The sequence below is a fragment of the Achromobacter sp. NFACC18-2 genome (genome assembly GCF_900108985.1).
Taxonomy (GTDB): Bacteria; Pseudomonadota; Gammaproteobacteria; order Burkholderiales; family Burkholderiaceae_B; genus Achromobacter.
This window is the reverse complement of sequence record NZ_FNYM01000002.1, coordinates 340,362-451,154: the sequence shown is the minus strand read 5'-3', so window position 1 is coordinate 451,154 and position 110,793 is coordinate 340,362. Positions and strand designations below refer to the sequence as shown.

The window sequence follows — 110,793 nt, the reverse complement described above, 5'->3', positions numbered from 1 at the left end:
TGAGCGACATCTCGTTCGACTTCGTGCAGAGCGAGATCGCGCTGGCCGGCGCGGACACCTGGCCCGCCATCACGGCCATTTTCGACGGCCTGCGCAAGCAGGCGCAGGACTGGCTGGCGGCCGAGCGGGTCGACCCGGCGCTGCGCGTGTGCCAGAGCGCGATCGATGCGCGCTACGAGGGCCAGAACTTCGAAGTGCAGGTCAGCCTGGCCGACACCGGCGAGGGCGGCTACGAGGCATTCGCACGGGCCTTTGCCCAAGCCCACGAGCGCGAGTACGGCTACACGGTGGACGACCGCAAGGTCCAGATCATCAACTGCCGCATGCAGGCCGTGGGCCAGGTGGTCAAGGCGCCGCTCGCGCCGCGCCACGTGGGCGGCACGCTGCAGGACGCGGCGCTGGGCCGGCGCAAGGCGTACTTCGGCCCGGCCCATGGCTGGCTCGACACCCCCGTCTACGACCGCGATCGCGTACCCACTGGCGCGCGCTTCACGGGGCCGGCACTGCTCGAGGAAATGAGCTCCACCACAGTGGTGGGCGTGGGCCACGCGGCCAGCGTCGACGAATACGGCAACCTGATCATCCGCCTGCAAGGAGGCTCGCATGACCCAGCCTGATCCCATCCCATCCGGCGAGCAGGACGCGGCGCCCACCCTGGCCGACCCGATCGGCATGGAGGTGTTCTGCAATCGCCTGCTGTCCATTACCGAGGACATGAACAACACCCTGGTGCGCGCGTCGTTCTCGACCAACATCAAAGAGCGCAAGGACTGCTCGGTGGCGCTCTTCGACGCGGCCGGACGGCTTGTCGCCCAGGGCACGCAGATCCCGCTGCACCTGGGCTCGCTGGACGGCGCCATGCGCGCCATCTTGCGTACGTTCCCGGTCGGCGGCATCCGCGACGGCGACGTGTTCATCTGCAACGATCCCTACCTGGCCGACGGCAGCCACCTGCCCGACATCAACATCGTCACGCCGGTGTTCTGGGACGGCGTGCTGCGCTTTTTCGCGGCCAATATCGCGCACCACTCCGACGTGGGCGGCGCCGTGCCCGGGTCGATCGCCGGCGGCCTGAAATCCATCTTCGAGGAAGGCATCCGCATCCCGGCCTGCCGCATCGCCCGCGCGGGCGAAACCGACGAAGACCTGCTGCGGCTCATCTGCGCCAACACCCGCGACCCGGAGGAGCGCGTGCTCGACCTGCGCGTGCAGATGGCCACCAACCGCCGCGGCGTGGCCGCGGTGCAGGGGCTGATACGGCAGATGGGGCTGGACGCGGTGCTGCGCTCGGTGGACGACGTGATCGCGTACACGCGGCGCCGCCTGCTGAACCGCATCGCCGAGCTGCGTGCCGGCAGCTATACCTTCCGCAGCGATCTGGACGACGACGGCATGGGCGGCGACCCGGTGCCGATCCAGGTGACGCTTACCGTCAGCGCGGACAACCTGCACTTCGATTTCGCGGGGTCGGGCAAGCAGGCGCGCGGCGCGATGAACCTGCCGATCAACGCGCTGCGCGCCTGCGTGTACTACGCCGTGAAGGCGCTGCTGGACCCGGACCTGGCGCCCAATGCGGGTCTGTTCGATCCCATCACCCTGTCGGCCCCGGTGGGCACCATCACCAATCCCGAGCACCCAGCTGCGGTGGGCGCGCGCTCCATCACCGCGCAGAAGGTGGCGGGCGCGATTTTTGGCGCGTTCCGCGGCCTGCTGCCGCCGGAACGGACCATGGCGTCCAGCAATGACTGCTGCCCCGCCATCGTGTTTTCGGGCCGCTGGCGCGAGCGCGCCGGGCATTTCGTGTACCTGGAAACGCTGGGCGGTGGCGCGGGCGCGCGCTTCGACGCGGACGGTATGGACGCCGTGCACGTGCACATGACCAACACGTCCAACCTGCCGGTGGAGGCGCTGGAGAACGAGTATCCGCTGCTGATGGACGAGTACGCGATGATCCAGGACTCGGGCGGCGCGGGCCGCACACGCGGCGGCATGGCGATCGCCAAGCAGATCCGCGCGGTGGGGCCGGGCATCGTGTTTTCGGCGCGGTCGGACAGCCATACGGTGGGCGTGGCGGCCGGCGTGGACGGGGGCGGCGACGGGCGCCGTGCGCGCCTGATTCGCAACTTCGGCACACCCCGGGCGCAGGAGCTGTTCTCCAAGACCGCGAACATTGCGCTGGAGCCCGGCGAAAGCGTGCGGATCGAAACGCCAGGCGGTGGCGGCTATGGCGCGCCGTCGGCGCGGCCGCGGGCGCGCGTGGAACAGGACCTGGCGGACGGCAAGATCAGCGCTGAGGCGGCGCGTGCGGACTATGGCCTGTCCGCGTAAAGCGCCGCACGCATCAACTGACGTTGAGCGTCATCGAGTACTTCATCTTGTCGTGCGGGAACGTGGTGATGGTGGCAAGCAGCAGCACGCCGCCGTCGCCGTAGTACCGGCGCGTGATGACAAAGCCCGCGGTGCCGGCGTCGACCTGGAGTTGCCTTGCCATGGCCGCGCCGATGGGCGTGGCCGAGAACTCCTGGTTCACCTCGGTGATGCGGTCGCCGAAATGGTCTTCGATCAGGCGCAGCAGCGATATCCGCGACTTCACTTCCACCCGCACGTCCGAATGCGCCGGATCCGCATAGATCAGCGTGCAGGCCGCGGCCGTGTCGGGATCGTCGAGGGTCTTGATGGAGTTGATGTGCAGCCAGGGCTGGCCGGCCTCGCAGCCCAGCGTTTCCGCGAGCCGCTTGGTGAGCTTGACGGTGCGCACGTCCTGCACCAGCAGCGCCGCATTGCGCGCGTACTGCAGCAGGTCGGGAAACTGCGAGATGCGCTGCGTGAAACGCGTGGTCGCGCGCGCCGTTTCCACGCGCGTGCCCACGCCGGGGCGGCGCGACACCACGCCCGCCACCGTCAGCATGCGGATGGCTTCGCGGATGGTGTGGCGGCTGGCGCCGAACTGTTCGCACAGCTCGTGCTCGGTGGGAAGCAGGGTCATGACGGGATAGCGCCCGGCGCTTATGTCCTGGGAAAGCGTCTGATAAATGCTCTTGTAGCGCGGGCCGCCCGCGTCGGCTGCAGGGCGCGCCGCGCCGGGCCGGCCGCGCGCTTCCCGCTCCCCGCCTGGGCTGGCGGCGCGCTCGGAGGATCGGGTCATGAGGTTGGCTCCTAGATTGGTTTTATAGGGTTTGTCCGGACAATAACCGATTGACAAGGCAGTCTTGCTGGATCCATTATTTGTCCGGACATTCATGTACGGACAAATTGTACGGCGGACATGAGGTTGCCGGGCAACAAATCAGGTAGTTCTTGCAGTTCTCTTCCAATATTCGGGGGTTCTCATGAGCAAGGTATTTGCAGTGCTCGCAGCGGCGGCGGTGGCCGTCGGGCTGGGCGCCAATGCACAGGCGCAGCAGAAACTGGTGGTGGCCGGCTACGGCGGCTCGTTCGAAGACATCATGCGCAAGGAAATCTTCCCGCCCTTCGCCAAGCAGCATGGAGTCGAGCTGGATTATGTGGCCGGCAATTCCACCAACACGGTGGCGCGCCTGCAGGCGCAAAAGAGCAACCAGCAGATCGACGTCGCCATCATCGACGACGGTCCCATGTACCAGGCCATTGCGCTGGGCTTTTGCGAGCCCATCAAGAACCTGCCCGCCGACGACATCTACACCACGGCGCGCTACAAGGACGACAAGGCCGTCGCCATCGGCATCGTCGCCACGGGCATCATGTACAACAAAAAGGCCTTCGAAGAAAAGAAGTGGGCGCCGCCCACCTCGTGGAAGGACCTGAAGGACCCCAAGTACAAAAAGCAGCTCGTCATTCCGCCCCTGAACAACACCTACGGCCTGCACACGCTGGTGGAATACGCCCGCGAAGGCGGCGGCGGTGAAAAGAAGATCGACCCGGGTTTCGCCACGTTCAAGAACGAGGTCGGCCCCAACGTGCTGGTCTATGAACCGTCGCCCGGCAAGATGACCGAACTGTTCTCCAGCGGCCAGGCCACCATCGCGGTCTGGGGCAGCGGCCGCGTCAAGGCCTTTGCCGACACCGGCTTCCCGGTGGGCTTCGTGTATCCGCAGGAAGGCGCCTACGCGCTGCTCTCGTCGGTGTGTCCCGTCGCCAAGCCCAACGTCAATCCCAAGGCCCAGGCCTTCGTCGAATACCTGGTGTCGCCCGAAGTCCAGGAAAAGCTGGCGTCCGCGTACGGCTACGGCCCGGTCAACAAGAAGGCCAAGGTCACGGACGATCCGCGCGTGCCGCTGCCCATCGGCAAGCGCGCCGCCGACCTCATCGTGATCGACTGGGACACCGTCAACCAGAACCGGGACGACTGGAACAAGCGCTGGACGCGGGAAATCGAGCGCTGACCGCCTGCGCATACGGGCGGCGCGCGCGCCGCCACCGGGAGCATTCATGACTTATCTTGTGCTGGACCGCCTGAGCAAGCGCTACGGCGAGACCACCGCCGTCGAGAACCTGAGCCTGTCGGTCAGGCAGGGCGAGTTCATTTCCCTGCTGGGGCCGTCGGGCTGCGGCAAGACCACCACCCTGCAGATGATCGCGGGGTTCGTCGAACCCAGCGGCGGCCGCATCGTGCTGAACGGCAAGGACGTCAGCAAGGTGCCCGCCAACAAGCGCGGGCTGGGCATGGTGTTCCAGAACTATGCGCTGTTTCCGCACATGACGGCGGCCGAGAACGTGTCCTTCGGCCTGGAAATGCAGCGGGTGAAAAAGGACGAGCGCGAGGCCCGCGTGGCGGATGCGCTCAAGCTCGTGGGCCTGTCGCACCTGGCCGACCGGCATCCCGCTCGCATGTCCGGCGGACAGCAGCAGCGCGTGGCGCTGGCCCGCGCGCTGGTCATCCGGCCCAGCGTGCTGCTGCTGGACGAACCGCTCTCCAACCTGGACGCCAAGCTGCGCGAGGAAATGCAGCTTGAACTGCGCAGCATCCAGCGCACCGTCGGCACCACCACCATCCTGGTCACGCACGACCAGTCCGAGGCGCTGGCGCTGTCGGACCGCATCGTGGTGATGAACCAGGGCCGCGTCGAGCAGGTGGCTGAACCCTTCGCGGCATACGAAGGCCCGGCCAGCCATTTCGTGGGCGGCTTTCTGGGCAAGGCCAATGTGTTCACGCCGCAGGCCGAGCAATACGAAGGACAGACCCGGGCGCGCATCGGTGAGGCCCATGTCGCCATGGAGGGCGCGCCCGTGCCGCAGGGCGCGGTCATCGTGCGGCCCGAGAAGATCCTGTTCTCGGAGCCGGCCGCCTGTGCCCTGCCCGGCCGCATGAAGACGCGCGTGTTCCAGGGCAACCACTGGCTGTGCCAGGTGGAAACGTCGGTGGGCGAGGTCATGGTGATTCGCCAGAACGACGGCGTGCCGGTGCCCGCCGAAGGCGAGCCGGTGCATCTGCGCTGGCGCGCGCAGGACATGTGCGAAGTCAACCCGGCCGGCGCGCCGCAAGGCCGCGCGTCATGACCGCCCGCACCAACCCGTGGGTGCTGAGCGCCCCGGCGCTGGCGGTGTATGCCACGTTCCTCGTGGTGCCGATGGCGCTGGTGTTCCTGATCAGCTTCTTCGACTTCCAGTTCTATGGCGGCATGCAGGCCACCTTTACCTGGAAGAACTACATCGAGATTTTCTCGGACGGCTACTACTACGAGATCTACGCGCGCACCTTCGGCGTGGCGGCGGCCGTGACACTGGCCTGCCTGGTGCTGGGCACGGCCGAAGCCTATGTGCTGTCGCGCATGGCCAATCCCTGGAAGGGGCTCTTCCTGATGGTCGTGCTGGGCCCGCTGCTGATTTCGGTCGTGGTGCGTACGCTGGGATGGGCGCTGCTGTTCGGGTCCACCGGCCTCATCAACAAGGCGCTGATGGGCATCGGGATCATCTCCACGCCGATCGACCTGATGTACAGCAATCTGGGCGTGGCCATCGCGCTGACGCATGTGCTGGTGCCCTTCATGGTGATCTCGGTGTGGGCCTCGCTGCAGCGGATCAATCCGGCCACCGAGGCGGCGGCGCTGTCGCTGGGCGCCAGTCAGTTCACCGTGATCCGTCGCGTGATCGTGCCGCAGGTGATGCCGGGCATCCTGTCCGGCGCGATCATGGTGTTCGCGATGGCGGCCAGTTCGTTCGCCACGCCGGCCATCATCGGCGGACGGCGCCTGAAGAACGTCGCCACGGCCGCCTACGACGAGTTCCTGAACACGCTGAACTGGCCGCTGGGCGCGGCGCTGGCGGTGGTGTTGCTGGTGGCGACCGTGGTGGTGCTGCTGTCCGCCAACCGCATCATCGAGCGCCGCTATGGCGCGGTGTTCAACCAGGCCGGAGGCTGACATGCAATTTCGCAACGGCCCGATTGGCCTTGTGTTCCACACGCTTTTCATTCTCTTCATCCTGGCGCCCATCGTGATGGTGTGCGCGGTGGCGTTCACGTCCGAAGGCTTCATCTCGCTGCCCTCGGGCGGGCTGTCGCTGCGCTGGTTCCGCGCCATCCTGGACAACCCGCGCTTCGTGGACGCGTTCTGGTTCAGCCTGGGCCTGGGCACCCTGTCGGCCACGCTGGCGATCGGGCTCGCAGTTCCCAGCGCGCTGGCCATCGCGCGCAACCGCTTTCGTGGCCGCGAGGCCCTCGTGGCGTTCTTTCTGTCGCCGCTGATGATTCCGCACGTCGTGCTGGGCCTGGCCTTCCTGAAGTTCTTCACGACCGTGGACCTGGCGGGCACGTACTTCGGCCTGGTGGTGGCGCACGTGATCCTGGTCATGCCTTATGCGCTGCGGCTGGTGCTGGCTTCCGCGGCGGGCATCGATCCGGCGCTGGAGCGCGCCGCGCAATCGCTGGGCGCGTCCAACTGGACGGCGTTTCGCCGGGTGGTGCTGCCGCTGCTGCTGCCGGGCGTGGTGAGCGGCTGGGTGATTGCGTTCATCACCAGCTTCGATGAGCTGACGATGTCCATCTTCATCGCCTCGCCATCCACGACGACCCTGCCGGTGCGCATCTTCCTGCACATCGAAGACACCATCGATCCGCTGGTGACGGCGGTGTCGGCGGTGCTGATCTACGTGACGATCATTGCCATTTTCATCCTGGACCGCGTCGTCGGCCTGGAAAAGCTGTTTGTAGGAAAGGGACGCTAATGACGGACGAGAAAGAACTGGCGCCGCGCGCGCCCGCGCACCGCGGCATCTACGATGCGGTGGTGATCGGCGGCGGCCTGGTCGGATCGGCCGTGGCCTACGGGCTGCGGCGCGAGCTGGACCATGTGGCCGTGCTGGACGAGGGCGACGTGGCCTATCGCGCCTCGCGCGGGAACTTCGGGCTGGTGTGGGTGCAGAGCAAGGGCATGGGCCTGCCGCGCTATGGCGTGTGGACGATGACGTCCGCGCAGGGCTGGCCGACGCTGGCGGCGCAGCTGCTGGCGGAAACCGGCGTGGACGTGCACCTGGAGCAGCGCGGCGGACTGCACGCGCTCTTGAGCGACGAAGAGGTCGAGGCGCGCGCGCGCTTCATGAGCACGCTGCTGGCGCAGCCCGGCATGGCGCAGTACGAATGGAAGATGCTGGACCGCGCCGAAGTCGCGGACCTGGTGCCCGGCATCGGTCCCGAGGTGCGCGGCGCGACGTGGACGCCGGTGGACGGCATCGCCAATCCGCTGAAGCTGCTGCGCGCGCTGCACACGAGTTTTGCACAGCGGGTTGTGGATTACCTGCCGCGCCGTCCGGCGCAGGCCATCAAACGGCGCGACGGCGTGTTCGAGATCGCCACGCCCGGCGGCACGGTGCGCGCGCACAAGGTGGTGCTGGCCTCGGGGCTGTCGAACAAGCAGCTGGGGGAACAGGTCGGCCTGGACGTGCCGGTGCGGCCGCAGCGCGGGCAGATCGTGGTGCTGGAGCGCACGCGCCGCATGCTGGAGATCCCCTTGTCCACGCTGCGCCAGACCGATGAAGGCACCTGGCTGATCGGCGATTCGCAGGAAGAGGCCGGCTATGTGGACAACCTGGTGGGGTTGCCCATCCTGGGTACGCTGGCCGATCGCGCCGTGCGCACGCTGCCCGCGCTGCGCGAGGTGCGCGTGGTGCGCAGCTGGGCGGCGCTGCGCGTCATGTCGCAGGACGGCTTTCCGATCTACCAGCAATCCGAAACGTGTCCGGGGGCGTTCGTCGCCACCTGTCACAGCGGCGTGACGCTTGCCGCCGCGCATGCGCTCAATCTGGCGCCCATGATCGCCGCCGGCCAGCTGGCCGACGACATGGCGCCCTTCTCGACCCGGAGGTTTCATGTTCAAGCGGCTTGACGAGGCGCAGCGGCAGGCGCAGGGCGCGCCGGTGCGGATTACGGTCAATGGCGCCGAAATGCTGTGCCGTCAGGGCGACAGCGTGGCGGCGGCGCTGTTTGCGGGCGGCGTGCAGGCCTGTCGCGATACGGCGGTCAACGAAGTGCCGCGCGGCCCGTACTGCATGATGGGCGTCTGCTATGACTGCCTGGTCACCATCGATGGACAAGCGAACCAGCAGGGCTGCATGACGCCCGTGCGGGAAGGTATGAAGATCGAGCGCCAGTTGGGCGCGCGCAAGGTGCAGGCATGATCGACACGACGCAATGCGATTTGCTGGTGGTGGGCGCGGGTCCGGCCGGCCTGGCGGCCGCAACCCTGGCCGCGAACCTGGGCGTGGACACGGTGCTGCTCGATGAGCAGCCCGCGCCGGGGGGTCAGATCTACCGCGCGATCACCACGACGCCGGTGACCGACAAGGCCATCCTGGGCGAGGACTATTGGCATGGCGCGACGCTGGTGCCGCCGTTCCAGCAGTCCGGCGCGCGCTACGTGCCGGGCGCGACCGTGTGGGCGGTGGCCCAGCGCACGGCGCCCGAACCGGCGGAGGGCTTCGAGGTCGCGTACTCGGTGAACGGCGAGGCGCGCATCGTGCATGCGCGCCGCCTGCTGCTCGCCACCGGCGCGCAGGAGCGGCCTTTCCCGATCCCGGGTTGGACGCTGCCGGGCGTCATCACCGCGGGGGCGGCGCAGATCCTGCTGAAGTCTTCCGGCGTGGTGCCGTCCGACCGCACTGTGCTGGCGGGTTGCGGCCCGCTGCTGTATCTGGTGGCCTGGCAATACCTGAACGCTGGGGTCAAGGTCGACGCGCTGCTTGAAACCACGCCGCCCGGGCGCATGGGGCAGGCGCTGCCCAAGGTCTGGGGCTTCCTGCGCTCGCCGTACCTGGGCAAGGGCCTCAAGCTGCTGCGCGCGGTCAAGGCCGCCGTGCCCATCGTCAAGGGCGTGACGGCGCTGGAGGCGCTGGGCGACGGCAAGCTGCAAAGCGTGCGCTACACCGCTGGCGGCGTCACCAAGACGCTGCCCGCCGACCAGCTCATGCTGCACCAGGGCGTGGTGCCGAACGTGAACCTGTCGCGCGCGGTGGGCGCGGCGCATCGCTGGAACGAGGCGCTGGACTGTTGGGAGCCGCAGGTCGACGACTGGGGCACGACCTCCGTGGACGGCATCGGCATGGCCGGGGACGGCGCAGGCATCGCCGGCGCGCTGGCGGCCGAACACCGCGGCCGGCTGGCCGCCCTGCAGGCCGCGCATCTGCTGGGCCGCATCGACGCCCGCCAGCGCGACAGCGAAGCCGCCGCGCCGCGCGATGCGCTGGCGCGGGCCGTGCGCGGCCGCGAGTTCTTCGACGCGCTGTACAAGGCGCCCGAGGCCTTCCGGCGGCCAACCGGCGACACCATCGTCTGCCGCTGCGAGGAAGTGACCGCCGCGCAGGTGCGCGAGACCGTCAAGCTGGGCTGCAGCGGCCCGAACCAGATGAAGGCCTTCCTGCGTTGCGGCATGGGACCGTGCCAGGGCCGCTTCTGCGGGCTGACGGTGTCGGAGATCATCGCCGAAGAGCGCGGCGTGCCGACACAGGAAGTGGGCTATTACCGGCTGCGCTTCCCGACCAAGCCGCTGACGCTGGGCGAGCTGGCGTCATTGCCGCAGACCGACGAATCGCGCCAGGCCGTGGTCCGCCTGAAGAAATGACGGATGGACACCATGACCGTTCAAGGGCGGGCGGCTGAAGTCATCATCATCGGCGGCGGGCTGCACGGCAGTTCCGCCGCGCTGCACCTGGCGCGCGCCGGCGTGCGCGCGCTGGTCATCGAGAAGAACTACGTCGGACGCCACGCGTCGGGCGTGAATGCGGGCGGCGTGCGCACGCTGTCCCGCCATCTGGCCGAGGTGCCGCTGGCGCTGGCCTCGCGCGAGCTCTGGTATCGCATCGGCGAGCTGGTGGACGACGACTGCGGCTTCGAGCAGCACGGGCAGGTGCGCGTGGCCGAGAACGCCGCCGACGTGCAGACGCTGCGTGCGCGGCTCCAGACCATGACGGACCATGGCTACACGCACGAGCAGTGGATAAGCCGCGAAGACCTCCTGGACCTGATCCCGGCCATCGCGCCCACGGTGCAGGGCGGCCTGATCGCGCGCGAGGACGCCGCCGCCGACCCCTACCGCACGACCCTCGCCTTTCGCACGAAGGCCGCGAGCCTTGGCGCGCGCTTTATCGAAGGCGTGCGCGTGCAGGGCGTGGCGTGGCGGGACGGACAGTGGCGCGTGGACACCGATGCGGGCGTGTACACCGCGCCGCAGGTGCTCAACTGCGCGGGCGCCTGGGCCGACCGCATCGCCGCGCAATGGGGCGAGCCGGTGCCGCTGTTGCCCATCAGTCCCATGATGCTGGTGACGCTGCGCATGGACCACTTTCTGGATCCCGTCGTGCTGGGCACCGGCCGCGCGCTATCGTTCAAGCAGCGCGCCAACGGCACCGTGCTGATAGGCGGCGGCCGGCGCGCGTGGGTCGACCGCGACGCCGAATGGACCGAGCTGGATTTCCGCTCTCTGGCCGAAGGCGCGCGCACGGTGGTCGACCTTTTTCCGCACATGCGCGATGCGATCGTGAATCGCGGGTGGGCGGGCATCGAAGCGGCCATGCCCGACGAGATACCCGTGATCGGGCGCAGCAGCCGGCATGAGATGGCCTTTCACGCTTTCGGTTTTTCGGCGCACGGCTTTGAGCTGGGCCCCATCGTCGGCCGCATCATGGCCGACCTGATCACCACGGGCGCGACGGACCTGCCGATCGCGCCATTCCGGATCGACCGCTTTCCGGCTGCCGCGCAGGCGCGCAGCCCATCCGCCAAGGAGCAAGACGAATGAACGACATCGTGCGCATGGATTCCAACGAACGCCTGTCCCGCATCGTGATCCACGGGGACACCGTGTATGTGGCCGGCGTGACCTCGACGGCACAGGGCGACATCGCCGCGCAGACGCGCGACGTGCTGGACAAGATCGACGGCTATCTGGCGCGGGCCAATACCGACAAGTCCCGGCTGCTGTCCGTGCAGATCTGGCTCAAGGACATCGAGCGCGATTTTGCCGGCATGAACGAGGTGTGGGCGCAATGGGCGCCGCCCCGCGCGATGCCCACCCGCGCCACCTGCGAGGCCAGGCTGGCCGGGCCGGAGATGCTGGTGGAGATCATCGTGACAGCCGCCGCGCGGCCCGGGTACGTCAGCGGGCCGGTGTCTGAAAGCTGACTTCGCCAGGGCGGCCCGGCAGGTGCAGCGTGGCGGTGGCGGGCGGCGTGGTCGCCACCACCTTGCCCGCGCGCAGCACCATCAGGCGCGTGGCGCGCAGGCGCAGCGCCTCGACCGCGTCGCGCGCCTGCAGCAGCACCAGGTCGGCGCGCTTGCCCACCGCCAGGCCCGTCTCGTCCAGGCCCAGGATTTTTGCGGGCGTGGTGGTGACGGCCTCGAAACAGGCGCGCATGGCGTCCTGGCCGGTCATCTGGCCCACATGCAGGCCCATGTGCGCGACTTCCAGCATGTCGCCGGAACCCAGGCTGTACCAGGGGTCCATCACGCAGTCGTGGCCGAAGGCGACGGGCACGCCGGCCGCCATCAGCTCGGGCACGCGCGTCATGCCGCGGCGCTTGGGATAGGTGTCGTGGCGGCCCTGCAGCGTGATGTTGATCAGCGGGTTCGCAATGGCCGACACGCCGGCCTCGCGGATCAGGGGGATCAGCTTGGACACGTAGTAGTTGTCCATCGAGTGCATGGACGTCAGGTGCGAACCCGTCACGCGGCCCTGCAAGCCGAGGCGCTGCGTGTGATAGGCCAGCGTCTCGATGTGGCGTGACAGCGGGTCGTCGCTTTCGTCGCAATGCATGTCCACGCGCAGGCCGCGTTCGGCGGCCAGTTCGCACAGGATGCGCACGGATTCGGCGCCGTCCTGCATGGTGCGCTCGAAGTGCGGAATGCCGCCCACCACGTCCACACCCATGTCCAGCGCGCGCTTCAGGTTGTCCAGCGCACCGGGGGCGCGCAGCACGCCGTCCTGCGGAAAGGCGACGAGCTGCAGGTCCAGGTAGGGCTTCACTTTTTCGCGCACGTGCAGCAGCGCTTCGGTGGCCAGCAGGCGCGGATCGCACACGTCCACGTGCGAGCGGATGGCCAGCAGGCCGCGCGCCACGGCCCAGTCGCAATAGGCCAGCGCGCGTTCGACCAGCGCTTCCTGCGTCAGCAGCGGCTTCAATTCGCCCCACAGCGCGATGCCTTCGAGCAGCGTGCCCGACTGGTTCACGCGCGGCAGTCCGAAGGACAGCGTGGAGTCCATGTGGAAGTGCGCGTCGACGAAGGGCGAGGTCACCAGTTGCCCGGCGGCGTCCACGGTCTGCGCGGCCTCGGCCTTCAGCGCCGGCTCCAGGGCCACGATGCGGCCTTCGGCCACGCCGATGTCGATGTTCTTGCGGCCGTCGGGCAGCGTGCAGTTCTTAAGAATCAGGTCGAACATGCGAGTTCCTTGCAAAAATTTCAGTTGCCGCATCCCTGCCTCGGCGCGTGAGCCGGTGCCCCCCTATCGGGGTCGCACGGAGCCGGCTCTGCCGGTCCGTAGCGACGCCCCTGGGGGAAGCGCGTAGCGCTCGGGGGGCTCTACCTTTCGCCTTTGCGATACGGTTTCATCAAGGCTTGCGGGTAGGCGGCGCGGCGCGCCATGAACACCAGGGCCAGGATGGACAGGATATAGGGCAGCATCAGGTAGACCTGGTACGGCAGTTCCGGCAGGCCCGGCAGCGCCGCCCCGCCCTGCTGCAGGCGCAGCTGCAACGCGTCGAAGAAGGCGAAGATCAGCGCGCCCAAGAGCGCCTTGCCGGGCCGCCACGATGCAAACACCACCAGCGCCACGCAGACCCAGCCGCGGCCGTTGACCATGTTGAAGAAGAACGCATTGAACGCCGCCAGCGTGAGAAAGCTGCCTGCCACGCCCATCAGCGCCGATCCGGCCACGATAGCGTCAATGCGCAGGCGCGTCACGGACAGGCCCTGGCCTTCGGCGGCTGCGGGGTTCTCGCCCACCATGCGGATCGCCAGGCCGACCGGCGTGCGGTTCAGCACCCACGCAAGCACGGGCACCGCGGCCAGCGCGATCAGTGTCATGGGCGTCTGTCCGGCCAGCACGGGTCCGATGAGCGGAATGCAGTCCAGGAACTTCATTTCGGCGAACGGCGTGATCGTGGGCGGCGTGTTGACGCTGGGGAAAGTGACGCGATAAGCGAAGTAGCTCAGGCTGGTGGCCAGCATGGTCACGCCCAGGCCCGAGACGTGCTGCGACAGCCCCAGCGGCACGGTCAGCACCGCGTGCAGCAGGCCGAACGCGGCGCCGGCCAGCGCCGCCGCCAGCACGCCCACGTAGAGCGGCGCGCCCAGGTAGACGACCAGCCAGCCCGTGAAGGCCCCGGCGACCATGATGCCTTCGATGCCCAGGTTCAGCACGCCGGCGCGTTCGCACAGCAGCACGCCCAGCGTGCCCAGGATCAGCGGCGTGGCCAGGCGCAGCACGGCGACCCAGAAGGCCGCGGAACTCATCAAATCCATCCATTCCATGGCGTGCTCCTCAAGCCTTGTTGCGGCGCAGGCGGTACTGCGCGAATAGCGTCGCGACCAGCATGGCGAGCAACGAGGTGGCGACGATGACGTCGGCGATGTAGTTCGGCACGGCGATGGCGCGGCTCATGCTGTCGGCGCCCACCAGCATGCCGGCCACGAAAATGCTGGCCAGGATCACGCCCAGCGGATGCAGGCCCGCCAGCATGGCGACCACCACGCCCGTGTAGCCGTAGCCCGGCGACATGTCGAGCGTGACGTAGCTGGTGCGCCCCGCCACCTCGATGGCGCCGGCCAGGCCCGCCAGCGCGCCCGACAGCATGGCGGTGCCCAGCATCACGCGGTTCACCGGCAGGCCCAGGAAGCGCGAGGCGTGGGCGTTGGCGCCCACCGCGCGCATCTGGAAGCCGAACACCGTGTAGCGGTTGAGCAGCCACAGGCCCAGCGCCAGGCCAGCGGCCCAGAGCAGGCCCGTGTGGGCGCGGGTGCGTCCGATCAGCTTGCCCAGCTCCAGGTCGCCGTTCAGCGCCACGGACTGCGGCCAACCCATGGCCATGGGATCCTTCATCGGGCCGTCCAGCATCATGGACACGAACAGCAGCACGATGAAGTTGCCCAGCAGCGTGGTCACCACTTCGTCCACGCCCAGGCGTGTCTTCAGCACGGCCGGGATCAGCAGCAGCAAGGCGCCGGCCAGCGCGGCCGCCAGCATCATGCCGGCAAACAGCACGGGCACGGGCAGATCGAAGCCGGTGCCGCCATGCAGGCCGCCCACCGCCACGGCCGCCAACGCGCCCAGATAGAGCTGGCCTTCGGCGCCGATGTTGTAGAAACGGGCCCGGAAGGCCACGGCGCAGGCCAGGCCGGTCAGCATCAGCGGCGTGGCGCGCGTCAGCGTTTCGGACAGCGCGAAGCGCGTGCCGAACGCGCCTTCGAACAACAGCGCATAGGCGCGGCCGACGGGGGCGCCGGCCCAGGCCACCAGCAGCGTGCAGACCGCCAGGGTGAAGAGGATGGCCGCGATCGGGGCCAGGGCCAGCGCAAGGCGGCTGGGCTCGGGGCGGCGTTCCAGGATCAGTTTCATGCGAGTGATGCTCAGTTGTGAAGAAAGCCGGGCAGGACGGTGCGAGCCGTCACGCCCGGGTTCCCGTCATGGCCAGGCCGACGGTGGCGGGCGTCCAGTCGGCCACCGGCTTGATCGCGACCAGCTTGCCGCCGCACAGCACGGCGATGCGGTCGGCCAGGGCGAAGATTTCTTCCAGGTCTTCGGACACCAGCAGCACGCCCGCGCCGCGCGCGCGCGCCGCCAGCAGCTGCTCGCGCACGTAGGCCACCGCGCCGATGTCCAGGCCCCAGGTGGGCTGGTCGGCCACAATGAGGCGCGGCTCTCGCGCCAGCGTGCGGCCCAGGATCAGTTTCTGCATGTTGCCGCCGGACAGGCTGCGCGTGCGCACGTCGAGCGAGGCGGCGCGCACGTCGAACTGCTTGGCGAGCGACGCCGCATACGCCTTGCCCGCGCGGGCGCGGATCAGGCCGTGGCGGGCGAAGCGCTTGTCCTTCAGGTCTTCCACGATGGCGTTTTCCCACAGGGGGCTGTCGCCGATCATGCCTTCGCCGTGCCGGTCTTCCGGGATGCGGCCCACGCGCGCGGCGGTCCAGCCCGCGGGGGTGGTCGGCGCGGCGGCGTGTTCCGGGCCCAGCCGGATCGTGCCGTCCGAGGGCTGGCGCAGGCCGGTCAGCACCGACACCAGCGCCTGTTGGCCGTTGCCGGCCACGCCGGCGATGGCCACGATTTCATGGGTGTGGACAACCAGGTCCAGGCTGTCGAGCCGGGGCGCGCCGTCGCGGCTGTCGCGCACGGTCACCTGGGACAGGGTCACCACGGGCGCGGCCTGCTCGGCGGCCGAGGCCGCTTGCGCGCGCGGCATGACGACCTTGCGGCCCACCATCAGTTCGGCCAGTTCCGCCGGGCTGGTGTCCGCGGTGTCGCGCTCGGCCACCAGCCGGCCCTGCCGCAGCACGGCGACGCGGCGCGACACGGCCATCACTTCGTCCAGCTTGTGCGAAATGAAGATCACGGCCAGGCCTTCGTCGACAAAGCCGCGCAGCGTGGCGAACAGGTCCTGCACTTCCTGCGGCGTCAGCACCGCGGTGGGCTCGTCCAGGATCAGCACGCGGGCGCCGCGGTACAGCGCCTTCAGGATCTCGACGCGCTGCTTTTCGCCGACGGACAGCGTGCCCACGCGCGCGTCCGGGTCCACGCCCAGGCCGAAGCGCTGGCCCAGTTCAACCAGGCGTTTGCGGGCCTGGCCGCGGCCCGAGGCCAGCTTCCAGAGCGATTCCGTGCCCACCATGATGTTGTCCAGCACGGTGAGGTTGTCGGCCAGCGTGAAATGCTGGTGCACCATGCCCACGCCCGCCGCCAGCGCGGCGTCGGGGCGGCCGGGGGGCAAGGGCTTGCCGAAGACGTCGATACGGCCGGCGTCGGCCACGTAGTGGCCGAACAGGATCGACACCAGGGTCGATTTGCCGGCGCCGTTCTCGCCCAGCAAGGCCAACACTTCGCCCTGCCGGAGCGTAAGCGAGACATCGTCGTTGGCCGTGAGGCTGCCAAAGCGTTTGGTGATCCCCGTCAGTTGCAGGGCGAGAGGCGCTTGGTTCATCGTGCCGTGGACTTGGGTTCTTTGTCGTTGACCTTCACGGTGAAGCTGCCGTCCAGGATGGCCTTTTCCTTGGCCTGGACCTTGGCGACCAGGTCGGCCGGGATCTTCTGCGCGAAGGTGCCCAGCGGCGCGAGCGACGAGCCCTTGTGCTTCATCAGCGAATACTGGCCGAAGTCAGCGGCCTTGAACGTGCCGGCCTTCACTTGCTTGAGCGCTTCGTCGATGGTGGGTTCCATGCTCCACAGCGCCGAGGCGACGACCGTCTCGGGGTACTGCGGCTGGGTGTCGATCACGTTGCCGATGGCCAGCTTGCCGCGTTCCTTGGCGGCGTCCGACACGCCGAAGCGTTCGGCATACAGCACGTCCGCGCCCTTGTCGATCATGGCGAAGGCGGCTTCCTTGGCCTTGGGGGGATCGAACCACGAGCCGATGAAGGTCACGGTGAACTCGGCCTTCGGGTTCGTTTCCTTGGCGCCTTCCATGAAAGCCTGCATCAGGCGGTTCACTTCGGGGATGGGGTAGCCGCCGACCAGGCCGATCTTGCCGGTCTTGCTCATGCCGCCGGCGATCATGCCGGTCAGGTACGCGGGTTCCTGGATGTAGTTGTCGAACACCGAGAAGTTGGGCTGCTGGGGCTTGCCCGACGAACCCATCAGGAAGGCGGTCTGCGGATAGTCCTTGGCGACCTTGCGGGCCGCGGCTTCAACGGCGAACGCCTCGCCCACGATCAGCTTGTTGCCCTGCTCGGCGTACTGGCGCAGCACGCGCTCGTAGTCGGCGTTGGTGACGTTTTCCGAGAACGTGTACTCGATGTCGCCGCGGTCGCGGGCGGCCGACAGCGCCTTGTGGATGCGCGAGACCCATTGCTGTTCGACCGGCACCGTGTAGACGGCCGCGACCTTGGTCTTGGCGGGCGCCTGGGCCAGGGCCGCGCCCGAGAACATCAGCGCGCCGGCAGCCGCTGCGGCCAGCTTGAGCAGGCCGCGGCGGGCGATGCCGCCAGCGGAAGAAAGGGAAAGGGATTTCATGCAGGTGACTCCTACGCGGGGAAGGACAGGTAATGGAGATGAGGGGAGGCGCCGCCCGCTGCAAGGAGGCCGCTGCCGCTGGCGGGCATGATGCCGGGGCGAACGTGCGGAAACGGGGGCGTGGGATCGGTCATCGGATGGGAGCGCCAGGAGGCGCACCCGTCCGAATGGTCGGGTTCGCCGCCTGTCCTGGCGAAGCAATTTGTATGCCACGGGGCATTCCTGCGACAAGTCGGGGAAACCTGATGGCCGGGCAGGATTATAGGCACCCTCGCGGGGATTGGTGGCACCGATGTGGTGCGCGGTGTCCCAATAGGTGGACACTGCGCCGGGATGACGCCGGTGTCCATGGCAAGGGAACAGTCTGTTGCCGCGCGGGGCGCAGGGTCTATGGTCCGTCCGCGAGGGCGCGCGCCTAAAATTCCGCGCAGGAGCCGCGACGTGCGCGGCAAGCAGGAAGACCCATGCAAGACATTCAATTGCTGCTCGAGCAATACGGCGGGTGGCTGGTGTTCGCCAACGTCCTGATCGAGCAGGCCGGGCTGCCGGTGCCCGCCTACCCCATGATCATCGCGGCCGGCGCGCTGGCGGGCGCGGCCGGATGGATCGTGCCCCTGCTGGCCGCCACGGCCGCCTGCCTCATCGCCGACAGCCTCTGGTATTGGGCCGGGCGGCGCTACGGGTCGCGGCTGTTGGGCGTGGTCTGCAAGCTGTCCTTGTCGCAGGACTCGTGCATCCGGCAGACGCAGCGCCTGTACCTGCGCATCGGCGTGCGCGCGCTGCTGGTGTGCAAGTTCCTGCCGGGCGCGGGCGCCCTGTCCACCGTCATGGCGGGCCTGACCCGCACGCCCTATCGCCGCTTCTTCGTCTATGACCTGGCCGGCGCGCTGGTCTGGGTAGGCTCGGCGCTGCTGCTGGGCGGCCTCTTCCACAGCGTGGTCAACGACCTGCTGGACGTCCTGGGCACCTATGGCCCGGTGGGACTGGCGGTGCTGGCGGCCGTGCTGGCCCTCTACATCGTGGCGCGCTTTCTGCGGCGCCGGCTGCTACTGCGCAGCCTGCGCGTCATTCCGCGGCTGTCGGTCGACGAGCTGATGCAGTGGCGCCAGGACGGGCGCGATGCGCTGGTCTTCGACGTGCGGCCCGAGGCCCAGCGCGACGCGGCGCGCATCCCCGGCGCCGTGGCCGTGGATCTGAAGCAGCCGCTGCCGGCGCTGGATCCGGGCGCGCTCGACGCCGACATCGTGGTCTATTGCGCATGCCCGAACGAAGTCTCGGCCGCGCTGCTCGCCTCGCGCCTGCGCGCTGCCGGCTACCGCAAGATCTGGGCCCTGCGCGGCGGATACGAGGCCTGGACGGAACGCCAGCAGCAGGCCTGAATCGTCCGGCGCGTGGGCGCGGCCGATGGGCCGCGCGGCGGTCCGGGCGCATAATTCTTTCATCGGCCCGCGTCCGACGCGGGCAGCCAACAGGAGACAGGCATGCGGTTGTTGTTCTTGGGCGCCGGCGGCACCGGCGGATACTTCGGCGGGCGCGCGGCGCAAGCGGGCGCGGACGTGACGTTCCTGGTGCGCGAGCCGCGCGCCGCGCGGATCCGCGAGCAGGGATTGCGCATCCAGAGTCCGCTGGGAGATGCCACGCTGCACCCCAAGCTGGTCACGCAGCAGACGCTGCAGGACAGCTACGACGTGGTGGTGCTGTCCTGCAAGGCTTACGACCTGGACAGCGCCATCGAGGCCATCCGCCCCGCGGTGGGCCCCGATACCGCGGTGCTGCCCATCATGAACGGCGTGCTGCAGTATGACGTGCTGGACCGCGAATTCGAACCGCATCGCGTGCTGGGCGGCCTGTGCCAGATCAATGCCACGCTCGGCCCCGACGGCGAAGTCGTCCACCTGGGCAAGCATGCCAACCTCGTGTTCGGCGAACGCGCCGGCCCCGCCCGCAGCGAGCGCTGCATCGCGCTGGAGCAGGCGCTGGCGGGCGGCGAATACGTCAGCCGCCTCAGCGAAAACATCTACCAGGACATCTGGGAAAAATACGTCATGCTGACGACGCTGGCCGCCGCCACCTGCCTGATGCGCGGCTCGGTCGGCCAGATCGCGTCCACGGACGACGGCGTGGACTTTCTGCTCAGCCTGCTGCAGGAATCGCAGGCGGTCGCGGCCGCCTCCGGCCATGCGGTGCGGCCCGAGGCCGACGCCGCCGTGCAGAAGCTGTTGTCCGACCGCAGCCAGCCCATGACCGCCTCCATGTTCCGCGACCTGCGCCAGGGCCTGCCGGTCGAGGCCGACCACATCGTGGGCGACATGGTCCGCCGTGCCCGCACGCTGGGCGTGGACGCCACCTATCTGCGCGTGGCGTATTCGCATCTGCAGGTGTACCAGGCGCAGCGCGCCGCGCGCTGACCGTGGCGGGCGGCCCTGTTCAAGCGGGGCCGCCGCGCGCACACTGGATTGCGGGGAGCGCCGGGCGCGCGCCGCCCGCCCGCGCCGACGGCCGATCTCCCTGGTATTGGTGCATGAAATGCAAAAAACTCTTCCCGGTTTGAGGGTTTTTTGATCGGATTGCGCCGAATAGTATGGCTTTGCCTGCGCCGGCGCCTGTTCCGCCCCATCCCGTGGCGGCCGCGACCGGCCCATTCCTGCAAGGAGCAAGACCATGAAAATCGCATTGATCGGAATTACCGGCCGCGTGGGTTCGCGCGTGGCGGACGAACTGCTCAAGCGCGGCCACCAGGTAACGGGCATCGCCCGCAATCCCGCCGAGGTCAACGAACAGCCGGGCCTCACCGTCCGCCAGGGCGATGCCACCGACCCCGAAGGCCTGACGCCGATCCTGGCGGGTCACGATGCCGTCATCAGCGCCACGCGCTTTGTGTCCACCGACGCCAAGCCGCTGCTGGCCGCCGTCAAGAACGCGGGCGTGCCGCGCCTGCTGGTGGTGGGCGGCGCGGGCAGCCTGCTGGTGGCGCCCGGCAAGATGCTGATCGACACCCCGGAATTCCCGGACGCCTACAAGCCCGAAGCGCGCGCCGGCGTGGTGTTCCTGGATGCGTTGCGCCAGGAAAAGGTGCTGAACTGGACGTTCCTGTCGCCGTCCGCGATCTTTGAACCGGGCGAGCGCACCGCCACCTTCCGCGTGGGCGACGACCACCTGCTCGCGGACGAGGAAGGCAAGAGCTGGATTTCGATGGAAGACTACGCAATCGCCCTGGCCGACGAAGTCGAGACGCCCCGGCATTCGCGCCGCCGTTACACCGTCGGGTACTGATGATCGGCCGCGTTTGTTTGTAAACTGGCAGGCCGCCAGTCGGCGTCACCTGAGTAGTCCTGTATGCGTATGAAGTGGAAATCGTTGGCCGCCTGCCTGCTGGTCGCCTCCAGTTGCGTGGCGGCCGCGCCGGCGCTTGCGGCCGAGCCGCAGTCGAACAAGGACATCGCCGTCGCGTTCTTCCGCATGATGTTCCAGGACCGCGACATCGACGAAGCGGTGCGCCGGTACGTCGGCCCGACCTACACTCAGCACAATCCGTACATGCAGGACGGCGTCGGGCCGATGGTGGATTTCTTTCCGCGCTATTTCGAACAGCACCCGCAGGCCATCGTCGAGATCAAGCGCGTCATCGCCGAAGGCGATCTCGTCATGATCCACAACCTGTGGCGCGATTCGCCGGAAGACCGCGGCCAGGCCGTGGTCGACATCTTCCGCGTCCAAGACGGCAAGATCGTCGAGCACTGGGACGTGAGCCAGGAGATCCCTGAAAACCCCGCCAACAAGAACGGCATGTTCTAGGCCGCCCATGATCGAACCCGTCGACCTGCCCCGCGCCTACCTCCTCCTGAACCACGGCCCGACCGTGCTGGTCACCAGCGCGCACGGCGATGCGCGCAACGTGATGGCCGCCGCATGGGCCATGCCGCTGGATTTCAGCCCGCCCAAGATGCTGGTCGTGGTCGACAAAAGCACCTACACCCGCGAACTGATCGAGGCCTCGGGCGAATTTGCGCTGTGCATCCCGTCGCGGGCGCAGGCAAGCGCCACGCTGCGGGTGGGCTCGCACTCGGGCCGCGACGAAGACAAGTTCCAGGCCAGCGGCCTGACGACCTTCGCGGCCAGCAAGATCGGCGCGCCGCTCATCAGCGACTGCCTCGGATGGCTGGAATGCAAGGTCATCCCCGAGCCGCACAACCAGCAGGCCTATGACCTCTTCATCGGCGAGGTCGTGGCCGCGTGGGCGGCGCCGGAAGCGTTCTCGGGCAACCGCTGGCACTTCCCGGACGACGCGCGCCGTTCGGTGCACTACGTGGCCGGCGGCTCGTTCTTCGCCACCGGCGAAGCCTTCAACGTCGCCGAACCGGAGTAAGGGCCATGCGCAGCGTTTATCTGGCGGGGTTCGATGTCTTTCTGCCCGATGCCGTGGCGCACGGCGAACGCCTGAAGACCCTGTGCGCGACCTACGGCTTCGAGGGCCTGTTCCCGCTGGACAACGCCGCGCCGGCCGGGCTGTCGGACCAGGCGCTGGCGCAGTGGATCTACCAGGCGAATATCGCGCTGATACGCCGCGCCGACATGGTGATGGCGAACCTCAATCCCTTTCGCGGCGCCGAGCCCGATTCGGGCACGGCCTTCGAGGTCGGCTACGCCATCGCCTGCGGCAAGCCCGTCTGGGCGTACACCAGCCAGGCGGGCTCGCTCATCGACCAGGTGGCCGTGGGAGCGGCGGCCGATGACGGCGTCTCGCGCATAGTCGACGCCCAGGGCCACACCGTCGAGGACTTCGGCCTGAACCTGAATCTGATGCTGGCGTGCAGCGCGCACGTCGTGATCGGCGGCGCGGCCGACTGCCTGGCCAGCATGGCCCGCGCGCCCGCCTGAGCGCGGACGCTAGGCGCGCGGGGGCTTCGCCTTCTTCACCGGGCTCGTGGCCCGCGGCGTCTTGGCGGTCTTGCGCGGCGCCGCAGCGGCGGGCGCGCCCAGGTATCCCATCACCGCGTCCACCACGGCGCCTTCCAGCTGTTTGGGCGTGAAGCCCGCCGGCGGCTCCAGCGCCGCCGCGTGCACCAGCGATTCCATGATGCGCAGCACCACATAGGTCGCCAGATCGCGGTCCGATTGCGCGATTTCGGCGCGGTGCAGTTCCAGCAGGTGCCGCATGCGGCGGTGGATGTCCTGGTCGGCGCGGCTGTGCTCGCGCGGCTGATCAAAGAGCGGGAACTCCCGTTCCAGCACCCGGTGCAGCGCCGGCTCCAGCAGATGCGCATGCAGCATCGCCTGGACAATCGCGCCCACGCGTTCGCGCAGGGTGGCCGCGGGGTTGCCGTTCAGCACGTCGTCGATCACGTCCAGCATCTGGTTGTCGTGCCGGTCGTGCAGCGCGGCGATCAGCGCGTTCTTGTTGGGAAAGTACTGGTAGAGCGAGCCCACGCTGACGCCCGCCGTTTCCGCGATCAGGTTGGTATTGGTGCCGGCATAGCCGTGCGCGGCCAAAACGCGAGCCGTGGCCTGCAGGATGGTGTCGACGGTGTGCTGGGATCTGAGCTGGCGCGGCGATTTCCGGGGCTGGGGGATGGCGGTCATGGGTGCGGCGAAAGGCGAGTATCAAACGTGAGCAATGGCTCATAAACTTTGCGGCAGGCAATCCGTATCGTTTTCCCGCCGCGTTGGGCGGATTATGCCATCGCTCGCCCGCGCTTTCGCGCACGTCCTGTGCTGCCGGTCAGACGGTGGCCGCCATCTCCAGGACTTCGTCGTCGATGAATTCGGCCTGGCCGTCCTTCTGCTTTTGCAGATGGTCGGCCAGTTCCGCGATGGTCAGCGCGACCAGGCCGTGCTGCGCGGCGTAGCGCTCCAGCGCCGCGCCGCGCATCATCGTGCCGTCGGCGTTCATCAGCTCGCACAGCACGCCGGCCGGGCGCAGGCCGGCCAGCACGGCCAGGTCGACCGACCCTTCGGTGTGGCCGCGGCGCGTCAGCACGCCGCCCGGCTGCGCGCGCAGCGGGAACACGTGGCCGGGGCTGACGATGTCGTCGGCCTGTGCCGTCGGCGCGATGGCGGCGCGGATGGTTGTGACGCGGTCCGCGGCCGACACGCCGGTGCTCACGCCTTCGCGGGCTTCGATCGACACGGTGAACGCCGTGGCAAAGCGGCTCTGGTTGCGCGGGACCATTGGCGGCAACGCCAGGCGGTCCAGCGTGTCGCCGGGCAGGCAGAGGCAGACGATGCCGCTGCCGTCGCGGATGAGCTGGGCCATGACGGGCACGGTCAGCTTGTCGGCCGCGACGATCAGGTCGGCCTCGTTTTCGCGGTCGAAGTCGTCCATGAGGATGACGGGACGGCCCAGGCGCAGATGGTGCAGCGCGCGCTGCAAACGGGCGGCAAAGGGCTGCGACGCAAGACTGGGGAGGGGAGACTGCTGGGTAAAGGCAACGTGGGACATTGAAACGCTCTCGCAAAAGGATGGGGCGAAAAACGTTTCAGGGCTAATCGACAGCCGAACGCAATACGGCCAGGCGGACGCCATCGCGCCCGGGGCAGCCGAGTGTGTGCCGGCACATCTTCTCTCATCCGGACTATGACCGTCGGCCCTGGCATCTCACCAGGTCTGCTGACCCCGGCCGCTTGAAGGAGGCCGGGCGCTCGCGGGCTCGCCACATTGCATGGCATACCGCCGGTGGGGAATTGCACCCCGCCCTGAAGACGTACTGCATGTCGTGTTAACGACCGGTCGATTGTACGCCTGTCCGCGCAGCGGGATTGAATATGCTTATTGCAGTTGTGGTCTTCGGAAAACGGGAGACTGGCCCCGCGCGCCGTTCAGGCGGACGCGGGCGCGGGCGGCTTGGCCTTCGTGGCCGGTTTCTTGCCCGTCTTCTCGGCTGCCTTCTTGCCCGCTTTCTCGGCCGTCTTCTCGGCCGTCTTCTCGGCCGTCTTCTCGGCCGTCTTCTTGGTCGTCCGTTTCGCGGCTTTGCCGGCCTTCTTGGCCGGCAGGGCCAGCATCGTGCCGCGGCACGGGGGCGTGCCGCACAGGCAGCGGTAGCCTTCCTTCAGCGCCTTGGTGATGCGTCCGTCCAGGACCAGGCCATAGTCATAGGACAGTTCCGTGCCGCGAGGGATGTCGTCCAGCGCCACGATGTAGACGCGCTTGCCGTGCTTGCCTTCCTGCGCCTCGCAGTTGGGCTGGCACGAATGGTTGATCCAGCGGGCGTCGTTGCCGTTGTCCCCGCCGTCGATGACGCGGCCGGAGCTGAGCGCGAAGAAGAACGTGTGGAAGGGATCGTCCGGGTTGGTGGGGTGGCGGCGGTCGGCTTCCTTGGCGCTGATGCGTTCACCGCCGTATTCGATGATGCGCGTGCCTGCGGGAATCTTGCGGGCGGCGAAGACGCCGTTGCCGTGCAGCTTGGAGCGGCGGACCACGTACCAGGGCTTGATCGGGGTGTCTTCGTTGGTCATTGGATTGGGCGGGGGCGGTGAGACGAAACAGAATTATATCGGCGGCATTCTTGCGCGAGGACAGGCGTATAGTGAGCGCCGCCTTGTCCCTTGCTTGATATTCATCATGATCGTCCGTCCGCGGCCTTCCGCGCTGGCCTTGTTCTTTGTGTTGCGCGGTTCCATCATCCCCCGCATTCTCAGCAGGATCATCGTCATCACGTTGCTCTCCTGCGTGGTGGTGTGGATGTATCACCGCCAGTTCTTCTCTCCGGCGCACCTGACCGCGGTGCCCTTCTCGCTCTTCGGGCTGGCGCTGTCGGTCTTCATGGGCTTTCGCAACAACGTCTGCTACGACCGCTGGTGGGAAGCCCGCAAGCAATGGGGCGACCTCGTCGTGCAGGCGCGCAGCCTGGCGCGCGAAAGCGCGGTGTTGCTGGCGGCCAGCACCGCCAATCCCGTGCAGGAGCGGCTGGTGCGGCGCTGCATCGGTTTCGGCTACGGACTGGCGGCGCGGCTGCGCGGCCAGGACATGGTCGAGGCGGTGCGCCCGTGGGTGCAGCAGGACGAACTGGATACGCTGGCCGGATGCCGCAACGTGCCTGACGCCCTGCTCATGTCGATCAACCGCGACCTCGCGGCCTGCCTGCGGCGGGGCGAACTCACCGACATCCTGTACCAGGCCCTGACCCAGCGCGTGGCGCAATGCGCCGCGATCCAGGCGGCGTGCGAGCGCATCAAGTTCACGCCCTGTCCGTTCGCCTATTCCCTGCTGCTGCACCGCACGGCGTGGCTCTTCTGCCTGCTGCTGCCTTTCGGCCTGGTGGGCACGCTGGAATTCCTGACGCCGCTCGCGGTCACCATCGTCGCCTACACCTTCTTCGGCCTGGACGCGCTGGGCGATGAGCTGGAAGACCCCTTCGGCGCGGACGAAAACGACCTGCCGCTGTCGGCGCTGGCCCGCGTGATCGAGATCGACCTGCTCGAAGGCCTGGGCGTGCGGCCGCTGCCCGAGCCCGCGGTGCCGGTGGACTACGTGCTGCGCTAGGGACGTCGTGCCGGGGGGCGGCCTACGCCGCCGGCCCGGTCAGCGGCAGCTTGGTTTCCTTGAGCCGGCGCAGCACGAAGCAGGACTTGCTGTGCCGGATGCCCGGGATGCGGTAGAGCTGCTCGCGCAGCAGGCGCTCGTAGTCGCGGGTGTCGCGCACGGCGATGCGGATGTAATAGTCGTAGTCGCCCGACACCAGGAACGCCTCCAGCACCTCCGGAATCTGCGCCAGCGCGCGGCCGAATTCGTACAGGGTCTCTTCGCTGTGGCTTTCGAGCGTGACGTGGACGATGACGGTGTCCATGAAACCCAGGCTCGCCGGGTCGATGTCCACCGTGTAGCCGCGGATCACCCCGGCGCTCTCCATGCGCTTGATGCGGTTCCAGCAGGGCGTGGATGACAGGCCCACCGCCGCGCCGATGTCGTTCAGGCTGGCGCGCGCGTTGTCCTGCAGCACCTTCAAAATGGCCAGATCGAACTTGTCCAGGTTCATTTTCTTTGATTCCTCCAAATCAAAGATGAATTTACTCCGTCCGGCGGTTATCCGTGGAAAAGAAGATAAAAATTCTCCGGGTCTACGAATAAGATGGATAGCATGAACGATCGCCTGCACCCCACCGCCGCCGCCGCGCTTGCCGCCACCGAAACCGCCCCTGCCAATGGGGCGAAGATCCTGCTCGACACGCTGATTGCGCACGGCGTCGATACGGTCTTCGGCTATCCCGGCGGGGCGGTCCTTCCCCTTTACGACGCCCTGTACGCCGAACCGCGCCTGCGCCATGTGCTGGTGCGCCACGAGCAGGCCGCCGTGCATGCCGCGGAGGGCTACGCCCGCACCACCGGCCGCCCAGGCGTGGTGTTCGTCACCTCGGGCCCCGGCATGGCCAACACCACCTCCGGCCTGCTGGATGCCATGTGCGATTCGATCCCGGTGCTGTGCATCAGCGGCCAGGTCGCCACGGCCGCCATCGGCACCGACGCCTTCCAGGAATGCGACGCTATCGGCATCTCGCGTTCCGTCACCAAGTGGAACACCCAGATCCGCGCCGTCGATGACGTGGCGAACGTGGTGGCCCGCGCCTTTGAACTGACCCGCCAGGGCCGGCCCGGCCCGGTGCTGGTGGATTTTCCCAAGGACGTGCAGCTTGCCGTGCCGCGCGACAGCGATGACGGGCTGGACCTGCCCTCGCAGCACAAGCTGGCCGCGCTGCGCGCGCGCCGCCAGTCCGGCAAGCTGGCGCCCAAGCTGCCGCAGTCGGCCGTGCGCCGCGCCGCCGCGCTGATCGCGCAGGCCAAGCGTCCCATCTTCTATGGCGGCGGCGGGCTGGTGAACGCCGGTCCCGAGGCCTGCGCCGCGTTCACGGACCTGGTGCGCCACACCGGCGCGCCCTGCACGCTGACGCTGATGGGCCTGGGCGCCTTTCCCGCGTCCGATCCGCAGTTCGTGGGCATGCTGGGCATGCACGGCACGGTCGAGGCCAACCTCGCCATGCACAACGCCGATCTCGTGGTCTGCATCGGCGCGCGGTTCGATGACCGCATCACCGGCAAGCTGTCCGAGTTCTGCCCGCACGCCCGCAAGATCCATATCGACATCGATCCCGCCTCGATCAACAAGGTGGTGCGCGTGGACGTGGCGCTGGTGGGCGATTGCCTGCCGCTGGTGCGCGCGCTGCGTGCCGAGCTGGGCGATGCGCCGCTGGAGCCGGCGCGCCTGGCGCCCTGGTTCAAGCGCATCGACGCCTGGCGCGCGCAGGACTGCCTGGGCTATGAGCCCGCGCCGGACGCCATCCTGCCGCAGCACCTGATGTCGCGCCTGAACGCCGCGCTTTCGGGCCGCGATGCCATCGTCTCCACGGACGTGGGCCAGCACCAGATGTGGGCCGCGCAGTATCTGCGCTTTGACCGCCCCAACCGCTGGCTGACCTCGGGCGGCGCGGGCACCATGGGCTACGGCGTGCCCGCCGCCATCGGCGCGCAGGTGGCGCATCCGGACAAGACGGTGGTCTGCGTCAGCGGCGATGCGTCGGTGCTGATGAACATCCAGGAGCTGTCCACCGCCATGCAGCACGAGACGCCCGTGAAGGTCGTGCTGTGCAACAACGGCTACATGGGCATGGTGCGCCAGTGGCAGGAACTGATCCACGGCGGGCGCTACAGCCACAGCTACAACGCGTCGCTGCCGGATTTCGTGGCGCTGGCGCGTGCCTTCGGCTGGGGCGCGGCGCGCGTGGACGACCCCGCCCAGCTCGACGCCGCGCTGGCCGAATGCCTGGCGCATGACGGTCCGTATTTCCTGGACGTCGCGGTCACGGCGCAGGAAAACTGCTTCCCGATGATGCCGGCCGGGCATGGCCATCAGAAGATGATGCTGGCCGAAGGCGTCTGGTATCAGGACGAGACGACCTGATCGGGTGCGGCAATATGGGTGTCTGACACCCATGAGGCGGCCTGGCGGACTGGAGAATGTCTCACGCGGGTGTCAGACACCGGCGGCCGCCCTCAGAACTGGATCGACAGCCCGCCGTCCACCACCAGCACGTGACCGTTCACATAGGAGGCCGCGGGCGACGCCAGGAACACGGCGGCGCCCGCGATCTCTTCGGGCTCGCCCCAGCGTCCCGTCGGATTGCGCGCGGCGATGCGCGGGCCGAACTTCGGGTCGGCGACCATGTCCGCATTGGTCTCGGTGGCGAACGTGCCCGGCGCGATGGCGTTGCTGGTGATGTAGTGCCCGCCGAATTCGGCCGCCAGCGCGCGCACCATGCCGGTCAGGCCCTGCTTGGCCGCGGGATACACCGCGTCGCCCGAACGCGCCAATTCGCCCACCACCGACGTGATCGCGATCAGCCGCCCGCCGCCCTGGCGCATCATGCGCTCGGCCGCGAATTTGGCGAGCAGCATGCCGGCCACCAGGTCCGTGTCGATCAGCTCGCGGATCTCGGCCGGGCTGGTGTCGCGCAGCGTCTTGCGGTTGCGCGCGCCCACGTTGTTCACCAGGATGTCCAGGCGTTCGTGCTCGCTGTCGATGCGCTGGAAGGCCTGCGCCATCGCCGCATCGTCGGCCACGTCGAAGGGGAGCGGGTGCGCGTCCAGGCCGGCGCCGGTCAGCTCCGCCACCGCGGCGTCGACCGCCTCGACGTTGCGGCCGTTGATCAGCACGCGCGCGCCGCATCCCGCCAGCGCGCGCGCGATGCAAAAGCCCAGCCCGCGGGCCGAGCCGGTCACCAGCGCGACTTGTCCCGTCAGGTCGAAATTGCGCAGATAAGGCAGTGTCTTCATCGTTCGGGTCTCGTTCATTCCCTGAACTCCGGCGCCCAGTGCAAGAGCCGGCGTTCGATCCAGGTCACACAATAAACCAGCGCGATGCCGACGATGGACAGCAGCGTCACGGCCGCGAACATGTCGGTGGCGTTCAAGGTCGCCAGCGCGGTGATCATCAGATAGCCCATGCCCGTGGTGGAGCCCACGAATTCGGCCAGCACCACGCCGATCAGCGCGAAGCTGATGGCATTGGGCAGCGCCGCGAAGGTCCAGGCGGCGGCGGTGGGGATGCGCACGCGCCACAGGATCTGGCGCGGCGAGCCGCCCAGCGTGCGGCAGAAGTCGACCAGTTCGCGCTCCACGCTGCGCCCGCCCTTGTAGGTGTTGAAGAACACCAGGAAGAACACCACGAACCACGACGTGACCACCTTGGACGCCAGGCCCAGCCCGAAGAACATGGTAATGAGCGGCACGAAGGCGATCCGCGGCATGGAGTTGAACGCCACGATGAAGGGGTTGAACACGTCGGCCAGGAAACGGCTGCGGCTCAGCGTCATGCCAACCACGAAGCCGCTGCCCACGCCCACCACCAGGCCCACCAGCGTGGCCTGCAGCGTCAGCCACAGATGCGGCCAGACCGAGCGCGGCCCGGGTTGCAGCCATTCCCACAGACGCACGGCCACGCGCGAGGGCTGGCTGATGAAGAAGGGGTCAAAGAGCGTGTTCTGGGTGAACCAGGGGATGCGCGTGAGCGTTTCCCAGGAGCCCAGGATGATGGCCAGGATGAGAACCTGCCACAGGGTGATGCGCACCCGGCGCGCGGCGCTGGCGCGGCGGTCCAGGCGTAGCTGGTCCTGCAGGGTGTCGGCGGAGTCTATCGAATTCATGGCGCGTATCGGCGTATCGGCGTATCGGCGTGTCGGGTCAGGCGGCGGCGCGGAACTGCTGGCCCAGCACGCTCCAGAGGCTTTGCACGTGGGAGACGAACTGCGGCGTCTCGCGCAGCGTGAAGACGTCGCGCGGATGCGGGATCCGGATGCGCTCGTCCAGCAGCACGCGGCTGGGCGGCCCGGACAGCACCACCACGCGGTCGGACAGGAGGATGGCTTCGTCCAGGTCGTGCGTGACCATCACGATGGTCTGGCCCAGCTTGCGCCAGATCTCCATCAGCTCGCGGTGCAGGTGCGTCTTGGTGTGCGTGTCCAGCGCGCCGAAGGGCTCGTCCAGCAGCAGGATGCGCGGCTCGACCGCCAGGCTCATCAGCAGCGCCACGCGCCGGCGCATGCCGCCGGAGAGCTGGTGCGGATAGGCATCCGCGAAGGCGCTCAGGTGGCCGAGCTCCAGCAGTTCGGCGACGCGGCGTTCGATCCGGTCGGCCGGCACGCCCTGGAACTTCAGGCCCAGCGCCACGTTCTTCCTGACGCTGAACCACGGCAGCAGCGTGTCCTTCTGGAAGATGTAGCCCAGCGCGGGCGGCACCTGCCCGTCCACCAGGCGCCCGTCCACCCGGATGGTTCCCGTGGTGGGACGCAGAAAGCCCGCGATCATGTTGAGCAGCGTGCTCTTGCCGCAGCCCGAGGGGCCCACGATGGAGACGAATTCGCCTTGCTCGATGGTCAGACTGACCTCGCCGACGGCGTGCGTGGTGCCCTGGCGCGACTGGTACGCCTTGCCCACCTTGTCCAGCGTGATCATCAGAGGCCCCGGGCCTTTCGCACGAAGCTCATGTTCACGCAGCGGGAATACGGCACGGTCTTGATCTCATCGTTCGAGAACTGGCGCCCGTCGCCCATGATGGCCGTCATGCGGTTGTACGCGTCTTCGGTGATGATGTTGTCCTTGAGGAACACCGTTTCCTTGTAGACGCCCAGCGTCTTCTCGATGGCGGCGCGCGGGAAGGCGCTCAAGAAATCGTCGTAGATGGCGTCCGTGATGGCGGCCGCGCTGTTGGCCGTGATGAAGTCCTGCGCCTTGACCATGGCGGTGACGAAGGCCTGCACGACCTCGGGCCGCTTCTGGATGGTGCTTTCAAGCGTCAGGGCCGCGATGCCGGGCACGTCGCCGCCCATGAACTCGTTCCATGAGGCTTCGGTGGTGGCGTCGAAGATGGGCACGCCCCAGCCTTCCTGGCGGGCCTGCTCCATCATCGACATGGTGGCCATGCTGGCGGCGACCGATCCGGTCTTGAGCGCGCCCAGCATCGTCGCCAGGTCGCCCAGGGGGCGGATGTCGACCTTGTCGGCCACGCCGGCCTTCTGCATCAGGTACAGCGCCATCAGCCAGGTGCTGGACTGCGGCTGCGTCGCGCCGACGCGCTTGCCCGCCAGGTCCTTGAGCGACGTGATCTTGCCGCTTTCGAAGTCTTCGCGGCGCACGATGACGTTGGCGTACGTGAGCTTGCGGTCAAAGCCGAACACCAGCGCCGCGGGCTTGCCCGCGATGGTCAGCGCCGGCGCGGCGGTGGCGGCGGTGGCGCCGAAGGCGATCTGTCCGGCGGCCAGGAGCTGGTTCGTGCGCGGGCCGCTCTGCGAATTCAGGTACTCGACGTCCAGACCGCCCTCGCCAAAGAAGCCCTGCTTCAGCGCGACGTAGCCGGCCGCGAAAAATGGGTCGATGCTGCCCTGGCCATACACGACCTTGCCCAGCTTGGGCTGGGCGAGCACGACGCGTCCATGGAGCAGGCCGATGCCGGCCAGGGCGGACGCCGCGGCCAGTACGCGGCGGCGGGAGGTGAAGGCGGAACTACGGGTCATGTCGTCCTCGGATGTGTCTGGGATGCAGCTGTTTGGCGTCAACAATACCTTAGCGATTGCTGCCCAACAATGGAAAACGCCCGGTTTCCCGGGCGTTGAGCATGGCGGCGAACGGGCCGCGGCAATCAGGCTAGGCCGCGGTCTTCTTGGGCGCGGCCTTTTTCACGGCCTTCTTGGCGGCGGTTTTCGTCGCCGTTTTGGTTGCCGTCTTGGTTGCGGTTTTGGTGGCTGTCTTGGTGGCCGTCTTCTTCACGGCCGCCTTCTTGGCCGGCGCTTTCTTCGCGGCGGTCTTGGTCGCGGTCTTTGCCGCCGTCTTGGCCGGCGCGCGGCCGGGCTTTTCAGGACGGGGCTCGAATTCGAAACCGATCTTGCCGTCGGGCTGGCGCACCAGGAAGGCCTTGAACTTGCGGTTCGTGCGGCTGGAGACAAAGCCGTCGAGCAGGTCGGTGCGGCCGTCGGTCAACAGCTTTTCCATCTGCTCGCGCGAGATTTCCTGCTGCAGGATGACCTTGCCCGACCGGAAATCGCAGGTCTTTTCGGGACCGACCGATTTTTCGCAGACGTAGCTCATGCCGTGCTCGAACACGCGCGACTGGCACTTCGGGCAGGCGCCGACCGGCGTGTGGCCGGAGAAGTCCACGGCTTCGCTGTCGTCTTCGTCGTTCTGGCCGAAGTCGAATTCCAGCTTGTATTCGTCGCTGATGCGCAGGATGGCGGCGAACGGCCGGCCCATCTTGCTGATGAAGCCCTGCAGCGGACCGATCTCGCGCTTGGCCAGCAGTTCCTCGACTTCCGGCAGCTCGAACGTGCGGCCGCCCGGATGCTTGCCAATGGAGAAGTCGCAGGCCGTGCAGGCGAAGCGGCGGTAGTTTTCCTTGACCACCGCACCGCACTTGGGGCACGGCGTCTGCAGCGTGGCGTAGTCGCCCGGCACCGTGTCGCGCTCGTATTCCTTGGCGCGCTTGACGATGACCTGGGTCATTTGCGCGATCTCGCGCATGAAGGCCTCGCGGCCCAGGCCGCCCTGCTCGATCTGCTTGAGCTTGTGCTCCCATTCGCCGGTGAGTTCGGGCGAGGTCAGTTCGGCGACGTCCAGGCCCGACAGCAGCGTCATGAGCTGACGCGCCTTGGCGGTAGGCACCAGGTCGCGGCCTTCGCGACGCAGGTAGCTTTCGTTGAGCAGGCCTTCGATGATGGCCGCGCGCGTGGCCGGCGTGCCCAGCCCGCGCTCGGACATGGCTTCGCGCAGCTCTTCGTCGTCCACCAGCTTGCCGGCGCCTTCCATGGCCGACAGCAGCGTGCCTTCGTTGAAACGCGCGGGCGGCTTGGTCGACAGGCCGACGGCTTCGACTTCCTCGGTGCGCACGGTCTCGCCGTCTCCGACGGGCACGAGGTTGGCGTCCTCGCCCTGCGCTTCCTTGCCGTACACGGCGAGCCAGCCCGGGTTGACCAGCACCTTGCCGTCCGTGCGGAAGCGGTGTCCCTGCACTTCGGTCAGGCGCGTCGTGACGCGGTATTCGGCGGCCGGGAAGAACACGGCCAGGAAGCGCTTGAGCACCAGGTCGTAGAGCTTGGCCTCGGCTTCGCTCAGGTCGTGCGGGATCTGCAGCGTGGGGATGATGGCAAAGTGATCCGACACCTTCTTGTTGTCGAAGATGCGGCGGTTCGGCTTGACCCACTGCTGGCTGACGACGGTCTGCGCATGGCGCGACAGGCCGCCCACGGCGTTGGAGCCGCCCTGCGCCAGCGCGCGCATCGTTTCCTGCACCGTGGCGATGTAGTCCTCGGGCAGGTAGCGCGAATCGGTACGCGGATAGGTCAGCGCCTTGTGGCGTTCGTACAGGGTCTGCGCCAGCGCCAGCGTGGTCTTGGCCGAAAAGCCGAAGCGGCCGTTGGCCTCGCGCTGCAGCGACGTCAGGTCGTACAGGGCCGGCGACATCTGGCTCGACGGCTTGGATTCCTCAGTCACGCTGCCGGGCTGCTCGCGGCACGCGGCCACCACGCTTTGCGCGGCGGCGGCCGACCACAGGCGCGATTCGCGCTTTTCGGGGTCGCGTTCGTCTTTCTTGAATTGCGGATCAATCCAGCGGCCTTCATAGAGGCCCGCGGCGGCGACGAAGGTGGCGCGCACTTCCCAGTAGTCGCGCGGCACGAAGCGGCGGATGCGCTCTTCGCGCTCGGCCACGATGGCCAGCGTGGGCGTCTGCACCCGGCCGACCGGCGTCTTGAAGAAGCCGCCGTCCTTGCTGTTGAAGGCGGTCATGGCGCGCGTGCCGTTGATGCCCACCAGCCAGTCGGCTTCGGCGCGCGACCGCGCGGCCGCTTCCAGGGGCTTGAGCTGCGAATCGTCGCGCAGGTTGGCGAAGGCTTCGCGGATGGCGGCCTGCGTCATCGACTGGAGCCACAGGCGCTGGATGGGCTTTTTCACGCCCGCGTACTGGATGATGTAGCGGAAGATCAGTTCGCCTTCGCGCCCCGCGTCACAGGCGTTGATGATGGCGTCCACGTCCTTGCGCTTGGCCAGGCGGACCAGCAGCTTAAGGCGTTCGGCGGACTTCTTGTCGGTCGGGCCCAATTCGAATGCCGGCGGAATCACGGGCAGGTGCGTGAAGCTCCACTTCCCCTTGACCGGATCGTTGGGCGCGACCAAGCTGAGCAAATGGCCGATGCTGGAAGCGAGAACGTAACGTTCGCTTTCAAAATAGTCGCCCTCGCGCGCAAAGCCTCCCAAGGCGCGTGATATATCAAGGGCCACCGAGGGCTTCTCGGCAATAATCAGCGTTTTATTCATGTGTATCCAGTGGCGGTAGTCCCGCCGTATCAGCGCGGATAATAAGATCGGAGATTCGCCAGATGCAAGTCGGCACTGAAAGGCAAGCGGGATCCGAACTGCACGCTTGGCGTCATTTTCTGGCGCAAAGCACCTTGTGGCTGGGCGTTTTGCTGCTGGGCAGCGCAGCGGTTTGCTGGGTTGCCGCGAACTGGCAGGACATGACAAAAATGCAGCGTTTCGCCGGCGCGCAGGGCCTTCTGGCCGTTAGCGCACTGGCCGCGGCGTGGTCCGGATTGCGCCTGCGCGCCCGGCCCGGCGTGCGCCGCAGCATACCTGGTGCGCTGCTGGCGTTGGCCGGCATCCTGCTCGGCGCCCTGCTTGCGCTGCTAGGCCAAACTTACCAGACCGGGGCCGATACCTGGGAACTGTTCGCGTGGTGGGCAGTGTTGCTGCTGCCCTGGGCGCTTGCCGCGGGCAGCCAGTCCGTGTGGCTGCTGTGGGCCCTGGTGCTGAATCTGGCGGCGGCGCTGTGGCTGGGCGAACGGGTGTTCACCTGGCTGATGATCTTCGGCGGGCCGGGCCTGCCCAGCCTTTTCATGGCCGGCCTGAACATGCTGCTGCTGTTTGGCTGGGAAATGGCCGCGCGCCGCTGGCGCGCGAGCACGTTCTTCGGGCCGCGCATCCTGGCCGCAATCGCCATCGGCGTGCTGGTGCTGGCCCTGATGTTCGGCGACGCCATTGTCGACGGGCTCGGCACCTACAACGGCATCGCCTGGGTCGCCGCCACCCTGGGACTGGGCCTGTACTATCAGCGCGGCAGGCGCGACCTCGTCATCCTGGCCATGCTGGCCGCCGGCGTCATCTGTGTGTCGCTGCGGGTGGTGGGCGAATGGCTGTGGCGGCTGGAGCCGGGCGTGTGGGCCGCGCTGCCGCTTGCCGCGCTGCTCATGGCCGAGGCCGTCGTGGCCGCGCGCTGGCTGCGCGGCCTGAGCAACGAACCCGCGGCCGCCCTGCCCGCCGCCGATGCCGAGCCTTCGGCCGCCTCGGCGGGCAATGCGGTGGACCCCGCCGATTCCAGCGCGCCGGTGGCGCAGCTTGCGCCGGCCGCTGTGCCGCGCGCGGAACCGCCCTGGTACGTGCAGTGCCTGCTGGGCCTGAGCGCCTGGCTTGCCACCTGGCTGCTGCTGGTCTTCGTTGCGTTCTCCGGCCTGATCAACTCCGAAGGCGGCGCCCTGGTGGCCGGACTGGTGCTGTGCGCGGGGGGCGTGGCGGTGCTGCGCAGCGAGGCCGGTCCCTTCTGGCGGCAGTGCGGCACGGCCATGGCCTTTGCGGGGCAGATCCTCATCATCTTCGGCCTCTCCAGTTCCACGTCATTCGGCAGCGCCAGCTTCTTCGTGCTGCTGATGGCGGCCGCGGTCTATGCGCTGGGTCCCGATGTGATCCTGCGCTTCCTGAGCGGCCTGCTGATCGCCCTGGCCAGCGCGGCCCTCATCTGGCGCGGGCTGGCGCCCGATCTCATGCATGAGGACCTGACCGACGCCTGGATCCACTTCGAGGCGGCCGGGGCCACCTTTCTGTGGCTGCCCATCGGTGTGATCGGCGCCTGGGCCACGGCGGTCATCATCACCGTCAGCCACCGCGTGGGCGCCCGGCGCGGCCATGCGCTGCAGCCGCTGGCCTGGGCCTTTCTGCTGTCGGTGCAGGGCATGGTCTGGCTGGCAAGCGGCGTTGCCGTCACCGAGCTGCCGGCCATCTGGCACCTTGCCCCGCGCACCGCCATCCTGATCGTCGCGGGCGCGCTGCTGCCGATGGCCGCCGCGCTGGCCGTGCTGTGGCCGCGCCGTCATCTCCTGACCAAAGGCGTCACCTGGGGCGTTCCGATCGGCCTGTTGCTGCTGGCGCTGTTCTGGCTGCCCAGTCCCGGCGTGGGATTCGCGCTGGCGTGGCTGCTGCTGGGCTTTGGCCTGAACCAGTCGCGCGTCATGATCTTCGGCGCCGCCAGCCTGCTGGCCTACCTGGGCGTCTATTACTACCAATTGGAGCTGCCGCTGCTGCAGAAGGCGCTGTGGCTGGGCGGCGCGGCGCTTTTGCTCTTCGTGCTGCGCGTCGCGGTGTGGCTGGTGCCGCGCCTGATGCGCACGCAGCAGCCGGCCCATGCCCGTCAGATGCCGCCCGTGTCCCGCGCGCTGCGCTGGCGCACGGCGGGCATCCTGGGGGGGCTTGCCCTGGTGCTCCTGGCGGCCAACCTCGGCATCTGGCAGCGGGAAAAGCTGCTGTCGTCCGGCAAGGTCGTCATCCTGGAACTGGTCCCGGTGGATCCGCGCTCGCTCATGCAGGGCGACTACATGGCCCTCAATTTTGCGGCGGGGCGCGAGGTGACGCGGCTGCGGCTCGGGGGAAAACAGGAAGACCCGGACACCGTCATGGGCTATGAGCCGGACGGCTATGTGATGCTGACGCCCGACGCGCGCGGCGTGGCGCAGGCGGTGCGCATCCAGCCCGAGGTTCATCCGCACGCGGAGACCGAAGTGCCGCTGCGCTACCGGGTGCGCGACAACGGCGTGCGCATCGTCACCAACGCGTACTTCTTCCCCGAAGGCCAGGCCGCGCGCTATGAGGTCGCCCGCTACGGCGAGCTTCGCGTGGCCGACGATGGGGAAGCCTTGCTGGTGAGGATGCTGGGCGCTGACCTGCAGCCCCTGTAGACGGGGCCGGCGCGGCCCGTTCGCGACATCGCGCCGGTACGCGCGCCCTCACGGGACTCGGCGCGGTCCGGCCGTTCAGCCCGGAAATCTCGCGGCCCAGCGCGCCGTGGCCTCTCGCAGGAACGGCGCAACGCCCGCGGCCGGCAGCGGGGCAAAGCCCAAGGCCCGCCAGGCGTCCTGCAAGGCCGCCAGCGGCGCGCTGACGTCGATGGCCGGGGCGCCATTCTGCTTGGACAGCTTGAGGCCGCTGGCGGGGTCGAGGATCAGCGGCACATGCAGGTAGCGCAGGGCAGGCAGGCCCAGCAGACGCCCCAGCACGCGCTGGCGCGCGGTGGAGCTGAGCAGGTCCGCGCCGCGCACCACGTCCGTTACGCCCTGCGCGCCGTCGTCCACCACCACCGCCAGTTGATACGCCCACAATCCGTCCGCCCGCCGCAGCGCGAAGTCTCCGACCGCTTGCGCGACGTCCTGCTCCTGCGGGCCGAGCCAGCGGTCCTCGAAGCGTTCCACGCCGTCCGGCACCCGCAGCCGCCAGGCGCGGGCCTGCCGTCCTTGCGGCAGGCCGTGGCGGCAGGTGCCCGGATAGGGCCGCTCGCCGTCGGCGCCGGGCGCGGTCTGGCCGCGCAACGCCGAATCGGCGATTTCGCGGCGCGTGCAACCGCAGCCATAGATAAGCCCTTGCGCGGCCAGCGCGTCGAAAGCGGCCTGATAGGCGTCGCCCCGGCGCGACTGCCACATGATGTCGCCATCCCAGTCCAGGCCCAGCGCGTGCAGCTGGCCCATGATGACCTCTGCCGCGCCCGGCACCGTGCGCGGGGTATCCACGTCTTCGATCCGCAGCAGCCAGCGCCCGCTGCGGGCACGCGCGTCCAGCCAGCTTGCCAGCGCGGTCGCCAGCGAACCCGCGTGCAGCGGGCCGCTGGGGCTGGGAGCGAAGCGGCCGACGTAATTCAAGGGAATGGGTACAAGGCTAAGCCCGCGCGGCCAGGCGCGCGGGGAGGAAATGCGGAAAGCAACGCCCGGGCAGCCGGGGCGTGCTCAATGCAGCAGACGCCCGCCGTCTTCGTCGAGCAGCTCTTCCAGGACCAGATTGTCGATCTCGGCTTCCTGGCTCCAGAGAACCATGAGAGCGATGATCTTGATCTTGGAGAGCGGCACGGGCGTCTCCGGCGATGCCAGGCCCCGGTCGATGACGATTTCGCGCAGCGGCGCGGGCAGCACGCCAGCCGATTCCAGGAAGGCGATGAAGCCGATGGATTCGGTGCCGAGCTGCTGGTATTCGTTGTCGGTGTAGATCCGGGTGCCGGACGAGGGCGCTTGGGCCAGGTCGACGCACCGTTCGGTGGTCTCGGCAAGCCCGTACAGCCAACCGAGCGCGTCGTCGATGTCTTCGTGCTCGAATCCGGCGGCAGCAAGCCGCTTGGCGAGCACATCGGCAGCAGGACAGGCCTGGGGCGTGTAGTAATTCTCGAACAGATAGACCAGGATATCGAACATATGGCGCAGTTTGTGCCTGTTTGCACAGTCGGCCCGCATATCGGCAGACCAGCAAACATGAATTTTACTTTACGCCGATTTAATTTGCCGGGCAACCGGGCAAAAGGCGGAATGTTGTAGGACGTCACCTTGCCACAAAGCGGGCGCATTTTCCCGCCAAATGCTGACAAAATAGTCAATTCAGCAGACAGGGGCGGCACCGCAAGGGTCCGCCCCTTTTTTATCCCGCAGCGTGTAGCCGCGACCTCAGGCCGACTTCGGGGCGTTCTCCAGTTTGTGTTCCGCCAGTTGCCGGATGAACACCGGAATGCAGATCGCCAGACCGATCAGGCCGCTGAACAGTCCCGGCACAATCGACAGGAGCGCGCCCACGGTGCACAGCCACCGCTCCCAGCTTTTCATGGTCACCAGCATGTAGCGCGAGAAGGCCGCCGACAGCAGCACCAGACCGATCATGCAGCCAAACAGGGTCACGAAGAAGTCGTACCACGTGAAGCCCTGCACCGAAATCAGCAGCGACGGCGAGAACACGAAGACGAACGGCACGATCAGCTTGGTGATGCCCAGCCTGAATGCCGTGTTGCCGGTCTTGAAGGGATCGCTGCCCGCCATGCCCGCCGCCGCGTAGGCCGCCAGCGCCACCGGGGGCGTGATGTCCGCGAGGATGCCGAAATAGAACACGAAGAAGTGCGCGGCGATGGGCTGCACCCCCAGTTGCACCAGCGTGGGCGCGGCAACGGCCACCATGATGAGGTAGTTGGCGGTGGTGGGAATGCCGCAACCCATCAGGATGCACACCAGGCCCGTCATGACGAGGGCGGCGATCAGCGTCAGCGTCTGCACGTTGGCCAGCGCGTCGGGAATCACCATGGCCGCGCCGCCGGCGATCGCCTGGGCCGCGGAAATCACGATGAAGGAAATCTTGAATCCCACGCCGGTCAGGGTCACCACGCCGATCACGATGCCGACCGTGCCGGCGGCCGCGCCCACGGCCAGGGCGTACTTCGCGCCCGTTTCGAAGGCTTCGTACAGGTCGCGCAGGCGCAGGCGCTGCGACGGGTTCAAGAGGCCCACCACGATGCAGCCCGTGATGCCGGCGAACGCGGCCAGATACGGCGTGCGTCCGCTGGCCAGCACGCCGATCAGCAGGACAAGCGGGATCAGCGTCGGCCAGCGCATCTTGAAAGACTGCTTGAGCTTGGGCATTTCCTCGGGGGTCAGGCCGCGCAGGCCTTCACGCTTGGCCTCGAAATGCACCTGCATGAACATGCCGAAGAAATACAGGAACGCCGGGAAGATGCCCGCGATCGCGATCTGCTGGTAGGGGATGCCCAGGAACTCGATCATCAGGAAGGCTGCCGCGCCCATGATCGGGGGCGTGATCTGGCCGCCGGTGCTGCTGGCGGCTTCGACGCCCGCGGCGAAGTGCCGCGGATAACCGATGCGGATCATGGCGGGGATGGTCAGCGAGCCGACCGTGACGGCATTGGCCACCGACGAACCGGACAACATGCCGAACATGGCCGAGCCGAACACCGACACCTTGGCGGGACCGCCGGCGTAGCGTCCCGCGATCGTGGAGGCCACATCCAGGAACAGCTGCCCCAGGCCGATGCGCGTCGCAAGCACCCCGAACAGCACGAAATGGAACACGTAGGTCGCCACCACGCCCACCGCCACCCCGTACACGCCCTGGCTCGTCAGGTACATGTGGTTGACGATCTGGGACCAGGTGTTGCCCGCATGCTGCAGCAGCCCGGGGAAGTACGGACCGAACATGGCATAGGCCATGAAGACCAGCGCGATGATGGGCAGCGGCCATCCCATGGCGCGGCGCGTGGCCTCCAGCAGGCCGATCAGCAGGATCGATCCCATGAAGACGTCGATAGGCAGCGGGTTGCCCACGCGAAACGCCAGGTCTTCGAAGATGTACGGGATGTACATCACCGAGAGCGCCAGCGCGATGGCGATGATCCAGTCGTACAGCGGAATTCCGCCCGGCGCGTACCAGGTCGACTTGGGCTCTCGCTGGTAGTGCGATTTGGAAAAGCCGAACACCAGGAAGATCAGGCTCAGCACGAAAGCCAGGTGCACGCCGCGGTGCGTGGCTTCACGCAGCAGGCCGAATCCGGCGGTGTAGTAATGAAAGATCGAAAGCGTGACCAGCAGGCCCGACACGATCCAGGTGGCGGTCTTGTCCAGCGGCCGGAAGCGGATCTCCGAGTCGTACTTCTCCGCCAGTTGCTGGGTTTTTTCGTGGTCGATTTGCATCGCGGTGATTCTCAAGATGACTCAACAAGCAGGGCCGCGCATCGGCGGCCCTGCTCAAAGGCGGCGCAAAAGCCAACGTCGCGGACATAACGAACTATGACGATCCAACTGGCGCGTCAAGACAGTCAATAAAAAGGAACCAGGCTTCCCAAAGCGGGGCCGCGCGGAGCCGGCTTTGCCGGTCCGCTGCGGCGCCCCTTGAGGGGAAGCGCCGTAGGCGCTAGGGGTGGGTTCCATACGGCGGCTCCGCCGGTCCGCCACCGGCGCCCCCCGGGGGGAAGCGCCGCAGGCGCTCGGGGGGGGCTTACTTCATCAGGCCGATTTCCTTGTAGAACTTCTCGGCGCCCGGGTGGAACGGGATGCCTGCGCCCTTGATGGCGTTTTCGCGCGTGATCAGCTTGCCCTTGGCGTGGCCGTTGTCCAGCGTCTTGCGCGTGGCGTCGCTGTACAGCGCCTTGGTCACGTCATACACGACCTGTTCCGGCAGCTTGGCCGACGTGACCATCTGCGCGTTGACCGAGATGGTCTTCACTTCGCCGACGTTCTGGTAGGTGTTGGCGGCGATGGTGTCGGGCGTGAAGAACTCCTGCTTGGCGCGCAGGGCGTCGATCTCCGGGCCGACCAGCGGCACGATCTCGATGCCGGCGCCGCTGGACGCCAGTTCCGCGATGGCGCCGGCGGGGGCGCCGCCCACGAAGAAGAACGCGTCCAGGCCGCCGTCCTTGAGCTTGTCGCCAGCCTGGTTGGGCTTGAGGTATTCAGCCTTGATGTCCTTGTCGGTCATGCCATAGGCGCCCAGGATCAGGCGCACGTCGACCAGCGTGCCGGAGCCCGGCTCGTCCATGGACACGCGCTTGCCCTTCAGGTCGGCCACGCTCTTGATGCCCGCGCCCTTGCGCGTCACCAGGTGGATGCTTTCCGGATACAGGGTGGCGATCAGGCGCAGGTCCTGGGCCTTGGGCTTGCCTTCGAAGGTGCCCGTGCCGCTATAGGCCCAGTACGCCACGTCCGATTGCGTGAAGCCCGCTTCGAACGAGCCGCCCAGGATGCCGTTGATGTTGGCCACCGAGCCGTTGGAGGCGACAGCGGTCGCCACGAGCTTGCCGGGCTGCGACACGGCGTTGGCGATGATGCCGCCGATGGGGTAGTACGTGCCGGCGGTGCCGCCCGTGCCGATGCGGAAGAACTGCTGGGCCTGCGCGGCGCCGGTGGCGCCCACGGCGGCGACCGCGACGGTCAGGGCGGTGATCCATTGCTTGAGTTTCATGCGTGCTTCTCCGGAATTTGTTGACAGTTCAATCAGGTGACGAGGTTCGTCTTGTCATCGCCGGCGCACCTGGCTGGCGCGCCGGAAATGGGCCTCCCCTTGGGGGCCGTTTTCATGATGAAATTCTGTCATGTAGCCCACTGGTAGCCAATGGTTACGGGGCTATCGTTTACCTGGGGGTGCATCGCCCGTTTGGTTATGGGTGGTCCCGCTTTGGTTATGCGTGCGTTACATCTCAAGCAGTCAGACTACGGAGTCATCAGGATGTCCCAGGAAGTCATACGCGGCATTGCGCTGCCCCCACCCGCGCAGCCGGGCGATCCGCTGGACCGCGTCGACACGCCCAGCCTGGTGCTGGACCTGGCCCCGTTCGAGGCCAACCTGCGCGCCATGCAGGCCTGGGCCGACCGCCACGACGTGGCGCTGCGGCCGCATGCCAAGGCGCACAAGTGCCCGGAAATCGCGCTGCGCCAGCTTGCGCTGGGCGCGCGCGGCATCTGCTGCCAGAAGGTCAGCGAAGCCCTGCCCTTCGTCGCGGCGGGCGTGCGCGACATCCACATCAGCAATGAAGTCGTCGGCGCGGCCAAGCTGGCGCTGCTGGGGCAGCTTGCGCGCGTGGCCAAGATCAGCGTGTGCGTGGACAACGCGCAGAACCTGGCGCAGGTGTCGCAGGCGGTGACTCAGGCGGGCGCCCAGGTCGATGTGCTGGTCGAGGTGGACGTCGGCCAGGGCCGTTGCGGGGTGTCGGACGACGCCCTCGTGCTGGCGCTGGCGCAGCAGGCGCGCGACCTGCCGGGCGTGAACTTCGCGGGCCTGCAGGCCTATCACGGCTCGGTCCAGCACCTGCGCACGCGCGAAGAGCGCGCCCAGGTGTGCCGCCAGGCGGCCCGCATCGCGGCGTCCTACGCGCAACTGCTGCGTGAAAGCGGCATCGCGTGCGACACGATCACCGGCGGCGGCACCGGCAGCGTGGAGTTCGATGCGGCCAGCGGCGTCTACACCGAATTGCAGGCGGGCTCCTATGCCTTCATGGACGGCGACTACGGCGCCAACGAATGGGACGGCCCGCTTGCGTTCCAGAACAGCCTGTTCGTGCTGTCCACGGTCATGAGCGTGCCCGCGCCGGACCGGGTGATCCTGGATGCCGGCCTGAAGTCGACCACGGCGGAATGCGGGCCGCCCGCCATCTTTGGCGAGCCGGGCCTGACCTACACCGCCATCAACGACGAGCACGGCGTCGTGCGGGTCGAGCCGGGGGCGCAGGCGCCCGCGCTGGGGGCCGTGCTGCGCCTGGTGCCCTCGCACGTCGATCCGACCTTCAACCTGCATGACGGGCTGGTGGTCGTGCGCGACGGCGTGGTCGAGGACATCTGGGAGATCGCGGCGCGCGGCTTTTCGCGCTGAGGAGCCGCGTCCCCTTTTTTACAGACGAGAAAAAGCCGGCGCGAATGCATCGCGCCGGCCTCGTGTGCAGCTGGCCGCGCCTACTTGGCCTGCTCCTGGATCTTCTCCCCGCCTCGTTCGATGTCTTTGCCGGCACCTTCCATCGTGTTGCAGCCGGCCGTCACGGCGGTGATCGCCAGCATCAGTGCAAGCCAAATTCGGTGGGTCATGTTCTTCTCCTTCGGGCGTTCATTGGACAGTGCGGTTCATGCCGACTGGCAGCCGCAATTACTTGTCCAGCAAGTCCCGTGCCTGATCCTTGGCCTCGCCCACATTCCGCTGCACCTTGCCCTCGGCTTTTTCCACTTTGCCCTCGGCCTCGGTGCGGGTGCTGCCCGTCACTTTACCCGCCGTTTCCTTGATCGCGCCCTTGACTTCCTTGGCGGCGCCCTTGATGCGGTCCTTGTCCATGTCATCGCTCCTCAGGTCTCAGGTGGGGTGAACCCGCGCCGGGGAAACCCGAAGTCCGGCGGCGGACAACCTGAATATAGAAACCGCGCCGCACCCGCGATAGAGCCATGCGCACCAGGACATGTGGTGCATTTTTACCTGCCGGCTTAAAGATTCGTCATTCCGAGGAATTGGCGCAATTCGGGCGTGGCGGGCGCGGTAAAGAGCGTTTCCGGGGGACCGATCTCATGGACCCGTCCCTGGTGCATGAACACCACCCGGTCGCAGACCTCGCGCGCAAACCGCATTTCGTGCGTCACCATCAGCAGTGTCATCCCGTCGGCCGCCAGCTCGCGCACCACCGCCAGCACCTCGTTGACCAGCTCCGGGTCCAGCGCCGACGTGATTTCATCGCACAGCAGCGCCAGCGGCTGCATCGCCAGCGCGCGGGCGATCGCCACCCGCTGCTGCTGCCCGCCGGACAGCTCGTCCGGCCAGGCGTCGAACTTGTGGTCCAGCCCCACCCGGGTCAGCATGGCGCGGGCCATGTCCGCGGCCTCGCGCTCGGGCATGCGCTTGGCCACCATGGGCGACAGCATGACGTTGCGCCCCACGGTCAGGTGCGGAAACAGATTGAACTGCTGGAAGATCATTCCCACCTTCAGCCGCAGCGCGCGCAGCCGCAGTTCGTCATTGCCCAGTTGCGCATCGGCCACCATGATCGCCCCGCCGTCGATCTGCTCCAGCCCGTTGATGCATCGCAACAGCGTGCTCTTGCCCGACCCGCTCTTGCCGATGATGGCGATGACCTCGCCGGGATCGACGCGCAGGGTCACCCCTTTCAGGACTTCGTTGTCGCCGAATTTCTTGCGGACGTCTTCAAGGGCGATGAGGGGCATGCAACTTCCTTTCCAGCCGGAGGCTAAGGCGCGACAGGGGCCAGCACAGCGCGAAGTAGATCAGCGCCGCGCAGGCATAGACGGTGAAGGGACTGAAGGTGGCGTTGGTGATCACCGTGGCCGCCTTCGACAGTTCGGTGAAGCCGATGATGGAGGTGAGCGCGGTGCTCTTGACGATCTGCACCGCAAAGCCCACGGTCGGTGCGACGGCGATGCGCAGCGCCTGCGGCAGCACCACGTAGCGCATCTGCTGGACGTAGCCCAGCGCCAGGCTCGCCGACGCCTCCCACTGCCCCTTGGGCACGGCTTCCACGCAGCCGCGCCAGATCTCCGCCAGGAAAGCGCCCGACCACAACGTCAGCGCCGCGCCCGCGGCCAGCCACGGCGGCACCTCCACACCAATCAGCGACAGCCCGAAAAAAGCCAGGAACAGCTGCATGAGCAGCGGCGTGCCCTGGAAGAGTTCGATATAGGCCCAGCTTGCGCGGCGCATCAGCGCCACGCGCGATGTACGCATCATCAGGGCCAGCAATCCCATCAGCGCCCCGCCCGCAAAGGCCGCCAGCGACAGCACGATGGTCCAGCGCGCCGCCAGCAGCAGATTGCGCACGATGTCCCAGGTAGAGAACTCGATCATCTTGCCGCCCTGCGGAAAAGGCGCCGGCCGGTCATGCGCAGCAACTGGCGCAACAGCACCGCCAGCGCCAGATAGATCCCGGTGGTCACGAAATAGACTTCGAACGCGCGGAAGTTGCGCGACTGGATGAAGTTCGCGGCAAACGTCAGGTCCTCCGCCGCGATCTGCGAGCACACCGCCGACCCCAGCATCACGATGACGATCTGCGAGGACAGCGCGGGCCAGATGCGCATCAGCGCCGGCTTGAGCACGATGTGCCGGAACACCTGCAGGCGCGACAGCGCAAGGCTGGCGCCGGCCTCGTACTGCCCGCGCGGCGTGGCGTCGATCCCGGCGCGGATGATCTCGGCGCTGTAGGCGCCCAGGTTCAGCGCCATCGCCAGGCACGCGGCCTGCATTTCCCCGAGCTGGATGCCCAGCGACGGCAGGCCGAAGAACACGAAGAAAAGCTGGATCAGGAACGGCGTGTTCCGGATCAGCTCGATATAGGCGGTGACCGGCGCGCGCAGCCACACGGGGCCTTGCGTGCGCACCCACGCGCAGGCGATGCCGAGCGCCACGCCCGCCACCGCGCCGAACGCGATCAGTTCGATCGTCACGCCGATGCCTTTCAGCAGCACCGGGGTGTACTCGAACACCGAGGAAAAGTCGTACTGGTAAGCCATGACGGCCGCGCCCAGCCTACAGGTCCTTGGGCAGCGCCGCGCCCAGCCACTTCTGCGAGATCGTCGACAGCGAGCCATCGCGCTTGGCGGCGGCCAGGATGTCGTTCACGCGGGCGCGCAGCTTGGGCTCGTCCTTGTTCAGGCCGATGTAGCACGGCGAATTCTTGATCAGGAACTTCGTCTCCGGCTTCTTGGGCGGATTGCGCGCCAGGATGGCGGCGGCGACCACGTTACCGGTGGCGATCAGCGGCACCTGGCCCGACAGGAAGGCGGTGATGGTGCCGTTGTTGTCCTCATACCGCTTGAGCGTGGCGGACTCGGGCGCGATCTTGGTCAGCTCGATGTCTTCCACCGCGCCGCGCGTCACGCCAATAGTCTTGCCCGCCAGGTCGGCGGCCGACGCCACCTTCAGGTCGGCCGGACCGAACACGCCATTGAAGAACGGCGCGTAGGCGTCCGAGAAGTCGATGGCCTTCTCGCGCTCGGCATTCTTGCCCAGGCTGGAGATCACCAGGTCCACCTTCTTGGTCTGCAGATAGGGGATCCGGTTGGCGCTGGTGACCGGCACCAGTTCCAGCTTCACGCCCAGCTGCTTGGCGATGAGCTGCGCGGTATCGATGTCATAGCCCAGGGGCTTCATGTCGGCGCCCACCGATCCGAACGGCGGGAAGTCCTGCGGCACGGCGATCTTGATCACGCCCGCCTTGACGATATCGTCCAGCGCGTCGGCGTGCGACAGGGGCGCGGCCAGGATGCTGGCGGCGGCGCAAAGGGACAGCAACAGGGTTCTGCGTTTCATGAGGAACTCTCCAGGGCCCGCAATGCCCGGGTGGGCACTGCGTTGCACACCAAGTCGGTATACAAAGAGAGTCAATGCAAGTTCCATGCCATGTTCAAACGTGGGGAGGCGGCGCCGGGAGGGCCCTTCAATGCCCACTTTTGGTGCAGCCGATGCGCCGGGGACGGGCGCCTTCGCACCGGTTTGGACCGGCTCTGCCGTCCGCGCTGCTCAGACGTCCACGTAAGCCGCCATCAAGCCTTCGAACCACTCCTGAAACGCGGTCAGACGCCGCGACCGCTGGCGGCGATGGGGATACAGCAACGACACCGGCATGGACGCCGCGCGCGCCGTGGGCATGACCTCGACCAGTTCGCCCGCATCCAGCAGATGCTGCACGTCGAAGCGCGGAATCTGGATCAGGCCCAGCCCGGCGAGGCAGCACGCGATATAGCTTTCGGCATTGTTCACGATCACCCGGCTGCGTACCGGGTCCTCGCGCACGCCGCCGTCGGGCAACCGGGTTTCCCAGGGCAGCTCGCGCCCGGTCTTGGGCGACGCATAGCCCACCGCCCAGTGGCCATTGAGCAGGTCTTCCGGCCGCTGCGGTTCGCCATGTTCGCGCAGGTACCCCGGACTGGCGCAATTGATCAGCGAAATGCTGCCCAACGGCCGCACCACCAGGCTGCTGTCGTGCAAGGCGCCGATACGCACCGCGCAATCCACGCCTTCCTGCACCAGATCGATGGCCCGGTCGGTGGCGCTGAGAACCACCTGCAGGCGCGGATGGCGGCGCAGCAGCCCGGGCAACTGCGGCGCGATCAGCCGCCGCGCCACGCGGCTGGGCACGTCGATGGTCAGCCGGCCGGATGCCTGGCGCTCGCTGGCCTGGAACAATTGATCGATGTCTTCAACGTCGGCCAGCAGCGGCAGCACCCGCTCCAGCAGTTGTTCGCCATCGGCCGTCAGCCGCACCTGCCGAGTCGTCCGATGCAGCAGCCGCACGCCCAGCTGGGATTCCAGTTGCTGGATCGCGGCGGACACCGAGGCGCGAGGCGCGTCCAGCGCGTGGGCCGCCTTGATGAAACTGCCCATCGCGGCAACCTGCGCGAACACGCGGTACTGATCGAATCGGTCCATGGGCGGCCTGTGCAAATGCAAAAGGAAAGCGTGCGCCATCCCGTTGCCCGGGCGCGCACGCAAGGCATCAAAAGCATAGCCGCATTCACATCGGCCCGAAGCGGCCGACGCCCTCGGCCCACCCCATCGGCCCTTGTCAGCCGTTGCGCCAGATCGCCAATGCGGCCAGCGCCGCCGGCACCAGGAACACGATCACCAGGATCGGCAATTCCTCGCGCACGCTATAGCCGGCGTGCGTGACGCCCACCCACATATTGATAAGCGCCACCACCAGCCATACGGGGATGAACGCCTTCGCGGCCAGGGCCAGCGCCGGCGCATCGCTGCCCCACAGCTTGCCGAAGAGCAGGAACACGCCCAGCAGCACCACGCCGCCTCCGATGACCATCGCCACATGCATGCCGTTCTCCTTCGTCCTATGCCGCCTACTTGGTCGTATAGCCGCCGTTGATGAGGATAGTCTGCCCCGTGATCCACCAGCCGTCGCTCACCAGATGCCGGATGAACGGCACCACGTCCTCGATATCCGTCAGCCCCGTCTTGCTGAACGGCGACAGCGCCGCCGCGGTCTTGTGATACGCCACGGCGTCATCGCCCTCGGCCGGGTAGAAGAACGGCGTATCCATCGGACCCGGCCCCACCGCCGTCACCGAAATCCCCCGCGCCCCGAACTCCTTGGCCGCCGCGCGCGTGTAATGCTCCACGGGCGCCTTGGTGCCCGCATACGCCGCATAGAACGGCGTAAACGCGCCCAGTAGCGACGTCACCAGCGTGCACACCTTGCCGTTGTCATTCACGTGCCGGCCCGCCTCGCGCAGAAAGAAAAACGCCGTCTTGGAATTTACCGCCGTCATCTCGTCGTATTCGTCTTCGCTGATCTCGGTGAAGGGCTTCTTCAGCACCTTGCCCACCGTATTGATCGCGATATCCGGCCGGCCCACGGCGGCCACCGCGTCGGCAAAAAGCTTCTCCACCGCCGCGGCCGTCGTCAGATCGCCCTGCAGCGCCACGGCCTTCGCGCCCGCCGCCTGGACCGCCGCCACCGTCGCATCGGCCTCGGCCTTGGACGCCGCGCTGTTGTAGTGGATCGCCACCGCGCGGGCGCCCTGCTCGGCCAGGTCGCGCGCAATCAGCCCGCCCAGGTTCTTCGCCCCGCCCGCAATGATCGCGACCTTGCCCTTGATCGTATGGTCCGCCATGGAAATCTCCTTCATGTGTTTCACGTGTCGATGGAGATTCGAGCTTAGGCAAGCGTGGCGGGGCGATAAACCGGCTAGGGCTGGATGGATCATCCAGAAAAACCGCCCAATCGCGGAGTGGGGCCCGGCCAAGCCGCCCGCCCCTAAGTAACCACCAACAAAAAAGCCGCCCCATTTACAGGGACGGCTTGCAGCGACCGCAGTCGCCTGACGCGCTCAATCCACCTGCGCGCCCGACTGCTTGACCGCCTTGCCCCACTTATCCACTTCCAAGGCAATAAACTTCCCCGTCGCCTCGGGCGTCAGCGGCATCGGTTCCGCACCACGATCCCGGAAGAACTTCTGCATCTCCGGCGTATTCAACACCTGCCCGATCTGCTTGCTAAGCGCGTTGGTGATCTCCGCAGGCGTGTCCTTGGGCGCCAGCACCGCCGCCCAGCCAATCGCCTCAAAACCCGGATAACCCGACTCCGCCACCGTCGGCACGTTGGGCAACTGCGGCAGCCGCTTGGCCGTCGTCACCGCCAGCGCCACCGCCTTCTTGCTCTGCACATGCGGCAGGCCCGCCGTCACCGAATCCACCATCAGCGGCACCTGGTGCCCCAGAAAATCCGCCTGCGCCGGGCCACTGCCCTTGTACGGAATATGGCGAATGTCGATATCCGCCGCCGCCTTGAACATCTCGGCCGACAGATGCTGCGTGCCGCCGATGCCCGCGCTGGCATAAGCCAGTTCGCCCGGATTGGCACGGGCCTGCTTCACCAGTTCCTGCAGCGACGTAATGCCCGACGCCGGCGTCGCCAGGAACATCAGCGGCACCGAGAACACGCCCGACACAGGCGCGAAATCCTTCGTCAGGCTGTAATTGATGTTCTTGTACAGCGTCTGATTCACCGCCGCAGCGCTGCCCGCGATCACCAGCGTGTAGCCATCGGGCGCCGCGCGCGATGCCTGCTCCATGCCGATATTGCTGCCCGCGCCCGCGCGGTTCTCCACCACAATAGGCTGCTTGACCGCCGCGCCCAGCTTCTCGGCCAGCGCGCGGGCGAAGATGTCGGTCGCCTGCCCGGGCGGGAACGGCACGATCAGGCGAATGGGACGGTCGGGAAACTCCGCGTGGGCAGGGGCCATGGCGGCGGCCAACGCCAGGCCAGCGGCAAGACTGGAAAGAATACGTTTCATGATTGGTCAGTAAAAAGCGACGGCGAACTGCGCGCGAGGGGCGCATCGCCTGCATAAAATAGAGCGCCCGCGCTGGCAGCCCTTGTGAGGCCGGCCCGGGGCAGATCGATGGGGTAGCGTCACGATAGCATCCCCCCGTCGGTGCTACATTTGCCTTTTCGCGCTTCCCCCGGGGAAGTTCCCCGAAATTTCCCTCATCCCCTGTCCTTACATCCCGCAGGAACCGCCATGGAATTCAGCCAGTTCAACGTCGACACCCTCATGGAGATCACCTCCCGCCCGGACCTCGTGTTCGTCAGCGGCAAGGGATCCTGGCTGGAGGATCACGCGGGCAAGCGATACCTGGACTTCGTGCAGGGCTGGGCGGTGAACACCCTGGGCCACTCCGCGCCCGAGATGCAGCGCGCCCTGGTCGAACAGTCGCAAAAGCTGATGAACCCGTCGCCGGCGTTCTACAACATCCCCTCGATCGAGCTGGCCCAGCGCCTGACCGGCGCGTCGGATTTCGACCGCGTCTTCTTCGCCAACAGCGGCGGCGAAGCCAACGAAGGCGCCATCAAGCTCGCGCGCAAATGGGGCCAGGTCAAGAAGAACGGCGCCTACAAGATCATCACCATGAACCACGGCTTCCACGGCCGCACCCTGGCCACCATGTCCGCGTCGGGCAAGCCGGGCTGGGACAAGATGTTCGCCCCGCAGGTCGAAGGCTTTCCCAAGGCCGAACTGAACGACCTGGAATCCGTGCGCAAGCTGATCGACGACAAGACCGTCGCCATCATGCTCGAACCCGTCCAAGGCGAAGGCGGCGTGCTGCCCGCCACCAAGGAATTCATGCAAGGCCTGCGCAAGCTGGCCGATGAAAACCAACTGCTGCTGATCGTCGACGAAGTCCAAACCGGCATGGGCCGCACGGGCAAGATGTTCGCCTACCAGCATTCCGACGTCATCCCCGACATCATGACCCTGGCCAAGGGCATCGGCGGCGGCGTGCCGCTGGCGGCGCTGTTGGCCCGCCAGGACGTCTGCGTGTTCCAGCACGGCGACCAAGGCGGTACCTACAACGGCAACCCGCTGACCACGGCCGTTGGCGTCGCGGTGTTCGACGCGCTGGTGGCGCCGGGCTTCATGGACTCGGTCAATGCCCGCGCCAAGCAACTCTCCGAAGGCCTGCTGGCCCTGTCCGCCAAGTACGGCATGAAGGGCGAACGCGGCATGGGCCTGCTGCGCGCGCTGGTGATGGATCGTGATGATGGTCCGGCGATTGTCGAGGCTGCACGCAATCAGGCGCCGGAAGGTTTGCTGCTGAATGCCCCGCGTCCGAATCTGCTGCGCTTCATGCCCGCGCTGAATGTGACGGCTGAGGAAGTGGATTCGATGCTGAAGCAACTGGATGCGCTGATTGCGCAGGTGCGTAAGGCTTGATGAGGGTTAGAAGGTAGTGAATGCAGGGGCCGCGATTATGCGGCCTTTGTTTTTTTGGGTTGATTGGTTCGCGGTTGGGATTCGGTATGCGGCCGCGGGTTGGGACACGTTAAGGGAATCGAATGGACGCGAAGGAATTTGTCGGCAACTGGAATGCGCTGCGGGGTGAGCTGTTGGAGACGTTTATGGCGGCGGATGGCGGGAGTGCGGTCGCGGCCAAGGTGCGGGGGTTGGGGTTGTCGACGTCGCAGCTTGATGGCGTGCGGGGCGTTTTGGATCTGGCGCTGCGGGACACGATGTATGCGTTGCTGCTGGGGTTGGATGGGGCGGCGAGTATTGGAGATAGTCAGGAGCAGTTCACCATCGCGGGTGAGGATGGGGTGGTGATTGAGGATATTGAGTCGGAGGCTTGGGAGTGCTTCCATGGGGATGCGGGCGTTTGCGGTTGATGCGCTCGCCAAGGGGCTGGGTTTTGGTCGCCGTTACGGGAGTTTGAAGATGTCCAAGTCGCCTGCTGATGATGTGGTGTCGATCTATCGGGATCATGCCGACGCCTTTGTGCGGCTGCGGGGAACTGGGCTGATCGAGCGTGCGTGGTTGGATGCGTTTCTGGCGCTGCTACCGGGAGAGCGTCCGCGGGTGTTGGATATTGGGTGTGGGTTTGGGGTGCCGATTGCTCAGTATCTGATTGAGCGTGGCTGCCGGGTTACGGGTGTGGATACGTCGGTGCCGTTATTGAATCGGGCGAAGGCGGCGTTTCCTGGGCATCAGTGGGTTGCTGGGGATATGCGCAAGATGCCGGTTGCGGGGCCGTTTGATGGGTTGATCGCTTGGCATAGCTTTTTTCATTTGTCGCCAGAGGATCAGCGGGGGATGTTTGGGGAGTTTGGGCGGTTGGCTGCGCCGGGGGCGGTGTTGATGTTTACGAGTGGGATGGGGTTTGGTGAAGCGATTGGGGAGTTTGAAGGGCGGCCGCTGTATCACGGGAGTTTGGAGGGGGATGAGTATCGGGAGTTGTTGGGGGGGAATGAGTTTGAGGTGGTGCGGCATGTGGTGGAGGATGCCGGGTGTGGAGGGGCGACGGTGTGGTTGGCGAGGCAGGGTAGTGAAAAGGCGGGGGTTCGCAAGGAGCGGTGAGGCGAGATTGCAAACCACTGTTCGCGGGAGTGTCCGGATTTTTGTGTGCAGGCCTATGATGGTTTTCAAGGAGACCGACCATGGCACGCAACCCGAAGTTCGTGAACTAGGTTGGCAAGCCGGCGCTGCCGCCGGCCCGCGAGTATTTACTCGAGGATCTTGTCACCCGGCCAACGACGGCTGAGTCTGTCCAAGGCACGTTCTTGCTGTTGAGGTGACCCAATCAAGTTGCTCGCACATGACTTGTTCGAGGAACTGAGAACGACTGCCCACTCGTCCCCTTCGCAGGTCGTTAATTAACTGGAAACAACATTGATGTCGCGGGCGCTCAATGCCTACAGAATTAGCAAGAAAGACTGAATAGTCATTTTTTTACATGCAGCTTTCTTGGTACCAGTGCGAAGCGCAAAAGGGGCCAGTCTTTTCTGGATTCCATCTGTTTTCAAGATTTCGAGATTGGCTGCTGGACCTAGCCGGATTGCTCGCATGCATTACTTTTCTTAAAAGATTGCGGAATCCCGTTCGCACTTCCTTTCCGGAATGGCTATCGCAAAAGTAATCTGCTACTACCATCGCCAGAACCGACATATAGTCCATCTGAGGTGTAGGAATACGAATATCTCGACTGGGTGTCTCTAAAGAACGATCCATCGTCACTTGGTCGGGGCGCAATCTACTGAGTTCGCAGACGATTTTGCGAATATCGTCCTCGCCAATCCTCTTGTTTTTGCCAAATTGGACGTGAAACATGGGATGAAATGGGGTTTGAAAAATTTTTCCCTCGATGTCGAAATGCATTGCATCTAACAGCGTCAGAGACCATCCCCCATTATCAGCTGGAGCGGTTTCGTAAATTTCGACGTTTGCGCCGGCCTTATCCAGGACATTATTGGAAAATGAAAAATGTCCGCTCATCACTATCGTTCGTTTAATTCGAGAGCCAGTGGAGGAGCCGCGCATTGGAGCATTCCAAACTACTGCCGGCTCTGCAAATGAAATTTGAATTTCATCCTCGCCTGTTTTTTCCGAAATTAAGGGTGGCCAGTGAGCTTTGGAAGACTTTTTCTCAATAACGATGCGAGCAGCTTTGTGAACGTCATCTAGGTGACGCGAGAAGCTAGCGAAGTCAGTCATTACTAAATTCCTGCTAGAGGACCGAGTTCATCCAAGACTTCCTCTTTAATCTTGGCTTCACTCGCGCCTGAAGGTACCCAATCAGGGCTTGGGGCCGCCTGATCCGCTGTTATTGCTTCGCCAGACAGCATGCAAATGTAAGCTTGGACAGCCTCATTTCTGCGGTCGATTCGATCAAGAGTCACGCCACTAAGGCCCGGATGCATAGCAATGTCTCCCCCTACAGAGTCCGCCAGCTCAGAAAGTTTGCTACGCCAATAGTAAGACTCGACACCGTCAAAGGGACCCACATACCGTGCATGCTCTATCAAACTCGCGAAAGCGGGGTTGCTATCAAACATCAATGGAGACACGTTCAAATATGCCGCAGCCGCCGGTCGGCTCAGAATTGGCCCCGGAAACATTAAAATATAGTTAAATAGCCAGTATCCCAATTGAGTAGCGTAGCGTTTGACTTTGGAGATTTCGTACTCCATGGAATCGGGCTCAGGCGCTGCAAAATAGACCAAGTTTTGGGCTGCATATCCAAGAAACTCGTAGGCGAGATTATCATCTCCCAAGACTGCAGCAAGTACATCGGTCGGACTGTGCTGTTTCTCCACCAATTCTGGCCTGCCAGCAAGTACGGCCTCTATCCTTCCGAATGCTGCGCTAATGGCCTTCAGCCGCGGCACGAGCTCCTCGCCCCTATCACCGCTGACCAATGATCTGGGTATCCAGATCGCAGATGCTCCATCGCGAATTGAGCGCTGAAGCTGGGGGAGCATAGATAGCGCACTATCGCGGCCACCCTTCTGATAACGACACACCGGCATGCCCAGATCGCGTAACGCAGATTTGTAACTGGAGTGCGTTTGCAGTTCTCGCTGCCTGGATAGGTCCGTATCGAGAAGAACAACATCAATTCCGCGTTCACGAATAGCGATCTTTAAAAACTTCGCGAGCTGCTCTTCAACCGAGACCCCCTTTTCGGCCGTGATGTTCTCCGTCAGTCCGACCTCAGCAGGAGACAGGAAAGTCAAGCCACTATTGGACGCCAGGTCCTTATATCTCTCGATCGTGTCGGATTGATCTTCAATTATTAATACGTTACACACAGTCGCCTCCATCAAACTTCTGCAAGTGGGAATGATGCCTTGAAAGCCGTAGTGAATCCGGGTGGCGCAAGCTTTAGAAGTTCAACCTTCCCTCCCACTCCTTCAGCAACGCGCTTAATTACCGCTAGGCCCAAACCAAGGCCTGAGTTGAGCGGATTTTCGTCGTCTGAGCTCTCCGTTGTTGTAAACAACGGATCCCATATTCGATCTCGCAGATAATCGGGAATGCCAATCCCGTTGTCCGCACAAACCAAAATATGCCGTGAGCCGTCATTAGCCGCATAGATTTTTATCTTGCGATCCACCGCCGTTGATTTGGCGACCAATGCTTTCATGGCGTTCGAGACAAGATTGATCGCCACGCCATGATAAGCCGCCAGAGGAATCGCTGGGCCAAGGAGTTTAGAATCAGCCGCAAGCTCTATGCTAATTTTGTGTTCACTCGCCAACGCCTCGACAGTTTTTGTAGCCACGGTAAGTTGCGCACGCGCTTTAAATGGTGTGATTGCAGTCCTTCGTGAGGCCCCCACAAAAAGGCGCATATATTCGGCTTGCTGAGCAAGCGCAGCTTCGTTTCGCAGAATAATCTCTGTGTCTGAAGCGAGTTCGGGATGCCTGCTAGTGAGCTTTTCGAGTCGTTCACCTATCCGTTGAATCGCCTCGAGCGTTTTCTCGAATTCGTGTGTCATGAAGCCGGCTACTACTCCCATTGTCGACATGAGTTCCAGTGACATACGGACGGTCTTGTCGTAGCTTTCTGCCAGAGAGAATTGTTCTTCGACTTCCCCAAGCTGCCGCAGCATGACGCGTTTGTGATTGGAGCTGATCTCGGCGGATGACTTAATCTCCGTGATTGCTGCAGCTAGAGCAGACCGCGCGTTCGTGCGCGCCTCTTCCTCTCGTTCCTGCTCATGTCGGATGCGGAAAGCGCGGTCAAAGTGCGCCAGGGCCTCAATAGCGAAGCGGACCAGATGCCACAGCAAGCGATAAGCCCCGTTGTCGCGCAGCTGCTCTCGGTCCATATTTGGTTGCAACCAGCTGTCATCCTCTCTGCTCGATGGAGGCGCCTTGCGCGTTGCTACATGGACCCGGCCTATTAGCTGGGGAATTCTCGGAAGCGCGAGCATCGGGTTTAGCGCCGGATCTTTTTTAGCCTGGGGGTCCATAGGATAGAACACCGAGGTGAACAGCGATTGCCAATTCCGTTCGTTTACCGACTTCGACGACTCAATACCGAGCCAATCGCTGTCTTCGTCGCCATACGCTGGCATAGCGAAACCGTTGTCGACAACCGCAATACCTGAGTTTTCCTTTACCCACGACATCGCCTTCTTCCCATTTACGGGAAGATTGGCAAATGTTCCTTGGCGATTTGGGAAGAATCGAATGTCGATGAGTGCAGGGCTGTTAAGGCGTGTCGCTAGGGGCAAGTGGGCCGTATTCTCGAGTTCCTTGGGCAAGCCGCGTCCATCCTTCTCGCCCTCAATTTTCGACAGCCCTTTTGAACTAAAGGGGCTAGCAAATCGGTCGAGTCGAAAGACTTTTTTTTCAATAGGCTTCTTCTGTCCTTTCCAGTAAATGCGGAAATCGACAAGCCCTGTGTCGTCCACACTCACTCGAGCGCGGGCCACATACTTGCTCAAAATCTGCTCGGCCAGTTCGCTCTCATCGCCGTTGCGGGCGTCGTCCGCGAAGTAGACACGAAATCCCGGATCCTCCAGCTCGCCCTCGACCGCGTCGAACTCAAATTCCGGTTCTTCTAAGCCCCCATCTGCCTTAACCAATCTCAGTACATCTGTGCGCACTTTTGAAACCGGCAAATCGATCACATGATCTCGCAGAGATCCTATAAGTAAACGAGTGCCAATCTCAGCGCCGCTCGCCGCCGGGCTAACCGTGTAGTCAATGCTGATGTCTGATACATCAGCTTTCTTGGAAATCTCAAGCCAGTCGAAGACCGCACGCAGTGTAGTCAGTGCACCGCTCTTAGCATCAGAGGTGGTAGATTCGACCACCAGTACGGTTCCGAGGAAGCGTGCAGAGAAGCGGCCGACCCCCTTCGAGCCGGCCATATGCCGTTGGTATAGTCGCGAATGCCGCCGGGTGACTTTATTGGTACTGCTAACAACCATCCAATTGTTAAGAAACTCTTGTTCCGTTAGGCCATGTCCATCATCCGAAACAACGATCTCATCAGGGGAAATTTGAACTTCGCAATAGGTGGCGTCAGCGTCGTAGCTATTCTTAATTAGTTCTGCAAGAGCGATTTCCGGCTTACTCACCAATCTCTCGCCAAGCTCCTCGAAAAGAGCCGCACTTATTTGAAAATGTGCCCTTCTTACCCTACGCGGGTCGGTTTTCTTTGCCATATCGCCTGCGCTCACTGTGCGAAAATTTTCAATTTAGAATCAATTCGGCCAATACCGTATTGAGCTGTCGAACCTCGACCTTCTTGAGCCCGTTCGAATGATGCACCAATCGTCGTCCAAAATCATAGGCTCGTAGCCCCTCGAAAACTCGTTGAACGATCGCAGCCTCCGTGGCCGGTTCGAACAAAACCCCATAGACTGATCCAACTGCAATTGCGCCTATCTCGTTAACCAAGCTCTTTGGCCGTTTTCCAGTAAAGCCTGAAGCTACGAGTAGCCCCGGTTTGGGATGAGGCTTATATTGCCACCACAACCGACGGTTAGCGCAGGTGGTATAACGCCTCCAGCTCGGTTCCGGTACGCCGTCGAGGTAACGCTGCAGTTGCAGTGATGGACGAGGCTTGTCGCTGCGAATCAACCAGCATTTCGCTCCCCGCTGGACAAATAGCTTGTCGAAAGATTTTTTGTCTAGACGGTCCACGGTCTCATCGATTGCTCGAAGCGAAACCACGCACGGCCGTACGTCGACCCCTTTTCTGAGCGAGTGAAATAGCCGCTCTTCCTCCGTTAGGACGAAAATATCCTGTCCTCCGGGACTCAACCCCCGAATTCCTTTGCAAGTTGGGTCTCCATTTTTGTAGCTGAGGACGTGCGAGGAAGTGCCGGAGGCTCTCCCCGAATAACGAATTTCCCCCTCTCGCGTTATGAACCCGAACTTCCATTCACCGTGCTGGGATGCTTTATCAATAATTGTTATTGATGCGGTAGTAAGCACCGTAGGAAATATATCGGATTCGAACCGGAAAACCGATACATCCCACCCATTGGCGCGAATGTACTCGCGTAGTTCGCTAGCGCTAGGGCGGGATACCCATTCATACGGAATAACTTGAGCGACCAATCCATCTGCGCGAGTGCGAAGCAAGGCCTGAGTTAAAAATATTACGAATGCATTAGCGGTTTTTTTTAACTGCGGACCGCCGTCGCGGACAATTGACTCAAGTGCGACATTTCGCCAATCATTATCGAGTCCGTGGTGTCGGATATAGGGAGGATTGCCGACGCAGACCGCGAACCCTCCTTCCTTCCATGCTAAAGCATCAGCCACAACCAACCTCGCGTTTGGGGGCAATTGCGCCGTATCGACCTTTTTGCTATCCCGCTCGATGCCGGTGTAATGACCATATATGCCCTTGACATGGCTAAACCTGCCGTCCCCAGCACCAAGGTCGAGAACGGACTCGAAGATCATGTTTTGACGCATCTTCGATGCCAATTTCCACACAAGACGAACTACGTCTGGAGGCGTTTCCACTTGGCACCGTTCAAGATGAGAACTTTTCATTTGTTACAATGCACCATGTTGTGAAGTATATTTTAACATTCGATGATCCGAACTCCAGCTGAACCGTATTGTGAAGAACGATTGGCTTTTTTGCGATAACGGCCGGCATGGAATTTGCCATAGAACCGTTTGCAGGTAGACAGGGCCAGTGTTGTACATGTCACGTGGTCACGAACACTAGCATCAACACCTCGTGAACTTGTCGCCGATTTGTCCTATTCAGATGTTTGAGCACGTCCCTGCGACATATACTCCACCACCTACCGCCACCAACGGTAGCCCGGTGTGGAAGCCGGTAAATTCGTCGGTGTTGACCTCCAGTCAGCACGCCTTTGCACGCTCCATGGGCGGGCCTTGGCAGGGGTGCGCTAGTCGCACGCCGGTTCCGACGATCCGGTCTTCCAACCTTGTCCTGTGCCCGCCCGCCCTATTTGGAAGTGGGGCAGCGGGATTCCCATATCGTCGGAGGAAGTCTATGCAAACGCACCCGCTCACCGAAAACCCCTGGTCCGTCGACACCAATCCCGAATACGGCCTGGTTCCCCTTTCCAACCTCTACAACATCGACCGCGCCCGATACGCCATCGCTTCGATCGCTCGCCTTGTCGGTAACAGCGCCTCTGAACCGGACGCAACCGGCTCGCAGCCGCTGGACGCGTGGACCGTGGCCGCATTGATGGGCGGCGTGGAAGGCCTGCGTGACCACATGGGCGCAATGACCGACGCCATGCTGGAATCGGCACGAGCGTGCGCACAAGACGCCGGTCGCGCCGACCCTACGCACGACGCACCCGCATCGATGCAGTAAGCGCAAGAACGGCTCGGGCCTGCCGCGATGTGCGACAGGCCCGAGCCGTTAGATCTCGACGCGTACGTAGGCGATCTAAAGGCCTCCTATTGCCCGGTCGTCAGGACTCACCCACTTGCGCCGTCTGACCGCGCGCATCCCCCGCCGTCACCAACGCATAGTTGTACCCCTGCCCCGACCAATACCGCGCCACCAGCTCGCCATCCTTCCGGCTCCCCTGCGCCAGAAACTGTCCTCCGGGTCCAGGCGGCCGGATATAAAACGTAGCGCGCTGCCCCGCATTCTCATAGATAACAATCGCCGCCGGCCCCTGATCGGTAGCCAACAGTCGCGCGGCAACAGGCCTAAACCCGCTATCACTCAAATTAGGCAACCGCTCGGCATGCGCAAAATACGCATCCAACCACCCCTGCAAATCCCCAGCATCGGCCCGCACATCCGGCTGCGGTGCATCCGCAGACGCAAACAGCCGATAAGCCTGCATCGCATCCTGCATCGGCAGCACCCGACTCGCCAAGGCCGTATCACGAGCACTCCATCCCGTGACGCCGCCAATCGCCACCGCCACAACCAAACTAGCCGCCATCACCATCCGCCGCCGCGCACGAACCCTCAGCCCCGCACGCACCGCAGCAGGATCCAACGCAGGATTACCCGGCAAACCCTCACCGCCAGCCCCTTCCCGCAGCCGCTGCGCATCACGACGCCACGCCTCCAATTCCTGCGCCTCATCAGGATGCGCCCGCAAGTACGCCTGCAGCTCCTGCAACTGCGACGGATCCAACTGTCCATCCACATACGCATTCCGCGTCAGATCATCGATAGCGCGTTCTTTCATTTCAATATCCTCAGACGAGCCTCGCCGGACTGTCCCTCATGCAATTCACGCAAGGCACTCCGCGCGCGGGACAGGCGCGACATGACGGTGCCCAGCGGTACGTCTAAAACATCGGCGACGGCCTTGTAGCTCATGCCTTCCACGCTGACGAGCCACAGCAGCGTGCGCTGCGCCTCGGGCAGGCGTTCGAAAACATCCAGGGAAGATCGCGCGATGACCTCGCGCTCGGCCGACGGCGCGGCGGCGTCGGACCCGGCAAACCACGACAGCAGCCGCGCATAGCGGCGCGAGCGGCGTTGAGCGTCCAGAAACTGGCGGTACAGGATGGTGAAGAGCCACGCTCGCACGTCGCCTTGCGGACGGCGGCCGCGCCAGCGGGTGAGCGCTCTTTCCAAAGTGGATTGCACCAGGTCGTCGGCCGCGACCGCGTCGCGCGTGAGGCGCAGCGCAAAACGCCGCAGGCGCGGCAGTAGTTGGCGCAGCACGGCGTCGGAGAGTTCTCCCGCTGGCATCTCGTCGTCGGGGGATGCCGGCGCGTCGGGCGGCACGCGGACCGGTTGAATCATGGCGGGTTCCTGGGACAGGCCTGCGCAACGAGCTTACAGGTCAATGCCGTAAGACGCCGCGCCGGCGGGTTTATTCCATGACGGAATAATTTTTTTCGCACGGCGTCCTACAGGGGTATTCATCGCCCCATGGGCAAGGAGCCTTATGCAACAAGGATCTGACCGCAACGGCCCGCCGCCGGGTCAAACGCCACCGGGAAGCCAGCCGCCGGGCCGCTTGCCGCCGAATCGTCAAACGACGGGTGCGCGGCAACAAGACGGCAATCCCTCGGAAGGCCGGCCCCAGAAGCCCCGTCCGCTCACCACCCCCCAAACCCTCCTTCGCCTCACGGCAATCGGCGCCATCGTGCTGGCCTCCGGCGCCGCGTTCGCCTACGTTGGCGGCTGGCTCGACCCTCAGCGCCTGACCCCAGATCGCGTGGTGAACGCCCTGGAAGCCAACAGCGGCGTGCACGAGGGCTTTCGCCGCAACCATGCCAAAGGCGTCTGTGTCATCGGCCGCTTCGAAAGCAGCGGCGCCGCGCACGACTTGTCCACTGCCTCGGTGTTCGCCCCGGGCAGCACGCCGGTGGTGGGACGGCTGGCGCTGCCCGGCGGCAATCCTTACGCGTCGGACTCCAGCGTCCCGATCCGCAGCTTTGCCTTGATGTTCACGTCGGCCAATGGCGAACAGTGGCGAACCGGCATGAACAGCATGCCGGTGTTTCCGCTGTCGACCCCGCAGGCATTCTACGATCAGCAGCTTGCCGGTCGGCCCGATCCCAAGACGGGCAAGCCCAATCCGCAGCGCATGCAGGCCTTCTTTGCGGCGCATCCTGAAACGGCGGCGTTCCTTGCGTGGGCCAAGACCGCCAAGCCTTCGGCCAGTTACGCCACTGAAGACTATTACGGCCTGAACGCGTTCTACCTGGTCGGTGGGAACGGAAAGCGCCAGCCGGTGCGCTGGCAGTTGGCGCCGATGGACGCGGCGGCGGCGCCTGTGGCGCAGCCGGGACACGATGCCGACTATCTGCAGGGTGACCTACAACAGCGCCTGACCCAAGGGCCGTTGCGCTGGCGTCTGCTGCTCACCTTGGGCGAACCCGGCGATTCCACTAGTGATGCAACCCGACAGTGGCCGGCAGACCGGCCGACTGTCGACGCCGGCACCGTGGTGATAACCAGCAGCGCCCCGCAAAGCGATGGTCCCTGTCGCGATGTGAACTACGACCCGACGGTGTTGCCGCAAGGCATCGCAGTTTCCGACGATCCGCTGCTGGCGGCGCGATCCGCGGCCTATGCCGCTTCTTATGAACGCCGCACGGGTGAAGGGCCGCCTCAAGCCGCCGCTGCGTCATCCCATTCGACTCAACCGGAGCACGCCCAATGATCTCGTCGCCCAATCAAACCCGCCGGCCGCCCGCCACGTTCAGCCTATTCGCACGCGTGCTGCATTGGTCGATGGCGGCCGGCATACTCGCGATGCTGTTCATCGGTGTGGGCATGGTGGCCTCGGTGTCCGAGCGGCATCAGTGGCTGGTGCAGATCCATAAGCCGTTGGGCTTGGCGTTGCTGGCGCTGGTGTGCATACGGCTGGCCAGGCGTGTGTTCAGGGGTGCACCTGCGTTGCCGGCGGATCTGCCGGCCTGGCAACGTCATGCGGCGCTTGCCTCGCACGTCCTGCTGTACGCGCTGATGTTTGCGATGCCATTGATCGGCTGGGCGATGCTGTCGGCGGGTGGTTATCCGGTCGTGGCGGGCGGTTGGCAGTTGCCGCCCATTGCGCCTGCGGATGCGGCGCTGTTCAGTTGGCTGCGGGGTGCGCATCGCTATCTGGCATTCCTGCTGTTCGCGACGGTGCTGCTGCATCTGGCCGCAGCGTTGTTTCACGGCTGGGTGCGGCGGGATGGCGTGCTGGAATCGATGACGCGCGGGCGTCCGGTGTCATCGCGCTAACGTGAGGAATGGGCCACGTGAGGCATCCTCCATGGCCCATGCGATCTGCACTCAAAAGGTGCGACACGAATTCGTCCGGAGCACTGTTCTGTCGTCTGATATTGGCGCCTTTAGAATTCATCGATGAAGGATGACTCTTCATAATGAGCTGCTCATTGCCGATGCCTGGGCAGGCGTTCAAGGGCATGCTCGAACACGAAGGGACGATAAGGGCATGAAGAAGCGGGACTTAAGTTCAGAGATTGCCGAAGGATTCGAGGCACTAGCGCAAGCCAGGGAAGGAAAACGAACTTTGCGCACCCATACCACGAGCATTTACCGCCGAGATGGCGTACTTCCGGAATGGCAGCCTAATCCCTGGGACATACAGGGTGCGGCCGTCGACGCCCAAGAGCTCGGCTTTCACGAAAGGGCTATCAAGCCGATCCTTCGACGGACTGATCGTCCCTGACGAGCGGCCATATATCCCCGGTGACTCGGGCCGGCATAATGTCGCCTTGTCAGCGCTCGAGCGTATATTCTTCCGGCTGACAATTGGGCATTCGGATTTGCACAGTTGGCAGCAAATGCCGAGTTCTGGTACTCGCAACGGCATGGTCGAATCATAAAACTGGATTGGAAGTAATCATGAGCATCGAAGCAATCATTCGGCGAGAGCAACAACGCTACGTGGACTTTTTTGTTGGCGCGAAAGCCGCGCTTTTGCAAGAGAATGCGCAAGTCCAGACTGAAGTGCTCATCAGCCAGCGGGACGAAACGATCTCGTATCCCTATCGCTACATGCGCGTTGATGCCAGGCACATGCAAAGTGAAGGAAAGTGGAGCTTCAATATGCAGCATCTGGGCGCGGATCCGGAAGTCGACTCATGCCGCTATGACTGCGGAACATTTCAACTGGATATCCATCCATTTGCGTGGTCCGACATGCAGATCATTTTCGACAAGCCGCCCACCGACATGGGCAAGATTGAAAAATGGATCACGCACTGGCTGGATGTTGAGGATACCGGCGCGTATGCGCACTCTGGGGTGAGCGGTGCCATACATAACTTCTTTCCCGTTGAGCAGCGGGATCCGCTTTGGATCTTGATGGGAGATATGGGAACGGCACCGCCGGAGGCGCTGCTCGAACTTCTGACGGAATTAGGGCGGCAGGGGATGTCGCACATTGTGATCGCTGGAGGCTGACCGATGCCCGCGCGGCCTGCTCATGACGCCATCTCGCGAACGAAGATCGTATGACCCGATTCCATTGGGAGCCTCTCGATCTTCTGGAGTTTCTGGGCGTATCGCCTGCCGAGGCGGAGGGCGGCACCTCATACCGCTATGTTCTTGAACAGCCGCCTCTAAGTCTGGTGCTAACAATTTGGCCTTTGGAGGGCGATGTTGAGGTTGCGATTCGATGTGCCGACATGCGTGAACCGGTGGTGCATTTCCATCTTCTAAGCTGCCCTGGTGTACGGGTCATAGACGATAAGTGGGGGAAATTTATCGAATTCGCCGCCGCCAACTTATTCGCTGGTCGAGTTCATATTGGCCAACCCGCACCACATGGATTTCGGCTTCGAGTCGAGCCGAATCTGCAAATTACGACCTTCAACCACGACGCGTAGCTTGCGGTAGTCTTTGGCGTGACTCGCGCTCTGAAGTGGGCCGCTGGCAGACTTTGATCCACGTTGGCGATACCCTGGGGCGGCGGGCACCAGATCCAGGGAGAGTCACGCTAGCATTGCGCACAGTTGTGCGAGCAGCCCTCTCAGTTCGGCTTCCACGTCACGCCATCCTTCGTCCGATACTTCGGCGTTCCCGTGCAACACCCGCCAGCCCCAAGCGCCTGCCGCCCGATGAACGCCGTCACGCCGCCCTTATCTTCCGTCAGCGATTGACTCAAGCATGATGTCGGCAAGGGATAGAAATCGCCTTCCAGCACCAGCGTCCAGCTCACGTTCTCGCCTTCGGCTGGGTCAACCCGATACACCTTGCAGTTGTGCGCAAGCAGATGAATAGGCTTTCCCGCGAGCACGCCCTTGAACTGATGTTCAGCTGGCGCCTCACGCGTGGCGATGGTTTCAGCAGTGAGCTTCGACCCGGCCGGCGGTGGCGGCAGTGACGGCTCGCATGCGGCAAGCAGGCTGGTCGCGCATAGCGTCATTGCGACGCGGCGGGCGGAATGCTTCAGCGATGGTGTCGTTTTCTTGGTGGCCATACTCGCTCCTTGGGCGACATCTTAGGCCTCAAGTACCAAACTCACGCCAGACCGAGAGCCGCAAAGCGAAGAACCCATCCCGAAGCCCCCCCGCATCATCGAATCCGACCCGTTTCGCCTTCACCCCTATAATGGGAACCATTCCCATTAACAAAGCCCGTCCGATGTCCGCCAACCCCAGCGCCAGTCCCGACGCCGGTATTTCGACGCTTTACCGTGACCACCATTCTTGGCTGCATGGCTGGCTGCGCCTGAAACTCGGCGACGCGCATCGCGCGGCGGATCTGGCGCAGGACGCGTTCGTCCGCCTACTGTCGGCCAATTCCTCCACCCAGACCGAAACCGCCCTGCGCGAACCGCGCGCTTACTTGCGCACCATCGCCAACCGCCTGCTGGTGGACCATTGGCGCCGCCAGGAAATCGAGCGCAACTACCTGGCGGTGTTGCAGACCTATCCCCAACAACATTGGCCGTCCGAGGAGTCGCGCCTGCTGATCCTGGAATCGCTGGAGCAGATCGCGCAGATGCTGGGCCGGTTGAAGCCCGAGGTGAGCGAGGTTTTCCTGTTGGCGCAGATGGAGGGCCATACCTGCCCGCAGATCGCGCGGCAGGTGGGCAAGTCGGTGGCGACGGTGGAGCGCTATCTGGCGCAGGCATTGCAACACTGCTATCGCCTGGTCTATGAGTGCTGATCGCGTTGCGTCCGGCAAGACCGGCGCGGGTGCGGACGCCACCCTGAATGGCGCGGGCGATGCGGCGGTGCTGGACGCCGCCATCCGTTGGCGCATCAAGCTGCAATACAACACGGCGGACGCGTCGGCGTGGCGGGCGTTCGATGTGTGGCTGGGCGCCAGCCCGGCGCATGCGCTCGTGTGGGAGCGGTTGCAGGCGCTCAGCGCGCGTTTGCAGCGGCCCGCGATGGACATGCCGCCGGAAGCCGCGGCGCGAATTCTTCGGCAGACGGGAACGGCGCAGGCGCTGCGTTCGCGGCGCAAGGCGTTGATGTCGCTGGGTGTGCTGGCGGCGGGCGGCTGGATGGCGTGGCAGGCGCGCGATGTCCAGCTGGTGCAGCACGCGCTGGCGGATGTGGCCACGTCTCGCGGCGAGCGGCGGCGGGTCGTGTTGCCGGACGGCGGCACGCTGGTGCTGAACACGGACACGGCGGTCAACATCCGTTATGGCGATCATGCGCGCCGGATCACGTTGCTGGCCGGCGAGGTCTACCTGATCTCCGGCAGCGACCCGCTGTCACGTCCGCTGTTCGTCGAAACGCGCGATGGCCAGGCGCGCGCGATGGGGACGCGCTATCGGGTGCGTCAGTGGGACGAGGCCAGCGAAGTGTCGGTGGCCGAAGGCATGGTCGCCATGCTTCCGCGCGATGGCGGCGATGAGGACGCAAAGACACTGCAGGCAGGCGAATCCGCACGGATGACGCGTCAGAAGGTATTCAGTGCGGGGCCAACCGACGTGCGCGTGATGGACGGCGGCGCGTGGGTCGAAGGTGCGCTGTCGGTGCGGGACATGCCGCTCGCCGCATTCCTGCAGGAACTGTCCCGCTATCACGGCGCAATAGAATGCGACCCCGCCGTGGCGCGGCTTAGCGTATCCGGCGTGTTCCAGTTGGACGACACGCGCAAGGTGCTGGCGCTGCTGCGTCAGATCCTGCCGATCGAACCGCAAGCCGGCCGCCTGTGGTGGGGCGGACGCGTGACGCGGGTGCGGGCGCGCGCCTGATGGACAACGCCTGGCGAAAAATATTTGAGGGGATCGGCGAATTCGTTCGTCATACCGCTTGAAGCAGTGCGCACTGCCCAAGATGGACCGACCCTCATTGGAGTAACCCTTTCGTGAAGACCTACCGACACCCGGCCGCCACGGCGCCGGGCGCCCGGGCTTGCATGCGCGCCTGCCCCACCCCTTCCCTTGCCGTTCTGCTGCCGCTGGCGGCGGCGCTCGGTCTGGCCGCGTTGTCCGCCAGCCCGATGACCGTGCGTGCCCAGACGGTGCCTGCCGCAAACGCGCCCTCTGCCACGTCGCGCGCCTATGCAATTGCACCGGGACCGTTGAACGACACGCTGGCGGAATTCGCCCAGCAGGCCGGCATTTCGCTGGCGTACTCGTCCGCGCAGTTGAACGGTGGGCGTAGCGCGGGCCTGAATGGCCAGTATGGCGTGGCGGACGGTTTGCGCGCGCTGCTGTCGGGCACGGGCTATCGCGCCGTCAACGTGGACGGCGGCATCCGCATCGAGGCCGAGCCGCAATCCGCGGCCAGCACGCTGGCGCCGGTGCTGGTGACGGGCGTCTTCAATGCGACCACCGAGAACACGAACTCCTACGCGGCCCGGGCAGCGACCATCGGCAAGACCGAGGAAGCGCTTAAGGATATTCCGCAGTCCGTCACGGTGATCACGCGCCGGCGCATGGACGATCAGAACCTCTCGACCATCAGCGAGGTGCTGGAGAACACGACGGGCGTGACGATCAGCGAAGTGGCCGACGGCGGCCGCAATTTCTATTCGCGCGGTTTCAAGATCACGAACATCCAGTACGACGGCGTGCCGCTGTCGCGCAGCTTCTACGCGGTGGGCAACAGTTTCACGGGCAGCACGGCGTATCTGGATCGCGTCGAAGTGCTGCGGGGTGCGCAAGGCCTGATGGAAGGCGCGGGCCAGCCGGGCGGATCGGTCAACCTGGTGCGCAAACGCCCCACCGCCGAGACGCAGGTGCTGATGGAGGCGCGTGCCGGTTCATGGGACCACGTGGGCGGGATAGTGGATGCGGGCGGTGCGCTTAACGCCGACGGCAGTTTGCGGGCGCGTGCGGTGCTGGACTACGACACCAAGGGTTCGTTCATCGACGTGGTGAAGGAACGCAACACCAACCTGTACTTTGCGCTGGACTACGACGTGTCGCCGCGCACGACGGTGGGGGTTGGCGTGCTGGTGTCGCGCGTTCGATCCACGCCCTTCTTTGGCGGGCTGCCGCGTTACAGCGACGGCCGCTCGCTGGACTTGAAGCGTTCGACCTTTCTGGGTGCGGACTGGAACCAGTGGGACCGCGACGAGACCCAGGTCTTCGCCGACCTGACGCATCGCTTCAACAGCGACTGGCGGCTGAACATCGCGGGCACCTACGTGAAGGAAAGCAGCCTGACGTCGGCGCTGGATGCGACGGGCGCGGTGGACCCGGTGACGTTGATGGGGCCGATGCGCAATGCCTGGAACTACGACAAGTCCGCCGAGCATTTTGGGTTTGATGCCAATGTGAACGGCCGCTTCACGACGTGGGGCATGGCGCAGGACCTGACGGTGGGTGTGAGCATGTCGCGCCTGAAGTCCAGCGACCGGATCGAGTACGCGTCCAACTACCTGCCGCTGGATGTGTTCCATCCGGATCCGCATGTACCCAAGCCCGAGAGCTTTCCGGATTCGCAGCGGCTGTCCCGCTATGACCCGCACGTGCAGAAAGGCATCTATGCGCAGTTGCGCAGCGGCCTGACGGATAACCTGACGCTGGTCTCGGGCGGGCGATTCAGCTGGTTTGAAAGCCGCTACACGACGCAGGCCGCAACGTGGGACGACGTCAGCACCGCGAAAGCCAGCGCCGAGTTCACGCCGTTCCTGGGCCTGGTGTATGCGCTGACGCCGCAGTGGTCGGCCTATGCCAGCTATGCGGACATCTTCGAGCCGCAGACGGCCACAACGCTGGACGGCAGCATCCTTAAACCCATCGTGGGCGCCAACTATGAAGTGGGCATCAAGGGTGAGTTGATGGACGGCAGGCTGAACACGTCGTTCGCCGTCTACCGCATCGACCAGAAGAATCGCGCGGTGCAGGATTACGAGGCCGGACCGGTCTGCAACGGCGGCTATTGCTCGCGCGCGGCGGGCAAGGTGCGCAGCCAGGGCTTCGAGGCCGAGATGAGCGGCGAACTGGCGCCGGGCCTGCAAGTGGCCGCCGGCTATACGTTCAACAGCAACAAGTATCTGAGCGACCCCGAGCGCGAGGGCCAGACCTTCAGCGAGGAAACGCCGCGGCATATGCTGCGCGTGTGGAGCGAATACCGTCTGCCGGGTGACCTGAATCGGTTGAGCGTGGGCGCGGGCGTCAATTGGCAGAGCGCGTTGACCAATACGATTTCAAATGTGCGGCGCCCTTCGTATAGCGTGTGGAATGCGCGCGTTGCGTATGACCTGACTTCGCATTGGACTGCGGCGGTGAACGTGAACAATCTGTTCGACAAGGTCTACTACGAGTACCCGGGCTATCTGGAGAACCGCAACAACTATGGCGCGCCGCGCAGCGTGCTGCTGACGCTGCGGGGAAGATTCTGACGCGTTCTTTACGCAATTGAAAACGGCCTGCCGGATGCTCCGGCAGGCCGTTTGCTTTTCGCGCGGTCAGGCGACGTTGGCGAAGCGCTTTTCCAAATACGCGATGATGTCGTTGGATTCGTACATCCAGCGCGTGCCTTCGGCGTCTTCGATGCGCAAACAAGGCACCTTCACCTTGCCTCCGCCCGCCTGCAATGCGGCGCGCGCTTCCGCGTCGTTCTTGGCATCCTTCAGCGCGACCGGCACGTTGAGCCGGTGCATGGCGCGGCGTGTCTTCACGCAGAAGGGGCAGGCCTGAAATTGATACAGCGAGAGCGCGGCCGCGTCGGCATTGACGGCGGCCTGGCCTTGCGGCGAGCGCCTCTGCGGACGCGGACGGGTCAGTGCGTCGCCCAGGACAATGATTTGACCCAGGCCGACACGCAGGGCTTTGACGAGCATGGATGTGGACTCGGAAGGTTGAGAGAGGCTGCCAGTCTACCCTGTGCGGCGGCATAGGCGCTTGCGTGGCGCGGTAAGGAAGCAGAGGCGTCTGGCGCATGCCGTGACGCTTGCCGCGATATCATGCCCTGGCGCCTCGCCCGCATCCCGCTGGCAGGATTCAGTGGCAGGCGCCGATTCACTCAACATCCGAACTCATAAAGGAACGAAGACCGATGACGCTGTCTCGCCGCGTGCTTGCCCTTGTATGCGTGTCTGCCCTGCTCGCCCCGGCCGCTGCCTGGGCACAGTCGCCAAACGATGGAAAGCTGGCGGCCGACGCGGCAGCGGTGCGGGACCGGCATCGCGGGACCACGGACAAGTTGCTCGGTGAAGCTCTCGAAGACATGGCGCTGGTGGTAGTCCCGACCGTCAATTTCGATGCGCAGCCGCCGCGCGATTTTGATGATGCGGCCACGCGGGATCAATTTACCCGGCAGAGCAGCGTGCTCTTGCACTGGCAACATAAGACCGAGAAGGGATTCGCGATCACGGTGGGGCAAGGCAAGCACAAGTTTGTTTTCTCCGACACGGGGCCGATGTTCCAGACGACGCACGGCGCGGTCGCGTATCAGGTGATTCCGGTCTGGCCCGGCGAATACCGGCTCAATCGCATTACCTACCACCAGCCGCGGACGGCGTTGCCGGACTCGACGGTGCGCGCGAAATCGATGGACTATCTGAAGGATCTCGGCATGGCGACGTTGACCGAGACGGCGGATATCGACTTCAAGAAGGACGGACCCTGGACGCCGCTTTCGCCGAGCGAGGATGGGCTGGGCTCCGGCTGCGAGGTCACGTTGCGCTATGGGGACGGCTGCAATGAGGCGGCCCGGGAGTATCGCTGGGTGGAGGGGGCCAGGCGCGCCTTCCACAATCGCGAGGCAGAGATGTTGCCGGTTGCGGGCGTTGACATAGAGCTGCTGTTTACGCCGTTGGCGACGATCACGCTGAAAGCGGGTGACGTGGTCCTGACGGACGGGTTCAAGTTGCCGGACGACCAGCCGAAGATGGTCAAGGATTCGTGCGGCGTGTTGGCGCGGGAATGGGTGTGCGTGGTGGAGTCGATGACATTGGAGCGTTTGCCCGCAAGCCTTGAGGATTTTCGGAAGGCGCGTAGTGCTGCCAGTTTCCAGCTGCCGAAGTTGGATGCCGCGTTGCAAGAGCTGGTCTATCGGGAACCTAAGTATTACTTCGATCCGGCGGCTGGGGCGCCGAATCGGTTTGAGATGAGTAAAGAAAGCTGGAAATAAAGCCGGTCGCAGTTGCTTCGTGATCAGCGCGGAGCCCAGTCGAGTTCCAGAAGATGCAGTGCGCCTGCGGGTCCCCTACTCAGCTCTTTCGACCAAGTGAAGGCTTCCATGGCCAACTGGAATCAAAGACGATACGATGGCCCCAATAAAAAGGAGAGACGATGGAAGATAAATCGTACCGAGCACGCATGGTTCCTGAGCTGATGGTCAGAGATCTCGCGCGTAGTCGGCAATTCTGGATCGACTTGTGCGGCTTCGAGGTCGTCTATCAGCGCGAAGAGGAGGGGTTTGTTTTCCTTGACCGCGAGGGCGCACAGTTCATGCTTGAAGAGGTCCGAGGGGACGGTGGCTGGGTCACGGCACCGCTTGAAGCGCCGTTGGGTCGTGGCGTGAATTTCGAGATCAAGGTGAAGTCGATCGACGCACTGTGCAGAACGTTACGCGACGCCGATTGGCCGTTGTACCGGGAGCCGGAGGGGCGATGGTACAGAAGCGGGGAAATCGAGATTGGCGTGCAACAGTTTCTAGTGCAAGACCCTGATGGCTACCTGTTGCGCTTTTCGGCTTGGATCGGAAATCGCCCTTTGTGATGCGCAACGCGCTCCATCTAAGGCACTACCGCTGCATTTAGAACTTCCTGGTACGAATTAAGGGCAGGACGGCTCAACAAGGGAGCGATTGATGCGAATCACGGCGGCCCCAAGCTCTGGCCACCCGGCGGTCGTGCTACGGCAGCTAGAGCGATCCGACGCGGACGATTGGTATTCTTATCTTTCCTTGCCGGAGGTGTTCCAGCATACGAGCTGGAATCTGGATTCAGTCAGAGACCTTTCCCGCTTGTTCGACTTGTTCGATTCCCCCTCTGGCGATTCGGACCGACGGCTAGCTATCGTCGACAGACTTGACGATCGGCTCATCGGGACAATCGGTTTTCACACCATATCGAACGCCAACAACACTGCTGAAATCGCTTACGACGTCGCTCCATCACATTGGGGATTGGGTATCGCGGGCGCGGTATGCGACGCTGTTACCCGATGGGCCTTCTCTACATACGGATTTATCCGTGTGCAGGCCACGGTCTTGCACACCAACGTGCGGTCCGAGCGCGTTCTTAAGCGATGTCACTTTCGCCGCGAAGGACTTCTACGCTCTTACCGAATGGTCCGAGGAACGCCAGGGGACTTTGTGCTGTATTCGAAGCTGTCTACTGATGAGATGAGGTATGAGCGCTGAGCGACCACGCTGCGCTTCTCTTCGTCTGATTTCGGCTTCGGCAAGTGGGAAGGCGGGCTCGGCTTCGTCACACTACATCTCCTAGCGAGTAGCGTTGATCTCGTTCGACACGCTGAGTGCTCGCAAAAACGCAGCTCGCACTGCCGCGTTTGAACAGGGAGTTTAGTAAGTGAAGGGGCGAAAACTGCATCGCGTGGTTGGTCGATGGCGGGTGTATCGACTTGAGGTCAAAAGTCTGGGCTGCGGCGCTTCAATCTACTTTGCGCCTCTCAATAAATTGTTAGTACAATTAAATCGTGCTAACCGTTATTGAGACGGGCGAATTTGGTGTTTGGGCGGCTAAGGTGTGGAGCGACTCCGAACGCGAGGCATTCGTTGACTGGATCGCGGAGAACCCTGAAGCGGGGGACGTTGTTCCCGGTTCTGGCGGATGTAGAAAGGTGCGGTGGTCGCGCAGCGGTATGGGAAAGCGCGGCGGCGCCCGCGTGATCTATTACCTTCGATTGACCCATGGTGAGGTGGTGCTTCTGATCGTGTACGCCAAAGCCAAATTCGACAATCTTCCTGTCTCGTTCCTAGCCAAACTCAAGGAGACCTTTGATGGCCAAGAAACCTGATCCCGAGATTGCCGAATTTGAGGCGGCTCTGCTGCGAAGTGCGAAGCAGGCTGCGCGAGGCCAATACGCTCGCGTGCACAAGCCTGACGACATTGTGCGTCGCCGTGGCCGGCCCGTGGGCAGCACCGTTGCAACGCGAAAGTCGGCAACCACCATTCGTCTTGATGAGGAGATCCTGACAGCTTTCAAGGCAACTGGGCAGGGTTGGCAGACGCGGATCAACAACGCGTTGAGAGACTGGTTGAAGACGCATCGCTTGACGTGATAAGCGTGCGGGAACGCGAATGCGATTAGCGTCGGCATCCGTTACCGAGACGGCAACCGTTCCGTCGCAGATTCGCTCATGCAATCGGAAGTGGTCAAATTGGCGAAGAGTCTCTCTGTGCTCTCTTCGTCTGCTTTCAGGTTCCGCTACGGGGAAGGCCGGATCAGCACTGTCACAATAGATCTCCTAGCAAGCAGCGGTGATCTCATTCGAAAATCTGAGTGTGCGTAGACACGCAGCTCGCATTCTCACGCTTGAGCGGAACGGGGAGACTCGTTAGTGGTAGGCAGCCGAGGTCGACAATCTTCCAGCCTCGTTCCTCGTCAAAATGAAGGAGTGCCTTGATGGCCAGGAAACCTGATGCCGAGATGACCGAGTTTGAGGTCGGACTGCTTCGTAGCGCGAAGCAGGCTGCGCGATGCCAATATGCTTGCGTGCACAAGCCTGACGATATCGTGCGGCGGCGTGGGCGTTCCGTAGGTAGCACTGCCGCAAGTCGAAAGTCTGCCGCCACCATTCGTATCAATGAAGATATCCCGGTTGCTTTCAAGGGGACAGGGCGGGGCTGGCAGACGCGCATCAATAATGCGCTGAAAGACTGGCTGACGTCGCATCAGTTGACCTAAGAGCGTGCTTGCACGCATTCTTGCGGTCAGCCTTGTCATGCGCTCGTAGCGCGAGGGCGCAGGCTATTTCAACGGCAGATCCTCCACCGCCTCGCGCAATTGCCTGGCCCTGCGGTGATTGAGTTCGGCCACACAGGCCAGCTTGCCCATGTCGTGTGCGTTGCCCGCCGCACCGCCGCTCAACGATGCGGACCACTCGCATTGCGCCGAACGGTATTCCGCGAATGCCCGATTCGAGGCCGCGAGCCGCGCCTTGGTCTGGTCGACGTATCGGGTTTCCTCGTCCCACTCGTCCAGGGCTGCGGTAGCTTCCCTTTGCGCTGCCGCCAGCGCCTTGCCGCTTCCCTCGGCGGCGCGCGACAGGCAATCCCGCATTCCAGCCTGCGAATCCGCGGAGCATGTCGCGTACAGCTCCTGTTCGGTCTGCACACCGTCGGCAGCCATGGTGTCGGTTAGCGGTGCTAGAGCCAGCATGGCTTGAAGTATTACGGAACCTGGACGCATAAAGTAAGAGTTTCGAGCCAATGGCAGCGCGTCGCCATCAGATCCGTCCGATACATAGTCGCCAGGGATGCGATCAGTCCATACCGGGTTCAAACCCCGTCAACCAGCCTCAACGTGTTGACCAGCAACCCATGCAGGCTATCCACCGCCTTCGACCCGCGCGACGCCTTGCTCCGATAGACCGCCACCTGCATGGGCTCCAACGGCCCAAGCCCATGCTGGCTGCCCAGTATCTGCAAGTGCGGGGGAACGCTGCACTGCGTGAGCACCGCGACCGCCAGGCCGCTTTCGACCGCGGCGATCTGTCCCGCCAGGCTTGAGCTGTTGTACACGAGCCGGTGCTTGCGCCCCTGCAGCGCCAACGCGTTCAGCGCGCTGCGGCGCGCGAGGCTGGATTCTTCGTACATGGCGATGGGTAGGGGATCGCGGCGCCACAGTGCGAATTCTTCCGAGCCGATCCACACCATGGGTTCATGGAACAGCAAGGTGCCGCGGCGCGCGTGGTCGCGCGACACCAGGGCCAAGTCCAGGTCGCCCGAGGCCACGCGCGGGATCAGCGAGGTCGATTGCTCGCAGCTCAAGACGATTTCCACGCCGCTGTGGCGCGGGGCAAAGCGCTTTAGCACGGGCGTCAGGTATTTGGCCGCGTAGTCGTCGGGAACGCCCAGGCGCACGACGCCGCGCAGTGCTTCCGCGCCCAAGGCGACGTGGGCTTCGGCCTGCAGGTCCAGGATGCGGCGCGCATAGCCCAGCAGCTTTTGGCCTTCGGTGGTGAGTTCCAGCGTGCGGGTGTCGCGCTCGATCAGCCTGTGCCCGAGCGCCGCTTCGAGTTTCTTGAGCTGCATGCTGACGGCGGACTGGGATCGGTGCACTTCGCCTGCCGCGCGAGACAGGGAGCCCGCGTCGATGACGGCGACGAAAGAGCGCAGCCAGTCCATCTGGAGATCGCGTGCCGAGGCGCTCATGATGTTTCGATTTTCGAATGGAAGATAGAGGAATTATGCGCTTTTCGGCCGTGGCGGTGCGCGGCAAACTGGCCGCATGAATACGGATCAGCCCTTGCACACCGACTTTTCCCCGAAAGCGCCTGCCACCTCGCACGGGGGCGCAATCACAAGCGCCCTGCCTTTTTTGCTGGGGTCGGCGCTGCTGGGAACGATAGGCGTGTTCGTGCATTTGGCGGACGCGGGGGCGCTGACGACGGCGTGGTTCCGGTGCGCCTTCGGTCTTGCCGGGCTGACGGTATGGATGGCGGTTCGTGGGCAGGCGCGCGCGTTGCGGCTGACTAAGTCCAGCGCGCCGCTGGTGCTGGGGGCCGGTACGCTGATGGTGTTGAGCTGGGTGCTGTTCTTCGCGGCGATCGAGCGCACGTCGGCGGGAATGGCGGTGGTGCTGTTCCACATTCAGCCGATGTGGGTGCTGTTGCTGGGTGCGGTGTGGCTGCACGAGCGTAGCAGCCGGCAGCGCATGGTATCGGTGTTCGTGGCGATGATCGGCCTGGTGCTGGCGACCGGCGTGCTGGAGCACGATGCGTCGGCGCTGTCGGCAGCGTCGCGGGCCGGCTATTGGTGGGCCATTGCGTTCTGCGCGATCGGTTCGATATGCATGGCTTTTGCGACCGTCATGACGCGGCGCCTGGGCGACAGGCCGGCAGGCGTCCTGGCATGGTGGCAATGCGCCTTGGGGACGGCGGTGTTGTGGGTCTGGCCCATGCAGCAGGGTTGGCCGGCTTGGGGCGTTTCATGGATCTGGCTCGCGGGCCTGGGGTTGATCCACACTGCCGCGGCCTACACGTTGATCTACAAGGGAATGGCGCGCCTGACGACGGGCCGGATCGCCGTGTTCCAGTTTGTCTATCCGGCCGTGGCGATCCTGATCGACTGGCTGTATTTCGACCGGCGCTTCGACGCGCTGCAACTGGCGGGGATCGCGATCATGGGCGTGGCGATCTGGAGCGCGGAGCGTTGCGGAAAATCTGGGCGTGCGGCGGTCGGCCCGCAAGAGGGCGCGTGACCAAGAGGCATCTACCGCGCCGACCTGACCCGCCACGATCTACGATTGCGCGACCTCGTTCCCCTGCAGCGTCCGCAGCCGTCTCAGTTCCGGGAACCACCGCATCCACAGACCGGCCACCGCGATGGTCCCGAGTCCGCCGATCACCACCGCCGGCACCGCGCCGAATAGCTGCGCCGTCAGGCCGGATTCGAATTCCCCGAGCTGGTTGGACGCGCCGATGAACAAGGTGTTCACCGCGCTGACCCGGCCCAGCATGTGGTCCGGCGTATTCAACTGCACGAGTGAAGAACGCACGACAACGCTGACGGCGTCGGCGGCGCCCAGCACGACCAGCGCGGCGACCGACAGCGGGATCGACGTCGACAGCCCGAACACCGTGGTCGCCAGACCGAACACGACGAGCGAGCCGAACAGCAGCCGCCCGACGTTCTCACCCAGGCTCAAGCGCGCCAGCGTCAGCGACATCAACGCCGCGCCGCAGGCGGGTGCGGCACGCAAGGCGCCAAGCGCCCACGGCCCCGCGTTGAGAATGTCTTTGGCAAAGATCGGCAGCAACGCCGTCGCCCCGCCCAGCAGCACGGCAAACAGGTCCAGCGACAACGTGCCTAGCAGCAACCGGCGCTGGAAGATGAAGGTGATGCCGCCGAATAGCGTGCGCCACGTGGTCGGCTCTTTGCGAGGCGGCGCGCGTTCGATGACGAGGGTGGCGATGGCGATGAAGGCCGTCATATACAACGCAGCGGCGACGCAGTAGATCCACCCTGCTCCCAGGCTGTAGCCGACCCCACCCAGCGCCGGCCCGGCGATCTGCGCGATCTGCCCACCGGACGAGGACAGCGCGGTGGCCCGCGGTAGCCATTCGCGCGGGACGACGGCGGGGATCAGCGTGGACAGGGTCGGCGCCTCGAAGGCGCGGGCCGAGCTCATGATGATGATGGTGGCGTAGATGAGCGTCTTGCCGCCGACGCCATGCAGCGCGGCAATGGCGAGCACCAGCGTGGCCAGGGCTTCGAGCGCCATGCAGGTGGCGACGATCTTGCGGCGGTCGTAGCGGTCGGCGACGTGGCCGACGACGAGCGTCAGCGCGGCCATGGGCAGGAATTGGGCGAGGCCGATGAGGCCGAGGTCCAGCGCGCTGCCGGACAGTGCGTAGATTTGCCAGCCCACCGCGACGGAGACGATCTGGAACGCAAGCGATGCGGCGACGCGGCCGCAGAGGAAATGCAGGAACGGCGGGCGGGAAAGCGGACTGGGCGTGTCGGCGGCGGACATGGTGGGCGTGGCGCGGGGGAAGAGCCGATTCTAGGCGCGGGGCGCTGACGCGCAGCTAAACCGACGCGGACCGCAAGCGGTGGTTCCTGGAGCCGAAATGGTCGCAACCATGCGGCAATCCGTCAAAGCGCGCGAGAAGTAAGCGCCGGGCGTCCAGGTGCGCAGCCAATACGGGGCATTGAATGCCGGCGCGTCACCCGAATTGTTATGAACCCTCATAAACAAAACGGCTCCCGGCAATATCGCCGGAAGCCGTCGGGCTCGTTCAAACAGCCGTTACTCGATCGAGACGAGCTCGGCGCCTTCCGTCACCTGATCGCCCACCCCATAGAACACTTCCCCCACCGTGCCGTCGGCCGTGGCGGAGATGGTGTGTTCCATCTTCATCGCTTCCATCACAAGCAGCGGCTGGCCCTTTTCGACCTTGTCGCCCTGCTTGACCGAGATGGAGATGATCTTGCCGGGCATAGGCGCGGCGAGGCCCGCGCCGTGTTCGCCCTGCGTGTCCTGCGAGTGCGTCAGCGCGTCGTAGAGGTCCAGGACGTGCGAGCCGTCCTCGCGGAAGACGTAGGCGCGGTCGCCGTGCAGGACGACCGTGCCGGCGCTCTCATGCCCTTGCAGGGTGATGCGCAGGCCATAGGCCAAGTTCGGGTTGGCGCTGGCGTGCGAGCGCCACAGGAAGGGCCGCGCGCCCTCGCCGGTGTCCAGCGTCCAGGCGCCGCCCTGGCGGGCCACCGTGACGTGGCGGGCTTCGCCGTTGTCGGTCCACTGCAACTGGCGGCGGTACTGGCCGCCCAGCCGCCAGCCGTCGCGCGCGTCCCACGGGTCGGTGGGGCCTTTACCCGCGCCCTGCGCGCCCGGTTGCGCGAGACCTTGGCGCACCAGCACGGCGGCGGTGGCCAGCGCCAGGGCGTCGGCGTCGGCGGGCTGGGGGTCGGGCAGCAGCGTGGCGCGCTGGCGCTCGATGAGGCCGGTGTCCAGGTCGGCGGCGGCGAAGGCGCTGTCCTTCATCAAACGCGACAGGAAGGCGACGTTGGTCTGCACGCCCACGGCCTGCGTCTGCGCCAGGGCCTGCAACATGCGGGCGCGGGCCTGGTCGCGGTCGGCGCCGTGCACGATGAGCTTGGCGATCATCGGGTCGTAGAACGGGGTGATGGTGTCGCCCATGCGCACGCCGCCGTCGACGCGGACGTCGCCATTGGTAAATGCGGTGTGCGGCGGCAGGCCCAGGTAGGCGAGCGTGCCGATGGAGGGCAAAAAGCCCTTCTCGGGGTTCTCGGCGTAGATACGGGCCTCGATGGCGTGGCCGTTGATGCGCAGGTCTTCCTGGCGCGCGGGCAGCGGCTGGCCGGCGGCGACGCGCAGTTGCCATTCGACGAGGTCGTGGCCGGTGATCATTTCGGTGACCGGGTGCTCGACCTGCAGGCGCGTGTTCATTTCCATGAAGTAGAAGCGGCCGTCGGGTTCGGCGATGAATTCGACGGTGCCTGCGCCCACGTAACCGACGGCGCGCGCGGCGGCGACGGCGGCTTCGCCCATGGCGCGGCGGCGTTCTTCGGTCATGCCGGGGGCCGGCGCTTCTTCGATGACTTTCTGGTGGCGGCGCTGCACGGAGCAGTCGCGCTCGAAGAGATAGACGCAGTTGCCGTGCGTGTCGGCGAAAACCTGGATTTCGATGTGGCGCGGCTTTTGCAGGTAGCGTTCGATCAGGACGCGGTCGTCGCCGAAACTGGATGCGGCTTCGCGTTGGCACGAGGCCAATGCGTCCAGGAAGGCGCCGGACGATTCGACGATGCGCATGCCCTTGCCGCCGCCGCCCGCGCTGGCCTTGATGAGCACGGGATAGCCGATGGCGTCGGCCTGCGATTTGAGGAACTGCGGGTCCTGGTTGTCGCCGTGGTAGCCGGGCACGAGCGGCACGCCGGCTTTCTCCATGAGGGATTTGGCGGCGGACTTGCTGCCCATGGCGGCGATGGCCGAAGCGGGCGGGCCGACGAAGGCGATGCCGGCGTCCTGGGCGGCCTGGGCGAAGGCTTCGTTCTCGGACAGGAAGCCGTAGCCGGGGTGGATGGCACCGGCGCCGGTGTCGCACGCGGCCTGCAGGATGGCGTCGGCGCGCAGGTAGCTGGCGCGCGGCTCGGAGCCGCCGATGTAGACGGCCTGGTCGCACGCGGCGACGTGGCGGGCGTTGGCGTCCGCGTCGGAATAGACGGCGACGGTGCGCAGGCCCATGCGGCGCGCGGTGGCGGCGACGCGGCAGGCGATTTCGCCGCGGTTGGCAATCAGCACAGTATCGAACATTGCGTTATCCAAGCTGAAGTGTTCGGAAGGGGCGCGAAGCGCGTAGAAGTGTGGTTCGGCCTACATCCGGAAGACACCGAACTTGGTGTCTTCGATGGGCGCGTTAAGCGCGGCAGACAACGCCAGTCCCAGCACGCGGCGCGTGTCGGCCGGGGCGATGATGCCGTCGTCCCACAACCGCGCCGTCGCGTAATACGGATGGCCTTCGCGTTCGTACTGTTCGCGGATCGGGGCCTTGAACGCGTTCTCTTCATCCGCCGACCACTGCCCGCCGCGCGCCTCGATGCCGTCGCGCTTGACGGTGGCCAGCACGCTGGCGGCCTGCTCGCCGCCCATGACCGAGATGCGGGCGTTGGGCCACATGAAGAGCATGCGCGGGGAATAGGCGCGGCCGCACATGCCGTAGTTGCCGGCGCCGAACGAGCCGCCGATCAGGACGGTGAACTTGGGCACGTTGGCGGTGGCCACGGCTGTCACCATCTTGGCGCCATGGCGCGCGATGCCTTCGTTTTCGTATTTGCGGCCGACCATGAAGCCGGTGATGTTCTGCAGGAACACCAGCGGAATCTTGCGCTGCGCGCACAGTTCGATGAAGTGCGCGCCCTTCTGCGCGGATTCGGAAAACAGGATGCCGTTGTTGGCGACGATGCCGACGGGCATGCCGTGGATGTGCGCAAAGCCCGTGACCAGCGTGGGACCGAAGCGCGACTTGAATTCGTCGAACTCCGAGCCGTCGACGATGCGCGCGATGACTTCGCGCACGTCGTAGGGTTTGCGGGTGTCGGCGGGAATGATGCCGTTCAGTTCGCTCGGGTCGTAGCGCGGTTCGCGCACGGGAATCGTGGCCAGCGGCTGCGGCTTCTTGCGGTTCAGTCGCGCGACGGCGTTGCGCGCCAGTTGCAGCGCATGCATGTCGTTGGCGGCCAGGTGGTCCGCGACGCCGGACAGGCGCGTGTGCACGTCGCCGCCGCCCAGGTCTTCGGCGCTGACTTCTTCGCCGGTGGCGGCTTTGACGAGCGGCGGGCCGCCCAGGAAGATGGTGCCCTGGTTGCGGACGATGATGGACTCATCGCTCATGGCGGGCACGTAGGCGCCGCCGGCCGTGCAAGAACCCATGACCACCGCGATCTGCGAGATGCCTTGCGCGGACATCTGCGCCTGGTTGTAGAAGATGCGGCCGAAGTGTTCGCGATCCGGGAAGACTTCGTCCTGCTGCGGCAGGTTGGCGCCGCCGGAGTCCACCAGGTACACGCAGGGCAGGTGGTTCTGCGCGGCGATCTCCTGCGCGCGCAGGTGCTTTTTGACCGTCATCGGATAGTAGGTGCCGCCCTTGACCGTGGCGTCGTTGCAGACGATCACGCACTCGGTGCCGGACACGCGGCCGATGCCGGTGATGACGCCCGCGCCGGGCGCGTCGCCGCCATACATGCCGTGCGCCGCCATCGGCGACAGTTCCAGGAACGGGGTGCCCGGATCGATCAGGTTTTCCACGCGGTCGCGCGGCAGGAGCTTGCCGCGCGCGGTGTGCTTGGCGCGGGCGGACTCGCTGCCGCCCAGGGCCGTCTGCGCCAGCTGCTGGTTCAGGTCGTCCAGTTGGGCCTGCATGGCGCTCGCGTTGTCGATGTAGTCCTGCGACCGCGGATTGATGCGGGATTCGATGATGGGCATGGGGTACCACCCGTCCTGCTTGATTGGAATTTGAAGGCGCTCGAAAAGAGAGCGGGTTGTCTCGCTGCCCGGTGGGCCGGGCATTCTTGTCGATTTGGATTCAAGGATTTCGTTGCGCCTTTCCTGCATGGCCCGCGACCGACCCGTCGCGGTGATTGCAATGCCAGAAAGGCGCAGCGAAATCCTGCTCGGGACACGGGCCGAAGCCCGTGTCCCGAGCAGGCAACTGCTTAGACCATTTCGATGGCCATTGCGACGGCTTCGCCGCCGCCGATGCACAGCGTGGCCACGCCGCGCTTGCCGCCGGTCTTGCGCAGTGCGCCGATCAGGGTGGCCATCAGGCGCGCGCCCGAGGCGCCGATCGGGTGACCCAGCGCGGTGGCGCCGCCGTGGATGTTGACCTTTTCATGCGGGAGCTTGAAGTCGGTCATGGCGGCCATGGTGACCACCGCGAAGGCTTCGTTGATCTCGTACAGGTCCACGTCCTCGGCCTTCCAGCCGGTCTTGTTGAACAGGTTCTTCAGTGCGCCGACGGGGGCGGTGGTGAACCAGTTGGGCTCCTGCGAGTGCTGGGTGTGCGCGACGATGCGGGCCAGCGGTTTGACGCCGAGCTTTTCGGCGGTGGACGCGCGCATCAGCACCATGGCGGCGGCGCCGTCGGAGATCGACGACGAGTTGGCGGCGGTGACGGTGCCGTCCTTCTTGAACGCGGGCTTGAGGGTGGGGATCTTTTCCGGCATGGCCTTGGTGGGCGCTTCGTCGGTGTCGATCACGGTGTCGCCCTTGCGGCCGGCGACGGTGACGGGGGCGATTTCCCACTTGAAGCTGCCGTCCTCCGAGGCAGCGCGGGCGCGGCGCAGCGATTCCAGCGAGAACGCGTCCTGCTGTTCGCGCGTAAACGAATACTTGGAGGCGCAGTCTTCGGCGAACACGCCCATGGCCTTGCCCTTGTCGTAGGCGTCTTCCAGGCCGTCCAGCGCCATGTGGTCGTACACGGTGTTGTGGCCGTAGCGGTAGCCCTGGCGGCCCTTGAGCAGCAGGTAGGGCGCGTTGCTCATGCTTTCCTGGCCGCCGGCGACGACGATCTCGGCGCTGCCGGAGGCCAGCAGGTCGTGGCCGAACATCGCGGCCTTCAGGCCCGAGCCGCAGACCTTGTGGATCGTGGTGCACGCGACGCCCAGCGGCAGGCCCGCGCCCAGCGCGGCCTGGCGGGCGGGCGCCTGGCCCTGGCCGGCCTGCAGCACGTTGCCCATGATGACTTCATCGACCTGTTCGGGTTTGATGCCGGCGCGTTCGACGGCGGCCTTGATGGCCACCGAGCCCAGCTCGTGCGCGGCCAGGCCGGACAGGCTGCCCAGCATGCCGCCCATGGGCGTGCGGGCGACGGAAACGATAACGATGGGATCTGACATGACTAGCTCCTGTGAGGGTCGGGACAGCGTTTCGGTTACAACACCGCGTTGCCGCTTGAACGGCGTTCAGCGCGCAGGCGTCTGTCCGTATCGTAAGGGAAAAATTCTTCGATCCGGCCCTGCGCCACGTGGGCGCGGCAGGCCTGCCACCAGTCCGGTTCCAGCAGGTCGGAATGGTGACGCATGAAGGCGCTGCGCACGCGCGCATCGCCCAGCAGGAAGCGGCCGAATTCCTCGGGGAAGACGTCGTTCGGGCCGATGGCGTACCAGGGCTCGGAGGCCATCTCCGCTTCTTCGTTGGGGGCCGGCGGAATGCGCCGGAAATTCATCTCGGTCATGCGCTGGATTTCGTCGTAGTCATAAAAGACGACGCGGCCCAGTCGCGTGACGCCGAAGTTCTTGTAGAGCATGTCGCCGGGGAAGATGTTGGCCGCGGCAAGCTGGCGGATGGCGTCCCCGTATTCGCGCACCGCCGGCTCCAGCAGCGCGTCCGGCGCCTGCTGCAGATAGATGTTCAACGGGGTCATCCGGCGTTCGATGTAGACGTGGCGGATGACGACCGTGTCGCCGGTTTCCTCGATGAGGCTGGGCACCAGCCGGCGCAGTTCGTCCAGCAGCGCGGGCGCGAAACGCGCGCGTGGCAGGGCGACCTGCGAATACTCCCAGGTGTCGGCCATGCGGCCCACCCGGTCGTGCAGCTTGACCATCTGGTACTTGCGCCGCACGGTGGCGTGGTCCATGCCGTCCTTGTCGATGCGGTCCTTGATGAGCTTGAACACGTAGGGATAGGACGGCAGCGTGAACACGCACATCACCATGCCCTTGATGCCCGGTGCGATGTCGAAGGCGTCGCGCGAATGCGCAAGGTGGTGCAGGAAATCGCGGTAGAACAGCGTCTTGCCCTGCTTCTGCAGGCCGATCATGGTGTAGAGCTCGGCCTTGGGCTTGCGCGGCAGGAGGCTCGACAGGAAGTTCACCACGGCGGCGGGCGTTTCCATGTCGACCAGGAAATACGCGCGCGTGAAGCTGAACAGCGTGCTCAGGTCGTCCGCGCCCAAGAGCAGCGCGTCCAGCACCACCTGTCCCGCCGGGTTGCGCGTGAGCGCCACGGCAAAGGGATAGACGGTGGTCTGGTTGATCAGGCGGCCAACGATGTAGGCGCCCTTGTTGCGGAAGAACAGCGAGCCCAGCGCGTGGATCTGGCAGTCGGTGGCGATGCGCCGGCCGACGTGGCGCGGCAGCACCGCGCGCAGCTTGGCAACCGCGGCGCGCGCCAGCAGCCGCGTGTCGCGCGGCAGGTCCTCGAACGGCAGGGCCAGGCCAAAGTCGGCCACCATGCGGATCAGGCTTTTTTCCAGCCCGTCGGTCACCGGGTAGTACACGCGGTAGGACGGGAGGCTGCTGTCCAGGTAGTCGGTGGCCACTGCCGGCCGTACGAACAGGAAATCGTTGTGGAAGTAATCCCGGTGCAGCAAGCGGCACGACACCGAATTGAAGAAGGTTTCCGCGCACTCCGGCTGGCGGTGTTCGCCCAGGAGCCCGACGAATTCCTGCTTGATCTGTTGCCAGTAGGCCGTCTGCGCGTCGGTCAGGGAGGGCGCGGCGGCGCCGTTGCCGCTGCCGTTGCTGCCGCCATTGGCGCCCGAAGCGCCCACCGCGCCTTCCGGCCGCCCGCGCAGCACGCCTTCGAGCTGCGTGGCGCACTCGCGCACGCGCATGTCGTAGTACTCGATGCGTTCGCGCGACAGGTGCTGGATGCCGTGCCAGTCGCCGGATTCGAACAAGGCCTTGGCGCGCTGCGCGCTGTAGCGGAACAGCGCGTAGTGGCGGTCAAAGCCCGCCAGGATCAGGCGCGCCACGTCCAGCGGCGAGGGGCCCGGCGCGGGAGCCTGCTCGATGTGCTGGAGATCGGACGTGCGGATCATGGCGGCGCGGCCTGTGGATAAGGCGGTCAGGCGGTTTCGTTGAAGAGTTCGCGGCCGATCAGCATGCGACGGATTTCGCTGGTGCCGGCGCCAATCTCATACAGCTTGGCGTCGCGCCACAGGCGACCCACCGGGTATTCGTTGATGTAGCCATTGCCGCCAAGGATCTGCACGCCCTCGCCCGCCATCCACGTGGCCTTCTCGGCCGTGTACAGGATCAGCGCGGCGCAGTCCTTGCGCACCTGGCGCACGTGCTCGGCGCCCAGCTTGTCCAGGTTCTTGCCGACCTGGTAGCAGAAGGCGCGGCTGGCCTGCAGCGTGGTGTACAGGTCGGCGACCTTGCCCTGGATGAGCTGGAATTCGCCGATGGCCTGGCCGAACTGTTTGCGGTCGTGGATATACGGCACCACCACGTCCATCACGGCCTGCATGATGCCCAGCGGGCCGCCGGACAGCACGGCGCGTTCGTAGTCCAGGCCGCTCATCAGCACCTTGACGCCGCCGTTGACCTGGCCCAGCACGTTTTCTTCGGGGATTTCGCAGTCCTGGAACACCAGTTCGCCGGTGTGGCTGCCGCGCATGCCCAGCTTGTCCAGCTTCTGCGCCACAGAAAAGCCTTTGAAGCCCTTTTCGACCAGGAAGGCGGTGATGCCGCGCTGGTGGGCCTCGGGGTCGGTCTTGGCGTAGACGACGAGCGTGTCGGCGTCCGGGCCGTTGGTGATCCACATCTTGGTGCCGTTCAGCACGTAGCGGTCGCCCTTCTTGTCGGCGCGCAGCTTCATGCTGACCACGTCGGAGCCCGCGCCCGGTTCGCTCATGGCCAGCGCGCCCACGTGTTCGCCCGAGATCAGCTTGGGCAGGTACTTGGCCTTCTGGGCCGCCGTGCCGTTGCGGTTGATCTGGTTCACGCACAGGTTGGAGTGCGCGCCGTACGACAGGCCGATGGAGGCGCTGGCGCGGGAGATTTCCTCCATCACGACCATGTGGGCCAGATAGCCCATGTTGGCGCCGCCGTATTCCTCGTCGGCGGTCATGCCCAGCACGCCGAGGTCACCGAATTTGCGCCAGAGGTCCATGGGGAACTGGTCGCTGCGATCGACTTCCGCGGCGCGCGGCGCGATCTCGGCCTGCGCGAAATTGCGTACGGCGTCGCGCAGCATGTCCAGGTCTTCGCCCAGGTCGAAGTTCAGGCCGGGAAGATTCATCGATGTCTCCGTGATAGTAGGTACTTACATTCATAGGCCCGCACGAGGGGGCGTGGGCGCAGGCTCGGGGTGATCCATGATGCGCCGATCGACCAGCGCCGCGCAATGATGCAGTGCAAATATTACGTTTACGTAAACGTAAATTGGATTCGGGTTATCCCTAGCCATTCGTGGGCGCCCCGGGCAGTCGCGATGGGTAGTATTCATCCGGCCCTTGAATTCCGATTCACCCGATTCACCCGATTCACCCGATGGAGTACGCCTTGCTTGAACTTTCCAACCTGGACGACATCGTGGCGCTGCGCCGCGACATCCACATGCATCCGGAGCTTTGCTACGAAGAGCACCGCACGGGGAAGGTGGTGGCCGACGCGCTGCGCGGCTGGGGCATCGACACGCATACCGGCATCGCCAAGACGGGCGTGGTCGGGGTGATCAAGCGCGGCACGTCGGATCGGGCCATCATGCTGCGCGCCGATATGGACGCCCTGCCCATGCAGGAAGAGAACCAGTTCGAACACCGCTCGCGCCACGACGGCAAGATGCACGGCTGCGGCCACGATGGCCATACCGCGATGCTGCTGGCCGCGGCGCGGCACCTGCAGACGGCGGGCGGGTTCGACGGCACGGTGTACCTGTGCTTCCAGCCGGCCGAGGAAGGCGGCGCGGGCGGCCGGGCCATGATCCAGGACGGCCTTTTCACCCGCTTTCCGTGCGAGGCCGTGTTCGGCATGCACAACTGGCCGGGCCTGCCGGCCGGATCGTTCGGCGTCTGTTCCGGCCCCATGATGGCGGCGGCCAACGGCTTCAAGATCACCGTCAAGGGCAAGGGCGGCCACGCCGCCGCCCCGCAGGACTGCAACGACCCGGTGCCGGCGCTTTTTGCCATCGGCCAGTCGCTGCAGACGATCCTGACGCGCAGCAAGCGTCCGCTGGACGCGGCGGTGCTGTCCATCACCCAGGTGCAGGCGGGCGGCAGCGTCATCAACGTGATCCCCAATACCGCGTGGCTGGGCGGGTCGGTGCGCGCCTATCGTACCGACGTGGTGGACCTGATCGAGCGGCGCATGCAGGAGATCGCGGGCAGCATCGCCGCCGCGCATGGCTGCGAGGCCGAGGTGTACTTCGAGCGCCGCTATCCCGCGCTGATCAACACCGCGGCCGAGACCGAGTTCTGCATGGACGTGATGCGCGAGGTCGTGGGCGAGGACCGCGCGCTGACCATCGAACCGGCCATGGCCTCGGAGGATTTCGCGTTCCTGCTGCAGGAAAAGCCCGGCTGCTATGTGTTCCTGGGCAACGGCGACGGCGAGCACCGCATGGCGGGCCACGGGCTCGGTCCCTGCATGCTGCACAACGCCAGCTACGACTTCAATGATTCCTTGATTCCGGCGGGCGCGTCGTACTGGGTTCGCCTGGCGCAGCGCTATCTCGCCTGATGGGCTTTTCCGCAGTTCGTTTCACCAACGCAGTGCTACGCAACATCACCAGGACGATATGAAAAAGAAGACATTGCTGACCAAGGCCGCGGGGGCGGCCCTGGCAATCATGGCAAGCGGCGCGATGGCCCAGAGCTGGCCGGCCAAGCCTGTCACCGTGGTCGTGCCCTACACCGCCGGCGGCAGCGCCGATGCGATCGGGCGCCGCCTGGCCGACGCGCTGCGCAAGGAAGCGAACGTGACGGTCATCGTCGAGAACAAGCCAGGTGCGGGGGCCTCTGTGGGCACCGACTTCGTGGCGCGCGCGCAGCCGGACGGCACCACGCTGTTGCTGGCCTCGACCAGCCCGCTGACGATCTTTCCGCACCTGACCAAGACCAACTACGACCCGATGAAGGACCTGACGCCGGTGGCCAGCGTGGCCGTGGCCCCGGTCGCCATCGTGGCGACCAAGGCGTTGCCGGTGAAGGATTTCGCGGGTCTCGTCGACTACGCCAAGTCGCATCCCGACGGCGTGCGCTACGGCACGCCGGGCCAGGGCACGGTCGCGCACCTGGGCATGGCCGCGGTCACCGCGCAGACGGGCACCCGGATGCTGCACGTGCCCTACCGCGGCAACAGCCAGGCGCTGACCGACGGCCTGGGCGGCGTGGTGGAACTGCTGGTGGTCAACAGCGACGTCGTGCTGCCGCACGTGGCCAATGGGGCGCTCAAGCCGCTGGCGGTGATGGCGCCGCAGCGCCTGCCGGCATGGCCCGACGTGCCGACGATGGCCGAATTGAAGCTGCCGCAGGCGCAGTACTACTCGAACTTCGGCATCTTCGCGCCGGCCAACCTGCCGCCGGCCGTGTCGCAGCCGCTGCAGGCCGCGCTGGCGAAGGCCGTGGGCAGCGCCGAGTTCCAGGACCTGCTGGCCAAGTCGTTCCTGCAGCCGGGCACGGCGTCGGGCGAAGCCTTCGCCAAGCAGGTGCAGGCCGAGTTCACGAACAACGCCCGCATCATCAAGGAAGGCAATATCAAGGCGGAGTGACCGGGGCCGGCGATGGCCGGCAAACGATCCACCGCATGAATAAGCGCGCGTCCCTTCGTGGGTACGCGCGCTTTTCTTTTTCATGCGCTGCTGGGCAGGCGGGCCGGCTCAGGTTCCGCGCGGGCCGAACATAATCACCAGCATCCCGGCCAGGCAAAGTCCCACGCCGATGAAATCGCTGGCGCTGGGGCGCACGCCGTCCACGGCCCACAGCCACAAGAGCGCCATGCCGATATACACACCGCCGTAGGCGGCATAGACGCGTCCCGACGCGGTGGGATGCAGGGTCAGCAGCCACGCGAACAACGCGAGGCTGATTGCGGCGGGCGCCAGTAACCAGATGGAGTGGCCCTTGCGCAGCCACAGATACGGCAGGTAGCAGCCGATGATTTCGGCCAGGGCGGTCAGGATGAAAAGCCCGACGGTGTGCAGGACTGCCATGCGCGCCTAAGACTTTTGTTGCGCCAGCAGGACGCGGCACTGGCGCTCCTGTTCGCTGATTTCCTGGAGCGTGTCGTCGATGTCGCGGCGCTGCTGCTCCAGCGTGACGCGGTGCTGTTCCAGTACGGAAAGGTATTGGCGCAACTGCACCTCGGTGTCGCCGGGCCCGTCGTACATGTCGATGAGCGTCAGGATCTCGGAGAGCTGCAGGCCCAGGCGTTTGCCGCGCAACGCCAGTTTCAGGCGCGTGCGGTCGCGCGGCCCGAAGATGCGGTTGCGGCCCTCGCGCGCCGGGCTGACGATCCCCTGGTCTTCGTAGAAGCGGATCGTGCGGGGCGTGACGTCGAACTCGCGCGCGAGTTCAGAGATGGTCCAGGTTGACGGGGGCATGCGACGTGTGGCAGTTTACGTAAACGTAAATTATGATGACTTGACCAGATCGTCAAGCGTGGAGCGAGAGGCAATGAACCCCAACGAACAGAAGCTGCAGTATCCCTGGGCCGATTTCCAGCCCGAGGCCGGCCGCGCGCATGCGGTGGCGGAAGGCGTCAAGTGGATCCGGATGCCGCTGCCGTTCGCGCTGGATCATATCAACCTCTGGCTGCTGCGCGACCGCATCGACGGCAAGGACGGGTGGACCATCGTCGATTGCGGCATCTCGCGCGACGAAGTGAAGACGCTGTGGGAAGACGTGTTCAGGAACGAGCTGGACGGCCTGCCCGTGCTGCGCGTGATCGTCACCCACATGCACCCGGACCACATCGGCCTGGCCCATTGGCTGTGCGAACGCTGGAATGCCCGGCTGTGGATGACGATGACCGATTTCATGGTGGCCTCGCTGTGGTCGTCGCGCCGCAATGACGCCGGCGCGGGCCCGGGCGGGCAATCGGCGGTCGAGCACTTCGCCCGCCACGGCCTGACGGACCCCGACGCGCAGGAGCAGATCCGTCAGCGCGCCAGCTACTACCCCAACCTGGTGCCCGCCGTGCCGTCGCGCTACACGCGCATCATGGACGGCGATCAGGTGCGCATCGGTGGACGCGACTGGCGCGTCATCGTGGGCTATGGCCACGCGCCGGAACATGCGTCGCTGTTTTCGCCCGACCTGGGCGTGCTGATCTCGGGCGACATGGTGCTGCCGCGCATTTCCACCAATGTCAGCGTGTTCGACTACGAACCCGACGCCAATCCCCTGCCCCTGTACCTGCGTTCGCTGGATGGCTACGACGGCCTGCCGGACGACACGCTGGTGTTGCCGTCGCACGGCCGTCCGTTCACGGGGCTGCACGAGCGCATCGCGCAGCAGCACGAGCATCACCGCGACCGGCTGGCCGAGGTGCTGGAAGCCTGTGCGGTCCAGCCCCAGTCCACCTCCGATATCGTGCCCGTGCTGTTCAAGCGCAAGCTGGACCTGCACCAGCTCACGTTCGCCATGGGCGAAGCGCTGGCGCATCTGCATGCGCTGTATTTCGAAGGCAAGTTGACGCGCGCGCAGGACGCGGACGGCATCGTGCGGTTCAAGGCCGCCTGAGCGCCAGCAGGCTGGGCCCCGGCCCCTTGGCCACGGCCTTGATGCCGGGGCGCCGCGCTTTAGCGCGAGGCCGTCGCCAGCCGCACGGCCAGGCCCACGAACACCAGCGCCGCGATGCGGTTCAGCCAGCGCTTGGCCGTCACCGAGCGTTGCAGCAGTTCGCCGAACGCACCCGAGAAGAACGCGATGGCCCCGAACACCAGCAGCGTCGACACGATGAACACCGCGCCCAGCTGCATGGTCTGCAGGCCCACAGCGCCCAGCCGGGGCGAGGTGAACTGCGGCAGGAAGGCAAAGAAGAACAGCAGCACCTTTGGATTGGTCAGGTTCATGACGATGCCGCGCCGGTACAGCGCGCCGGGCCGCATGGGCTCGGGGCGCTTGCCGGTTTCGGATTCGACGGGGGCGCGCAGGATCTGCCAGGCCAGCCATGCGAGATACGCCGCGCCCGCCAGCTTGAGCACCGTAAACGCCACGGGCGATGCGGCGAAGACGGCGGCCAGTCCCACCGCGACGGCCGCCGTGTGCCCCAGCAGTCCGGTGCACAGGCCCAGCACCACGAACATGCCCGCCTTGCGTCCCCAGATGGCCGACTGCATCAGCACGAAGAGGTTGTCCGGCCCTGGCGTCAGCGCCAGCAGCACTGCTATGCCGAAAAATGCGATCAGGGTGTCCAGGGGCAGCATGAGTTCTTTTCCGTAACGGACCCGCCAGGCGACGGGTCGGACAAGGGCGCGGCCGGCGGTGTCCGGACAGACGCGCGCGGCTAGTGGCATCATAAGGTCAAAGCCGAACATGACAGGAGACATACCGACCATGACCGTTGCCGCCCATTCCCTTGACGCCGCCAGGGCGCCTGCCGACGCCGCGCTCGAAGACTGGCTGCTTGCGCGCCACAGCTGCCGCGCCTTCCAGCCGCAGCCCGTGCCGCGCGTCACCATCGAACGCATCCTGAGCCTGGCCCAGCGCACGGCGTCCTGGTGCAACTGCCAGCCCTGGCAGGTGGCCATCACCGAGGGCGCGGGCACGCAGCGCCTGCGCGACGCGCTGCAGCAGCGCGCAGAGGTCCCGGGGTCCACGCCCGACTTTCCCTTCCCGCGCGAATACCGCGGCGATTACCTTGCCCGCCGCCGCGAATCGGGTTTTCAGCTATACGGCGCCGTCGGCGTGCCGCGCGGCGACCGCGAGGCCTACCGGCGCCAGGAAATGCGCAACTTTGCGCTGTTCGACGCGCCGCACGTCGCCATCGTCACCACCGATGAGGCGCTCGGCGAATACGGCGCAATGGACTGCGGCGGGTACGTCGCCAATTTCCTGCTGGCGGCCCAGGCCAATGGCGTGGCCACCGTGGCGCAGGCGTCGTTGGCGATGTATCCGGAAGTGCTGCGCGAGGTCCTGGGCATCGGAGCGGACCGGCGCGTGGTCTGCGGCATCTCGTTCGGCTTTGAAGACAGGGCGCATCCGGCTAATAGCTACCGCACCCGGCGCGCGGAGTTGTCCGAGACCGTGCGCTGGATAGGCTGAAATTCCCGCCGCCACCTGATATGGTTTGACTTCCCCCGATTTTGTCGCGCCCCACAAGATGCCTACCAAACACATCGATACGGTCCTCCAGCACGCCGGCACCGCCCCGTTCAACCCCGAGACCGGCACGGCCCCGGTGCCGCTGCCGCCCATGCGGGCCAGCACGGTGCGCTTTGCCAACATCGCCGCCCTGGAAAACGCCCAGCGCAGCAAGGCGGCGGGCGGTCGCGCCACGACCTATGGCCGCATGGGCATGGACACGCACGCGGCGCTCGAAGAAGTGTTCACGCAGCTGGAAGGCGGCACGCACTGCTACCTGGCGCCCTCGGGCCTGTCGGCCATGACCATGGTCATGATGGCGCTGTGCTCGGCGGGCGACCATGCGCTGATCTCCGACTGCGTGTATGGCCCGATGCGCGAGCTGGACGACGCCGTCCTCAAGCGCATGAACATCTCCATCACGTATTTCTCGGCGGACGACGACCTGCAGGCGCTGGTGCAGTCGAACACCACGCTGCTGTACGTGGAATCGCCGGGTTCGCTGCTCTTTGAAATGCTGGACATGGGCGCGATGGCCGCGTTTGCCCAGGAACACGGGCTGGTGCTGGCCACCGACAACACGTGGGGGTCGGGCTATATCTACCGTCCGCTCACGCTCGGCGCGCAGGTCTCGGTCATTGCGGGCACCAAGTACGTGGGCGGCCATTCCGACCTGATGCTGGGCGCGGTGGTCACCAACGACGAAGCCATCGCCCGCAAGCTCAACCGCACGCAGTATGCGATGGGCTATTCCATCAGCGCGGACGACGCGTGGCTCGCGCTGCGCGGCGTGCGGACCATGCCGATCCGCATGGCCCAGCACGCGCGCCATGCCATGCAGGTGTGCGAATTCTTCAAGAACCGTCCCGAGACCGTGCGCCTGTTCCACCCCGCGTGGCCGGCGGACCCGGGCCATGCGCTGTGGCAGCGCGACTGCACCGGCTCGAACGGCATGCTGTCCGTGGAGCTGCGCCTGTCGCCGGATGCGGCGCGCACGTTCGTCGATGCGCTGACCCTGTTCGGCATCGGCTTTTCGTGGGGCGGGTATGAAAGCCTGGTGCAGCTCGTGTCGCCCAAGGACCTGTCCAAGCACCGGTATTGGGGCGAAGGCGACAACGCGGTGGTGCGCCTGCACATCGGACTGGAATCGCCCGAAGACATCATCGCCGACCTGACCCAGGCGCTGGAAAAGGCCGCGGCGTTCCAGGCGCAGGCCCAGGTCCAGGCCCAGCCCTGAGGTCCGCGCGGCGCGGGCTGATGGCATCCTCTCGTTCAGAAATGCAAAAGCCCCGAGCCGGGAGGCTCGGGGCTTCTGGAATGCAAATCCTGCGCGCGGATTACTTGGCGCGCGCCATCGGGATCAGCTTGTCCACTTCCTTCAAGGCGCCTTCGTAGCTGTTGCCCGCCATGACCGGCGAGGTCATGAACTTGCCGCCCACGGCGAAGGACGGGGTGCCTTCGATGCGGTAGGCGTCGGCCAGCTGGTTGGCGCGCTGCACCTGGGTCTGCACGCTGAACGAGTCGAACACGGAATCGAACTTGGCGCGGTCCACGCCCTGCGTGGCGATCCATTCGCCCATGGCCTTCTTGTCGAAGAGGCGCTTGTGCTCGCCGTGGATGGCCGTGAAGACCTTGGGGTGCAGGTCCGGGCGGTCCAGGGCCAGCAGCGTGTAGTAGAGCTGTTGCAGCGGCTTCATGCCGGCATTGAAGGCGATCGGCACCTGCTTGAGCACGACGTCGGACGGGGCGGTCTTGGCCCAGTCTTCGACCATGGGTTCCATGGCGGCGCAGTGCGGGCAGGTGTAGGCGAAGAATTCCAGGACCTCGACCTTGCCCGGGGTGTCCGACGGCAGCGGCGGATTGATCGGCACGTACTGCTGGGCGCCTTGCGCGTGGCTGGCCGGGCTGAAGAACGCCGTGGCGGTCAGCGCGGCGGCTGCCAGGATGCGGATGAGCTTGGGGGACAGCATGGATGAGGTTCCTGAATAAAAGGCTACAGACAGGGCCGGGGCCGGATTAGTTCAATGCAACACCATCCGCCGGACGCGCCTACTGGCGCACCACGGCGGTTTCGATCTTGTTCTCGCCCAGGCGGCCGCGGGCCCGGTTCATGTCGTCCAGGCGGGCAAACGGCCCCACGCGCACGCGGTTGATGGGCTTGCCGTTGAGTTCGGCCTTTTGCACCGCCACCGGCAGGCCCAGCAGGATGATGCGGGCCTTGAGCGATTCGGCGTCGCTTTCGCCGCGGAAGGCGCCCGCCTGCAGGTAGTACGTGCCTGTCGCCGCGGGGGCCGGCTTGCTGGCTGTGGGGGCGGGGGCGGCCTTCGAGATGGGCGTGGGCGACGAGCCGGAGGCGTTGGCCGGCGGCGCGGACGGGGCGGCGGCTGGCGCCCGGGAGGTGGGCAGGGTGGCGATCAGCGCGCCCAGGTCGTCCAGCTTGGCGGGCGTCTCGTCGCCCTTGGCCGGGGCGCCTGCGCCCGGCAGGGGCGCCGGGGCGGTGGCCGTGGGGCCGGTGGGCGGTGCGCCCGCCGCCCCGTCGCGGCCGTACAGGCCGGCGTTGGGGTCTGGCGCGTTGCGCGGATCGGGCAGCTTGCCCGTATCGCCCTGGCGGCTGGCCCGGTCCACGAAGGGGACGGGGGCCTTGGTGACGTAGAACGCGACGACGGCGGCGACGATCAGGCCGATCAGCAGGCCGGCCAGCGCCCCGTACAGGGTGCTGCCGCTTTCGCCGGAGGAACGGCGGGTAGGTTTGCGCTTGGTTGCCATGAACCGATGTTACATCCGCTCGGGCGCGGAGACGCCCAACAGGGCCAGGCCGTTGGCCAGCACCTGGCGGGTGGTGGCGGCCAGGCGCAGGCGGGCCAGCTTCAGCGCGGTGTCGTCGATCAGCACGCGCTCCGCGCCGTACCAGGCGTGGAAGTCCGACGCGCAGTCGCGCAGCCAGAACGCAATGTGGTGCGGCGACAGGTCCTGGGCGGCCAGCGCCACCACCTGGGGAAACTCCGCCAGGCGCTGCATCAGCGCGAATTCCGTCGGGGCGGTCAAGAGCGCGGCGTCGGCCTGGGCCACGTCGTTGGCCGGCATGCCGGCATTGTTGATGACCGAGCAGATGCGCGCGTGGGCGTACTGGATGTAATAGACGGGGTTCTCGTCGCTCTTGGACAGGGCCAGGTCGACGTCGAAGACGAATTCCGTGTCGGCGCGGCGCTGGATCAGGAAGTAGCGCACCGCATCGCGGCCGACCCAGTCGATCAGGTCGCGCATGGTGACGTAGCTGCCGGCGCGCTTGGAGATCTTGACCTCTTCGCCGCCGCGCATGACCTTGACCATCTTGTGCAGCACGTAGGACGGGTAGTCCTTGGGAATGCCCTCTTCCAGCGCCTGCAGGCCGGCGCGCACGCGCGCCACGGTGCCGTGATGGTCGCTGCCCTGGATGTTCACGGCGCGGTGAAAGCCGCGTTCCCATTTGGCCTTGTGATAGGCCACGTCGGGCACGAAGTAGGTGTAGCCGCCCTCGCTTTTGCGCATGACGCGGTCTTTGTCGTCGCCCGTGCCCAGTTCGGTGGTGCGCAGCCACAGCGCGCCGCCTTCCTCGTAGGTGTGGCCGCCCGCGATCAGCGCCTTGACCGTCTCTTCGACGCGGCCGGACGTGTAGAGCGAGCTTTCCAGGTAATAGTTGTCGAACGCCAGGCCGAAAGCCTGCAGGTCCAGGTCCTGCTCGCGACGCAGATAGGCCACGGCAAACGCGCGGATGTCGTCCAGGTTGTCGATGTTGCCGGTGGCGGTGACGGGCTCGCCGTCGGACGCCTGGATGGTCTTGCCTTCCTGGAAGTCGCGGGCGATGTCGACGATGTAGTCGCCCTTGTAGCCGTCTTCGGGCCATTCGGGGGAATCGGTGCTCAGGCCGCGGGCGCGGGCCTGCACGCTGATGGCCAGATTGTTGATCTGGTTGCCGGCGTCGTTGTAATAGAACTCGCGGGTGACGTCCCAGCCGACGGCGTCGTACAGGCGGCACAGGGCGTCGCCCAGGGCCGCCTGGCGGGCATGGCCCACGTGCAGCGGGCCGGTGGGGTTGGCCGAGACGAACTCGACCAGGATCTTGTCGCCCAGGCGCGGGGCGCGCCCGAAGGCATCGCCCTGCTCGGCCACCGCGGCGATCACCGCCTGGCGGGCCGCCGGGGTGATGCGCAGGTTGATGAAGCCGGGACCGGCCACTTCGGCGCTCTCGACCAGCGCGGCGGCGTCCGGGTTGGCCATCACGGCGTCGACGATGGCCTGGGCCAGTTCGCGGGGATTGCGGCGCGCGGGCTTGGCCAGCTGCATGGCCACGTTGGTGGCGACGTCGCCGTGGGCGGCAACCTTGGGGCGCTCCAGCAGCACGTTGGGCTGGGCGTCAGGCAGGCTTTGCAGGACGGCGGCCTGGATCAGGGAGATAAGCTGTTTTTGTTGCTCGAGGAGCATGGGCGTCTGGCGTGGTTCTTGAGTGAGTGACGAAGGCGGCACGGCGCTTGCGGCTTGCCGGCATTACGCGCCGCGCCCGCAGGCTGGCGCTGGGTCCGGGCCGAAGGCGGCCGGCAAACCGGCGCGCTCATGCCGGATTCAGGCCCGGCGCGGGTCCTGCTGTCACGGGAATCCCCTGAATCATAGTTGATTTGAGGGCGCCAGTTGGCATCACGGGGGCGTTGCGGTAGTGTATGTAAGTAAGGTAATCAATGTGGGAGACTGAAATATGCTGATCACTTTTCACTCCAAGGTCGTGGCCGAAGTCCTGATGCTGACCGACCACGCCGGCGCGCTGCTGCAGGCGGCCGGCAAGCCGGTCGGCGACAAGATCCCGGAGCGCGGCGTGTTCACCGTGGAGCAGCTCGGGCCGGCCATCAGCGGCATCGAACGCGCGATCGACGAGTACCAGCACGCCCATGAAGGCGCCGAGGAAGACAACGACGACAAGGCCCCGGTCGCCCCGATGGCACGCATGGTGGGCTTGAAGGAACGGGCCTTTCCCCTGCTGGACATGATGCGCCAGTCGCAGGCCGCGGGGGCCGAGGTCACCTGGGAAGTGTCGCGGGGCTGGTAGGGATATGTCGCCGGACGGACAATCTGTCCGGCGTTTTTTGCCTACCCTACTGGCCTGACGCCATCTGACGGAGCTTTCCATGCGCAGCGACATCACCATCGTTTTCGACGCCCGGCGTTCGCTGGACCTTTCAGCGAACGTCGAGCCCTCTCCCCAACGCCAGGCCGAGGCGCGCGACTGGTTCGACGGCGCCTGGGAAACCCTGGGCTGCGAGCCGCTGCGTCCCAGCGGCAAGGTCCTGCTGCTGGACAAGGTGCTGGGCGTGGCCGATGCGCTGGGCTACGACGTCCTGTCCACCGACGAAAAGGAAGCCGGGGAATTCGCCGAGCACCTAGCGCTGGCGCTGGAGCGGCCGCGCATCACCGTGGATCTGCCCGGACTCACCGTGGGGTACTGATGCCCGGTCCCGCCTGAAACGCAAAAACCCGCCTTGGCGGGTTTTTTTGTGCGCTGCGACGGTGCAGGAAACCGGCCTACCGGATCCCCGCCCGCATGAACGACTGCACGAACTGGCGCTGGAACAGCAGGAATGCAATCAGCAGCGGCGCGGCCGACATCAGCGTGGCCGCGGTGATCACCGACCAGTCGATGCCCTGGTCGGTGGAAGAAAACACCTGCAGGCCTACCGTCAGCGGCCGGGATTCGACCGAGTTGGTGATGATGAGCGGCCACAGGAAGTTGTTCCAGTGGTGGCTCACCGACACCAGCCCGTAGGCGACGTAGATCGGCTTGGCGAGCGGCACGTACACTTTCCAGAGCACCTGCAGCGCGTTCGCGCCCTCCATGCGGGCCGCTTCTTCCAGTTCACGCGGGACCGTCTTGAAGGTCTGGCGCAACAGGAAGATGCCGAAGGCCGACGCGAAGTACGGCAGGCCGATGGCGAACACCGTGTCGCGCACGCCCAGCAGGCTCATGGAGCGGTAGTTCTCCACCAGCAGCACGTCCGGCATGATCATGAGCTGCAGCAGCACCAGCATGAAGACGAAGTCGCGGCCGCGGAATTCGAAGCGCGCGAACGCGTAGCCCGCCAGGGTCGACAGCACCAGTTGCGCGGCCAGCACCATCGTGACCAGCACGAAGGTGTTCAGGAAGTAGCGCGGGAACGGCGCCGCATTCCAGGCGCGCACGAAGTTGTCCAGCGTCAGCGGGGCGAAGAGGTCGAAACGGGTCGCGTAGGCAGGCGGATGGAAGGCCGCCCACACCGCATAGGCCAGCGGCAGGATCCACAGAAGGCCCAGCGCCCACGCGCCCAGGGTATCGAGCTTGTCTTTCATTGATAGTGCGTCCTGCGGTCCAGCCAGCGGAACTTGACCAGCGCCGTCAGCGCCAGCACCACCAGCAACACGACGGTCAGGGTCGCGGCATAGGCCGTGTCCCAGAAACTGAATCCCACCTGGTAGATGTAGTAGAGCAGCAAGGTGCTGGCGTTGTCGGGCCCGCCGCGCGTCATGACGACCACGTGGTCGACCAGCCGGAACGCGTTGATCAGGGCATTGATCAGCACGAACAGCGTGGTGGGCATCAGGAGCGGCCACAGGATGCGGCGGAAATACTGCCAGCGCGATGCGCCTTCCAGCATGGCTGCTTCACGCAGGGACGGCGATACCGTCTGCAGCGCCGCCAGGTAGAAAATCATGAAGAACCCGGCCTCTTTCCACACGGTCACCAGCATCAGCGCGGGCAGCGCCGTCTCGCGGTTGCCCAGCCAGTTGGGGCCCGGCGCGCCGAACCAGCCCATCACCTGCGCGATCAGCCCGTACTGCGGCGTGTAGAAGAACAACCAGATGTTGGCCACCGCCACCATGGGCAGCACCGTCGGCGTGAAGTACGCCATGCGCAGGAACCCGCGCCCGGCGAGGTTGCGGTTCACCCACAACGCCATGACCAGCGCGATCCCGATCGAGGTGGGAATGGTGCCCAGGGCGAACCACAAGTTGTTCCACAACGACTGCCAGAACACCGGGTCGTCGCGCATGACCGCGTAATTCTCCAGCCCGACGAAGCGGGCCGGGCGCGCGCCCTTGGGGGTGGAGAAAAAGCTGTGCCATAGCGTCGCCACCGCCGGGTAATGCGTAAAGGCGGCGAGCAGCACGATGGCTGGCAGCAACAGCAGCCAGCCATAAAGCGCATTCAAAGAGCGGCTCATCGTGCTTGGGGTCGGTTTACTTGTAGGAACGCAGGATGCGGTCGGATTCGCGCTGCGCGTCGGTCAGGGCCTGCTGCGGCGTCTTGGAACCCGTCAGCGCCGCCTGCAGCGCGTCGTTCAGGGTCTTGGTGACGCGCTGGTTCTCATGCGTCGAGAATTCCGCCACGCTGACTTCCAGCTGGTCGCGCGCGACGGTGGCCGCCGGCACTTCCTGCGCGTACTTCTTCATCTTCTCGGTTTGCCAGGCGGCCGGCGTCACGGCCACATAGCCCGTGGCGATGCTCCAGTCGGCCGCGCGTTCGGGCGTGGTGGCCCACTGCGCGAACTTCAGCGCCGCCTGCTGCTGCTCCGGCGTGCCGCTCTTGAAGATGTAGAAGTTGCCGCCGCCGGTGGGGCTGCCGCCGCGCTTCTGCTTGGGCATCATGGCCACGCCGAACGGGAAGTCCGCGTTCTTGCGGATGTTGGTCAGGTTGCCGGTGGTGGTCCACACCATGGCCGCCTTCTTTTCCAGGAAGTCCTTGGGCGTGGTGCCCCAGTCGATCGTGCCGGTCGGCATGATCTTGTGCTTGGCCGACAGGTCGCGCCAGAACTGCGCGGCTTCCACCACTTCCGGCTTGTCCAGGTAGACCTCGTTGCCGGCTTCGTTCATCAGGATCGCACCGTTGGGCGTGGTCAGGGCCTGGAACAGCCAGTAGGCGAACGCGCCGCCCGACGGGATCTCGATGCCCCACTGGGTGGTGTTGCCCGAGGCGTCCTGCTTGGTCAGCTTCTTGCCGTACTCGACCAGCTCGGCCCAGGTCTTGGGCGGCTGCTCGGGATCCAGGCCGGCGGCCTTGAACAGGTCCTTGTTGTAGTACATGACGATCGTCGAACGCTGGAACGGCACGCCCCAGGTGTGGCCGCCGGAGCGGCTGTTCTGCATGAAGGCGTCATAGAAGCCGCCCAGCCACTTCTTGTCGGCGTCGCTCTTGGCCAGGCTGTCGATCGGGACGATGGCGTCCTCGTCGATCAGCGTGAACATGTCGGTCGACAGCAGCACCGCGAGCTGCGGCGGGGTGCCGCCCTTCAGCGCGGTCAGCGCCTTGGCGATGGAGTCCTGGTACGAGCCGGCGTAGATCGGCTTGATCTTGATGTTCGGATTTTCCTTCTGGAACTCCGTCACCATGTCGTCCACGATCTTGGTGATCGGGCCGCCGACGGCGACCGGGTAGTAGAACTCCACCTCGACGGGCTTGTTCTGCGCCTGCACAGGCAGAGAAAGGCAGGCGGCGGCCAGGCTGGCGGCCAGGGTCTTCAGTACGATGCGTCGCATGTTGTGTTTCCTTTTCTGTGTAATGGGCGTTTTTACCGCCGGGCCGTCCCAAGGTAAAAAGCGACCCCTCGGTGGGCAGCAAGCCGAAGGCGCAGCGTGGGGGCCATTTTTCTTAGCGCCCGTCGGTGTTGATGACCGCCGAATCGGCGGCAAAGAAATGCTGTTGCCCGTCCGGCCAGGACAGGCGCAGCGACTCGCCGGCGCTGGCGCGCAGATGGCCGCCGACCCGAACGGCCACGCCGCTCGTGTCGCCGATCCGGCACACCACGATGGAGTCCGCGCCGAAATACTCCACGCTTTCGACGGTGGCCGCGATGCCGTCGCCGTCGATGCGGATGTGTTCCGGACGCACGCCCAGCTTCACGGCGCCCGCAGGCGCGTTCGCGATGGCGGGGCCCTGCGTGCCGGCGATCACCGTGGCGCCCGCCTGCGGCGCCAGATTGATCAGGTTCATGGGCGGCGTGCCGATGAAGCGCGCCGCGAATTCGCTGGCGGGCCGCGCATACAGCCCATCGGGCGTGTCGTGCTGTTCGATCTGCCCGCCGCGCAGCAGCACCACCTGGTCGGCCATGCTCATGGCTTCGGTCTGGTCGTGCGTGACGTAGACCATGGTGATGCCCAGGCTCTGCTGCAGCGCGCGGATTTCGCGCCGCATCTCGTGGCGCAGTTGCGCGTCCAGATTGGAAAGGGGTTCATCCATCAGGCAGACCGGCGCTTCGGAAATCACGGCGCGGCCCAGCGCGACGCGCTGTTGCTGGCCGCCGGACAGTTGCGACGGCTTGCGGTCCAGCAGGTGGGACAGGCCCAGCAGGTCAGCCACGCGCTTCAGGCGCCGGTCGTAGTCCTTTGCGGGTTCCTTGCGCACCTTCAGGCCGAACAGGATGTTCTCGCGCACCGACAGGTGCGGAAACAGCGCATACGACTGGAACACCATGGAGATGCGGCGCTTGGCCGGCGGTAGCTGCGTGACGTCGCGATCGCCGATGCGGATGGTGCCGGACGTCGGCGTGTCCAGCCCGGCGATCATGCGCAGCGTGGTCGACTTGCCGCAGCCGGAAGGCCCCAGCAGGACCGTGAAGCTGCCGGCCGGGACCGTGAAGCTCACGCCTTGGATCGCGGCCGCGCCTGCGTACTGTTTGGTGAGGTTATCCAGAACGATGGATGACATGCTGTCTCGTAGATCTAATTGTTAGATCCGCATTGTTGCCTGTTATGAAAACCTTTTCATTGTGCAGCGCAAACATGACGGATTCGTGGCAATGCGGGGTTTCGTCGTTCAGGGCTCAGCCGAACGGATATGGGCCGGGGTAATCCCCAATGACGGCGTGATGCGTGACCAGGCTGGCGCCCTGCCACCAATGCAACTGGTAGCCGGGCGGTTCCATGATGTACTGAAGCGTCGGGCGCGGGCCGAGTTCCAGCGCGAGCTGGTGGGCTGTGCCGGGACAGGTCGAGGCGATCGTGCCGCCGAAGCGCTGGAAGATCGTGCGGTGCAGGTGGCCGCACAGCACGCGCTCCACGTTGGGATACCGCGCGATGATGCGCTCCAGTTCCGGCCCGCCGGCCAGCAGGCCGATGTCGTCCATGTGTTCGATGCCGGTCAGGAACGGCGGATGGTGCATCAGCACGAGCGTGGGGCGGCCGGGCTGCTCGGCCAGGCGCGCGGCCAGCCAGTCCAGGCGTTCCTGGCAGAGCTCACCGTGGCTCTTCATCGGCACCACGGTGTCCAGCGCCAGGATGCGCAAGGGGTAGGTCTCGATCGCGTACTGGATGAACGGTCCGCCTTCCTGCAGGTATGCATGGTCGGGGAAGGCGGCGCGCAGCTCGGCGCGGTCGTCGTGGTTGCCGGGCAGCAGAAAGTATGGGATCTGCAGCGCTTGCAGGTGATCGCGCAGCGCCTGGTATTCCACCGGCTTGCCCAGGTCGGTCAGGTCGCCCGTGATCAGCACGCAGTCGGGGCGCGGCGTCAGGGCATTGAGCGCCTGCACCGCCGGAGTCATGAAGGCCGCCGGGTCGATGATGCCGTAGGCTTTGTCGCCAGGGGTGCGCATATGCAGGTCGGTGATTTGTGCGATGAGCATGACGCGTAAGAATCGAGGAGTGGTCGGATTGATGAGAGGCGTTGGCTAGCGGCGCACGGACGCCGCGGTGCCGCCCACGACGATGCAATGCGGCAGGCGGTTCGATTGCGGCGGCTGTCCGTGGATCTGCGCCAGCAGGTTGGAGCAGGCCGTCTGGCCGATGCCGTCGCTGGGCTGCGCGACGGTGGTGAGCGGTGGGGTCAGCAAGGCGCCAAAGCGCATGCCGTCGAACCCGCAGACCGAGATGTCGGCCGGCACGGACAGGCCCAGCCCCACCAGGTCGGCGATGACGGCGGTGGCCAGCAGGTCGTTGGAGCAAAAGAGCGCCGTGGGCGCCTGCTTGCCCCGCAGCGCGGCCTTCAGCGCGTCCACGTCGCTGCCGGTGTGCGAGCCCATGGCGATGTGCTGGATGGCGTCCAGGCCCAGCTTCTTGGCGCAGGCACGCGCGCCCATCAAGCGCCGGCGGGCCCGGTCGGACGCGGTCAGCGGGCCGGTCACCAGCGCGATACGCTTGTGCCCCATCGCGGCCAGGTGGGCCACCATGTCGCTGGCGGCCGCGCGATTGTCGACCGACGCGAACGGGTGATCGGCGGACTCGTTGTAGACCAGCACATAGGGAATGCCGCTGCGGTCCAGGTCGTCCAGCGTGGCGCTCTTGCTTACGTCGGCCACCGTCAGGATCAGGCCGTCGACCTGATGATCGATCAGCCCCTGCACGGCGGCCGATTCCACGGCCGGGTCGTAGCCCGTGGCGGTCAGCATGACGCTGTAGCCCGATTCGCGGGCGCGGCGTTCCGCGCCTTCAAAGCACTCCGCGAATACGGGATTGGACAGCGTGGGCAGGATCAGCCCGATGGTGCGCGTGCTGCCCGAACGCAGGCTGCGGCCGACGCGGTTGGGCCGAAAGCCCGCGCGCTTGGCGACGTTGCGGATGTGCGCCAGCGTATCCGGGTGCACGATCTCCGGCTGGTTGAACGCGCGCGACACCGTCGCCGGCGATACGCCGGCCTTGCGAGCCACTTCGATAATGGAAAAGCGGGACGAGGGGCGCGTAGCCATTGGTGAGCCGCTGCAAGTTTGCTGAAAACGATTTCATCTTACTTGAGGAATATGACCTTTGTATTGCACGGGTTTGCGCTATGCTGGTGGCGAAGCAACAACACAAAGCCACGGCGTACTGCGTTTTCCGCGGAAAAACCCGGCAATTTCGGTGTTTTTCCCAATTGACGCGATGCGCACAGTGGCAAGGGTCGGCTCATTCCGGCGCGCCAGGCGGGCCACGCCATGCAGCGCCGGACGGGCCCCCCGGTCAAGGGGACCGGGTGCGAATATGTTCCCGCGCATTGCGCGCGGCACCGGCAAAGAGGAAAGCTACATGTCTACTGCCTTGAACAGACTTGGCGCGGTCGAAGCCGCGCACAAGCTGCAACGGCGCGAATTGACCGCAGTGCAACTGGTGCGGGCCTGCTTCGCGCGCATCGAGCAGCGCGAAAATGCCGTTCATGCCTGGACCGCCCTGCAGAAGCAGGCCGCGATCGAACGGGCCGAAGAACTCGACCGCGGCCCGGTGCGCGGCCCGCTGCATGGCCTGCCCATCGGCGTGAAAGACCTGTTCGACACCGTCGACCTTCCCACCCGCTACGGATCGCCCATCTACGATCGCCATCGTCCCGGCCTGGACGCCGCCTCGGTGGCGCTGTGCCGCGGCGCGGGCGCCATCGTCATCGGCAAGACGGTCACCACCGAATTCGCGACCTACCAGGCGGGGCCCACCCGCAACCCGCGCAACGAGGCCTACACGCCCGGCGGCTCGTCCAGCGGCTCCGCGGCCGCGGTGGCCGACGACATGGTGCCCTTCGCGCTGGGCTCGCAGACCGCGGGCTCCATCATCCGGCCGGCCTCGTATTGCGGCATCGTGGGCTACAAGCCCACCTTCGGCGGGATTTCCCGCGCCGGCGTCAAAAGCCTCGCCGAGTCCCTGGACACCGTGGGCGGCTTCACCCGATCGGTGCCGGACATGGCGTTGTTCGCCTCGGTCCTGATGCGCGATCCGCGCATGCTCGACCTGTCCTACCACGACAAGCCGCGCGTCGGCATGTATCGCAGCCTGCAGTGGCGCCATGCGCAGCCCGAAACCAAGGAAGCCTTCGCGCAGGCCGCCGCGATCCTGTCGCGCGCGGGCGCCAAAGTCGAAGAGGTGCCGCTGCCGCCCGAGCATTGCGTGCTGGTGCAGCTCCATGCGGACATCATGGCGTTCGAGGCCTCGCAGGCGCTCGCCTATGAACGCCTGGAACACGCCGCGCATCTCAGTCCCAAGCTGCAGGCCATTCTTGAAGCCGGCGCGCAGATCAGCGCCGAGCAGCACATCAAGAACCTCGCCCGCGCCGCCGAGGCGCGCGCGCGCGTGGACGGTTGGTTCCAGAATTACGACGTGCTGCTCGCGCCCAGCGCCAGCGGCGAAGCGCCCTTTGCCGACCTGGGCACGGGCGATCCGCAGTTCTCGCGCGCCTGGACGATGTTCGGCGTGCCGTGCCTGAACCTGCCGTTTGCCACCGGGCCGCAAGGCCTGCCGGTGGGCCTGCAACTGGTCGGCGCGCGCCATGAAGACCATCGCGTGCTTGCCATCGGCGCGTGGATCCACGCGCGCCTGCTGGAAGCGCATGCGCCGGACATCGGCGCCTCTGATATGTGGCCGCGCGGCTGAATCCACGGCTGCAATGAAAAAGCCCGCCGGGGTAAGGCGGGCTTTGTCGTTGGCCCCCCTTTGTCGGGGGGCTCCAGCTTTGCCGTGGATCACACGGTTTCGGCGGCTTCCTGTTCGGTGGTGGCGATGGCGCCCGAATTGATGTGGCGGTTCACGGCGCTCAGCACGGCCTGGAACGAGGCCGTCACGATGTCGCGGTCGATGCCCACGCCAAAGCCCGTGCTGGACTCGCCCACGCGCAGCTCGACATACGAAGCGGCGCGCGTGCCGGTGCCGGTGCCGATGGCGTGCTCGTGGTAGTCCATGATGCGCACGGGCACGTCCAGCGCGGCCACGAAGGCGGAAATCGCGCCGTCGCCCTTGCCGCGCACGATGCGCCGTTCGCCGTTGAATTCGAGCTCGGCTTCGATGCTGAAGTGCTGGCCTTCGCCGGCCGACGGATCGCCGTCGATACGATGGCGGATGAGCGTCCAGGGCGACTTCTGTTCGAGGTATTCGCTGCTGAAGATCGTGTGCACGTCGTCCGCGGTGACTTCGCGGCCCGTTTCGTCGGTGACGCGCTGGATGGCGCGGCTGAACTCGATCTGCAGGCGGCGCGGCAACACCAGGCCGTGTTCCTGTTCAAGCAGGTACGACACGCCGCCCTTGCCCGACTGGCTGTTCACGCGGATCACGGCGTCGTAGCTGCGGCCGAGGTCGGCCGGGTCGATCGGCAGGTACGGCACTTCCCAGACGGCGTCCGGCTGTTGCAGCGCAAAGCCCTTCTTGATCGCGTCCTGGTGCGAACCGGAAAACGCCGTGAAGACCAGGTCGCCCGCGTACGGATGGCGCGGATGCACCGGCAATTGGTTGCAGTATTCAGCGCAGCGGCGCACTTCGTCGATGTCCGAGAAGTCCAGGCCCGGATGCACGCCCTGCGTGTAGAGGTTCAGGGCCAGCGTGACGAGGTCGACGTTGCCGGTGCGTTCGCCGCTGCCGAAGAGGCAGCCTTCAATGCGGTCGGCGCCGGCCATCACCGCGAATTCGGCGGCGGCAACGGCGGTGCCGCGGTCATTGTGCGGGTGGACGCTGAGCACGATGCTGTCGCGGCGGGCCAGGTTCTTGTGCATCCACTCGATCTGGTCGGCGTACAGGTTGGGGGTGGTGGCCTCGATGGTGGCGGGCAGGTTCAACACCATCTTGTTGTCAGGCGTGGGCTGCCAGACGTCCGCCACGGCGTCCGAGACTTCCAGCGCAAACTCGGGTTCGGTCGTGCTGAAGACTTCGGGCGAGTACTCGTAGCGCCACTGGGTCTCGGGGCGCTGCGAGGTGTATTGCTTGATCAGGCGCGTGCCGGTGGTGGCGATGTTCTTGATCTCGTCCTTGGACATGTTGAACACGACCTTGCGGAAGGCCGGCGCGCAGGCGTTGTACATGTGGACGATGGCCTGTTTGGCGCCCGCGGCTGCTTCCACGGTGCGGCTGATCAGGTCTTCGCGCGACTGCGTCAGCACGATGATGGTCACGTCGTCGGGGATGCGCTTTTCGTCGATGAGCTTGCGCACGAAGTCGAAGTCGGTCTGCGACGCCGACGGGAAGCCGACCTCGATTTCCTTGAAGCCGATCTTCACGAGCTGTTCGAAGAAGCGGACCTTGCGTTCCACGCTCATCGGCTCGATCAACGCCTGGTTGCCATCGCGCAGGTCCGTGCTCATCCAGATCGGCGCCTTCGTGATGCGGCGGCTGGGCCAGGTGCGTTCGGAGAAATCGCGGGCAAAGGGCGCGAAGGGGACGTATTTGGTGGCGGGGTTGGCAAGCATCATCACTACACCTCGATCGGTTTCTTATGAATCCCGGCGCCTTAGGCGCTCGACGGCATCGCGACCGGATGGCGGTCTTGTGCCAGGGTTTGCCGGGGTTGTCCGGCTGGATTCAGGAATAAAAGGGGAAAATCGCGTGTGGCAAGCGTGGCTGCCGAGCTACCACGGGGACACTAGGCCCGGCAACCGATCGGTAGCAGTAGCGATAGCGCGATGAAGGAGGAACGAGCGCGCAGGCCGGCAACCGGGGCGTCGAAGCGTCCGGTGTCAATCGCGGAGAAGGTGCGGTAAGCGGCCATAGGTTGCTAGTCAAACACACTTTTTCGGAAAGCGCAAACGTAAACTGCCGGGGACGGATCAAGGACTGGGGGGCTCAGAAAGCCGGCCAACGGGAGCGGGCCAGGCAAGCAGGCCGGGCAAGTCTGGCCCCGGAGGCAGTCCATGGAAGCAGGCCGCGGAAGCAGCAAGGCCGCCTTGCGGCGGCCTTGTGCGGGCGTGGGTTGATCTAGCGGGCCGGGCCGATGCGGGGTTCGATGTAGCGGTCCGCGCGGGGTTCGCGGCGGCCATCGTCGCGCGGATCGCGGGAGGGGCGATTGGCGTTTCCTTCCAGGATCCTGGCTTGCTCGGCGACCATGTCGATCTTGCCGACGCGGTTGTGGCGCAATTCGGACAGGGAGCGGCGCAGGTCGCCCACCGTGAAGGGTTCCTGGCGGTCGCCCCAGGTCCAGCGCAGGACGCCCAGCGATTCCTCGGACAGGTTCGGCGCCAGTTCAGCGAGCACGTCCGTGCCGACGGGCGTTGCGGCGCCGGCGGCCAGGCTGGCGTAGAACCAGGCGCGCACCAGGAAAAACACGATCAGGGACCAGATGCCGGCGACCACCCACCAGAGGTAGGGGTTGATCCGCTGCGCCATGTCCATGGTCGGCTGGCCCAGGGTGTGCAGGAAGTCGTAGTTCATGCGCTTGCCGAAATCCAGTATCCAGGTGGCAACGAGATACCAGACAACGAGGGCGACGGCGATGACAATCGCGCGCAAAACGAGTCGGGGAAGCGCCAGTTTGAGCAGGGTCTGGCCGATCAGTCGGCAGTCCTGGCGAACGCTTGCGGGCGAAGTCAGATTCATCATGCAAAATATTGTACCTATGACCCGTCCAATTTTAGAACTGCGGCCTGGCCAGCACCTGACGCTGACCCCACAACTCCAGCAATCGATCCGATTGTTGCAGTTGTCTACGCTCGATCTTGAAGCGGAGATCTCGCAGGTGCTGGCCGAGAATCCGCTGCTGGACCGCGAGGATGAGCCGTCGACGGCGGAGGCGCGGGCCGAATCCGAGCGCGAGTCCTCCGTGCAGGACGACGAGCCGGCGGCTGAACGCGAGTCCCCGGTCGATGAGATGCCGGGCTCCGGCGGCGTCTACCCCGACGATGACTCCAGCCTGCCCGAGGCGGCCCGGCCGGATACCTTGCGCGAGCACCTGCTGGGTCAGCTGGCCCTGACCCGCGCGGCGCCGCGCGACGCGGCATTGACGTCCCTGCTGATCGACGAACTGGACGAAAACGGCTATTTGGGATCGCCGCTGGATGAGATCCTGGGCTGGCTTCCGGCCGAAATGGAGCCCGACATTGACGAGCTGCGCGCCGCGCTGTCGCTGCTGCAGTCGTTCGACCCGGTCGGCATTGGGGCGCGCGACATGGCCGAATGCCTGCAGCTTCAATTGCGCAATCCGGACCTCACGCGGCAGCCGGAAGCGGCCGACCCCGTCGTGCTGGCATGTGCCCGGCGGATCTGCGCCGAACACCTGCCGCTGCTGGCCACCGGCAACGCCGCGCGCCTGTGCGCGGCGGCCGGATGCGACGAGCCGACGTTCCGCGCGGCCCATTCGCTGATCCTGCGCCTGGAGCCCCGCCCGGGGCGCGCCTGGACCGTGCCGGCCGCCGAATATGCCGTGCCGGACGTCATCGTGCGCAAGACCCGGCGCGGCTGGCAGGCCACCCTCAACAGCGCCGCGGTGCCCCGCCTGCAGATCAACGGGCTGTACGCGCAGATGCTGGGCAACCAGAAAGAGTCCGCGCACGCGGGGCTGCAGGCTCAGCTCCAGCAGGCCAAATGGATGATCCGCAACGTCGAGCAGCGTTTTGACACCATCCTGCGCGTGTCGCAGGCCATCGTCGAACGCCAGACCGCCTTTTTCAGCCAAGGCCCCGCGGCCATGCGGCCGCTCATCCTGAAGGACATCGCCGGGGAACTGGGTCTGCACGAATCGACGATTTCGCGCGCCACAACACAGAAGTACATGCTCACTCCGTTCGGCACGTTGGAACTCAAACGCTTCTTTGGAACGGGGGTGTCGACCGAAGGCGGCGATGCGACGTCGGCCACGGCCGTGCAGACGTACATCCGCCAGATGGTGGCTGACGAGAACCGCGCCAAGCCCTTGTCGGATAGCCAGATCATGCAAAAACTGGCCGATCAGGGGATAGTGATTGCGCGGCGGACGGTGGCAAAGTACCGCGAAGCGCTACGGATTGCCCCCGCGGCGCTGCGCAAGGCGCAGGCATCGGCACGCTGAAATAAGGGACGCGTTTCCGGGAAATTCGTCCCTGTTTTCAATGGCTTGCGTGACATTGCTGTTGCAAATTTATTTGCGCGCGGGGCTTGCCAGGGTCCGAATATTTTTCGATAATCATTCGCATGTACATTTGCGTATGTAATGCCATCACCGAACGCCAAGT

General features: G+C 65.6%; 108 protein-coding genes and 1 riboswitch (2 of these 109 running past the window's edge). Of the genes, 49 read left to right on the top strand and 59 right to left on the bottom strand.

The genetic code is table 11. The annotated features are described in order from the left end of the window. Together BMW75_RS04500 and BMW75_RS04495 are read left to right on the top strand one after the other, a co-directional pair. Window positions 1–617 carry the 3' portion of a hydantoinase/oxoprolinase family protein gene (locus BMW75_RS04500; protein ID WP_092577173.1) on the top strand. 1,447 nt of this gene lie to the left of the window's left edge, so only the last 617 of its 2,064 coding nucleotides appear in the window; its start codon lies beyond the left edge, outside the window; the stop codon is at window positions 615–617. Next, a complete protein-coding gene (locus tag BMW75_RS04495; RefSeq protein WP_092577172.1) occupies window positions 604–2,328 on the top strand; it encodes a hydantoinase B/oxoprolinase family protein in 1,725 nt (574 codons plus the stop codon). Before BMW75_RS04500 ends, BMW75_RS04495 begins: the two co-directional genes overlap by 14 nt. 13 nt (window positions 2,329–2,341) lie before the next feature. Here BMW75_RS04495 and BMW75_RS04490 read toward each other — a convergent pair whose 3' ends face one another. Continuing rightward, entirely contained in the window at window positions 2,342–3,145 is an 804-nt protein-coding gene (locus BMW75_RS04490; protein ID WP_076518205.1) for a GntR family transcriptional regulator, read from the bottom strand. A gap of 184 nt (window positions 3,146–3,329) precedes the next feature. On the opposite strand from BMW75_RS04490, the gene BMW75_RS04485 reads away from it, so the two are divergent. From BMW75_RS04485 to BMW75_RS04445, 9 genes are read left to right on the top strand one after another with little or no spacing between them, the layout of a single operon-like run. Next, the gene (locus BMW75_RS04485; RefSeq protein WP_092577169.1) at window positions 3,330–4,361 is read left to right on the top strand and encodes an ABC transporter substrate-binding protein; all 1,032 of its coding nucleotides are present in this window, start codon (window positions 3,330–3,332) and stop codon (window positions 4,359–4,361) included. Between the two features lie 46 nt (window positions 4,362–4,407). Then, window positions 4,408–5,475 carry an ABC transporter ATP-binding protein gene (locus tag BMW75_RS04480; RefSeq protein ID WP_076518201.1) on the top strand — a complete coding sequence of 356 codons (1,068 nt, stop codon included), beginning with the start codon at window positions 4,408–4,410 and terminating at the stop codon, window positions 5,473–5,475. Continuing rightward, a complete protein-coding gene (locus BMW75_RS04475; protein WP_076518199.1) occupies window positions 5,472–6,338 on the top strand; it encodes an ABC transporter permease in 867 nt (288 codons plus the stop codon). Before BMW75_RS04480 ends, BMW75_RS04475 begins: the two co-directional genes overlap by 4 nt. A gap of 1 nt (window position 6,339) precedes the next feature. After that, window positions 6,340–7,140 carry an ABC transporter permease gene (locus tag BMW75_RS04470; RefSeq protein WP_076518197.1) on the top strand — a complete coding sequence of 267 codons (801 nt, stop codon included), beginning with the start codon at window positions 6,340–6,342 and terminating at the stop codon, window positions 7,138–7,140. Continuing rightward, window positions 7,140–8,297, top strand: coding sequence for an NAD(P)/FAD-dependent oxidoreductase (locus BMW75_RS04465; protein ID WP_092577166.1), 1,158 nt, complete (start codon window positions 7,140–7,142; stop codon window positions 8,295–8,297). Before BMW75_RS04470 ends, BMW75_RS04465 begins: the two co-directional genes overlap by 1 nt. Then, entirely contained in the window at window positions 8,281–8,589 is a 309-nt protein-coding gene (locus BMW75_RS04460) for a (2Fe-2S)-binding protein (RefSeq protein ID WP_076518193.1), read from the top strand. Before BMW75_RS04465 ends, BMW75_RS04460 begins: the two co-directional genes overlap by 17 nt. Next, the gene (locus tag BMW75_RS04455; protein WP_092577164.1) at window positions 8,586–10,028 is read left to right on the top strand and encodes an FAD/NAD(P)-dependent oxidoreductase; all 1,443 of its coding nucleotides are present in this window, start codon (window positions 8,586–8,588) and stop codon (window positions 10,026–10,028) included. Before BMW75_RS04460 ends, BMW75_RS04455 begins: the two co-directional genes overlap by 4 nt. A gap of 12 nt (window positions 10,029–10,040) precedes the next feature. Further along, the gene (locus BMW75_RS04450) at window positions 10,041–11,204 is read left to right on the top strand and encodes an NAD(P)/FAD-dependent oxidoreductase (protein WP_092577366.1); all 1,164 of its coding nucleotides are present in this window, start codon (window positions 10,041–10,043) and stop codon (window positions 11,202–11,204) included. Continuing rightward, window positions 11,201–11,587, top strand: a complete 387-nt coding sequence (locus BMW75_RS04445) for a RidA family protein (RefSeq protein WP_092577161.1) — start codon at window positions 11,201–11,203, stop codon at window positions 11,585–11,587. Before BMW75_RS04450 ends, BMW75_RS04445 begins: the two co-directional genes overlap by 4 nt. Here the strand turns inward: BMW75_RS04445 and BMW75_RS04440 are convergent. From BMW75_RS04440 to BMW75_RS04420, 5 genes are all read right to left on the bottom strand, one after another. After that, window positions 11,562–12,842: an amidohydrolase family protein gene (locus tag BMW75_RS04440; protein WP_092577158.1), complete on the bottom strand. Its 1,281-nt coding sequence runs from the start codon at window positions 12,840–12,842 to the stop codon at window positions 11,562–11,564. The genes BMW75_RS04445 and BMW75_RS04440 overlap by 26 nt on opposite strands. Window positions 12,843–12,982: 140 nt before the next feature. Beyond that, the gene (locus BMW75_RS04435; protein WP_092577156.1) at window positions 12,983–13,933 is read right to left on the bottom strand and encodes an ABC transporter permease; all 951 of its coding nucleotides are present in this window, start codon (window positions 13,931–13,933) and stop codon (window positions 12,983–12,985) included. A gap of 10 nt (window positions 13,934–13,943) precedes the next feature. Further along, complete coding sequence (locus tag BMW75_RS04430; RefSeq protein ID WP_092577153.1) at window positions 13,944–15,017, bottom strand: ABC transporter permease; 1,074 nt, start codon at window positions 15,015–15,017, stop codon at window positions 13,944–13,946. A gap of 49 nt (window positions 15,018–15,066) precedes the next feature. Continuing rightward, window positions 15,067–16,596, bottom strand: coding sequence for an ABC transporter ATP-binding protein (locus BMW75_RS04425; RefSeq protein ID WP_092577150.1), 1,530 nt, complete (start codon window positions 16,594–16,596; stop codon window positions 15,067–15,069). Continuing rightward, window positions 16,593–17,624 carry a BMP family protein gene (locus BMW75_RS04420; RefSeq protein ID WP_092577147.1) on the bottom strand — a complete coding sequence of 344 codons (1,032 nt, stop codon included), beginning with the start codon at window positions 17,622–17,624 and terminating at the stop codon, window positions 16,593–16,595. The genes BMW75_RS04425 and BMW75_RS04420 overlap by 4 nt, the downstream gene beginning before the upstream one ends. Window positions 17,625–18,088: 464 nt before the next feature. On the opposite strand from BMW75_RS04420, the gene BMW75_RS04415 reads away from it, so the two are divergent. The 6 genes from BMW75_RS04415 to BMW75_RS04390 all read left to right on the top strand — a co-directional run bounded on the left by BMW75_RS04415 (window position 18,089) and on the right by BMW75_RS04390 (window position 22,502). After that, on the top strand, window positions 18,089–19,003 hold the full coding sequence (locus BMW75_RS04415) for a DedA family protein/thiosulfate sulfurtransferase GlpE (RefSeq protein ID WP_092577143.1): 915 nt from the start codon (window positions 18,089–18,091) through the stop codon (window positions 19,001–19,003). Between the two features lie 102 nt (window positions 19,004–19,105). After that, on the top strand, window positions 19,106–20,032 hold the full coding sequence (gene panE, locus BMW75_RS04410; protein WP_076518178.1) for a 2-dehydropantoate 2-reductase: 927 nt from the start codon (window positions 19,106–19,108) through the stop codon (window positions 20,030–20,032). Window positions 20,033–20,285: 253 nt separating this feature from the next. Then, window positions 20,286–20,897 (top strand): NAD(P)-dependent oxidoreductase, encoded by a 612-nt coding sequence (locus BMW75_RS04405; RefSeq protein ID WP_076518176.1) that lies wholly within the window; start codon window positions 20,286–20,288, stop codon window positions 20,895–20,897. A 63-nt stretch (window positions 20,898–20,960) separates the two neighbouring features. Continuing rightward, entirely contained in the window at window positions 20,961–21,419 is a 459-nt protein-coding gene (locus tag BMW75_RS04400) for a nuclear transport factor 2 family protein (RefSeq protein ID WP_076518175.1), read from the top strand. 7 nt (window positions 21,420–21,426) lie between these two features. Beyond that, on the top strand, window positions 21,427–21,990 hold the full coding sequence (locus BMW75_RS04395; protein WP_092577140.1) for a flavin reductase family protein: 564 nt from the start codon (window positions 21,427–21,429) through the stop codon (window positions 21,988–21,990). A gap of 5 nt (window positions 21,991–21,995) precedes the next feature. After that, complete coding sequence (locus BMW75_RS04390; RefSeq protein WP_092577138.1) at window positions 21,996–22,502, top strand: nucleoside 2-deoxyribosyltransferase; 507 nt, start codon at window positions 21,996–21,998, stop codon at window positions 22,500–22,502. Window positions 22,503–22,511: 9 nt separating this feature from the next. Here BMW75_RS04390 and BMW75_RS04385 read toward each other — a convergent pair whose 3' ends face one another. The 3 genes from BMW75_RS04385 to BMW75_RS04375 all read right to left on the bottom strand — a co-directional run bounded on the left by BMW75_RS04385 (window position 22,512) and on the right by BMW75_RS04375 (window position 25,076). After that, entirely contained in the window at window positions 22,512–23,204 is a 693-nt protein-coding gene (locus BMW75_RS04385) for a TetR/AcrR family transcriptional regulator (RefSeq protein WP_092577135.1), read from the bottom strand. A gap of 139 nt (window positions 23,205–23,343) precedes the next feature. Next, window positions 23,344–24,063: a 3,4-dihydroxy-2-butanone-4-phosphate synthase gene (ribB, locus tag BMW75_RS04380; protein ID WP_092577133.1), complete on the bottom strand. Its 720-nt coding sequence runs from the start codon at window positions 24,061–24,063 to the stop codon at window positions 23,344–23,346. A 112-nt stretch (window positions 24,064–24,175) separates the two neighbouring features. Further along, window positions 24,176–24,329, bottom strand: a riboswitch (FMN riboswitch). Window positions 24,330–24,440: 111 nt separating this feature from the next. Then, complete coding sequence (locus BMW75_RS04375) at window positions 24,441–25,076, bottom strand: SET domain-containing protein (protein ID WP_092577131.1); 636 nt, start codon at window positions 25,074–25,076, stop codon at window positions 24,441–24,443. Between the two features lie 106 nt (window positions 25,077–25,182). Between BMW75_RS04375 and BMW75_RS04370 the strand changes: the two genes are divergently transcribed. Beyond that, complete coding sequence (locus tag BMW75_RS04370) at window positions 25,183–26,103, top strand: bestrophin family protein (protein WP_092577129.1); 921 nt, start codon at window positions 25,183–25,185, stop codon at window positions 26,101–26,103. Window positions 26,104–26,125: 22 nt separating this feature from the next. On the opposite strand, the gene BMW75_RS04365 is transcribed toward BMW75_RS04370, so the two are convergent. Then, window positions 26,126–26,596, bottom strand: coding sequence for an Lrp/AsnC family transcriptional regulator (locus tag BMW75_RS04365; RefSeq protein WP_076518156.1), 471 nt, complete (start codon window positions 26,594–26,596; stop codon window positions 26,126–26,128). Window positions 26,597–26,689: 93 nt separating this feature from the next. Here BMW75_RS04365 and ilvB point away from each other — a divergent pair, with 93 nt between their 5' ends. After that, window positions 26,690–28,513: a biosynthetic-type acetolactate synthase large subunit gene (gene ilvB, locus BMW75_RS04360; RefSeq protein ID WP_092577127.1), complete on the top strand. Its 1,824-nt coding sequence runs from the start codon at window positions 26,690–26,692 to the stop codon at window positions 28,511–28,513. A gap of 92 nt (window positions 28,514–28,605) precedes the next feature. Here the strand turns inward: ilvB and BMW75_RS04355 are convergent, their stop codons facing one another. The 5 genes from BMW75_RS04355 to BMW75_RS04335 form a co-directional block, all read right to left on the bottom strand. Further along, complete coding sequence (locus BMW75_RS04355; protein WP_092577363.1) at window positions 28,606–29,385, bottom strand: SDR family oxidoreductase; 780 nt, start codon at window positions 29,383–29,385, stop codon at window positions 28,606–28,608. A gap of 14 nt (window positions 29,386–29,399) precedes the next feature. Beyond that, entirely contained in the window at window positions 29,400–30,254 is an 855-nt protein-coding gene (locus BMW75_RS04350) for an ABC transporter permease (RefSeq protein ID WP_092577125.1), read from the bottom strand. Between the two features lie 37 nt (window positions 30,255–30,291). Further along, the gene (locus BMW75_RS04345; protein ID WP_175493093.1) at window positions 30,292–31,062 is read right to left on the bottom strand and encodes an ABC transporter ATP-binding protein; all 771 of its coding nucleotides are present in this window, start codon (window positions 31,060–31,062) and stop codon (window positions 30,292–30,294) included. Next, window positions 31,062–32,120: an ABC transporter substrate-binding protein gene (locus BMW75_RS04340; protein ID WP_092577119.1), complete on the bottom strand. Its 1,059-nt coding sequence runs from the start codon at window positions 32,118–32,120 to the stop codon at window positions 31,062–31,064. The genes BMW75_RS04345 and BMW75_RS04340 overlap by 1 nt, the downstream gene beginning before the upstream one ends. A 130-nt stretch (window positions 32,121–32,250) precedes the next feature. Next, the gene (locus tag BMW75_RS04335; protein WP_092577115.1) at window positions 32,251–34,911 is read right to left on the bottom strand and encodes a DNA topoisomerase III; all 2,661 of its coding nucleotides are present in this window, start codon (window positions 34,909–34,911) and stop codon (window positions 32,251–32,253) included. Between the two features lie 62 nt (window positions 34,912–34,973). Between BMW75_RS04335 and BMW75_RS04330 the strand changes: the two genes are divergently transcribed. After that, the gene (locus tag BMW75_RS04330) at window positions 34,974–37,598 is read left to right on the top strand and encodes a GDYXXLXY domain-containing protein (protein ID WP_092577112.1); all 2,625 of its coding nucleotides are present in this window, start codon (window positions 34,974–34,976) and stop codon (window positions 37,596–37,598) included. 75 nt (window positions 37,599–37,673) lie between these two features. On the opposite strand, the gene gluQRS is transcribed toward BMW75_RS04330, so the two are convergent. The 4 genes from gluQRS to BMW75_RS04310 all read right to left on the bottom strand — a co-directional run bounded on the left by gluQRS (window position 37,674) and on the right by BMW75_RS04310 (window position 42,633). Next, window positions 37,674–38,552, bottom strand: coding sequence for a tRNA glutamyl-Q(34) synthetase GluQRS (gene gluQRS, locus BMW75_RS04325; protein WP_175493092.1), 879 nt, complete (start codon window positions 38,550–38,552; stop codon window positions 37,674–37,676). Between the two features lie 84 nt (window positions 38,553–38,636). Beyond that, complete coding sequence (locus tag BMW75_RS04320) at window positions 38,637–39,095, bottom strand: Smg family protein (RefSeq protein ID WP_076518142.1); 459 nt, start codon at window positions 39,093–39,095, stop codon at window positions 38,637–38,639. 246 nt (window positions 39,096–39,341) lie between these two features. After that, window positions 39,342–41,366, bottom strand: coding sequence for a TRAP transporter permease (locus tag BMW75_RS04315; RefSeq protein ID WP_092577106.1), 2,025 nt, complete (start codon window positions 41,364–41,366; stop codon window positions 39,342–39,344). Window positions 41,367–41,670: 304 nt separating this feature from the next. Next, on the bottom strand, window positions 41,671–42,633 hold the full coding sequence (locus BMW75_RS04310; RefSeq protein WP_076518139.1) for a TAXI family TRAP transporter solute-binding subunit: 963 nt from the start codon (window positions 42,631–42,633) through the stop codon (window positions 41,671–41,673). Between the two features lie 264 nt (window positions 42,634–42,897). On the opposite strand from BMW75_RS04310, the gene BMW75_RS04305 reads away from it, so the two are divergent. Beyond that, window positions 42,898–44,037: a DSD1 family PLP-dependent enzyme gene (locus BMW75_RS04305; RefSeq protein ID WP_092577104.1), complete on the top strand. Its 1,140-nt coding sequence runs from the start codon at window positions 42,898–42,900 to the stop codon at window positions 44,035–44,037. Window positions 44,038–44,117: 80 nt separating this feature from the next. Here BMW75_RS04305 and BMW75_RS04300 read toward each other — a convergent pair whose 3' ends face one another. The 10 genes from BMW75_RS04300 to BMW75_RS04255 form a co-directional block, all read right to left on the bottom strand. Further along, the gene (locus BMW75_RS04300; protein WP_076518136.1) at window positions 44,118–44,246 is read right to left on the bottom strand and encodes an entericidin A/B family lipoprotein; all 129 of its coding nucleotides are present in this window, start codon (window positions 44,244–44,246) and stop codon (window positions 44,118–44,120) included. Between the two features lie 58 nt (window positions 44,247–44,304). Continuing rightward, window positions 44,305–44,487, bottom strand: a complete 183-nt coding sequence (locus tag BMW75_RS04295) for a CsbD family protein (RefSeq protein ID WP_076518134.1) — start codon at window positions 44,485–44,487, stop codon at window positions 44,305–44,307. Between the two features lie 146 nt (window positions 44,488–44,633). Then, window positions 44,634–45,365 (bottom strand): amino acid ABC transporter ATP-binding protein, encoded by a 732-nt coding sequence (locus BMW75_RS04290; protein ID WP_076518132.1) that lies wholly within the window; start codon window positions 45,363–45,365, stop codon window positions 44,634–44,636. After that, window positions 45,346–46,002, bottom strand: a complete 657-nt coding sequence (locus BMW75_RS04285; protein WP_076518131.1) for an amino acid ABC transporter permease — start codon at window positions 46,000–46,002, stop codon at window positions 45,346–45,348. Before BMW75_RS04285 ends, BMW75_RS04290 begins: the two co-directional genes overlap by 20 nt. Beyond that, window positions 45,999–46,667 (bottom strand): amino acid ABC transporter permease, encoded by a 669-nt coding sequence (locus BMW75_RS04280; RefSeq protein WP_092577102.1) that lies wholly within the window; start codon window positions 46,665–46,667, stop codon window positions 45,999–46,001. Before BMW75_RS04280 ends, BMW75_RS04285 begins: the two co-directional genes overlap by 4 nt. A gap of 16 nt (window positions 46,668–46,683) precedes the next feature. Continuing rightward, the gene (locus BMW75_RS04275) at window positions 46,684–47,466 is read right to left on the bottom strand and encodes a transporter substrate-binding domain-containing protein (protein WP_076518128.1); all 783 of its coding nucleotides are present in this window, start codon (window positions 47,464–47,466) and stop codon (window positions 46,684–46,686) included. A 210-nt stretch (window positions 47,467–47,676) separates the two neighbouring features. After that, entirely contained in the window at window positions 47,677–48,585 is a 909-nt protein-coding gene (locus tag BMW75_RS04270; RefSeq protein ID WP_092577098.1) for a LysR family transcriptional regulator, read from the bottom strand. 136 nt (window positions 48,586–48,721) lie between these two features. Continuing rightward, on the bottom strand, window positions 48,722–48,985 hold the full coding sequence (locus BMW75_RS04265) for a hypothetical protein (protein WP_092577095.1): 264 nt from the start codon (window positions 48,983–48,985) through the stop codon (window positions 48,722–48,724). A 25-nt stretch (window positions 48,986–49,010) separates the two neighbouring features. After that, window positions 49,011–49,784, bottom strand: coding sequence for an SDR family oxidoreductase (locus BMW75_RS04260; protein ID WP_092577092.1), 774 nt, complete (start codon window positions 49,782–49,784; stop codon window positions 49,011–49,013). Between the two features lie 216 nt (window positions 49,785–50,000). Continuing rightward, complete coding sequence (locus tag BMW75_RS04255; protein ID WP_092577090.1) at window positions 50,001–50,966, bottom strand: Bug family tripartite tricarboxylate transporter substrate binding protein; 966 nt, start codon at window positions 50,964–50,966, stop codon at window positions 50,001–50,003. Window positions 50,967–51,194: 228 nt separating this feature from the next. Between BMW75_RS04255 and BMW75_RS04250 the strand changes: the two genes are divergently transcribed. From BMW75_RS04250 to BMW75_RS04240, 3 genes are all read left to right on the top strand, one after another. Further along, window positions 51,195–52,388, top strand: coding sequence for an acetylornithine transaminase (locus BMW75_RS04250; protein WP_092577087.1), 1,194 nt, complete (start codon window positions 51,195–51,197; stop codon window positions 52,386–52,388). Window positions 52,389–52,510: 122 nt separating this feature from the next. Continuing rightward, window positions 52,511–52,837: a hypothetical protein gene (locus BMW75_RS04245; RefSeq protein WP_092577085.1), complete on the top strand. Its 327-nt coding sequence runs from the start codon at window positions 52,511–52,513 to the stop codon at window positions 52,835–52,837. Between the two features lie 49 nt (window positions 52,838–52,886). After that, a complete protein-coding gene (locus BMW75_RS04240) occupies window positions 52,887–53,525 on the top strand; it encodes a class I SAM-dependent methyltransferase (protein WP_092577360.1) in 639 nt (212 codons plus the stop codon). Between the two features lie 372 nt (window positions 53,526–53,897). On the opposite strand, the gene BMW75_RS29025 is transcribed toward BMW75_RS04240, so the two are convergent. From BMW75_RS29025 to BMW75_RS29015, 4 genes are read right to left on the bottom strand one after another with little or no spacing between them, the layout of a single operon-like run. Continuing rightward, window positions 53,898–54,659 (bottom strand): hypothetical protein, encoded by a 762-nt coding sequence (locus tag BMW75_RS29025; protein WP_139208491.1) that lies wholly within the window; start codon window positions 54,657–54,659, stop codon window positions 53,898–53,900. A gap of 2 nt (window positions 54,660–54,661) precedes the next feature. Beyond that, window positions 54,662–55,756 (bottom strand): hypothetical protein, encoded by a 1,095-nt coding sequence (locus BMW75_RS29020; RefSeq protein WP_139208490.1) that lies wholly within the window; start codon window positions 55,754–55,756, stop codon window positions 54,662–54,664. An 11-nt stretch (window positions 55,757–55,767) separates the two neighbouring features. Then, the gene (locus BMW75_RS04230) at window positions 55,768–58,125 is read right to left on the bottom strand and encodes an ATP-binding protein (protein ID WP_092577079.1); all 2,358 of its coding nucleotides are present in this window, start codon (window positions 58,123–58,125) and stop codon (window positions 55,768–55,770) included. A gap of 28 nt (window positions 58,126–58,153) precedes the next feature. After that, window positions 58,154–59,377, bottom strand: a complete 1,224-nt coding sequence (locus BMW75_RS29015; RefSeq protein ID WP_175493091.1) for a class I SAM-dependent methyltransferase — start codon at window positions 59,375–59,377, stop codon at window positions 58,154–58,156. A 568-nt stretch (window positions 59,378–59,945) separates the two neighbouring features. Here BMW75_RS29015 and BMW75_RS04225 point away from each other — a divergent pair. Continuing rightward, a complete protein-coding gene (locus BMW75_RS04225; RefSeq protein ID WP_092577076.1) occupies window positions 59,946–60,278 on the top strand; it encodes a hypothetical protein in 333 nt (110 codons plus the stop codon). A 100-nt stretch (window positions 60,279–60,378) separates the two neighbouring features. Here BMW75_RS04225 and BMW75_RS04220 read toward each other — a convergent pair whose 3' ends face one another. Both BMW75_RS04220 and BMW75_RS04215 read right to left on the bottom strand, forming a co-directional pair. After that, entirely contained in the window at window positions 60,379–61,116 is a 738-nt protein-coding gene (locus tag BMW75_RS04220; RefSeq protein WP_092577073.1) for an anti-sigma factor family protein, read from the bottom strand. After that, the gene (locus tag BMW75_RS04215) at window positions 61,113–61,628 is read right to left on the bottom strand and encodes a sigma-70 family RNA polymerase sigma factor (protein ID WP_217646928.1); all 516 of its coding nucleotides are present in this window, start codon (window positions 61,626–61,628) and stop codon (window positions 61,113–61,115) included. The genes BMW75_RS04220 and BMW75_RS04215 overlap by 4 nt, the downstream gene beginning before the upstream one ends. Window positions 61,629–61,827: 199 nt before the next feature. Between BMW75_RS04215 and BMW75_RS04210 the strand changes: the two genes are divergently transcribed. The 4 genes from BMW75_RS04210 to BMW75_RS29670 all read left to right on the top strand — a co-directional run bounded on the left by BMW75_RS04210 (window position 61,828) and on the right by BMW75_RS29670 (window position 65,230). Then, window positions 61,828–63,051, top strand: a complete 1,224-nt coding sequence (locus BMW75_RS04210) for a catalase family peroxidase (protein WP_254791937.1) — start codon at window positions 61,828–61,830, stop codon at window positions 63,049–63,051. Beyond that, entirely contained in the window at window positions 63,048–63,617 is a 570-nt protein-coding gene (locus BMW75_RS04205; RefSeq protein ID WP_092577067.1) for a cytochrome b, read from the top strand. The genes BMW75_RS04210 and BMW75_RS04205 overlap by 4 nt, the downstream gene beginning before the upstream one ends. A gap of 627 nt (window positions 63,618–64,244) precedes the next feature. Continuing rightward, on the top strand, window positions 64,245–64,805 hold the full coding sequence (locus tag BMW75_RS04195; protein WP_092577064.1) for a hypothetical protein: 561 nt from the start codon (window positions 64,245–64,247) through the stop codon (window positions 64,803–64,805). Window positions 64,806–64,855: 50 nt separating this feature from the next. Beyond that, window positions 64,856–65,230, top strand: coding sequence for a hypothetical protein (locus BMW75_RS29670; protein ID WP_254791936.1), 375 nt, complete (start codon window positions 64,856–64,858; stop codon window positions 65,228–65,230). 143 nt (window positions 65,231–65,373) lie between these two features. Here BMW75_RS29670 and BMW75_RS04185 read toward each other — a convergent pair whose 3' ends face one another. Beyond that, window positions 65,374–65,823: a hypothetical protein gene (locus tag BMW75_RS04185; RefSeq protein WP_254791935.1), complete on the bottom strand. Its 450-nt coding sequence runs from the start codon at window positions 65,821–65,823 to the stop codon at window positions 65,374–65,376. A gap of 164 nt (window positions 65,824–65,987) precedes the next feature. Between BMW75_RS04185 and BMW75_RS04180 the strand changes: the two genes are divergently transcribed. The 3 genes from BMW75_RS04180 (at window position 65,988) to BMW75_RS04170 (ending at window position 70,157) form a co-directional block, all read left to right on the top strand. Further along, complete coding sequence (locus tag BMW75_RS04180) at window positions 65,988–66,515, top strand: sigma-70 family RNA polymerase sigma factor (protein WP_092577061.1); 528 nt, start codon at window positions 65,988–65,990, stop codon at window positions 66,513–66,515. Next, window positions 66,505–67,557, top strand: a complete 1,053-nt coding sequence (locus BMW75_RS04175) for a FecR domain-containing protein (RefSeq protein WP_092577059.1) — start codon at window positions 66,505–66,507, stop codon at window positions 67,555–67,557. Before BMW75_RS04180 ends, BMW75_RS04175 begins: the two co-directional genes overlap by 11 nt. Before the next feature lie 113 nt (window positions 67,558–67,670). Further along, window positions 67,671–70,157 carry a TonB-dependent siderophore receptor gene (locus tag BMW75_RS04170; protein WP_254791934.1) on the top strand — a complete coding sequence of 829 codons (2,487 nt, stop codon included), beginning with the start codon at window positions 67,671–67,673 and terminating at the stop codon, window positions 70,155–70,157. Between the two features lie 66 nt (window positions 70,158–70,223). On the opposite strand, the gene BMW75_RS04165 is transcribed toward BMW75_RS04170, so the two are convergent. After that, window positions 70,224–70,598 (bottom strand): glutaredoxin family protein, encoded by a 375-nt coding sequence (locus BMW75_RS04165; protein WP_092577053.1) that lies wholly within the window; start codon window positions 70,596–70,598, stop codon window positions 70,224–70,226. A 215-nt stretch (window positions 70,599–70,813) separates the two neighbouring features. Between BMW75_RS04165 and BMW75_RS04160 the strand changes: the two genes are divergently transcribed. From BMW75_RS04160 to BMW75_RS04135, 6 genes are all read left to right on the top strand, one after another. Then, window positions 70,814–71,890, top strand: coding sequence for a hypothetical protein (locus BMW75_RS04160; RefSeq protein WP_092577050.1), 1,077 nt, complete (start codon window positions 70,814–70,816; stop codon window positions 71,888–71,890). Window positions 71,891–72,051: 161 nt separating this feature from the next. Beyond that, window positions 72,052–72,480, top strand: coding sequence for a bleomycin resistance protein (locus BMW75_RS04155; protein WP_092577047.1), 429 nt, complete (start codon window positions 72,052–72,054; stop codon window positions 72,478–72,480). 91 nt (window positions 72,481–72,571) lie between these two features. Further along, the gene (locus BMW75_RS04150) at window positions 72,572–73,126 is read left to right on the top strand and encodes a GNAT family N-acetyltransferase (RefSeq protein ID WP_092577042.1); all 555 of its coding nucleotides are present in this window, start codon (window positions 72,572–72,574) and stop codon (window positions 73,124–73,126) included. 296 nt (window positions 73,127–73,422) lie between these two features. Next, complete coding sequence (locus BMW75_RS04145) at window positions 73,423–73,743, top strand: transcriptional regulator (protein ID WP_092577039.1); 321 nt, start codon at window positions 73,423–73,425, stop codon at window positions 73,741–73,743. Beyond that, window positions 73,727–74,008 carry a BrnA antitoxin family protein gene (locus tag BMW75_RS04140; RefSeq protein ID WP_092577036.1) on the top strand — a complete coding sequence of 94 codons (282 nt, stop codon included), beginning with the start codon at window positions 73,727–73,729 and terminating at the stop codon, window positions 74,006–74,008. The genes BMW75_RS04145 and BMW75_RS04140 overlap by 17 nt, the downstream gene beginning before the upstream one ends. A gap of 344 nt (window positions 74,009–74,352) precedes the next feature. Further along, window positions 74,353–74,634, top strand: coding sequence for a BrnA antitoxin family protein (locus tag BMW75_RS04135; RefSeq protein ID WP_092577033.1), 282 nt, complete (start codon window positions 74,353–74,355; stop codon window positions 74,632–74,634). A 63-nt stretch (window positions 74,635–74,697) separates the two neighbouring features. Here the strand turns inward: BMW75_RS04135 and BMW75_RS04130 are convergent, their stop codons facing one another. Both BMW75_RS04130 and BMW75_RS04125 read right to left on the bottom strand, forming a co-directional pair. Beyond that, window positions 74,698–75,078, bottom strand: coding sequence for a lysozyme inhibitor LprI family protein (locus BMW75_RS04130; RefSeq protein ID WP_254791933.1), 381 nt, complete (start codon window positions 75,076–75,078; stop codon window positions 74,698–74,700). Window positions 75,079–75,227: 149 nt separating this feature from the next. Further along, window positions 75,228–76,103 (bottom strand): LysR family transcriptional regulator, encoded by an 876-nt coding sequence (locus BMW75_RS04125; RefSeq protein ID WP_092577027.1) that lies wholly within the window; start codon window positions 76,101–76,103, stop codon window positions 75,228–75,230. 76 nt (window positions 76,104–76,179) lie between these two features. Between BMW75_RS04125 and BMW75_RS04120 the strand changes: the two genes are divergently transcribed. Next, window positions 76,180–77,151: a DMT family transporter gene (locus BMW75_RS04120; protein WP_092577025.1), complete on the top strand. Its 972-nt coding sequence runs from the start codon at window positions 76,180–76,182 to the stop codon at window positions 77,149–77,151. A 39-nt stretch (window positions 77,152–77,190) separates the two neighbouring features. On the opposite strand, the gene BMW75_RS04115 is transcribed toward BMW75_RS04120, so the two are convergent. From BMW75_RS04115 to BMW75_RS04090, 6 genes are all read right to left on the bottom strand, one after another. Then, window positions 77,191–78,426 (bottom strand): MFS transporter, encoded by a 1,236-nt coding sequence (locus tag BMW75_RS04115; protein ID WP_092577023.1) that lies wholly within the window; start codon window positions 78,424–78,426, stop codon window positions 77,191–77,193. A 276-nt stretch (window positions 78,427–78,702) separates the two neighbouring features. Next, the gene (locus BMW75_RS04110) at window positions 78,703–80,727 is read right to left on the bottom strand and encodes an acetyl/propionyl/methylcrotonyl-CoA carboxylase subunit alpha (RefSeq protein WP_092577020.1); all 2,025 of its coding nucleotides are present in this window, start codon (window positions 80,725–80,727) and stop codon (window positions 78,703–78,705) included. Between the two features lie 60 nt (window positions 80,728–80,787). Beyond that, window positions 80,788–82,395: a carboxyl transferase domain-containing protein gene (locus BMW75_RS04105; RefSeq protein WP_076518091.1), complete on the bottom strand. Its 1,608-nt coding sequence runs from the start codon at window positions 82,393–82,395 to the stop codon at window positions 80,788–80,790. 230 nt (window positions 82,396–82,625) lie between these two features. Beyond that, complete coding sequence (locus BMW75_RS04100; RefSeq protein WP_092577018.1) at window positions 82,626–83,807, bottom strand: acetyl-CoA C-acetyltransferase; 1,182 nt, start codon at window positions 83,805–83,807, stop codon at window positions 82,626–82,628. A gap of 35 nt (window positions 83,808–83,842) precedes the next feature. After that, window positions 83,843–85,732 (bottom strand): bifunctional isocitrate dehydrogenase kinase/phosphatase, encoded by a 1,890-nt coding sequence (gene aceK, locus BMW75_RS04095; protein ID WP_092577015.1) that lies wholly within the window; start codon window positions 85,730–85,732, stop codon window positions 83,843–83,845. A gap of 26 nt (window positions 85,733–85,758) precedes the next feature. Further along, window positions 85,759–86,937, bottom strand: coding sequence for an isovaleryl-CoA dehydrogenase (locus tag BMW75_RS04090; protein WP_076518085.1), 1,179 nt, complete (start codon window positions 86,935–86,937; stop codon window positions 85,759–85,761). Window positions 86,938–87,200: 263 nt separating this feature from the next. On the opposite strand from BMW75_RS04090, the gene BMW75_RS04085 reads away from it, so the two are divergent. Then, window positions 87,201–88,376 carry a M20 aminoacylase family protein gene (locus BMW75_RS04085; RefSeq protein ID WP_092577349.1) on the top strand — a complete coding sequence of 392 codons (1,176 nt, stop codon included), beginning with the start codon at window positions 87,201–87,203 and terminating at the stop codon, window positions 88,374–88,376. Between the two features lie 58 nt (window positions 88,377–88,434). After that, entirely contained in the window at window positions 88,435–89,406 is a 972-nt protein-coding gene (locus tag BMW75_RS04080) for a Bug family tripartite tricarboxylate transporter substrate binding protein (RefSeq protein WP_092577012.1), read from the top strand. Window positions 89,407–89,514: 108 nt separating this feature from the next. Here the strand turns inward: BMW75_RS04080 and BMW75_RS04075 are convergent, their stop codons facing one another. Together BMW75_RS04075 and BMW75_RS04070 are read right to left on the bottom strand one after the other, a co-directional pair. Then, window positions 89,515–89,847, bottom strand: a complete 333-nt coding sequence (locus tag BMW75_RS04075) for a YnfA family protein (RefSeq protein ID WP_092577010.1) — start codon at window positions 89,845–89,847, stop codon at window positions 89,515–89,517. Window positions 89,848–89,853: 6 nt separating this feature from the next. After that, complete coding sequence (locus BMW75_RS04070; RefSeq protein WP_076518081.1) at window positions 89,854–90,237, bottom strand: MerR family transcriptional regulator; 384 nt, start codon at window positions 90,235–90,237, stop codon at window positions 89,854–89,856. Window positions 90,238–90,310: 73 nt separating this feature from the next. Here BMW75_RS04070 and BMW75_RS04065 point away from each other — a divergent pair, with 73 nt between their 5' ends. Then, on the top strand, window positions 90,311–91,378 hold the full coding sequence (locus BMW75_RS04065) for an MBL fold metallo-hydrolase (protein ID WP_092577007.1): 1,068 nt from the start codon (window positions 90,311–90,313) through the stop codon (window positions 91,376–91,378). Window positions 91,379–91,437: 59 nt separating this feature from the next. Here the strand turns inward: BMW75_RS04065 and BMW75_RS04060 are convergent, their stop codons facing one another. Continuing rightward, window positions 91,438–92,064 carry a LysE family translocator gene (locus BMW75_RS04060; protein ID WP_092577004.1) on the bottom strand — a complete coding sequence of 209 codons (627 nt, stop codon included), beginning with the start codon at window positions 92,062–92,064 and terminating at the stop codon, window positions 91,438–91,440. Window positions 92,065–92,194: 130 nt separating this feature from the next. Between BMW75_RS04060 and BMW75_RS04055 the strand changes: the two genes are divergently transcribed. Further along, window positions 92,195–92,902: a nitroreductase gene (locus BMW75_RS04055; RefSeq protein WP_092576993.1), complete on the top strand. Its 708-nt coding sequence runs from the start codon at window positions 92,195–92,197 to the stop codon at window positions 92,900–92,902. Between the two features lie 58 nt (window positions 92,903–92,960). Next, window positions 92,961–94,178 carry a cystathionine beta-lyase gene (metC, locus tag BMW75_RS04050; RefSeq protein ID WP_092577347.1) on the top strand — a complete coding sequence of 406 codons (1,218 nt, stop codon included), beginning with the start codon at window positions 92,961–92,963 and terminating at the stop codon, window positions 94,176–94,178. A 100-nt stretch (window positions 94,179–94,278) separates the two neighbouring features. Here the strand turns inward: metC and BMW75_RS04045 are convergent, their stop codons facing one another. The 3 genes from BMW75_RS04045 to argS form a co-directional block, all read right to left on the bottom strand. Beyond that, window positions 94,279–94,911: a thiol:disulfide interchange protein DsbA/DsbL gene (locus BMW75_RS04045; protein ID WP_076518067.1), complete on the bottom strand. Its 633-nt coding sequence runs from the start codon at window positions 94,909–94,911 to the stop codon at window positions 94,279–94,281. Window positions 94,912–94,990: 79 nt separating this feature from the next. Next, a complete protein-coding gene (locus BMW75_RS04040) occupies window positions 94,991–95,707 on the bottom strand; it encodes an SPOR domain-containing protein (protein ID WP_092576991.1) in 717 nt (238 codons plus the stop codon). Between the two features lie 9 nt (window positions 95,708–95,716). After that, window positions 95,717–97,402, bottom strand: coding sequence for an arginine--tRNA ligase (argS, locus tag BMW75_RS04035; RefSeq protein ID WP_092576988.1), 1,686 nt, complete (start codon window positions 97,400–97,402; stop codon window positions 95,717–95,719). Between the two features lie 268 nt (window positions 97,403–97,670). Here argS and BMW75_RS04030 point away from each other — a divergent pair, with 268 nt between their 5' ends. Both BMW75_RS04030 and BMW75_RS04025 read left to right on the top strand, forming a co-directional pair. Further along, a complete protein-coding gene (locus tag BMW75_RS04030) occupies window positions 97,671–98,018 on the top strand; it encodes a DUF1840 domain-containing protein (protein ID WP_092576985.1) in 348 nt (115 codons plus the stop codon). A gap of 79 nt (window positions 98,019–98,097) precedes the next feature. Next, a complete protein-coding gene (locus BMW75_RS04025) occupies window positions 98,098–98,415 on the top strand; it encodes a hypothetical protein (RefSeq protein WP_092576984.1) in 318 nt (105 codons plus the stop codon). Between the two features lie 76 nt (window positions 98,416–98,491). On the opposite strand, the gene BMW75_RS04020 is transcribed toward BMW75_RS04025, so the two are convergent. The 6 genes from BMW75_RS04020 to BMW75_RS03995 form a co-directional block, all read right to left on the bottom strand. Continuing rightward, the gene (locus tag BMW75_RS04020) at window positions 98,492–99,292 is read right to left on the bottom strand and encodes a carbohydrate ABC transporter permease (RefSeq protein WP_092576982.1); all 801 of its coding nucleotides are present in this window, start codon (window positions 99,290–99,292) and stop codon (window positions 98,492–98,494) included. Continuing rightward, window positions 99,289–100,164 carry a carbohydrate ABC transporter permease gene (locus BMW75_RS04015; protein WP_076518053.1) on the bottom strand — a complete coding sequence of 292 codons (876 nt, stop codon included), beginning with the start codon at window positions 100,162–100,164 and terminating at the stop codon, window positions 99,289–99,291. The genes BMW75_RS04020 and BMW75_RS04015 overlap by 4 nt, the downstream gene beginning before the upstream one ends. A gap of 16 nt (window positions 100,165–100,180) precedes the next feature. Then, entirely contained in the window at window positions 100,181–101,476 is a 1,296-nt protein-coding gene (locus BMW75_RS04010; RefSeq protein WP_076518051.1) for an ABC transporter substrate-binding protein, read from the bottom strand. 112 nt (window positions 101,477–101,588) lie between these two features. Next, entirely contained in the window at window positions 101,589–102,644 is a 1,056-nt protein-coding gene (locus tag BMW75_RS04005; RefSeq protein WP_092576979.1) for an ABC transporter ATP-binding protein, read from the bottom strand. 115 nt (window positions 102,645–102,759) lie between these two features. Then, complete coding sequence (locus BMW75_RS04000) at window positions 102,760–103,557, bottom strand: phosphodiesterase (protein WP_092576976.1); 798 nt, start codon at window positions 103,555–103,557, stop codon at window positions 102,760–102,762. Window positions 103,558–103,602: 45 nt separating this feature from the next. Further along, window positions 103,603–104,616, bottom strand: coding sequence for a LacI family DNA-binding transcriptional regulator (locus BMW75_RS03995; RefSeq protein WP_076518046.1), 1,014 nt, complete (start codon window positions 104,614–104,616; stop codon window positions 103,603–103,605). 316 nt (window positions 104,617–104,932) lie between these two features. Here BMW75_RS03995 and BMW75_RS03990 point away from each other — a divergent pair, with 316 nt between their 5' ends. Then, the gene (locus tag BMW75_RS03990) at window positions 104,933–106,261 is read left to right on the top strand and encodes an amidase (protein WP_092577345.1); all 1,329 of its coding nucleotides are present in this window, start codon (window positions 104,933–104,935) and stop codon (window positions 106,259–106,261) included. An 89-nt stretch (window positions 106,262–106,350) separates the two neighbouring features. Here BMW75_RS03990 and leuA read toward each other — a convergent pair whose 3' ends face one another. Together leuA and BMW75_RS03980 are read right to left on the bottom strand one after the other, a co-directional pair. Continuing rightward, window positions 106,351–108,063: a 2-isopropylmalate synthase gene (gene leuA / locus BMW75_RS03985; protein ID WP_076518043.1), complete on the bottom strand. Its 1,713-nt coding sequence runs from the start codon at window positions 108,061–108,063 to the stop codon at window positions 106,351–106,353. A gap of 502 nt (window positions 108,064–108,565) precedes the next feature. Next, window positions 108,566–109,186, bottom strand: coding sequence for a hypothetical protein (locus tag BMW75_RS03980; protein WP_092576974.1), 621 nt, complete (start codon window positions 109,184–109,186; stop codon window positions 108,566–108,568). Between BMW75_RS03980 and rpoN the strand changes: the two genes are divergently transcribed. Further along, window positions 109,185–110,630, top strand: coding sequence for an RNA polymerase factor sigma-54 (rpoN, locus tag BMW75_RS03975; RefSeq protein ID WP_076518039.1), 1,446 nt, complete (start codon window positions 109,185–109,187; stop codon window positions 110,628–110,630). The two genes, BMW75_RS03980 and rpoN, sit on opposite strands and share 2 nt — an antisense overlap. Before the next feature lie 122 nt (window positions 110,631–110,752). Further along, on the top strand, window positions 110,753–110,793 hold the 5' end (the start) of the coding sequence (locus BMW75_RS03970) for a (2Fe-2S)-binding protein (protein WP_092576971.1). Its footprint extends 241 nt past the window's final position; the window shows 41 of its 282 coding nt (coding positions 1–41); its start codon is at window positions 110,753–110,755; the stop codon falls past the right edge of the window.

What these genes read in the sequence shown, in the direction of transcription:
- BMW75_RS04445 (WP_092577161.1), top strand. Translation starts at nt 11,201, where the DNA reads ATGAACGACATCGTGCGCATGGATTCCAACGAACGCCTGTCCCGCATC.
- BMW75_RS04285 (WP_076518131.1), bottom strand. Translation starts at nt 46,002, where the DNA reads ATGATCGAGTTCTCTACCTGGGACATCGTGCGCAATCTGCTGCTGGCG.
- BMW75_RS04470 (WP_076518197.1), top strand. Translation starts at nt 6,340, where the DNA reads ATGCAATTTCGCAACGGCCCGATTGGCCTTGTGTTCCACACGCTTTTC.
- BMW75_RS04090 (WP_076518085.1), bottom strand. Translation starts at nt 86,937, where the DNA reads ATGAATCTTCCCGGCCTGAACTTCGACCTGGGCGAAGACCTGGACATG.
- BMW75_RS04225 (WP_092577076.1), top strand. Translation starts at nt 59,946, where the DNA reads ATGCAAACGCACCCGCTCACCGAAAACCCCTGGTCCGTCGACACCAAT.
- BMW75_RS04495 (WP_092577172.1), top strand. Translation starts at nt 604, where the DNA reads ATGACCCAGCCTGATCCCATCCCATCCGGCGAGCAGGACGCGGCGCCC.
- BMW75_RS04465 (WP_092577166.1), top strand. Translation starts at nt 7,140, where the DNA reads ATGACGGACGAGAAAGAACTGGCGCCGCGCGCGCCCGCGCACCGCGGC.
- BMW75_RS04000 (WP_092576976.1), bottom strand. Translation starts at nt 103,557, where the DNA reads ATGCTCATCGCACAAATCACCGACCTGCATATGCGCACCCCTGGCGAC.
- BMW75_RS04395 (WP_092577140.1), top strand. Translation starts at nt 21,427, where the DNA reads ATGATCGAACCCGTCGACCTGCCCCGCGCCTACCTCCTCCTGAACCAC.
- BMW75_RS04490 (WP_076518205.1), bottom strand. Translation starts at nt 3,145, where the DNA reads ATGACCCGATCCTCCGAGCGCGCCGCCAGCCCAGGCGGGGAGCGGGAA.
- BMW75_RS04315 (WP_092577106.1), bottom strand. Translation starts at nt 41,366, where the DNA reads ATGCAAATCGACCACGAAAAAACCCAGCAACTGGCGGAGAAGTACGAC.
- BMW75_RS04310 (WP_076518139.1), bottom strand. Translation starts at nt 42,633, where the DNA reads ATGAAACTCAAGCAATGGATCACCGCCCTGACCGTCGCGGTCGCCGCC.
- BMW75_RS04460 (WP_076518193.1), top strand. Translation starts at nt 8,281, where the DNA reads ATGTTCAAGCGGCTTGACGAGGCGCAGCGGCAGGCGCAGGGCGCGCCG.
- BMW75_RS04140 (WP_092577036.1), top strand. Translation starts at nt 73,727, where the DNA reads ATGGCCAAGAAACCTGATCCCGAGATTGCCGAATTTGAGGCGGCTCTG.
- BMW75_RS04040 (WP_092576991.1), bottom strand. Translation starts at nt 95,707, where the DNA reads ATGGCAACCAAGCGCAAACCTACCCGCCGTTCCTCCGGCGAAAGCGGC.
- BMW75_RS04250 (WP_092577087.1), top strand. Translation starts at nt 51,195, where the DNA reads ATGGAATTCAGCCAGTTCAACGTCGACACCCTCATGGAGATCACCTCC.
- BMW75_RS04060 (WP_092577004.1), bottom strand. Translation starts at nt 92,064, where the DNA reads ATGCTGCCCCTGGACACCCTGATCGCATTTTTCGGCATAGCAGTGCTG.
- BMW75_RS04265 (WP_092577095.1), bottom strand. Translation starts at nt 48,985, where the DNA reads ATGCATGTGGCGATGGTCATCGGAGGCGGCGTGGTGCTGCTGGGCGTG.
- BMW75_RS04075 (WP_092577010.1), bottom strand. Translation starts at nt 89,847, where the DNA reads ATGGCAGTCCTGCACACCGTCGGGCTTTTCATCCTGACCGCCCTGGCC.
- BMW75_RS04350 (WP_092577125.1), bottom strand. Translation starts at nt 30,254, where the DNA reads ATGAATTCGATAGACTCCGCCGACACCCTGCAGGACCAGCTACGCCTG.
- BMW75_RS04440 (WP_092577158.1), bottom strand. Translation starts at nt 12,842, where the DNA reads ATGTTCGACCTGATTCTTAAGAACTGCACGCTGCCCGACGGCCGCAAG.
- BMW75_RS03995 (WP_076518046.1), bottom strand. Translation starts at nt 104,616, where the DNA reads ATGGCTACGCGCCCCTCGTCCCGCTTTTCCATTATCGAAGTGGCTCGC.
- BMW75_RS04120 (WP_092577025.1), top strand. Translation starts at nt 76,180, where the DNA reads ATGAATACGGATCAGCCCTTGCACACCGACTTTTCCCCGAAAGCGCCT.
- ribB (WP_092577133.1), bottom strand. Translation starts at nt 24,063, where the DNA reads ATGTCCCACGTTGCCTTTACCCAGCAGTCTCCCCTCCCCAGTCTTGCG.
- panE (WP_076518178.1), top strand. Translation starts at nt 19,106, where the DNA reads ATGCGGTTGTTGTTCTTGGGCGCCGGCGGCACCGGCGGATACTTCGGC.
- BMW75_RS04255 (WP_092577090.1), bottom strand. Translation starts at nt 50,966, where the DNA reads ATGAAACGTATTCTTTCCAGTCTTGCCGCTGGCCTGGCGTTGGCCGCC.
- BMW75_RS04210 (WP_254791937.1), top strand. Translation starts at nt 61,828, where the DNA reads ATGCAACAAGGATCTGACCGCAACGGCCCGCCGCCGGGTCAAACGCCA.
- BMW75_RS04475 (WP_076518199.1), top strand. Translation starts at nt 5,472, where the DNA reads ATGACCGCCCGCACCAACCCGTGGGTGCTGAGCGCCCCGGCGCTGGCG.
- BMW75_RS04330 (WP_092577112.1), top strand. Translation starts at nt 34,974, where the DNA reads ATGCAAGTCGGCACTGAAAGGCAAGCGGGATCCGAACTGCACGCTTGG.
- rpoN (WP_076518039.1), top strand. Translation starts at nt 109,185, where the DNA reads ATGCAAAATATTGTACCTATGACCCGTCCAATTTTAGAACTGCGGCCT.
- BMW75_RS04425 (WP_092577150.1), bottom strand. Translation starts at nt 16,596, where the DNA reads ATGAACCAAGCGCCTCTCGCCCTGCAACTGACGGGGATCACCAAACGC.
- BMW75_RS04070 (WP_076518081.1), bottom strand. Translation starts at nt 90,237, where the DNA reads ATGCCCCCGTCAACCTGGACCATCTCTGAACTCGCGCGCGAGTTCGAC.
- BMW75_RS04240 (WP_092577360.1), top strand. Translation starts at nt 52,887, where the DNA reads ATGTCCAAGTCGCCTGCTGATGATGTGGTGTCGATCTATCGGGATCAT.
- BMW75_RS04105 (WP_076518091.1), bottom strand. Translation starts at nt 82,395, where the DNA reads ATGCCCATCATCGAATCCCGCATCAATCCGCGGTCGCAGGACTACATC.
- ilvB (WP_092577127.1), top strand. Translation starts at nt 26,690, where the DNA reads ATGGATAGCATGAACGATCGCCTGCACCCCACCGCCGCCGCCGCGCTT.
- BMW75_RS04155 (WP_092577047.1), top strand. Translation starts at nt 72,052, where the DNA reads ATGGAAGATAAATCGTACCGAGCACGCATGGTTCCTGAGCTGATGGTC.
- BMW75_RS04245 (WP_092577085.1), top strand. Translation starts at nt 52,511, where the DNA reads ATGGACGCGAAGGAATTTGTCGGCAACTGGAATGCGCTGCGGGGTGAG.
- BMW75_RS04270 (WP_092577098.1), bottom strand. Translation starts at nt 48,585, where the DNA reads ATGGACCGATTCGATCAGTACCGCGTGTTCGCGCAGGTTGCCGCGATG.
- BMW75_RS04180 (WP_092577061.1), top strand. Translation starts at nt 65,988, where the DNA reads ATGTCCGCCAACCCCAGCGCCAGTCCCGACGCCGGTATTTCGACGCTT.
- BMW75_RS04195 (WP_092577064.1), top strand. Translation starts at nt 64,245, where the DNA reads ATGAGCATCGAAGCAATCATTCGGCGAGAGCAACAACGCTACGTGGAC.
- BMW75_RS29025 (WP_139208491.1), bottom strand. Translation starts at nt 54,659, where the DNA reads ATGACTGACTTCGCTAGCTTCTCGCGTCACCTAGATGACGTTCACAAA.
- BMW75_RS04030 (WP_092576985.1), top strand. Translation starts at nt 97,671, where the DNA reads ATGCTGATCACTTTTCACTCCAAGGTCGTGGCCGAAGTCCTGATGCTG.
- BMW75_RS04320 (WP_076518142.1), bottom strand. Translation starts at nt 39,095, where the DNA reads ATGTTCGATATCCTGGTCTATCTGTTCGAGAATTACTACACGCCCCAG.
- BMW75_RS04125 (WP_092577027.1), bottom strand. Translation starts at nt 76,103, where the DNA reads ATGAGCGCCTCGGCACGCGATCTCCAGATGGACTGGCTGCGCTCTTTC.
- argS (WP_092576988.1), bottom strand. Translation starts at nt 97,402, where the DNA reads ATGCTCCTCGAGCAACAAAAACAGCTTATCTCCCTGATCCAGGCCGCC.
- BMW75_RS04130 (WP_254791933.1), bottom strand. Translation starts at nt 75,078, where the DNA reads ATGGCTGCCGACGGTGTGCAGACCGAACAGGAGCTGTACGCGACATGC.
- BMW75_RS04420 (WP_092577147.1), bottom strand. Translation starts at nt 17,624, where the DNA reads ATGAAATCCCTTTCCCTTTCTTCCGCTGGCGGCATCGCCCGCCGCGGC.
- BMW75_RS04100 (WP_092577018.1), bottom strand. Translation starts at nt 83,807, where the DNA reads ATGTCAGATCCCATCGTTATCGTTTCCGTCGCCCGCACGCCCATGGGC.
- BMW75_RS04150 (WP_092577042.1), top strand. Translation starts at nt 72,572, where the DNA reads ATGCGAATCACGGCGGCCCCAAGCTCTGGCCACCCGGCGGTCGTGCTA.
- BMW75_RS04275 (WP_076518128.1), bottom strand. Translation starts at nt 47,466, where the DNA reads ATGAAACGCAGAACCCTGTTGCTGTCCCTTTGCGCCGCCGCCAGCATC.
- BMW75_RS04390 (WP_092577138.1), top strand. Translation starts at nt 21,996, where the DNA reads ATGCGCAGCGTTTATCTGGCGGGGTTCGATGTCTTTCTGCCCGATGCC.
- BMW75_RS03980 (WP_092576974.1), bottom strand. Translation starts at nt 109,186, where the DNA reads ATGATGAATCTGACTTCGCCCGCAAGCGTTCGCCAGGACTGCCGACTG.
- BMW75_RS04160 (WP_092577050.1), top strand. Translation starts at nt 70,814, where the DNA reads ATGACGCTGTCTCGCCGCGTGCTTGCCCTTGTATGCGTGTCTGCCCTG.
- BMW75_RS04045 (WP_076518067.1), bottom strand. Translation starts at nt 94,911, where the DNA reads ATGCTGTCCCCCAAGCTCATCCGCATCCTGGCAGCCGCCGCGCTGACC.
- BMW75_RS04280 (WP_092577102.1), bottom strand. Translation starts at nt 46,667, where the DNA reads ATGGCTTACCAGTACGACTTTTCCTCGGTGTTCGAGTACACCCCGGTG.
- BMW75_RS04480 (WP_076518201.1), top strand. Translation starts at nt 4,408, where the DNA reads ATGACTTATCTTGTGCTGGACCGCCTGAGCAAGCGCTACGGCGAGACC.
- BMW75_RS04110 (WP_092577020.1), bottom strand. Translation starts at nt 80,727, where the DNA reads ATGTTCGATACTGTGCTGATTGCCAACCGCGGCGAAATCGCCTGCCGC.
- BMW75_RS04005 (WP_092576979.1), bottom strand. Translation starts at nt 102,644, where the DNA reads ATGTCATCCATCGTTCTGGATAACCTCACCAAACAGTACGCAGGCGCG.
- leuA (WP_076518043.1), bottom strand. Translation starts at nt 108,063, where the DNA reads ATGATGCTTGCCAACCCCGCCACCAAATACGTCCCCTTCGCGCCCTTT.
- BMW75_RS04385 (WP_092577135.1), bottom strand. Translation starts at nt 23,204, where the DNA reads ATGACCGCCATCCCCCAGCCCCGGAAATCGCCGCGCCAGCTCAGATCC.
- BMW75_RS04485 (WP_092577169.1), top strand. Translation starts at nt 3,330, where the DNA reads ATGAGCAAGGTATTTGCAGTGCTCGCAGCGGCGGCGGTGGCCGTCGGG.
- BMW75_RS04055 (WP_092576993.1), top strand. Translation starts at nt 92,195, where the DNA reads ATGACCGTTGCCGCCCATTCCCTTGACGCCGCCAGGGCGCCTGCCGAC.
- metC (WP_092577347.1), top strand. Translation starts at nt 92,961, where the DNA reads ATGCCTACCAAACACATCGATACGGTCCTCCAGCACGCCGGCACCGCC.
- BMW75_RS04295 (WP_076518134.1), bottom strand. Translation starts at nt 44,487, where the DNA reads ATGGACAAGGACCGCATCAAGGGCGCCGCCAAGGAAGTCAAGGGCGCG.
- BMW75_RS04165 (WP_092577053.1), bottom strand. Translation starts at nt 70,598, where the DNA reads ATGCTCGTCAAAGCCCTGCGTGTCGGCCTGGGTCAAATCATTGTCCTG.
- BMW75_RS03990 (WP_092577345.1), top strand. Translation starts at nt 104,933, where the DNA reads ATGTCTACTGCCTTGAACAGACTTGGCGCGGTCGAAGCCGCGCACAAG.
- BMW75_RS04080 (WP_092577012.1), top strand. Translation starts at nt 88,435, where the DNA reads ATGAAAAAGAAGACATTGCTGACCAAGGCCGCGGGGGCGGCCCTGGCA.
- BMW75_RS04020 (WP_092576982.1), bottom strand. Translation starts at nt 99,292, where the DNA reads ATGAAAGACAAGCTCGATACCCTGGGCGCGTGGGCGCTGGGCCTTCTG.
- BMW75_RS04175 (WP_092577059.1), top strand. Translation starts at nt 66,505, where the DNA reads ATGAGTGCTGATCGCGTTGCGTCCGGCAAGACCGGCGCGGGTGCGGAC.
- BMW75_RS04415 (WP_092577143.1), top strand. Translation starts at nt 18,089, where the DNA reads ATGCAAGACATTCAATTGCTGCTCGAGCAATACGGCGGGTGGCTGGTG.
- BMW75_RS04065 (WP_092577007.1), top strand. Translation starts at nt 90,311, where the DNA reads ATGAACCCCAACGAACAGAAGCTGCAGTATCCCTGGGCCGATTTCCAG.
- BMW75_RS04430 (WP_092577153.1), bottom strand. Translation starts at nt 15,017, where the DNA reads ATGAAACTGATCCTGGAACGCCGCCCCGAGCCCAGCCGCCTTGCGCTG.
- BMW75_RS29670 (WP_254791936.1), top strand. Translation starts at nt 64,856, where the DNA reads ATGACCCGATTCCATTGGGAGCCTCTCGATCTTCTGGAGTTTCTGGGC.
- BMW75_RS04305 (WP_092577104.1), top strand. Translation starts at nt 42,898, where the DNA reads ATGTCCCAGGAAGTCATACGCGGCATTGCGCTGCCCCCACCCGCGCAG.
- BMW75_RS04300 (WP_076518136.1), bottom strand. Translation starts at nt 44,246, where the DNA reads ATGACCCACCGAATTTGGCTTGCACTGATGCTGGCGATCACCGCCGTG.
- BMW75_RS04340 (WP_092577119.1), bottom strand. Translation starts at nt 32,120, where the DNA reads ATGACCCGTAGTTCCGCCTTCACCTCCCGCCGCCGCGTACTGGCCGCG.
- BMW75_RS29015 (WP_175493091.1), bottom strand. Translation starts at nt 59,377, where the DNA reads ATGATCTTCGAGTCCGTTCTCGACCTTGGTGCTGGGGACGGCAGGTTT.
- BMW75_RS04355 (WP_092577363.1), bottom strand. Translation starts at nt 29,385, where the DNA reads ATGAAGACACTGCCTTATCTGCGCAATTTCGACCTGACGGGACAAGTC.
- BMW75_RS04450 (WP_092577366.1), top strand. Translation starts at nt 10,041, where the DNA reads ATGACCGTTCAAGGGCGGGCGGCTGAAGTCATCATCATCGGCGGCGGG.
- BMW75_RS04290 (WP_076518132.1), bottom strand. Translation starts at nt 45,365, where the DNA reads ATGCCCCTCATCGCCCTTGAAGACGTCCGCAAGAAATTCGGCGACAAC.
- BMW75_RS04365 (WP_076518156.1), bottom strand. Translation starts at nt 26,596, where the DNA reads ATGAACCTGGACAAGTTCGATCTGGCCATTTTGAAGGTGCTGCAGGAC.
- BMW75_RS04015 (WP_076518053.1), bottom strand. Translation starts at nt 100,164, where the DNA reads ATGAGCCGCTCTTTGAATGCGCTTTATGGCTGGCTGCTGTTGCTGCCA.
- BMW75_RS04260 (WP_092577092.1), bottom strand. Translation starts at nt 49,784, where the DNA reads ATGGCGGACCATACGATCAAGGGCAAGGTCGCGATCATTGCGGGCGGG.
- BMW75_RS04370 (WP_092577129.1), top strand. Translation starts at nt 25,183, where the DNA reads ATGATCGTCCGTCCGCGGCCTTCCGCGCTGGCCTTGTTCTTTGTGTTG.
- BMW75_RS04025 (WP_092576984.1), top strand. Translation starts at nt 98,098, where the DNA reads ATGCGCAGCGACATCACCATCGTTTTCGACGCCCGGCGTTCGCTGGAC.
- BMW75_RS04435 (WP_092577156.1), bottom strand. Translation starts at nt 13,933, where the DNA reads ATGGAATGGATGGATTTGATGAGTTCCGCGGCCTTCTGGGTCGCCGTG.
- BMW75_RS04455 (WP_092577164.1), top strand. Translation starts at nt 8,586, where the DNA reads ATGATCGACACGACGCAATGCGATTTGCTGGTGGTGGGCGCGGGTCCG.
- BMW75_RS04010 (WP_076518051.1), bottom strand. Translation starts at nt 101,476, where the DNA reads ATGCGACGCATCGTACTGAAGACCCTGGCCGCCAGCCTGGCCGCCGCC.
- BMW75_RS04205 (WP_092577067.1), top strand. Translation starts at nt 63,048, where the DNA reads ATGATCTCGTCGCCCAATCAAACCCGCCGGCCGCCCGCCACGTTCAGC.
- aceK (WP_092577015.1), bottom strand. Translation starts at nt 85,732, where the DNA reads ATGATCCGCACGTCCGATCTCCAGCACATCGAGCAGGCTCCCGCGCCG.
- BMW75_RS04335 (WP_092577115.1), bottom strand. Translation starts at nt 34,911, where the DNA reads ATGAATAAAACGCTGATTATTGCCGAGAAGCCCTCGGTGGCCCTTGAT.
- BMW75_RS04220 (WP_092577073.1), bottom strand. Translation starts at nt 61,116, where the DNA reads ATGAAAGAACGCGCTATCGATGATCTGACGCGGAATGCGTATGTGGAT.
- BMW75_RS04215 (WP_217646928.1), bottom strand. Translation starts at nt 61,628, where the DNA reads ATGCCAGCGGGAGAACTCTCCGACGCCGTGCTGCGCCAACTACTGCCG.
- BMW75_RS04115 (WP_092577023.1), bottom strand. Translation starts at nt 78,426, where the DNA reads ATGTCCGCCGCCGACACGCCCAGTCCGCTTTCCCGCCCGCCGTTCCTG.
- BMW75_RS04185 (WP_254791935.1), bottom strand. Translation starts at nt 65,823, where the DNA reads ATGGCCACCAAGAAAACGACACCATCGCTGAAGCATTCCGCCCGCCGC.
- BMW75_RS04375 (WP_092577131.1), bottom strand. Translation starts at nt 25,076, where the DNA reads ATGACCAACGAAGACACCCCGATCAAGCCCTGGTACGTGGTCCGCCGC.
- BMW75_RS04345 (WP_175493093.1), bottom strand. Translation starts at nt 31,062, where the DNA reads ATGATCACGCTGGACAAGGTGGGCAAGGCGTACCAGTCGCGCCAGGGC.
- BMW75_RS04405 (WP_076518176.1), top strand. Translation starts at nt 20,286, where the DNA reads ATGAAAATCGCATTGATCGGAATTACCGGCCGCGTGGGTTCGCGCGTG.
- BMW75_RS04230 (WP_092577079.1), bottom strand. Translation starts at nt 58,125, where the DNA reads ATGGCAAAGAAAACCGACCCGCGTAGGGTAAGAAGGGCACATTTTCAA.
- BMW75_RS04135 (WP_092577033.1), top strand. Translation starts at nt 74,353, where the DNA reads ATGGCCAGGAAACCTGATGCCGAGATGACCGAGTTTGAGGTCGGACTG.
- BMW75_RS04400 (WP_076518175.1), top strand. Translation starts at nt 20,961, where the DNA reads ATGCGTATGAAGTGGAAATCGTTGGCCGCCTGCCTGCTGGTCGCCTCC.